Source organism: Candidatus Manganitrophaceae bacterium (assembly GCA_016200325.1).
Lineage (GTDB): Bacteria > Nitrospirota > Nitrospiria > SBBL01 > Manganitrophaceae > Manganitrophus.
The window spans coordinates 1-115343 of the sequence record JACQEZ010000014.1 but is presented as its reverse complement, the minus strand read 5'-3'; the positions used below and the strand labels follow the sequence as shown (position 1 = coordinate 115343).

Annotated in this window: 100 protein-coding genes, 1 tRNA gene, 1 pseudogene and 1 riboswitch (1 of these 103 running past the window's edge); of the genes and pseudogenes, 29 read left to right on the top strand and 73 right to left on the bottom strand. The window is 54.9% G+C overall.

Annotated features, from left to right (window positions below; translation table 11 throughout):
• The 5 genes from HY282_12165 to HY282_12145 form a co-directional block, all read left to right on the top strand.
• Window positions 1-1910: the 3' end of a fibronectin type III domain-containing protein gene (locus tag HY282_12165; GenBank protein MBI3804504.1), read on the top strand. It extends 5986 nt beyond the left edge of the window; the window shows 1910 of its 7896 coding nt (coding positions 5987-7896); its start codon lies beyond the left edge, outside the window; the stop codon is at window positions 1908-1910.
• Between the two features lie 15 nt (window positions 1911-1925).
• Window positions 1926-2759 carry a fibronectin type III domain-containing protein gene (locus HY282_12160; protein MBI3804503.1) on the top strand — a complete coding sequence of 278 codons (834 nt, stop codon included), beginning with the start codon at window positions 1926-1928 and terminating at the stop codon, window positions 2757-2759.
• A gap of 49 nt (window positions 2760-2808) precedes the next feature.
• Complete coding sequence (locus HY282_12155; protein MBI3804502.1) at window positions 2809-3681, top strand: hypothetical protein; 873 nt, start codon at window positions 2809-2811, stop codon at window positions 3679-3681.
• 374 nt (window positions 3682-4055) lie between these two features.
• Complete coding sequence (locus HY282_12150) at window positions 4056-4673, top strand: hypothetical protein (protein ID MBI3804501.1); 618 nt, start codon at window positions 4056-4058, stop codon at window positions 4671-4673.
• A gap of 150 nt (window positions 4674-4823) precedes the next feature.
• Window positions 4824-6005: an FIST C-terminal domain-containing protein gene (locus HY282_12145; GenBank protein ID MBI3804500.1), complete on the top strand. Its 1182-nt coding sequence runs from the start codon at window positions 4824-4826 to the stop codon at window positions 6003-6005.
• 34 nt (window positions 6006-6039) lie between these two features.
• On the opposite strand, the gene HY282_12140 is transcribed toward HY282_12145, so the two are convergent.
• The 9 genes from HY282_12140 to mazG all read right to left on the bottom strand — a co-directional run bounded on the left by HY282_12140 (window position 6040) and on the right by mazG (window position 13685).
• Entirely contained in the window at window positions 6040-6552 is a 513-nt protein-coding gene (locus HY282_12140) for a Slp family lipoprotein (GenBank protein MBI3804499.1), read from the bottom strand.
• A 46-nt stretch (window positions 6553-6598) separates the two neighbouring features.
• Window positions 6599-7072 (bottom strand): cytochrome c, encoded by a 474-nt coding sequence (locus HY282_12135; GenBank protein MBI3804498.1) that lies wholly within the window; start codon window positions 7070-7072, stop codon window positions 6599-6601.
• Window positions 7069-7515 (bottom strand): hypothetical protein, encoded by a 447-nt coding sequence (locus HY282_12130; protein ID MBI3804497.1) that lies wholly within the window; start codon window positions 7513-7515, stop codon window positions 7069-7071. Before HY282_12130 ends, HY282_12135 begins: the two co-directional genes overlap by 4 nt.
• Window positions 7516-7710: 195 nt before the next feature.
• Window positions 7711-8280, bottom strand: coding sequence for a type 4a pilus biogenesis protein PilO (gene pilO, locus HY282_12125; GenBank protein MBI3804496.1), 570 nt, complete (start codon window positions 8278-8280; stop codon window positions 7711-7713).
• Window positions 8277-8846 (bottom strand): PilN domain-containing protein, encoded by a 570-nt coding sequence (locus HY282_12120; protein ID MBI3804495.1) that lies wholly within the window; start codon window positions 8844-8846, stop codon window positions 8277-8279. The genes pilO and HY282_12120 overlap by 4 nt, the downstream gene beginning before the upstream one ends.
• 4 nt (window positions 8847-8850) lie before the next feature.
• On the bottom strand, window positions 8851-9795 hold the full coding sequence (locus HY282_12115; protein ID MBI3804494.1) for a hypothetical protein: 945 nt from the start codon (window positions 9793-9795) through the stop codon (window positions 8851-8853).
• A 46-nt stretch (window positions 9796-9841) separates the two neighbouring features.
• Entirely contained in the window at window positions 9842-11563 is a 1722-nt protein-coding gene (gene tadA / locus HY282_12110; protein MBI3804493.1) for a Flp pilus assembly complex ATPase component TadA, read from the bottom strand.
• A 43-nt stretch (window positions 11564-11606) separates the two neighbouring features.
• Complete coding sequence (locus HY282_12105; protein ID MBI3804492.1) at window positions 11607-12806, bottom strand: type II secretion system F family protein; 1200 nt, start codon at window positions 12804-12806, stop codon at window positions 11607-11609.
• Between the two features lie 78 nt (window positions 12807-12884).
• Entirely contained in the window at window positions 12885-13685 is an 801-nt protein-coding gene (gene mazG, locus HY282_12100) for a nucleoside triphosphate pyrophosphohydrolase (GenBank protein ID MBI3804491.1), read from the bottom strand.
• Window positions 13686-14026: 341 nt separating this feature from the next.
• On the opposite strand from mazG, the gene HY282_12095 reads away from it, so the two are divergent.
• Window positions 14027-16420 carry a metallophosphoesterase gene (locus tag HY282_12095; GenBank protein ID MBI3804490.1) on the top strand — a complete coding sequence of 798 codons (2394 nt, stop codon included), beginning with the start codon at window positions 14027-14029 and terminating at the stop codon, window positions 16418-16420.
• Between the two features lie 29 nt (window positions 16421-16449).
• Here HY282_12095 and HY282_12090 read toward each other — a convergent pair.
• The 22 genes and pseudogenes from HY282_12090 to HY282_11985 all read right to left on the bottom strand — a co-directional run bounded on the left by HY282_12090 (window position 16450) and on the right by HY282_11985 (window position 36497).
• Window positions 16450-16947: pseudogene (locus tag HY282_12090) on the bottom strand (OsmC family protein).
• Between the two features lie 593 nt (window positions 16948-17540).
• Window positions 17541-17954 (bottom strand): prepilin-type N-terminal cleavage/methylation domain-containing protein, encoded by a 414-nt coding sequence (locus HY282_12085; protein MBI3804489.1) that lies wholly within the window; start codon window positions 17952-17954, stop codon window positions 17541-17543.
• Between the two features lie 10 nt (window positions 17955-17964).
• On the bottom strand, window positions 17965-18795 hold the full coding sequence (locus HY282_12080) for a septal ring lytic transglycosylase RlpA family protein (protein MBI3804488.1): 831 nt from the start codon (window positions 18793-18795) through the stop codon (window positions 17965-17967).
• 17 nt (window positions 18796-18812) lie between these two features.
• Window positions 18813-19031: a hypothetical protein gene (locus HY282_12075; protein ID MBI3804487.1), complete on the bottom strand. Its 219-nt coding sequence runs from the start codon at window positions 19029-19031 to the stop codon at window positions 18813-18815.
• 30 nt (window positions 19032-19061) lie between these two features.
• On the bottom strand, window positions 19062-19661 hold the full coding sequence (locus HY282_12070) for a DUF4149 domain-containing protein (GenBank protein ID MBI3804486.1): 600 nt from the start codon (window positions 19659-19661) through the stop codon (window positions 19062-19064).
• Window positions 19662-19888: 227 nt separating this feature from the next.
• A complete protein-coding gene (locus HY282_12065) occupies window positions 19889-20263 on the bottom strand; it encodes a PilZ domain-containing protein (GenBank protein ID MBI3804485.1) in 375 nt (124 codons plus the stop codon).
• A 218-nt stretch (window positions 20264-20481) separates the two neighbouring features.
• Window positions 20482-20709, bottom strand: a complete 228-nt coding sequence (locus HY282_12060) for a 30S ribosomal protein S18 (protein ID MBI3804484.1) — start codon at window positions 20707-20709, stop codon at window positions 20482-20484.
• A 108-nt stretch (window positions 20710-20817) separates the two neighbouring features.
• Complete coding sequence (locus tag HY282_12055) at window positions 20818-21225, bottom strand: single-stranded DNA-binding protein (GenBank protein MBI3804483.1); 408 nt, start codon at window positions 21223-21225, stop codon at window positions 20818-20820.
• Window positions 21226-21301: 76 nt separating this feature from the next.
• On the bottom strand, window positions 21302-21667 hold the full coding sequence (gene rpsF / locus HY282_12050; protein ID MBI3804482.1) for a 30S ribosomal protein S6: 366 nt from the start codon (window positions 21665-21667) through the stop codon (window positions 21302-21304).
• Window positions 21668-21896: 229 nt separating this feature from the next.
• Window positions 21897-22991, bottom strand: coding sequence for a redox-regulated ATPase YchF (gene ychF, locus HY282_12045; protein MBI3804481.1), 1095 nt, complete (start codon window positions 22989-22991; stop codon window positions 21897-21899).
• Between the two features lie 23 nt (window positions 22992-23014).
• Window positions 23015-23581, bottom strand: coding sequence for an aminoacyl-tRNA hydrolase (locus HY282_12040; protein MBI3804480.1), 567 nt, complete (start codon window positions 23579-23581; stop codon window positions 23015-23017).
• A gap of 109 nt (window positions 23582-23690) precedes the next feature.
• The gene (locus HY282_12035; protein ID MBI3804479.1) at window positions 23691-24440 is read right to left on the bottom strand and encodes a 50S ribosomal protein L25; all 750 of its coding nucleotides are present in this window, start codon (window positions 24438-24440) and stop codon (window positions 23691-23693) included.
• A gap of 74 nt (window positions 24441-24514) precedes the next feature.
• A complete protein-coding gene (locus tag HY282_12030) occupies window positions 24515-25453 on the bottom strand; it encodes a ribose-phosphate pyrophosphokinase (protein ID MBI3804478.1) in 939 nt (312 codons plus the stop codon).
• Between the two features lie 85 nt (window positions 25454-25538).
• A tRNA-Gln gene (locus HY282_12025) sits at window positions 25539-25613 on the bottom strand.
• Between the two features lie 74 nt (window positions 25614-25687).
• Window positions 25688-26578: a 4-(cytidine 5'-diphospho)-2-C-methyl-D-erythritol kinase gene (gene ispE, locus HY282_12020; GenBank protein ID MBI3804477.1), complete on the bottom strand. Its 891-nt coding sequence runs from the start codon at window positions 26576-26578 to the stop codon at window positions 25688-25690.
• 31 nt (window positions 26579-26609) lie between these two features.
• Window positions 26610-28058, bottom strand: coding sequence for a sigma-54-dependent Fis family transcriptional regulator (locus HY282_12015; GenBank protein MBI3804476.1), 1449 nt, complete (start codon window positions 28056-28058; stop codon window positions 26610-26612).
• 20 nt (window positions 28059-28078) lie between these two features.
• Window positions 28079-29821: a PAS domain S-box protein gene (locus HY282_12010; GenBank protein ID MBI3804475.1), complete on the bottom strand. Its 1743-nt coding sequence runs from the start codon at window positions 29819-29821 to the stop codon at window positions 28079-28081.
• A gap of 33 nt (window positions 29822-29854) precedes the next feature.
• Window positions 29855-31057 carry a type II secretion system F family protein gene (locus HY282_12005; protein MBI3804474.1) on the bottom strand — a complete coding sequence of 401 codons (1203 nt, stop codon included), beginning with the start codon at window positions 31055-31057 and terminating at the stop codon, window positions 29855-29857.
• 31 nt (window positions 31058-31088) lie between these two features.
• Window positions 31089-32201, bottom strand: coding sequence for a type IV pilus twitching motility protein PilT (locus HY282_12000; protein ID MBI3804473.1), 1113 nt, complete (start codon window positions 32199-32201; stop codon window positions 31089-31091).
• A 28-nt stretch (window positions 32202-32229) separates the two neighbouring features.
• Window positions 32230-34029, bottom strand: a complete 1800-nt coding sequence (gene pilB / locus HY282_11995) for a type IV-A pilus assembly ATPase PilB (protein MBI3804472.1) — start codon at window positions 34027-34029, stop codon at window positions 32230-32232.
• 205 nt (window positions 34030-34234) lie between these two features.
• Window positions 34235-35110 carry a shikimate dehydrogenase gene (locus HY282_11990; protein ID MBI3804471.1) on the bottom strand — a complete coding sequence of 292 codons (876 nt, stop codon included), beginning with the start codon at window positions 35108-35110 and terminating at the stop codon, window positions 34235-34237.
• A 31-nt stretch (window positions 35111-35141) separates the two neighbouring features.
• A complete protein-coding gene (locus HY282_11985; protein MBI3804470.1) occupies window positions 35142-36497 on the bottom strand; it encodes a DUF512 domain-containing protein in 1356 nt (451 codons plus the stop codon).
• 319 nt (window positions 36498-36816) lie between these two features.
• On the opposite strand from HY282_11985, the gene HY282_11980 reads away from it, so the two are divergent.
• Window positions 36817-37101: a hypothetical protein gene (locus HY282_11980; GenBank protein ID MBI3804469.1), complete on the top strand. Its 285-nt coding sequence runs from the start codon at window positions 36817-36819 to the stop codon at window positions 37099-37101.
• Between the two features lie 222 nt (window positions 37102-37323).
• Window positions 37324-38502, top strand: coding sequence for a tetratricopeptide repeat protein (locus HY282_11975; GenBank protein MBI3804468.1), 1179 nt, complete (start codon window positions 37324-37326; stop codon window positions 38500-38502).
• A 3-nt stretch (window positions 38503-38505) separates the two neighbouring features.
• Here HY282_11975 and HY282_11970 read toward each other — a convergent pair whose 3' ends face one another.
• The 12 genes from HY282_11970 to HY282_11915 form a co-directional block, all read right to left on the bottom strand.
• The gene (locus tag HY282_11970) at window positions 38506-39105 is read right to left on the bottom strand and encodes a hypothetical protein (GenBank protein ID MBI3804467.1); all 600 of its coding nucleotides are present in this window, start codon (window positions 39103-39105) and stop codon (window positions 38506-38508) included.
• Window positions 39093-39629: a hypothetical protein gene (locus HY282_11965; GenBank protein MBI3804466.1), complete on the bottom strand. Its 537-nt coding sequence runs from the start codon at window positions 39627-39629 to the stop codon at window positions 39093-39095. Before HY282_11965 ends, HY282_11970 begins: the two co-directional genes overlap by 13 nt.
• Window positions 39626-41365: a glycosyltransferase family 2 protein gene (locus HY282_11960; GenBank protein ID MBI3804465.1), complete on the bottom strand. Its 1740-nt coding sequence runs from the start codon at window positions 41363-41365 to the stop codon at window positions 39626-39628. The genes HY282_11965 and HY282_11960 overlap by 4 nt, the downstream gene beginning before the upstream one ends.
• Window positions 41365-42864 (bottom strand): PEGA domain-containing protein, encoded by a 1500-nt coding sequence (locus tag HY282_11955; protein MBI3804464.1) that lies wholly within the window; start codon window positions 42862-42864, stop codon window positions 41365-41367. The genes HY282_11960 and HY282_11955 overlap by 1 nt, the downstream gene beginning before the upstream one ends.
• 165 nt (window positions 42865-43029) lie before the next feature.
• A complete protein-coding gene (locus HY282_11950) occupies window positions 43030-43563 on the bottom strand; it encodes a BON domain-containing protein (GenBank protein MBI3804463.1) in 534 nt (177 codons plus the stop codon).
• 109 nt (window positions 43564-43672) lie between these two features.
• The gene (locus tag HY282_11945) at window positions 43673-44080 is read right to left on the bottom strand and encodes a BON domain-containing protein (protein MBI3804462.1); all 408 of its coding nucleotides are present in this window, start codon (window positions 44078-44080) and stop codon (window positions 43673-43675) included.
• A 22-nt stretch (window positions 44081-44102) separates the two neighbouring features.
• On the bottom strand, window positions 44103-44240 hold the full coding sequence (locus HY282_11940; protein MBI3804461.1) for a hypothetical protein: 138 nt from the start codon (window positions 44238-44240) through the stop codon (window positions 44103-44105).
• Window positions 44241-45232: 992 nt separating this feature from the next.
• Entirely contained in the window at window positions 45233-46153 is a 921-nt protein-coding gene (locus HY282_11935) for an LD-carboxypeptidase (GenBank protein ID MBI3804460.1), read from the bottom strand.
• A complete protein-coding gene (locus HY282_11930; protein ID MBI3804459.1) occupies window positions 46146-47264 on the bottom strand; it encodes a beta-lactamase family protein in 1119 nt (372 codons plus the stop codon). The genes HY282_11935 and HY282_11930 overlap by 8 nt, the downstream gene beginning before the upstream one ends.
• Before the next feature lie 96 nt (window positions 47265-47360).
• Complete coding sequence (gene mpl, locus HY282_11925; protein MBI3804458.1) at window positions 47361-48749, bottom strand: UDP-N-acetylmuramate:L-alanyl-gamma-D-glutamyl-meso-diaminopimelate ligase; 1389 nt, start codon at window positions 48747-48749, stop codon at window positions 47361-47363.
• 133 nt (window positions 48750-48882) lie between these two features.
• Window positions 48883-49257, bottom strand: a complete 375-nt coding sequence (locus HY282_11920; GenBank protein MBI3804457.1) for a response regulator — start codon at window positions 49255-49257, stop codon at window positions 48883-48885.
• Between the two features lie 369 nt (window positions 49258-49626).
• The gene (locus tag HY282_11915; GenBank protein MBI3804456.1) at window positions 49627-52032 is read right to left on the bottom strand and encodes a VCBS repeat-containing protein; all 2406 of its coding nucleotides are present in this window, start codon (window positions 52030-52032) and stop codon (window positions 49627-49629) included.
• Window positions 52033-52201: 169 nt separating this feature from the next.
• Between HY282_11915 and lysS the strand changes: the two genes are divergently transcribed.
• The 3 genes from lysS (at window position 52202) to HY282_11900 (ending at window position 55867) form a co-directional block, all read left to right on the top strand.
• A complete protein-coding gene (gene lysS, locus HY282_11910) occupies window positions 52202-53683 on the top strand; it encodes a lysine--tRNA ligase (GenBank protein ID MBI3804455.1) in 1482 nt (493 codons plus the stop codon).
• A 106-nt stretch (window positions 53684-53789) separates the two neighbouring features.
• On the top strand, window positions 53790-55097 hold the full coding sequence (locus HY282_11905) for a lipoprotein-releasing ABC transporter permease subunit (protein MBI3804454.1): 1308 nt from the start codon (window positions 53790-53792) through the stop codon (window positions 55095-55097).
• Window positions 55098-55198: 101 nt separating this feature from the next.
• A complete protein-coding gene (locus tag HY282_11900) occupies window positions 55199-55867 on the top strand; it encodes an ABC transporter ATP-binding protein (GenBank protein ID MBI3804453.1) in 669 nt (222 codons plus the stop codon).
• A gap of 190 nt (window positions 55868-56057) precedes the next feature.
• On the opposite strand, the gene HY282_11895 is transcribed toward HY282_11900, so the two are convergent.
• From HY282_11895 to trpE, 10 genes are all read right to left on the bottom strand, one after another.
• Entirely contained in the window at window positions 56058-57125 is a 1068-nt protein-coding gene (locus HY282_11895) for a hypothetical protein (GenBank protein MBI3804452.1), read from the bottom strand.
• A 29-nt stretch (window positions 57126-57154) separates the two neighbouring features.
• Window positions 57155-57901 carry a hypothetical protein gene (locus HY282_11890; protein MBI3804451.1) on the bottom strand — a complete coding sequence of 249 codons (747 nt, stop codon included), beginning with the start codon at window positions 57899-57901 and terminating at the stop codon, window positions 57155-57157.
• 281 nt (window positions 57902-58182) lie between these two features.
• Complete coding sequence (locus HY282_11885) at window positions 58183-58983, bottom strand: tryptophan synthase subunit alpha (protein ID MBI3804450.1); 801 nt, start codon at window positions 58981-58983, stop codon at window positions 58183-58185.
• Window positions 58980-60089 (bottom strand): GAF domain-containing protein, encoded by a 1110-nt coding sequence (locus HY282_11880; GenBank protein ID MBI3804449.1) that lies wholly within the window; start codon window positions 60087-60089, stop codon window positions 58980-58982. Before HY282_11880 ends, HY282_11885 begins: the two co-directional genes overlap by 4 nt.
• A 168-nt stretch (window positions 60090-60257) precedes the next feature.
• Window positions 60258-61472, bottom strand: coding sequence for a tryptophan synthase subunit beta (gene trpB / locus HY282_11875; protein ID MBI3804448.1), 1215 nt, complete (start codon window positions 61470-61472; stop codon window positions 60258-60260).
• Window positions 61450-62085: a phosphoribosylanthranilate isomerase gene (locus tag HY282_11870; GenBank protein MBI3804447.1), complete on the bottom strand. Its 636-nt coding sequence runs from the start codon at window positions 62083-62085 to the stop codon at window positions 61450-61452. The genes trpB and HY282_11870 overlap by 23 nt, the downstream gene beginning before the upstream one ends.
• Before the next feature lie 123 nt (window positions 62086-62208).
• Window positions 62209-63003, bottom strand: a complete 795-nt coding sequence (gene trpC / locus HY282_11865) for an indole-3-glycerol phosphate synthase TrpC (GenBank protein MBI3804446.1) — start codon at window positions 63001-63003, stop codon at window positions 62209-62211.
• A gap of 32 nt (window positions 63004-63035) precedes the next feature.
• Window positions 63036-64046, bottom strand: a complete 1011-nt coding sequence (gene trpD / locus HY282_11860; GenBank protein ID MBI3804445.1) for an anthranilate phosphoribosyltransferase — start codon at window positions 64044-64046, stop codon at window positions 63036-63038.
• A 12-nt stretch (window positions 64047-64058) separates the two neighbouring features.
• Entirely contained in the window at window positions 64059-64658 is a 600-nt protein-coding gene (locus tag HY282_11855) for an aminodeoxychorismate/anthranilate synthase component II (GenBank protein ID MBI3804444.1), read from the bottom strand.
• A gap of 10 nt (window positions 64659-64668) precedes the next feature.
• Entirely contained in the window at window positions 64669-66162 is a 1494-nt protein-coding gene (trpE, locus tag HY282_11850; protein MBI3804443.1) for an anthranilate synthase component I, read from the bottom strand.
• Window positions 66163-66544: 382 nt separating this feature from the next.
• Between trpE and HY282_11845 the strand changes: the two genes are divergently transcribed.
• From HY282_11845 to HY282_11820, 6 genes are all read left to right on the top strand, one after another.
• Window positions 66545-67450 carry a hypothetical protein gene (locus HY282_11845; GenBank protein ID MBI3804442.1) on the top strand — a complete coding sequence of 302 codons (906 nt, stop codon included), beginning with the start codon at window positions 66545-66547 and terminating at the stop codon, window positions 67448-67450.
• A 160-nt stretch (window positions 67451-67610) separates the two neighbouring features.
• Window positions 67611-67695, top strand: a riboswitch (cyclic di-GMP riboswitch).
• Window positions 67696-67753: 58 nt separating this feature from the next.
• Complete coding sequence (locus tag HY282_11840) at window positions 67754-68434, top strand: hypothetical protein (protein MBI3804441.1); 681 nt, start codon at window positions 67754-67756, stop codon at window positions 68432-68434.
• A gap of 101 nt (window positions 68435-68535) precedes the next feature.
• Window positions 68536-69420, top strand: a complete 885-nt coding sequence (locus tag HY282_11835; protein ID MBI3804440.1) for a hypothetical protein — start codon at window positions 68536-68538, stop codon at window positions 69418-69420.
• A gap of 263 nt (window positions 69421-69683) precedes the next feature.
• On the top strand, window positions 69684-73082 hold the full coding sequence (locus tag HY282_11830; GenBank protein MBI3804439.1) for a tetratricopeptide repeat protein: 3399 nt from the start codon (window positions 69684-69686) through the stop codon (window positions 73080-73082).
• On the top strand, window positions 73072-74514 hold the full coding sequence (locus HY282_11825) for a hypothetical protein (GenBank protein ID MBI3804438.1): 1443 nt from the start codon (window positions 73072-73074) through the stop codon (window positions 74512-74514). The genes HY282_11830 and HY282_11825 overlap by 11 nt, the downstream gene beginning before the upstream one ends.
• A gap of 65 nt (window positions 74515-74579) precedes the next feature.
• Window positions 74580-78344 carry a VCBS repeat-containing protein gene (locus HY282_11820; protein MBI3804437.1) on the top strand — a complete coding sequence of 1255 codons (3765 nt, stop codon included), beginning with the start codon at window positions 74580-74582 and terminating at the stop codon, window positions 78342-78344.
• 38 nt (window positions 78345-78382) lie between these two features.
• Here HY282_11820 and HY282_11815 read toward each other — a convergent pair whose 3' ends face one another.
• The 12 genes from HY282_11815 to HY282_11760 all read right to left on the bottom strand — a co-directional run bounded on the left by HY282_11815 (window position 78383) and on the right by HY282_11760 (window position 92834).
• On the bottom strand, window positions 78383-78835 hold the full coding sequence (locus HY282_11815) for a class I SAM-dependent methyltransferase (GenBank protein ID MBI3804436.1): 453 nt from the start codon (window positions 78833-78835) through the stop codon (window positions 78383-78385).
• Complete coding sequence (locus HY282_11810) at window positions 78759-79007, bottom strand: hypothetical protein (protein ID MBI3804435.1); 249 nt, start codon at window positions 79005-79007, stop codon at window positions 78759-78761. The genes HY282_11815 and HY282_11810 overlap by 77 nt, the downstream gene beginning before the upstream one ends.
• Before the next feature lie 128 nt (window positions 79008-79135).
• The gene (locus tag HY282_11805; GenBank protein MBI3804434.1) at window positions 79136-79966 is read right to left on the bottom strand and encodes an acetyl-CoA carboxylase carboxyltransferase subunit beta; all 831 of its coding nucleotides are present in this window, start codon (window positions 79964-79966) and stop codon (window positions 79136-79138) included.
• A gap of 104 nt (window positions 79967-80070) precedes the next feature.
• On the bottom strand, window positions 80071-81327 hold the full coding sequence (locus HY282_11800; GenBank protein ID MBI3804433.1) for an adenosylhomocysteinase: 1257 nt from the start codon (window positions 81325-81327) through the stop codon (window positions 80071-80073).
• 112 nt (window positions 81328-81439) lie between these two features.
• Window positions 81440-82591, bottom strand: coding sequence for a methionine adenosyltransferase (locus tag HY282_11795; GenBank protein ID MBI3804432.1), 1152 nt, complete (start codon window positions 82589-82591; stop codon window positions 81440-81442).
• Window positions 82592-82854: 263 nt separating this feature from the next.
• Complete coding sequence (locus HY282_11790; GenBank protein ID MBI3804431.1) at window positions 82855-84606, bottom strand: c-type cytochrome; 1752 nt, start codon at window positions 84604-84606, stop codon at window positions 82855-82857.
• A 62-nt stretch (window positions 84607-84668) separates the two neighbouring features.
• On the bottom strand, window positions 84669-85676 hold the full coding sequence (locus HY282_11785) for a cytochrome c (protein MBI3804430.1): 1008 nt from the start codon (window positions 85674-85676) through the stop codon (window positions 84669-84671).
• Window positions 85677-85709: 33 nt separating this feature from the next.
• Window positions 85710-86939 carry a hypothetical protein gene (locus HY282_11780; GenBank protein MBI3804429.1) on the bottom strand — a complete coding sequence of 410 codons (1230 nt, stop codon included), beginning with the start codon at window positions 86937-86939 and terminating at the stop codon, window positions 85710-85712.
• A gap of 62 nt (window positions 86940-87001) precedes the next feature.
• Window positions 87002-88924 (bottom strand): cytochrome ubiquinol oxidase subunit I, encoded by a 1923-nt coding sequence (locus tag HY282_11775; GenBank protein MBI3804428.1) that lies wholly within the window; start codon window positions 88922-88924, stop codon window positions 87002-87004.
• Window positions 88925-89931: 1007 nt separating this feature from the next.
• The gene (locus tag HY282_11770) at window positions 89932-90612 is read right to left on the bottom strand and encodes an SUMF1/EgtB/PvdO family nonheme iron enzyme (GenBank protein MBI3804427.1); all 681 of its coding nucleotides are present in this window, start codon (window positions 90610-90612) and stop codon (window positions 89932-89934) included.
• 216 nt (window positions 90613-90828) lie between these two features.
• Entirely contained in the window at window positions 90829-91494 is a 666-nt protein-coding gene (locus HY282_11765; protein MBI3804426.1) for a hypothetical protein, read from the bottom strand.
• A 149-nt stretch (window positions 91495-91643) separates the two neighbouring features.
• Window positions 91644-92834, bottom strand: coding sequence for a PD-(D/E)XK nuclease family protein (locus tag HY282_11760; GenBank protein ID MBI3804425.1), 1191 nt, complete (start codon window positions 92832-92834; stop codon window positions 91644-91646).
• A 221-nt stretch (window positions 92835-93055) separates the two neighbouring features.
• Between HY282_11760 and HY282_11755 the strand changes: the two genes are divergently transcribed.
• The 3 genes from HY282_11755 to HY282_11745 all read left to right on the top strand — a co-directional run bounded on the left by HY282_11755 (window position 93056) and on the right by HY282_11745 (window position 96743).
• Window positions 93056-93988, top strand: coding sequence for a cytochrome b/b6 domain-containing protein (locus HY282_11755; protein ID MBI3804424.1), 933 nt, complete (start codon window positions 93056-93058; stop codon window positions 93986-93988).
• On the top strand, window positions 93972-94742 hold the full coding sequence (locus HY282_11750; GenBank protein MBI3804423.1) for a molybdopterin-dependent oxidoreductase: 771 nt from the start codon (window positions 93972-93974) through the stop codon (window positions 94740-94742). The genes HY282_11755 and HY282_11750 overlap by 17 nt, the downstream gene beginning before the upstream one ends.
• A gap of 249 nt (window positions 94743-94991) precedes the next feature.
• A complete protein-coding gene (locus HY282_11745) occupies window positions 94992-96743 on the top strand; it encodes a cytochrome c biogenesis protein DipZ (GenBank protein ID MBI3804422.1) in 1752 nt (583 codons plus the stop codon).
• A gap of 36 nt (window positions 96744-96779) precedes the next feature.
• Here HY282_11745 and HY282_11740 read toward each other — a convergent pair whose 3' ends face one another.
• The gene (locus tag HY282_11740; protein MBI3804421.1) at window positions 96780-97700 is read right to left on the bottom strand and encodes a hypothetical protein; all 921 of its coding nucleotides are present in this window, start codon (window positions 97698-97700) and stop codon (window positions 96780-96782) included.
• An 89-nt stretch (window positions 97701-97789) separates the two neighbouring features.
• On the opposite strand from HY282_11740, the gene HY282_11735 reads away from it, so the two are divergent.
• On the top strand, window positions 97790-98395 hold the full coding sequence (locus HY282_11735) for a NifU family protein (GenBank protein MBI3804420.1): 606 nt from the start codon (window positions 97790-97792) through the stop codon (window positions 98393-98395).
• Between the two features lie 448 nt (window positions 98396-98843).
• Window positions 98844-99665, top strand: a complete 822-nt coding sequence (locus tag HY282_11730; GenBank protein ID MBI3804419.1) for a class I SAM-dependent methyltransferase — start codon at window positions 98844-98846, stop codon at window positions 99663-99665.
• 24 nt (window positions 99666-99689) lie between these two features.
• On the opposite strand, the gene HY282_11725 is transcribed toward HY282_11730, so the two are convergent.
• From HY282_11725 to HY282_11705, 5 genes are all read right to left on the bottom strand, one after another.
• A complete protein-coding gene (locus HY282_11725) occupies window positions 99690-101066 on the bottom strand; it encodes an NAD(P)/FAD-dependent oxidoreductase (GenBank protein ID MBI3804418.1) in 1377 nt (458 codons plus the stop codon).
• A gap of 237 nt (window positions 101067-101303) precedes the next feature.
• Window positions 101304-102821, bottom strand: a complete 1518-nt coding sequence (locus tag HY282_11720; protein MBI3804417.1) for a mercuric reductase — start codon at window positions 102819-102821, stop codon at window positions 101304-101306.
• A 157-nt stretch (window positions 102822-102978) separates the two neighbouring features.
• Entirely contained in the window at window positions 102979-103650 is a 672-nt protein-coding gene (locus tag HY282_11715; protein MBI3804416.1) for a TVP38/TMEM64 family protein, read from the bottom strand.
• Window positions 103651-103919: 269 nt separating this feature from the next.
• Window positions 103920-105044, bottom strand: coding sequence for a RecQ family zinc-binding domain-containing protein (locus tag HY282_11710; protein ID MBI3804415.1), 1125 nt, complete (start codon window positions 105042-105044; stop codon window positions 103920-103922).
• 288 nt (window positions 105045-105332) lie between these two features.
• Window positions 105333-105539: a C2H2-type zinc finger protein gene (locus HY282_11705; GenBank protein MBI3804414.1), complete on the bottom strand. Its 207-nt coding sequence runs from the start codon at window positions 105537-105539 to the stop codon at window positions 105333-105335.
• Window positions 105540-105774: 235 nt separating this feature from the next.
• On the opposite strand from HY282_11705, the gene HY282_11700 reads away from it, so the two are divergent.
• The 7 genes from HY282_11700 to arsS all read left to right on the top strand — a co-directional run bounded on the left by HY282_11700 (window position 105775) and on the right by arsS (window position 111699).
• Complete coding sequence (locus HY282_11700; GenBank protein ID MBI3804413.1) at window positions 105775-106401, top strand: sigma-70 family RNA polymerase sigma factor; 627 nt, start codon at window positions 105775-105777, stop codon at window positions 106399-106401.
• Window positions 106398-106682 (top strand): hypothetical protein, encoded by a 285-nt coding sequence (locus tag HY282_11695; protein MBI3804412.1) that lies wholly within the window; start codon window positions 106398-106400, stop codon window positions 106680-106682. Before HY282_11700 ends, HY282_11695 begins: the two co-directional genes overlap by 4 nt.
• A gap of 167 nt (window positions 106683-106849) precedes the next feature.
• Window positions 106850-107878, top strand: coding sequence for a hypothetical protein (locus tag HY282_11690; protein MBI3804411.1), 1029 nt, complete (start codon window positions 106850-106852; stop codon window positions 107876-107878).
• An 81-nt stretch (window positions 107879-107959) separates the two neighbouring features.
• On the top strand, window positions 107960-108829 hold the full coding sequence (locus HY282_11685) for a hypothetical protein (GenBank protein MBI3804410.1): 870 nt from the start codon (window positions 107960-107962) through the stop codon (window positions 108827-108829).
• A 227-nt stretch (window positions 108830-109056) separates the two neighbouring features.
• Window positions 109057-110109: a hypothetical protein gene (locus HY282_11680; GenBank protein MBI3804409.1), complete on the top strand. Its 1053-nt coding sequence runs from the start codon at window positions 109057-109059 to the stop codon at window positions 110107-110109.
• A gap of 199 nt (window positions 110110-110308) precedes the next feature.
• Window positions 110309-110641: a carboxymuconolactone decarboxylase family protein gene (locus tag HY282_11675; GenBank protein MBI3804408.1), complete on the top strand. Its 333-nt coding sequence runs from the start codon at window positions 110309-110311 to the stop codon at window positions 110639-110641.
• An 11-nt stretch (window positions 110642-110652) separates the two neighbouring features.
• Window positions 110653-111699: an arsenosugar biosynthesis radical SAM protein ArsS gene (arsS, locus tag HY282_11670; protein ID MBI3804407.1), complete on the top strand. Its 1047-nt coding sequence runs from the start codon at window positions 110653-110655 to the stop codon at window positions 111697-111699.
• Window positions 111700-111773: 74 nt separating this feature from the next.
• Here the strand turns inward: arsS and HY282_11665 are convergent, their stop codons facing one another.
• Together HY282_11665 and HY282_11660 are read right to left on the bottom strand one after the other, a co-directional pair.
• On the bottom strand, window positions 111774-112598 hold the full coding sequence (locus tag HY282_11665; GenBank protein ID MBI3804406.1) for a carboxypeptidase regulatory-like domain-containing protein: 825 nt from the start codon (window positions 112596-112598) through the stop codon (window positions 111774-111776).
• 510 nt (window positions 112599-113108) lie between these two features.
• On the bottom strand, window positions 113109-115343 hold a 2235-nt coding region (locus HY282_11660; GenBank protein MBI3804405.1), incomplete at its 5' end, for a DUF4091 domain-containing protein.

The following is a 115343-nucleotide window of genomic DNA, read 5'->3' as shown; positions in this document are numbered from 1 at the left end:
GTACTTACACAACCTATGCTAGTACCCTCTACAATAACAATCCAAAAACCGGTGCCGCATGGACCTGGAATGATGTCGCCAGTCTTCTCGGCGTGGTTAAACTGACTAAGCAAGATTGCTTCCGCTCAGGAGGATGCAATGAAGTCCGCGTTACACAGATCTATGTCCAGGTTAACTATAACAGTCTCCCAACCCTCTCTTACTCTCCGGAAGGGGGATATTACGGAACCGATGGTGTCGACCCGGATGGATGGAATCCTGCGCACATCTACACTTATAAAGTTGTCTATGCCAGCGGATCCAATTTTGCCCCGACTTCAATTAAGGTCTATATTGATGGTGTTGGTTTCAATATGTCTCATGATGGCTCCTTTATCACCAATGACCCCTTAAGAAACGGCGATTACACAGACGGAGAACAGTTCTACTACAGCACGACTGCGAATCAGCTTGCGGTCGGATCGCACACCTATTATTTCGTCGCTTCCGATGGAAGCAACACCTATACACTGCCGACCAGTGCACCGAGTGTACCTCTTCCCGGACCGAACGTCTCTGTGAACGAACCGTTCCTACAGTTTTCATCCGCCACCGGATATGGAACCGATGGAGTCAATCCTGACAATGGCGAAAGCGGATCAACTCAGTTTACGTATAAAGTAGTTTATACCCACCCGGACAACAACCGCCCACTGTATGTAAAGGTCCACATCGATGGTGATTCGGGGCGATTAATGAGCCTGGACAGCAGCGCCTCAGCCGCACTTAAGGATGGCAACTATGTCAATGGAGAACAATATACCTATAGTACCAACCTTGGTATTGGGAGCCATACATATCTTTTTGAAGCCTCCGACGGAGGCAAACAGGTCTTTTTACCGCTCGTTCCCTCATTAGGAATCTTCTCTGGGCCGACCGTGACCGATTCAGTTGCTCCAAATGCGGTTACCAATTTGGCAATCAGCGCCCGGACACCGAATTCTACAACCTTGACATGGACTGCGCCGGGAGATGCAGGAACCGGATCGGGATGTCCCTGCGGAACGGTAACATCCTATAACATCCGGTATTCAACATTAAAGATCGTTGATGATGCTGCCACCCCAGCGGTCGGGGAGGTCCGATTCTCAAATGCAACGGCAGCGACGACCGCACCGACGCCTCAGTCGGCCGGCTCGACAGAAACCTTCACGATCCAAGGGCTGAATCCGAATACCCCCTATTACTTTGCGCTAAAAAGCAGCGATGCGAAACCGTGGACCTCTCCACTATCGAATGTTGTTAATGCGGCAAGCAGCCCCCCCATCCCGGCCACCAACTTACTCAGCGGTTGGAACATGGTCTCCGTCCCAATGACTCCAAGCCCTGCCGACGTGGCAACCGTTTTTGGATCGAGTGTCGGGGTCCCAGTAAATGTAAAAAAGTGGGTCTCGACCGGAACGACCAATCAGACCGGATCGTTCGATCTTCTTTCTGCAACAGATACGGTTCTGCCTGGGGTTGGATATTTCCTCGAATCCCCTGACGACACACGATTCCTAAACCCCGCTGGGTCTGCTAATTCGGCCGCGACCTTCACAATCCCACTTAGCCAGGGGTATAACATCATCGGAAACCCCTATACCAAAGATGTCAGTCTAGATACCACTTGCGTTGGTCAAAACGGTGGGACAGGGACCTGCACTTCTTCCGCTAATGCCGCTAATTTTAAATCATATGCCAATGCCGTAGCCGCCGGTTGGGTCGGGAATGCGCTCTACCGATGGGATGGCGCTGCCTACACGTTTAAGACTTATAATGATCCTGATCCAGCACAAAAAGCGACTTTGCAACTCTGGCAGGGCTACTGGCTGCAGGTGACTGACGCAAATGCGGCAAATACTTATAACCTGATTGTTGTGAAACCATAAATCAAAGGGGAATCGATGAGGCGACTTTTCTTTATCTTAGCGATTTTGATGAGCACGATGGGAATCTCTTCCATCAGCTGGGCCCTTGATTGGTATATGGTTCTAAATTTCTCGACCCCGGATCCTTTCGCACCCAATGGTGTATTTCAAAGCAGACTCATTTTGGGCGTCGATAGAACCGCTGATGATGCTTTCAATAATCAGTGGGACACCGTTGCTTTCCCTGCAGGTCCGCTACAAACGACATTTCCCCATCCGGAATATATGAATAGCACCAGCTATACGGCCGGAAGCGAATGGCTCTGGCAAGACATTCGAAGCAGCAACGAGCCCTCTCACACCTGGGATATCGATGTCTCCTCGGACCGCCTTGGAACCGACACGATACTCACCTGGACTCTCAATGCTTCTAACAACCTCTGCCAACATCCAATTGTACGGCTGACGGATACAACCCGCGGCGTCACAACCGAGATCTCTCCTGGAGGAGGCTCCTATGCTTTCCCGAACGGGGTCGATCCGACACGATTGGTTGTCAATTTTATACAAGGCGCCGCTGCGCCTCCGCCGGCGCCGCCATTAAATCTCTGGAGTCCGCGACACGGTAAAGAGACCATCCTTCTTTCCTGGTCGAACCCAAATGAACCAAATCTCCTTGGATATCATCTCTTCCGCCGGACATCTGGCCAAACGGCATATACTCGCATTACATCCTTGCCAATCACCTCACTTAGCTTTTTAGATGGAAATTTATCATCAGGAGAGACCTATATTTATAAGGCAACTGCAGTAAATTCGGATGGCTGCTCCAGCGGAGATTCCAATGAAATTTCAGTTGCATTAAATTGACAAAAAAGAGGTTCCATGATTGATTTAAAATAGGGATATAAAGGAACCCATGATGAAACCGATTTTTCTGATCTCACTCATTTTTCTACTCGCCGCTCCGAAAGTGTCCTGGGCAGCAGGAAATCAAGTCAACAAAACGCTGACCATTAACTCCGGTATGGGCGTTAACAATGGCTCCAATAAAAACCTGTCCACCAGCGATAATGCCGGAACTGCATGTGCCGGTGGAAATGCCGGAAGCTGCGGAACTTTTGGTGGTGCAACGGGACCCTTCGCCGATACAAGCGATCCTTTTAATACCAATGACGATTGCTCCCCATCCGGCTTTGGAAACTTTTGCTCCTCTGCTTTTGATCCTCAGCTCCCGGGCGGATTTAACTTGATTGACAACCGCTTCGGCAGGGGAGCTCCCTGTGGACCCAATGACCACAGCGGTCCCCCTTTTCCCTATCCCTGCCAAACAAAGGGTTCAATCAACCAGATCATACCCCTTGGAATCGATGACGCGACTTCCTCTAAAATCGTGATTCTCAGTCCTCCCAGCCTTGGAGCAATTGGTCAGCCATTTTATCAATTCAGGTCGGATACATTCGGGACTCTGAGGGTTCACCACATCGAATATGGCTTTGACCTCAACGAAGACAATGAACAACAATTTAAGATCTTCTTTGTTATTGATTCCACAACCGATGCCAATGGGCAGATGGTCGGGAATGCCGTCGGCACACTGAAGATGACACTGAGTGAAAGCCTCCCTTCTAACTGCTCTATTACATCCAGCAAAAGCTCATACACCGGTCGGTTTGAATCCGGGCCAACGGGTGTAATCACCTGTGTCGATGCAGCCGGAAATCTCTGTCAAGGCTCTCAATTTAATCCAGGACTGTTCAGCAATTCTTCAGGAGCTGTATGTCCTCCTTAAATTCCAACAAATTAATAAAGTCAATCAATCATCATTTAATAATTCTTTTTCTGAGCCTGACGTTCTGGGGAATTCTCCTGCTTTCTCCCACAGGGAGTCGCGCTGATTGCACGGTCGCCGGAGGAGTCGGCCCGGCGGAGAGCGCGACGAAAACCGAATGCACCGGCCTCTTCGCCAATCCGCAGTGCCCCAATTGCCCCGGCTACAGTCCCGTATTGATGCTTCGGCATGTCGATCCGACCCTTTGTCCAGTCGGACCCTGCGTAAGCCCATTCTTTAACCGATCGGGACCAGGCGCCTTGACTGACAACATGTTTGGGATTATCTCTACGGCAGATCCGGGTCCTGACACTGTTTTAGGAACAGGGGATGACGTGGCCACGTATAAATGCGGCAGAACGGTCGGCTCAATTACCAACAACCTCGCCGGCCTGAACTGCGGTGACATTCGCTTCAACCCCGACAGCCAGGGGATGAGCATTCCGAGCGGAGGAAATTCCCTTCAACCATTCACCAGCTCTTTCCCAACTCAGATCGACGTTTGCGCTGCCGGCGGGACCGATTGCCTCTCCGGAGGGGTGCAACAGACCGATCCACACATGGGTTATCTCGCCGATAATGTCTTTCATTGGGCCTCCTGCGCCAGCGTTTCCGGCCCGCCGGCCCCTCCCGGCTGCACCACCAGCAGTCAAACCGAGCACCAGGTGGTGAACTATATCTCGGGCGGCTCCGGGAGTCTGGACAGCCCCGGTTCAGGAGATCAAGAAGCGAATTTTACGACCAATTGGCAGACCAACAATACCGGCCCAACAACCTTTGATAACCCGAAGATTAACTGGACTCAGTACGTCCATTCTCCCGGCGCGTATGCCGATCAAGGCGACATGGAACAGGATGACAGCGGCACCCTTCAATATAGCGGGAACAACTCAGTTTTGCCCTCTGTTACTTACCCTGCCGGACCCCTTGGGATAGGATCAACCAGTCCATAATCATCTCTCTTGTCTCCCTTATCTAAGGGCCTTTCTCGCTCCCCTCTCGACACAATAGCCATAAAAGGGTATGATGCCTCAAAGCTTACCGTTGACCTTGTCCGGATTCTCAGAAATATGGATCATTCAGAGAAAAAAAAGGATCTCTCAATGCAGTGGGCCTCTTCCCTGAGTCAAGACCGAGACGTCCAAAGCGCATCGAAACGACTTGTCCAACAGATCCACGCTCAAATCGGGAAAGACCCGGTTGATCTCGCCTTTCTCTTTACCTCCTCCCATTTTCAGCATGACGATGAGAGTATTCTCGAAACCATCACTGGATCATTACAGTGTCGAACATTAATCGGCTGCTCAGGCGGAGGGATTATCGGAGGAGGGAAAGAGGTTGAACACCGTCCGGCCATGGCGCTCACCGTCGCTCGCCTCCCGGGGGTCGAGATGACCCCTTTCCATTTAGACTCCTCAGACCTTCCGGATCTCGATGCAAGTCCCAAAAAGTGGGAAAGCTGCTTCGGGATCGCGGCTGACCGGCAACCTCATTTTATCCTCTTTGCAGATCCATTCTCATTCGAAGCGGAGAAAGGCCTCATCGGACTCGATTTCGCTTATGCGGCCGCGACCAAAATCGGCGGATTGGCAAGCGGAGGAAGCAGTGCAGGACAGAATGGGCTCTTTCTGAATAGAACGGTTTATCGGTCCGGCCTTGTCGGCGTTGCGCTGAGTGGAAATGTTGAAATCGATACCATCGTTGCGCAGGGCTGTCGACCGATCGGAACCCCGCTTCCGATCACACAATGTAACCGAAATCTCCTCATAACACTTGACCACAAGCCGCCGATTGAAGTGCTGCAGGAGCTCTATGAGCAACTCAGCGAGGAGGACCAAAAGTTAATGCAGCACTCCCTCTTTCTCGGGCTCGCGATGACGCCGTTTAAAGATACATTGGTGAGAGGCGACTTTCTGATCCGGAACCTGGTCGGGATGGATTCGAAGAGCGGAAGCCTTGCAGTGGGGGCCCTCCTTCGGGAAGGGCAGATGGTCCAGTTTCATTTACGGGATGCCGAGACTTCGGCCGAAGACCTAAAGTGGTATCTGACGCAATACCAAATAGAGGGCAAAGCGCGATCGGCAAGAGGGGCCCTCCTCTTCTCCTGCCTCGGTCGCGGCGAGCACTTATACGGCGAGTCGAATCACGACAGCAACCTGTTTCATTCTCAGATTGGTCCCCTTCCATTGGGAGGTTTCTTCTGTAATGGAGAGATCGGCGCCGTAGGGGGATCAACCTTCCTACATGGCTACACCAGCTGTTTCGGCATCTTTAAAGGAAAATAGTCACCCGAAAAGCGGCGGCTAATCACTTCCTCCCCTACCGACCAAAAACAGCTCCGATACCAAAGCTGAATCCAACGGAGGGTTCTCGGTCTGCTTGTCCCGGCGGCCAGAGGTGTATGTGCTCATCCTCCAATACCGGCGTGATTCTTTCTGCCTCACCGAATCGTTCATCTCTCCCCCCCTGGACGGTGCCGACTGCGGTGAGGCGCCGGCCGCTTCTGAAAACGGCGGGATCAAGAAAGGAAGAATGAATCAGAATAAAACGCCCATTCGATTCATCGATCGGAACAGGCGCCCGGTTGGACCCGAGCGGTTTTTGAAGGACCTCGATCTCCGTTTTATCTTTCAAGTTGCGGGTCTCAATGATTTCTCCGCCGATTAAGATCGATCTCCCCCGATAGGCATCTGGATTTTTCTGGATTTCCTCAAAGGTCAACTTTTTGTCGATCTTCTCTTCGAATTCTTTCGGAATGACCTTTGGGCCGCAGGCAGCGACCCAAAGCACAAGAAAGAGAAAAAGAGGGAAGGTTTTCCATCTGGTTTTCAAAAACGCTCTCATCGATAACCTCTTCCCGCCGGTCAGGCGCCCTACCCTATTTCCCTTCCAACGTCCGAATGTAATGAATAATCATCCATGCTTCTTCTTCGGTCACATAACGCGGTATATAGGAAAACATCCCCGTATCGGGGATTCCATACTTAATCGTCCAGAAGAGCTCCCCATCGCTCCGAAGCCGTTGGAATTGCGGATCTGTAAAATTGCGCGGAGGAGGACTCAGCATTACCCCCGCCTCCCCATCGCCATGTCCACCCATACCATGACAGACATAGCAGTTTCCCTTTCCCTCATAGAGCGCCTTCCCATTCGAGATGGCATCTCCCGAGAGACGAATCGGATTCTTAAGCGCTCGAGCATCCGAGGGCGCACGGGGCCGGGTTAGATCGAAGGCCGAGACCATCGGATCATCACTGGAAGAGGTCACGAACGCATTCGTCATAATATGGATGAGACCGGCCATGACAATAATCATCGACAATAACGTCAATAGAATACGAAGTGGGCTCATTTTTCGTTTTTTCCCTCTGAGAGCTGAAGCGTGACTTCAGCCTTCGTGTTCTTATCAGCAATGATTGCAAGTGAGCTCGACAGCTCCCGAATCGTGAAGCGGCCGAAAAGAAGCCCACCCTTCTCCCCGATGACCGTCTCCTGTCTCCTCGAAAAAAATCCTTCTGGTTTCCCATTTCCCCGGTCTAAAAAACCAAGGTAACGGATCTCCGCCAGCTCCCCTTTTGCTTGCGCGAACGCCAACTCCTCCGGCGTCGGTGCCGCCATGGGAGGGGGAAGCGGCGACGGCACAGGGGTCGGCGCAGAAGGGGGCCGGCGCGGCACGACAGGCCGAGGATCGGCAGAAGTCGGCGGTTTCGGCTCGGCAAGGGGAGCAAAAATATTCTTCACCTCCTCCGGAGAGGAAGGAGGATTCGATTCGAACAACTCTGTCCGAATTTTCATCGGGGCGTCGTCCTCTTGCTTTTTTGCAGTTTGGACAGTCGCTCCCTTTATATATTTCAGCGGTGCGCGTTTGGGACCTTCATCAAGGACCATTCGATAAAAAATCAGTCCTCCCCAAAGAACCAATAGAGCAATTAAGAGTCCCTTTTTTTGATCCATTCCTTCCCTTTATCCGACACTCAAAAACAATCTTCTTTAAGAAGACCTCCCCCGGGCTGCCGGGTGAGCACTCTTATCAGACCCGGCCTCGCGCAGATAGGCGGCGATCCGAAGCTGAAGCTGAATCGCTTCCCCCTCTTTGAACGCAGAGGCTAGAACCAGATTTTCAATGATTAAGAAGTGTCGTGATCTTTCCAAGCGATAAATGAAATTTCGAATATCCGGATAGTGGCCCTTTACATTGAAAGCAATCCCCACCTTCATCAGCCCCGGCACATCGACTTTCTCTGGCTGATAAGAGATGGAGGGGATCGAGAGGCGGTTCGATCCGGCCGTTTCTGAGATAAAGGAAACCAGCTCGGGCAGGGCCGTCTCCTTCGGAAGATTTTCACGAAAGAGAACCAGATCTTGTTGTGCCGACTTCAGCAGGGTCAACTGGCTGATCTTAGGCCGTTCAGCCTGCCATGCAGCTTCCTTTGTGTCAATCTCCGTTTGAAGAGGCACCACCATCCCCAGGTGGACGAAGAGAAAGACGCCCCCCAGCAAAGCGAGGAGTAAAAGAGAGCGCCCAAAATGGGTCATCAGCCACTTACCGGAAGAGATCATTTTCCTTCCCTTCTGGAATTGTACTTAAATCGGATGGAGAAATTCACCCCTTTTTTCCCCTCTTTTTCGAGATCCCCCTGTTCTGTGAGGAAGACCTCTTCGAAGGGATCGCTTTGAAGGCGTCCGACAAATTGGGTAACCTCTTTCAATGAAGGCGCCACCCCTCCGAGAACGACCAGCCCGCTATTAAAATCGGGCTGAACACGGGTGACAGAGACCTTTGAGGGAACACGTCCCTCCAAATCCGACAAGAAGGTCGTCCAAGAAAAGCGCCTCTGTTTCAGGAGCTGGTTGGCCACCCGAATCTCCTTCTGCATCGACTTCTCAGAATCATCGGAGACATTTCGGCCCATTTTCCCGATCTCTCCTTGAAGCTGTTGTTTTTCCTTCAACACCCGCCCGATGCGAAGGTCAAAAGCCGCGTTACTCTCCTTTAAATTAAAAAATTGGAGGACGTCGAGGCCGATCAGGAAAATCAAAACCAGGGCAAGCAGTGAGAGGCCGATGCCGACCGCCCTTCTCTTGATGAAATCGCCCGATGCCAGATTAATGGTAAACCGATCCAAGCGGTTATCCTCCCACTGCGGCGGCCGCCGCGGACATCAGACGCATCGCCCACTCGGACGAGTCCGAACCGGGCTGGGGAATGGAACGGAGGATCTGTGAGGGATTCAGCAGGACCGGGGTAAGATGAAACATCTCCTGAGAGCGTCTCTCCGAGATCGGCGCCTGATCGGTCAGAAGGAAGAGATGGGTCAGCTGCTGAAGGCGGGTTCCAGCTCCATCATAGAAGGAGAGGGAGCTGCCGAGCTCCTGAAAAAACCGCTCCGCCGCCTGGTCGGGCTCTTCCTCTTTTTGAGGAAACTCCTTCACCCGGATAAAGCTGAGCAGCCCTCCCTCGAAAATTTGAATGGTTAAGCTCTGATCGAGCAGATAAACGAAAAGAAAATGGCCCTTCTCCCCGACGTTCTTTACGATTGCAGGCTGGAATAAATTAAAAGCGAAAAAAGAGGAAGGGGCGATCTGACGCACTTCGATGGCACGCTCTCCATCCAGCATCTCATACTGCTCGATCACCTCTTTTTTCACCGCCGTCGCGAGAATCCGGACGTCCGTTTGCCGGCGGGCCAACACCTGATACGAAAACCGCGAATCCCCTAAGGGATACAAAAAGGTCTTCTCCATATGCCACTGAATCAGCCGCTCGAAGTCTTTCCGGTTTTTCGGAACCTGCTGGAGATCGAGCAACAGGGTTCGGACAGCCGCATCCGGAAGACCGAGCGTCAGAGCACGCAGCCGCCGGAAAGGGCCCAACACGGAGCGAACCGCCTCCCGCCACCGGTCCATTTGAAGAATATTTTTCTCCACCGGAGAAGGATGGCAGACCCCTCTCTCCAACGGCTCGACGGCGCCCTGCCGCACCTCCACCCCCTCTCCCCGCTGAATCACCGAAGCAATGGAGAGGTGGGTCGGTCCGATCGACAGGCCGATGCGATCCCGTTTCAAAAATCCCATTCTGTAGCCTCGTTCTAATTAATCTTGATTATTCTTTACCGGTGCATCATTGGATAAACGTCACCCGGTTGATCTCTTTCAGGGTCGTCTCATCGCGGAGCACCTTCTCCATTCCGGCCTGTCGAAGGGTCGTCATCCCCTCCGCCAACGCGGCCCGCCGCACCTCGGAGGTCGGCCGCCGCTCCAGAATCATCTCCCGAATGGTATCGGAGAGGTTTAAGAATTCCGTGATCGCCAGCCGTCCTTTAAATCCGGTCCCATTACATTCCGGACATCCCTTTGGAAGGGAGAAAAGCCGATCCCGGTATTCCGCGGGATCAAGCCCGGAGATCTCCAGCAGCTCCGGAGGAAGCGGCGACTGCTCTTTGCAAGCGGTACAGAGGGCACGAACCAACCGCTGGGCCAAGATACAATTCAGAGAGGAAACGAAATTATACGGCTCGATCCCCATGTTGACGAACCGTCCGATGACATCGAACGCATTGTTCGCGTGAACCGTAGTAAAGACCAGATGCCCGGTCAGCGCCGACTGAATGGCGATATGGGCGGTCTCCGCATCCCGAATCTCTCCGACCAGGATCTTATCGGGATCGTGGCGCAGAATCGATCGAAGCCCGCGCGCAAAGGTCAACCCTTTCTTTTCATTGACGGGGATCTGGACCACATCCTGCAACTGATATTCGACCGGATCTTCAATCGTGATGATCTTGTCCTCACGGGTGTTGATCTCGGTCAATGCCGCATAGAGGCTCGTCGTCTTTCCGCTTCCGGTCGGCCCGGTCACCAACACCATCCCGTAAGGCTCCATGATTGCTTTGCGGAATCTCCGCAGGTCTCCCTCGTTGAAGCCGAGCCGATCGAGACGCAGTTCATTCAGTTCGGCGGTAATATATTCCTTGTCCAAAATTCGGATCACGACATCTTCCCCGAAGACGCTCGGAAGGATCGACACGCGGAAGTCGACTTTCCGCGCCTCCAGCCGCATCTTGAACCGGCCGTCCTGCGGTATTCGCTTCTCGGCGATGTCGAGCTCAGAGAGGACTTTGATCCGGGTAATCAACGCCGAATGGAATTTAATATCGAGCGGATCCATCGCGCGGTAGAGGATGCCGTCGATCCGGTATTTCATCAAGACCTGATTTTCACTCGCCTCGATGTGGATGTCACTCGCACGCTTGTGAAGCGCGTTGAGGATTAAGGTGTCGAGCAGCTTAATGACAGGGCTGCTGTCTTTGCTCACCTTTTCGATCGAGAGGATCTCTTCCCCTTTGTCGTCCTCTTTGATTAAAACAGGTCTGAAGTCGGCCTGAATCTGCTGGAGAACCTGGCCGGAGCCTTCGCTCCGCTTCAACACCTCTACTAAGGCGGTCCGCGTGCTAATACCGAAAGTGATCTTCTCCTTTAAGATCAGCTCCAGCTCATCCATCGCCGCCATCTTCGTCGGATCGGAGATGAGGATAATCACCCTCCCCTCCTGCTCGCCGTAAGGGACAAAGGGATATCGATACATCAGCTCTACCGGGATCTTCTTGAAATAAGCGGTGTCGATTTTAAAATGATCGAGCGGATAATATTTCAGATGGTACTGCTCGGCGAGGGCCTCGGCGAGGTCTTCTTCGGTGATGAGCCCCTTATCAATCAACGCTTCGCCCAGCCGCATCCCCCGGCCATTATACTCCTCTAGCGTCTGCTCCACCTGCTGGACGGTCAGCTTTCCTCGTTTTACCAACAAGGAGCCGAGGGGAGGACGTTGTGCGAAAGGTCTCATGCCGTCTCTCTCACAAAACTAATTGTTTCATTACAACCTTTAATCATCGGATCGTCCCCGCCAAGTGGAAAATCGGAAGGTACATGGCGATCAAAATCATCGCCACGAGCGAGCCGATCGTCAGAAGGAGCACCGGCTCCACCCAGGTTGTCACCCGGGCGAGGTAGAGGTCGAGCTCTTCTTCGTGGAAGTTGGCCACCTCGCTTAACATCTCTTCCAACGACCCGGTTGACTCCCCCACGGCAATCATCTCGGTTGAAATCTTGGGGAAGAGACCGATCTCGGAGAGAGCGGCCGAGATCGCAATTCCCCCTTTAACCGCTTCCCTCGCCCGGTTGATCTGGAGGCGGACAACCCAATTGGTCATGGCAGCTCCCACCATCTCAAGCGCCTCCACTAACGGGATACCGCTCTTTAAAATCGTCGAAAGGGTCCGGGTGATCCGGATGAGATGATGTCGCCGAAGAATCGGACTGACGAATGGGACATATAACGCGAGACGGTCGGCCTGGGTTCTCCCCCAGCGACTTCGAACCACTCTCCACAACAGAAATCCGGCGGCGAGAAGGCCGATCAGCAGAAACAGACCATTCCCCTTAATGAATTGAACGAAGGTGAGCAAAAAGCGGGTGAATAAGGGAAGCTCCGTTTTTGAGCCTTCATAAATTTCCGAGAAAGAGGGCATCACATAAATCAACAAAAACCCAAGAACGCCGAATCCGATCACAAGCAGAAAGGAGGGATAGGCGAGCGCCGAGACCACTTTTTTTCGGACCTCCAGGATCTTTTTCTGATAATCCATGAATCGGCCGATCACCTCCACCAAATTTCCGCTCTTCTCTCCGGCCCGCAGCGACGACACATAGAGCTCCGAGAAATAGGCCGGGTGCTTCGACATCGCGTCGGCCATCGAGCTGCCGCCTCGGATGTCGCGCTGGACCCCCTTTAACGCTTCGACGAACCCGGGCTGACTCCCCCGCTCGATGAGGATATCGAGCACCTTCATGATGGGGAGACCGGCTTTGAGGAGGACCATCAGCTCCTGGTTAAAGACGAGAAAGTCACGCGGGGAGAGCTTTCTCGGGAAGGTCGGAAGGGCGAGACCGAATCCCCGGTGGATCGAGAGAACAAGATATCCTTCCCCTTCAAGGCGATTTCGAAGAAGCGCTTCATTCTCCGCCTCTTCCTGCCGGGCGAGAACGGTTCCATCCCCTTTGGCAATCCGATATGAAAAAAGAGGCATCTTTAAGACCAGAAAAAACAATAAGCGGAAAAGAGACAGAAAGGGGAAGGGGGGATCGGACCGCTCACCCCTCGTATTTTATACCCCATCTTCCTCACTCCTTTTTGCCTCCTCCCAAAGGGAATCCATTTCCTCTAAGGAGAATGATTCAAGCGGGCTCCCCCGCCGTGCCGCCTCGACCTCCATCGCCTGAAAGCGATCGGTAAACCGTTGAATCGTTCCTCGAAGCGCATCTTCGGGACTGATTTTAAGGAAACGCGCCGCGTTCACGACAGTAAAGAGAAGATCCCCCAGCTCCGATTCGATATGGGCGGCATCCCCTTCTACGACCGCAGTCCGAAGCTCCTGAAATTCTTCTTCAATTTTACCAAAAACCGGCTCAATCGTCTTCCAGTCGAACCCGACGCGGGCTGCCCGCGCTTGAATCTGGTGGGCGCGCAGGAGCGCCGGAAGCTGGCGCGGGATGCCCTCCAGCACCGATTTGCGGGATTGATTCCCCGCCTCTTTTTTCTTCATCTCCTCCCATCGGGTCAACACCGTTTTGCTATCGAGGGGTGCCGATTCTCCCGGGTCGGGAGCAAAGACATGCGGGTGGCGGCGGGTCATCTTTTCGATCGATGTCTTTAAGACCGCCTCGATGTCGAATTCGCCCCGCTCCTTTGCGATCTGGGCATGAAAGAGCACCTGGAAGAGCAAATCTCCCAGCTCTTCGCAGAGCGGCTCCGCCCTTCCCGACTCAATCGCCTCAAGCACCTCATAGGCCTCTTCGATCAGAAACGGCTTCAACGATTCGGGCGTCTGCGCCCGATCCCACGGACATCCCCGCTCCGATCGAAGCCGGTCCATCAGGGCAACCAGTTGATCGAATGCTTCCGACATACCACTCCCTTGATTTTTCGATCATTATACAATCTTTGAAGAGAGATGCAAGGGGGAAGGTGCTCCGGAAGGTTCCACGGAAAATGGAAGAAACCCCTTTTGGAGATGGGCCTCGCGAAAGCGTGAGCGGGATCACTCTAGGAATTTTTATTTAAAAAATAAGTCAATTCCTAATTGATATCAAATGGAGAATCGGTTTATTCTGATCCTCAATTATAATTAGATTCATCTATTCCCATCTTAGATCAGTCTCTCTTAACAAGAAATTCTCCGAATCTTAATATCCGATTAATCTATTTCGTCTTAAATTAGGTAAGCGCACGTCGAAAAGGAGTGAGCCTATGAAATGGATCGTTGTCTTCTTCTTATTTTTTCTCTTTACCACCGCTTCGGCCCAGGCCACTTCAGACACCTTCGACCGGCCCAACAGCACTGATTTGGGAAGCGGTTGGAACGAATATCTTATTAACTTAGATATTTTCAACAACCAGCTCCGAAACAGCAATGCTGGCAGCAAAGCGACCCAGTTTACCCCGGCGATTGGTCCGAATCAGGATGTTTCGACCGACTGCAAGGTGACGGCGGCCGGCAACATGTGCGCGGTAATGGCGAGATGGGCCGACGCAAACAATTTTTATTATGCGCGGCTTGACGCCAGCGCAGGAGACATCAAGCTCTTCAAGGTCGTGAATGGCGCTTCCACCCCGCTTGGAACGGCCGTCCGGAGCTTACAGCTCAACACCTATTATAAAATTCGCCTTGTCTTCAGCGGAAGCTCACTCAAGCTCTACTTTGCCAACGAATCGACCCCGGCCCTCTCTGTCACCGACACATCGCTCACCGCAGGAAATTATGCCGGGATTCGTTCTTATGCCTCCGCCGCCGATACCACCTGGTTTAACAATTTCAGCGCCGTATCGATCAATCGCCCGCCGGTCGCCCGCCTCTCCAATGCCCCCGCATCCGGAGAGGCCCCGTTGACAATCCACTTTGACGGTACCGCCTCCTCGGACGCCGATGGAACCATCGCCGCGTATCGCTGGGATTTTGGAGACGGAACCACCGAAACGGCCGCCGCAGTCGACCATACCTATTACACCGCCGGAACCTATACCGTGAAATTGACCGTGACCGACAACGCCGGAGCGACGGCTTCGACTCAAGTGAAAATCACGACCGACTCGATCTGTCCGGGCCCCACACGGCTCCCCTACATCGCTTTTATGACCCCCACATCGGCCACGCTCGCCTGGGAGTGCGACACCGACGGCACCGTCACATGGGGGGCCGGTACAACGATGAACCACCAGAAGGGAAGCGCCGGCTTCTCCGCCTTTGGAGATGGGTTTAATGTTCCGGATGCCACCACGATCGGGCATGGCTGGGATGAATATCTTCCCGACTTTAAAATTATTTCTAATCAGATCGTCAACCTCGATGCCGCCGCACAAGAGGCGCGGATCACCAAACACCTCGGGCCGAATCAATCGGTCTCAGCCGACTGCATGGTCAAGGAGGTTGGAAACAGCTGCGGGGTAATGGGGCGGTGGCTCGACCCGAACAACTATTATTATCTCCGCCTTGATGCCGGACAGCAGAACATCCGTCTGATGAAAAAGGTGGGAGGGGTCTATACCACGCTCGCGACGGCGAACCGGTCGCTGACATCGGAAACATTCTACCGGCTCCGCTTGGAGATCCATCAGCAGCAGCTCCAGGCCTTTTTCGCCGATGAGACGACCCCAGCCATCACGGTCGATGATTCCAGCCTGGCGCAAGGCGACTTCGCCGGGATTCGATCATACGCCACCGCCGCCGCGATGACCTTTTTCGATAACTTCGAAGCAAAGGGGGACCTCGGGAACAGACATTTCGTCACCCTTCCCAATCTTCGCTCGAACACCCTTTACACCTATCGGGTCGTCGTGAACGGAGTGACGTTCGGAGAGGGGACCTTTCGGAGTGCCAAAGCGCCGGGGAGCAATCAATTTAATTTTGTCGTCTTCGGAGATTGCGGCAGCGGCATGCCGGCCCAGGACTCCGTTGCCGCGCTGATGGAAAAACTCTCCTTTTCGTTCGGGCTGATCCCCGGGGATGTCATTTACGATCGGGGCACGGAAGCGGAGTTCGATCCGCATTATTTTACCCCCTATAAAAATGTAATCCGCCACCTGCCTATTTTCCCCGTCGTCGGCAACCATGATGTCCTCGACAACAATGGCGTCTCTTTCAAATCACATTTCTATCATCCCAAAGAAAATCTCTATTATGACTTTCACTGGGGGGACACCCATTTCATCGCGCTCGATTCGACTTATGCTTCCTTCCACTCTCCCGATCCGAAACAGCTCGCCTGGCTGGAGCAGACGCTCGCCGCCAGCACCGCCAAATGGAAAATTGTTTACTTCCATCATCCCCCTTACAGCAATGGGGAGTATGGGAGTGAATCACATGCCTTGAACAACTTCGTTCCCCTCTTCGAGAAATATGGCGTCCGGGTGGTTTTTAACGGGCACGCCCACTCCTACGAGCGGACGCATTCGATGAATGGGGTGACCTATATCGTCACCGGCGGGGGCGGCTCCCCGCTCACCGAGGTGGGATCGAGCGCTTTCACCGCTTTTTCAGCATCGAGCTATCATCTGATTTTAGGAGAGATGGCCGGCGATACCCTCACCCTCAAAGCAATCGATCCGACTGGGGCGGTTTTTGATACGGTGACGATTAAGAGATAGAAGAAAGATCTTCCGACGGAAATATTGAATTAGCATGAAATAGAAATTGCAGGTGTATTGATCAATGTTTGATAGACAACGCAATACCGCTCGGTCAGTTTCATCAGCAACGCCAGTTGTTCAGGCGTCGCATCGCTCTCCAAGTCGAATTTGAGCCGAATTTTTTGAAAACCGACCGGCGTCTCCTTGTCGACGGCCAGCGTGCCTCGAAAATCGAGGTCGCCTTCTGCACTCACGGTTGCATCGCGTAAAGGAACCCCGATCGCCGTGGAGACCGCCCTCAACGTCACCCCGGCACATGCGACCAACGCTTCGAGCAACATATCGCCCGAACAGGCCGAAAGCCCATCCCCTCCCGTCGCAGGGTGAAGACCCGCTTCAACCAGGGCCTTTCCGGTTTAAATCTTACAGGTGATCCCCTCCCCAATTCTTGATTGCGCTCTCAGCGTCACCATGGCCGATTGCGGCTGATCTTTATATCTCTGCTTCAATGGAGCTTGGAGTTCCTTCAGCTTCTGCGCATCCATCATTAACCCCTGCAATTAAAATTCCAAATTGGAATAATAAGAAGTCTAGTGATTGTCGCTGTGAGTGTCCCCGCAATGCCCACTCCCCACGTCTGGCGGCGAGCAGCCATCTAATACTCCGCCGGAGACAGGGTTTCCATGATCTTCCGACTGAGGGGAATAAATATCTCGATTCTCCCGACCCCTGAGGTGCGATGCCTGGACCGTGGGAGAACGGTAAAACGCGCCCAGAAAAAGCGGTCCAAGAACTGGCACTAACAGCACCACAGACCAGAAAATCTTTTCAGCGACGCGCCCCGGTTTTCGCCAAACATAGATGATACAGGCAAGCGAAACGAGACCGGACAAAATCAAGAGATTCCTTGGCTCAGGGCTCCAAAAAGAGCCACTCTCCAGAAACTCAAGCGGGGTAGGTGTGTTTATTAATTCTTTCATGAAGAATTTAGCACCAATGAGTGCCTTACAATGTCTCAGACAGCATGCCGCTACGGGAAGTGATGCCCCCAACTTGAATTGAACTGTCTGAAATACGGAGGAAACGAGACCGAATAAGAGCGAATTCAGAGCAATCGGGTCCTTCGAAGAAAACCCCGCTACCACTCATTATAAGAAGTCCCATTCGTCCCAATAATATCGCTGCCGGAGTGGACGTCGTAGACGCCCGATTCGTCTCCTTGGGAGAGATACAGCTCCACCCAGCTGGTGGTGGCGCCGGTAAAGGGATCGTTCGGGATCGATCGGAGGTAGCCCTTTTCGACCAGGTCGGAGAGGGCCGCGGGGTATTTCCCTTGGTCGGCCCGGTACTGATCGATTACGTCTCGAAAAATGTAGAGGTCTCTCTTGAGCGCCGCTTCTTTTGCTTTGACGGTGGCGAGGCGATACGACGGCTCGGCGAGGGTGACGAGGATGCCGACGATCGCCACCACGACCATCAACTCGATCAGGGTGAAACCCTTCTGCGAGCCGGTGCTGACCTTTTGATGCAGTTGATGGAATCGTTTCAACATATCGGTTGGATTAATCTCCTCGAATCACGACCGGCTGAATCCCTTCCGTGGGCAACGTTTGTGGAAGATGACGGGCCGCCTCTTGCGCTTCCCGCTCTGAGCGGAATGGGCCGACCCGGACCCGGTGGAACCGTCCGGTGTTCGTCTCGACCGTCTCTACAAAAGCGGTCTGGTAATATTGGCCGGCCTTCTCTTTAATCCGAAGCGCATTCTCTTTTGATTGATACGATCCGAGCTGAACCAGGAATCCTCCCACCCCCCGAGCCGGGACGGCGAAGCCGATCACCTCGATTTCGACCTCGGCGGTCCCCTCTTCGATGATCCCCAGCGCTTTTGCCGCGCCGTAGGAGAGATCGAGGATTCGCCCTCCGACAAACGGGCCCCGGTCATTGACCCGGACCTGAACGCTTCGATGGCTCTTTAATTCGGTCACGCGCAGGTGCGTTCCCAAGGGGAGGGTCTGGTGGGCCGCGGAGAGGCCGAACATATTATAAATCTCGCCGCTGCTGGTCGGCCGTCCGTGAAAATCCTTGCCGTACCATGACGCCCGCCCGACCTCCCGGTAGCCGACGACGTAATCGGCCCGTCGAGGCGCGCCGGCACATCCGCTGAAGATTAGAAACACCGCGGCGATCAGCAACGGGGTGGAAAGAGAAGAAAAGGAGAAGAACCGCAGCCTCTCTCTGTGAGATGGGAGGACCGAAGGGGGAGGAGGGATCGACCCGCTTTCTTTCTTTGTTTCAACTCGCAGTTCGAATCGACAGAGAGAGGCCTCCGCGGAAGATTCCTGTTGGCCCGGATCGAAATATAAGCGGGTGCTGCAGCCGACGCCCCTTTGCATTCAGAGATCCCGTGGGATTAATTTCGAATTTTGATCACCCTCATCTTGCAAGAGGAGCAAAAGAGTTTCAGTGTCAACGTGGCGAAGCAGACCGGGCAAGCTTCCTTCCGCCGCGCCACCGTCCGGCGCATGATCTGACGTCGGTCTCCTTGCCGCCGATCTCCGGCCCGCCGGTCCTCCGTTTCGTTTCGCCGATCTTCCAGACGTCTTTCTTTCGGTTTTACCACGTCGATCATCCTCTCCCTTTCAGTCCTGCCGGGTCTGCCTTAGGCCATCAAAAGGGCAATCACACCACAAATCAGACTAACCATCATAAGTCGAACCGAGGTATGGTGGAGGCGATTGAAATCGGGTGGAGCGGTCTCGACACTTTCCACCTCTTCAACCGCCGTTTGAACGGCGGCCGAACCGGAGGACGCCAGGATCAATGAAGAACGGGTCGATGTCTCCCGAGAAAGGGGGACGGCTCTGGCGCTTGCCTTTGCGCCCGCGTTCCCACCCGACTGAAGCGAGAGCCACTGTCGAAGCTTTGGCGTGACCACCAGGGCCGAGTAAAGACCGGCGCCCGACATGATTAAAATAGCCAGGTAACGGGTTAAGTTCCAGGGGGTCAGGTTTTCCCAAGTAAAATATTTAATGATGCCGGTGATGATCAAGGCGACCATGCAACCGAGGGTCAACAGATCGAACCGCCGGAGAATCTCCCCCATCAGTTCGCCGGCGGTCCGCCGCGATTTGATCCTTCCAAAGAGGATCGGGGCAACGATCATTCCGATGATGACAATTCCGCCGACCCAAATCGAGAGGGCCAACAGGTGAATGAACTGAACGCCCATAAAATAAAAATTGGGGATTGGGACTTCCATGCTTTATCCTCTCGATCGACTTGGCAGATCCCGGCTCCGGGAGCGCTCTGCAAGCGATCCTGCTCTGGTAAAAGGGGTCATTGGGCTTGGAATGCCGTTCTTCCGAACGGCGCTCTCCCGCTCCGAAGCGGCATCTTGCCTATTAAAGGGATTTACGGGATAAAAAAAGAGAGAGCAAAAAGAGAGACCCGCAGGAGCGGCAGGGACGGGATGAGATCGGAAGGTGTTCATGAACCTCTTTTTTTCTTGTCTTCCTGATCGATCCACCCGCTGATGACTTTTTTCTCGGACGCAGGAAGGTCGACAAAGCGGACGCCGACCCCTTCGGAAGCGACCCCGCTTTTTTCATACTTTTTCTTCCAGGTCACTTCACAGGTGCAACGAACCGTCGTTTTATTATCGGGAAGGATGAACTCAATCGGAAACCGATCTCCGATCTTGAGCGATTGGGAAGAAGAGAGGAAGAGCCCCCCCTGGCTGATATTTTCGGCATAGGCCAAAAAGACCTTGTTGGAGTGCTTCCCTTTAACTTCCAAAACGATATAAGGGACCCGTGGAGATTGTCGCCGATTGACCTTTGTTTTCTCGTCCGAAGTCAGCATCGCCCCTCCTCTAAATCAAGATGAAAGCAAAATGAAAGATGGAGTAGACTATAGCAATTCTGGAGAGATCCGTCAACAAGATTTCACGGAAAGGGGGCGCTGTTTGCGTCGACCAAAGCGGCGTAAAGCCGACGGCTTTGCGCCGTCAGAGACCTTACCGACGCGGTATTTCTCCTCTCCGGAAGCTTCCGGAGAGGAGAAGCCGCTACCGACCGTTTCTACCGCTCTTCGGCAAAGGCGAGGAAGGCGATATTGCGAGCGCGCTTAATCGCCGCCGTGAGATCCCGTTGATGGTGGGCGCAGTTCCCGGAGATCCGGCGCGGGATAATTTTGCCCCGCTCGGTCAAAAAGCCCTTCAGCACCTGGATCTCTTTGTAGTCGATGTTTTCTTTTTTCTCCGTACAAAAACGGCAGATACGTCGTCGCTGAAAATATTTCTTTTCCACACATCCTCCCAATGATGCGTTAAGTAGTCTGTTGCAAGATGAAGTAAAGCGTCCATCCTAAGTACCTAAGCGCTCCGGGTCACCCCCGGAGCGCCAATGGCGCTTCGACTAAAATGGAACCTCGTCGGACCCTTCGTCAATCGGGAGTTCTCCCCCCCCACGCGAAGAAGGTCCCTCTGCGCCGTCTTGACGCTTCGGAAGAAATCGGATCGTCTGCGCCACCACCTCATGCTTGTTTCGCTTTTGTCCGTCTTCCGTCTCCCAACGACGCTGCTGAAGACGTCCATCGACGATCACCCCCTGGCCCTTCGAGAGATACTGCCCGCTGTTCTCCGCCTGCTTTCCAAAAACCACGATGTCGATAAAACAGACCTCGTCCTTCATCTCCTCGCCCTGCTTGTATCGATGGTTCACGGCAAGGCCGAAGCTGGCAACCGCAGTTCCGCTCGGCGTATAACGGATCTCCGGATCTTTGGTGAGGTTCCCGATTAAAATCACTTTGTTAAAGCTGACCATTTTCACGCTCCTCGTTCCGCAGGGTATGACCTTTCTGTCTAAAAAGACGAAGACGACCGCGGAACTTCAAATAAAGTTATCTATCCCCTGATGCTTCTCTGTCGCGGAATGAGGTCGGCTTTTCATCGCGGGCGGGCTGGGTTTTTCCGAGCTTGTCGAGTGGGATTTTGAGGGTGATGAATTTGATGATCGATTCGTCGAGCCGATAGGTTCGTTCCAATTCGGTCAAGGTCGGTCCGGCTCCCTTGAAATGCGCAATGATGTAGGTCCCTTTTTTCTCCTTGTGCACTTCGTAAGCGAGCTTCTTCTTACCCCAATTCTCCATGACGACGAGCTCTCCGCCCGCCTTCTGGATGACCCCTTTGATCTTCTCCATCATCTTGCCTACTTCCTCATCGGAGAGGTTTGGTTTGGCAATGAAAATCGTCTCATATCCGTTCATTTTACTGCTTCCTCCTCACGGTTAATCAAGCCCTAAAACAGGTTTAGAGCGAGGATGTTTCAAAGGCTCACAGAGACGTTACCTCTATGCGCCTCAGCCGAGAAACGGTGGACCCGTCTCTCCTGCCTCGGAAGAAACCCCGTCGGGGCTTCCCCCAAAACAATATTTTTTAACATATCCGGCCGCCCTTCGTCAATGCATCGCGCGGGCGGAAAACGGTTCAAAACCGCTAGACATTGAATCTAAAATAGACGCAGTCGCCGTCTTGGACGAGATACTCTTTTCCCTCGAGGCGAAGCAATCCCTTCTCTTTGATTGCCTGCGCACCTCCCAACCGGATCAGGTCATCATAGGAGAAGATCTCGGCCCGGATGAATCCCCGTTCAATATCGGAGTGAATCTTTCCCGCCGCCTGCACCGCGGGTGTGCCCTTTTGGATCGTCCACCCCTTTACCTCATCTTCCCCGACGGTGAAGAAGGTCATCAAGCCGAGCAGCCGGTAGGAGCCGCGAATCAATCGGGCCAGCCCCGGCTCGGCCAGGCCGAGATCTTTTAAGAAGACCTTTCCTTCCTCCGGAGAGAGGACGGCGATTTCCGATTCGATCTTTCCGCTGATGATGACACATTCGGTCCCTTCCGCCCGCGCCATTTCGACCACCCGGTTGGAGTAAGCATTTCCCTTCTCGACATCCTCCTCCGGTACGTTGGCGACATAGAGGATCGGCTTCGCCGTTAAGAGGGCCAGGTCCTTCATGATCGGCCGCTCTTCGTCCGACACGGGGACTTGTCTCGCCGAGCGTCCCTGGGAGAGCGCCTCTTTCAATCGGGTGAGAAGCGCGGTCTCACGAACCGACTCCTTGTCCCCCGACTTTGCTTTCTTCTCCGTCCGGAAAAGCCGTTTTTCGATCGAATCCAAATCTTTGAGGATCAGCTCGGTGTCGATGATCTCGACATCCCGCTTCGGGTCGACCGCGCCGTTGACATGGACGATCTCCGGATCGTCGAAGCAGCGGACGATGTGGACCAACGCATCAACTTCCCGGATATGGCCGAGGAACTGATTCCCCAGCCCTTCCCCTTGACTGGCGCCGGCGACCAAACCGGCGATATCGACGAACTCCATATGCGTCGGCGTGAGCTTTTTCGGCCGATAGATCTCCGCCAGCCGGGTCAGCCGCTCATCGGGGACTTCGACAATTCCAACGTTCGGCTCGACGGTGCAAAAGGGATAGTTCGCCACCGCCGCGTTCGCCCGGGTGAGCGCGTTAAAGATGGTTGACTTACCGACGTTCGGAAGTCCGATAATGCCGCAATTCACTGCCATAATGATCCAACACCTAAACGTTTTTAGTGGAACTTATTCATTGCCTCGGTAATCCGCCCCTCCATCAGAAGGGGGAGCGCCTCGGCCCCTTTTTCAACCGCTTCTTCGACGAGCTTTAACTCCTCCGGCCGAAAAGGGCTCAACACGTAATCGGCCGGATCTTGACCCGGATCGCGTCCGATCCCGATTCGAAGGCGGTTAAATTGATCGGTTCCGATAACCTCGATGATCGATGCAACACCGCGGTGTCCCCCGGCCCCCCCCTGCGTCCGAATTCGGATCCGTCCGCAAGGGAGGTCTAGGTCGTCATAGACCACGATGATTTCAGAGGGGGTTATTCCTGCAGAGTGGAGAAGGCTGCGAACCGACCGGCCGCTTCGATTCATGTAGGTCTGCGGTTTTGCTAAGATAAAATCAATTCCCCCGGAAGGGGAGGTCCAGCGGCCCTGCCCGACCTTTGCCTCTCCCTTTTTCTCTGAGAGCGAGAGACCGTGACGCTTTGCGAAGGTGTCGATGAGCCAGAAGCCGACATTATGTTTGGTCTCTTCGTATTCCGGACCCGGATTTCCGAGTCCGACGATCAATTTCACCGCCCGCTTCCTCGCCTATTCCCCATTTATTTTTCTTTCGAGGCCGTCGGAGAAATCTCTGTCGGATCCGGTTCAACCCATCAAGATCGAAACAAGGGAGAGGAGGAGACTATTTCTTCGTCTCTTTCTTCTCCTCCTTCTTTGCCTCCGGTTTTCCTTTGGCCTCGGCCGCCTTGGCGTCCGGCTTGCCCTCGGCCTTCGGCGCCTCTCCTTCTTTCTCTTTCTTCGTCAACACCTCCGGTTCTTTCACCTCTTTCGGTGCCGTCAGCAGCTCTTCGAGCTTTTCCTCGGACATCGGGACGGCGACGGAGACGAGCACCTGATCGGGATCGCCCATCAGTTCAATGCCGTCGGCCAGGCGGATATCCTTCGCATGGATTGATTCCCCTATCCCCAACCCGGAAGCGTCGACCTCAATCTGATCCGGAATAAGAGACGGAAGACAGCGGATTTCCAGCTCACGGATATTGTGCTGGAGCACCCCTCCTTCTTTTACACCGGCCGCCACGCCGCCGACCACCTCGACCTGAACCTTGACGACCAGCGGCTCATTCATATTGATCTCAAAAAGGTCGGCATGGAGCACCTTTCCGGTGATCGGGTCGCGCTGGAAGTCACGCAGAATCGCCACGTGGGATCCACTTCCCGACCCATCGGCCGCCACCTGAAGGGTGATCAGCGTATTTTCCCCCGAAGCCGAGTGGAGTACCTTGTCGATGTCCTTCGGGTCCATCGTCAAGAGGGTGGATGATCCGGCGCTGTAGAGAACAGCCGGGATCTTTCCCCGCATTCTTAACTGCCGGGCGACCCCTTTTCCGGCTTCTTTGCGATACTCCCCTTGAATTTCAAGCTTCTGCATAAATCCTCCGTTTCAACTAAAAACCAAATGCGGCGCCCGTTTGACGGGTCTTCCCCATATGAATCTATTGGATCTCAAACAAAAAGAGAGCTGACCGACGCCTCTTCATGAATTCGCTTAATTGCCTCCCCCAGGAGCGATGCCACCGAAAGGGTGGTAATTTTTTTGCAAATCTCCTCTTTTCCCTTCAACGGAATCGAATTGGTCACCACCACTTCATCGATCGGAGCATCGTTTAACCTCTGCAGCGCCGGGCCAGAGAGAACCGGATGGGTGCAACCGGCGATAATCCGGCCAGCGCCCTTCGCCTTGATCGCCGCGGCGGCCTGCGTGATCGTCCCAGCGGTATCGATCATGTCGTCGAGGATCAAAATGTCCCGACCGGCGACCTCCCCGATGATGTTCATAATCTTCGTCCGGTTCGGCCCCTCCCGCCGCTTGTCGATGATGGCAAGACCGACGTTCATCCGTTTCGCGAAGGCCCGCGCCCGCTCCACACCGCCGGCATCCGGGGAGACCACAACCAGGTCGTTAAACTTCTTCTTCTGGAAATAATCGAGCAACACCGGGGTCGCGTAGAGATGATCGACCGGAATATTGAAAAATCCCTGAATCTGCCCCGCATGGAGGTCCATCGTCAACACCCGGTGGGCCCCCGACGTCGCGACCAGGTCGGCGCAGAGCTTCGCGGTGATTGGAACCCGCGGCTGATCTTTCCGATCTTGCCGTGCATAACCATAATAGGGAATGACCGCCGTGATCTCCTCGGCCGAAGCACGCTTGAGCGCATCGATCAAGATCAGGAGCTCCATGATATGGTTATTCACCGGCTCGGAAGTCGACTGAACCACATAGACATCACTTCCGCGAACATTCTCTTCAAGCTTGACGAAGATCTCTCCGTCGCTGAATGTAGAGACGATCGCGTGCCCAAGAGAGATGCCGAGATAGTCACAAATCTCCTTGGTGAGGACGGGATTTGAGTTACCCGAAAAAAGCTTCAACCTTCGCATTGGAAGCCACCCTCATAAAGTAGGAATCGACATATAGGGGCACGGGTGCCGCCCCGTTCGGGACCTGCGCGCCGTGCCCCTACCATGGCTGGGGCGCCAGGGATCGAACCTGGGCTGCGAGATTCAAAATCTCGTGACCTGCCAGCTAGTCGACGCCCCAAAATAAACCCGCATTCGCCGAAATTCCTCTCGCTGATCGCGAAAAGAAAAAGCGGCCGAATGCGGCATGCTAAACTAAATAGGAGACCTTTTTAGAATCCGCGCGACCCAAACCCGCAATGATCCCCGCCCCTCGAATGCGGCAGCGGCCTGTTTGGCTGCGGCATAAGATTCGAAGCGTGCAAAAAGGGTGGGGCCGCTTCCTGACATCAATACAGCCTCTCCTCCCCGCGCTTGGAGTTCCTGTTTGAGTCGGATGAGCTCCGGATGAGCCCCTAACGTGACCTTTTCCAGGTCATTGTAAGGGCTGCGAAAGATCTTCGTCGCAGAAGGTCTTTGTGCAAGAAATCTGTTTATACTAATCTTTGGCTTGTTTTTTGTCAACCCTAATTTTCTCGAAAGGGCCTGATAAACCGCCGCCGTGGAGACGGCGATTCCGGGGTTTAGGAGGACCACCCACCCCTCTGCGACAGGCGAGCTCTTCTCGACCGCCTCCCCCCTTCCGGACACCCATGCGGTCGGGCCATAGAGAAAAAACGGAACATCGCTTCCGAGGGTGGCCCCCAATTCTGCAAGCCGCCGGCGGGACCAGCCGAGCGACCAGAGCCGGTTGAGGCCGACCAAGGTCGCCGCCGCATCGCTGCTTCCGCCGCCGAGGCCGGCGGCGATCGGGATCTGCTTGACCAATTTAATTGCGACACCCGGAGACGGGGCGCCGTCCGGAAAGGCCGATTTCTGCAATGCTTCGGCGGCGCGGATGACCAGATTTGAGCGGTCGGAAGGAAGGGAAGGATCGGTCTGCTCCAATCGAATCCCGGAGCGCTCCGCCCGGAAGGTTAAAGAATCATAGAGTCCGACCATCTGCATCAGCGAGACGAGGTCATGGTACCCATCTTCTCTTTTGCGGAAGACTTTGAGATAAAGATTGACCTTGGCAGGGGCTTCAATGAGGACTGTTTTTTTCATGAAACCGAAAGGAGAAATTTAATGGGCCTGCTTATTCGACCGCTTCCTCTGTGGGATCGTCGGCAATATCGGCCTCTTCATCCGAAGGGTCGGGATCGCCGCTTCCATTCCGATATTTTTTGATGCCATACTTATCAAGCCGATACCGGAACGAGCGGAAGTTGAGATGAAGGAGCTTGGCCGCCTCCTTCTTGACCCAGTTGGTCTCTTGAAGCGCCTTGAGAAGGAGCTCCTTTTCAATCTTTCCGATCAACCCTTCCAAATCGAGCCCTTCTTCCGGAATCAAAGCCGGAATCGGGATTGTATCGGCCTGTTTAAGGAAACCCTCGTTGAAGTCTTCCAGGGTCAACATCCTGCTCGATGAGAGCGCGACGGCGCGCTCGACGACGTTCTCGAGCTCTCGGACATTCCCCTTCCACTCATGGCTCATCAAGACCCGAACCGCCTCCGGCTCAATCCCGTCGATTTCTTTACCGAGGCTCTGTGTAAATTTGCGGAGGAAAAAATCGGCCAAGAGGGGAATATCTTCCGGCCGCTCCCTCAACGGGGGAAGGTCGATCGGAATTACGTCGAGTCGATAGTAAAGGTCTTCGCGGAATTTCCCTTCCGCGATCATCTTCTCCAGATCGCGATTGGTCGCAGCGATGATTCGGACATCGACCTTTAAATCTTTCGTCCCGCCGACCCGGCGAAACTCCCTCTCTTGAAGAACCCTCAACAGCTTAACCTGGATTGAGAGGGAGGTCTCCCCGATCTCGTCAAGGAAGATGCTCCCCTCATGGGCGATCTCAAACAGCCCTTCCTTATTCCCAATGGCACCGGTGAAAGATCCTTTCATATGGCCGAAGAGCTCGCTCTCCAGGAGCGCTTCCGGCAGGGCGCTGCAGTTGACGGTGACAAAGGAGCGGTCGCGCCGGGAGCTGTTGTAATGGATCGCCCGCGCAATCAACTCTTTTCCGGTCCCCGATTCGCCGTAGATGAGGATGTTGCTCCTGCTGTCGGCCACCTTTCGAACCAGGTCGAGCACCCGCCGCATCTTTTCACTCTTCCCGATGATCTGGGTAAAGGTCGCCTGGCCTTTCAGCTCCTGACGAAGCTGTGTGTTCTCCTGGCGAAGTTTCCTCCGCTCCAGGGCGTTTCTGATAATCAGCTTGACCTCATCGATCTGAAACGGCTTCGTCAGATAATCATAGGCCCCCTCTTTCATCGCCTCAATCGCTGTCTCCGTCGACGCATAGGCGGTCATCATAATTACGATCGTCTCGGCGGAGAGATCTTTCAGCGCCTTTAGGAGATCGAGACCGCTCATTCGGGGCATTTTCATGTCGGTCAGCACCACATCGAAGATATCCTTTTCAAGGATCTTCAACGCATGATCGCCATCCTCCGCCGTCTCGACGAGATAGCCCTCTTTTTTCAATACGATGGTGAGGAAATCCCGCATGCTCTTTTCATTGTCGACAATCAGCACTTTTTCCATCGTCATCCGTTTTCCTGAGGTTAGGCCGACGCCGCCCAATTCGGCGAACCCTGAAGCCGCGCTCCTTGATTCGACCGGTCTTCTTTCGGCATCCCGTTCTTCTGTGGGAAGGAATCTGTCCGAATCATTTCATCGGCCGAGAGAGCGACGACAAAGGTCGTTCCCTGCGGCGAGCTTTCTACCCGAATCTCCCCGGCATGTTCTTCGATGATGCGGTGAACAATCGACAGTCCCAATCCCGACCCCGAGCTCTTCGTCGTGAAGAAGGGATAAAAGATTTTGGGAAGATCTTCTTTTCGAATTCCTTCTCCGGTGTCGGCGAAGATGATTTCAACCTGATCTTGCAAGGATCCTCTTCCCTTTTTCGGCTTCACCTGCCGCGTCGAAATCGTCAGGATCCCCCCTTCCGGCATTGCCTGAAAGGCATTGATCGAGAGGTTCCAGAAGACCTGCCGGATCTGATCGGGATCGATCGAGATCCGGAGCGGTCGCGGTGCAATTTCCAGCACGACGCTGACGCGATCGTTATATTCGGGGTTGTTCTGAAGAAGTTGGACCGTTTCGGAAAGGAGCAGATGCAGATCGGTCTCCCTTCGCCGCGGCGGAAGCGGCTTCGCGTAAAGAAGAAACTGGGTGATAATCGAATTGAGCCGACCCGCCTCCTGAACTGCAATCTCCATCAACTTTAGGTGTTCGTTCCGAAGATTCAGCTCGCTCTTCAGAACCTGAATCGATCCGCTCAGTGAAGCAAGCGGGTTTCGAATTTCATGCGCCATCCCCGCCGCCATCTCTCCGATCGTGGCGAGCCGCTCCTTCTTCTGCATCTCCTCTTCGAGGCTCCGTAGCTGTGTCAGGTCTTGAAAGGTCCCGATGATACCGATCTGGCCGCCATGCTCATTTCTAAGAGAGGAGATCGTCACGCCAAGGAGACATCTTTCCCCCTTACTGGTATTGATTTCTCCGTCAAAACGCTGCGGCAATCCGGTGGAGGCGAGCTCTTGGTATCGATTTCGAATCTCACTCCATTCAAAAAGATCCCACCAGGCCATTCCGATCGCCTCCGCCGACGAGAAGCCGGTGATTTCGGAGGCCGACCGATTAAACGAAGTGATCCTTCCATCCAGATTGGTCGTCACGAGGCCGCTGGAGACGCTCTGAACAATGTCCTCTGTAAAAACCCTGAGATTTGAGAATCCGATCTCTTTTTCATGGAGTCGCTCCGAGAGCCTTCCGCTCGCGATTCCGACGGTAAAAAAGGTGATCATGTAAAGAAAGAGCATGAAGATCACCTCTTTGTTGCCGAGGGTGACCGGGGTGCCGAGGCTGAAGGGAGGAACATTGGCATACTGAAGATTGATCAGCGTTCCGAAGAGGAAGGTCGCCGCCGCCGCGGTCAGCACCCCTCCCTTTCGATAGAAGAAAATGCTCGCCGAAACGATGGTAATGATATATAGGAAAGCAAAGGGGCTGTCAATTCCGCCGGTGACTGCAATCAGCGCCGTCTCGAATAAAAGGTCGACCGCTAACTGCAGAGAGATAAAGAGGAACGGATTTTGTGATCGGGTCAAGAAGAAAGTATAGAGAAGGGTCAACAGATAGGTGGCCCCGATCAGAATGTAAAAGGTGACGATCGACCAAGGATTCTTTAGATAATTGAGTTGCAGGAGGAGCGGAAGACCGAGAAGCGAGGTCACCAGGAAGACCCGCAGCGCCATCAGCCATTTTATTCTTCCGAGAATGATCTCGTCTTCTTTGTTTTTCATGAACCGGTTCCATCGCGTCGGCTGAGAGAGGCGTTATCCAACCACAGCGGCCAATTTGAAGATCGGCAGATACATCGCGATGACGATCGTTCCGATCGTGATCCCGAGAAACACCATCAACATCGGCTCCAGCAACGAGGTCAGCGCCGAAACCGCCGCATCGACCTCATCATCGTAAAAATCGGCGATCTTTCCAAGCATGGCGTCGAGGGCGCCGGTCGTCTCACCCACCGCAATCATCTGAACCACCATTGGGGGGAAAACCTTTTCCTTCCCAAGGGGGTCCGAAATCGTTTTCCCTTCACTGATACTCTGGCGGGCGTTCATCAATGCTTCTTCAATGATCTTATTTCCGGAGGTCTTCGCGACGATGCCAAGCCCTTCGAGAATGGGAACGCCGCTGGCGATCAGCGTTCCGAGGGTGCGGGTAAACTTGGCGACGGCGGCCTTTCTGATCAAGTCGCCGATCACGGGTACTTTTAACGCAAACTTGTCGACATTCTTTCGACCGGCAGGGGTGCGATAATACTTTTTGAAGCCATAGACGGCGAGGCCGAGCCCCAGGACGATCTTGATGATATTCCGCTGCATGAAGTGGCTCAAGTCGATCACAAATTGGGTCAACGCCGGGAGCGTCCCGCCGAAATCGGTGAACATCTGGGCAAAGATCGGAATCACCCAGACGAGCAAAACAACAATGACGATTCCCGCCACCCCCATGATGGTGCTGGGATAGACCATTGCCGATTTGATCTGCTTCTTCAGCTTCATCGACTTTTCGATATGTTTTGCCAACCGGTTTAAAATCGTATCGAGAATACCCCCCGCCTCACCGGCCGCCACCATGTTGACATAAAGATCATCAAATACCTTCGGGTGCTTTCGCAGGGCGTCGGCATAGGTCGATCCTCCTTCTACGTCGCCCCGGACCTCCCCGACCGCTTTGGCAAGCATGGGATTGTCGCATTGACTCGATAAAATTTCAAGACACTGAACCAGGGGGAGGCCGGCATCGATCATTGTGGCAAACTGTCTGGTGAAGATCACGATATCTTTGTCGCTGATCTTCCCGCCGAAGCCGGGGAGTTTGAGCTCTCTGGCCTTTTGCTGAATCGAGGTGACGAGGATGTTCTCCTTCCTCAAAAGAGCAATTACCTCTTCACGGTTGTTCGCCGCCAATTCCCCTTTCTGAATCGTCCCCTGTCGCGTCTTCCCTGTCCATACGAACGTAGCCATGTGTCGCTCCTTAAATGCCCGGATGATTTATCTAGCTTCGGGCCATCCTTCCCGGCTCGCGGGAGCCGGGCGTAGGGCCGGCGCCGCGACTCATCATGTTCATCAGCTCTTCGTGGTTGCTTGAACCGGCAAGCGCATCATCATGGGAGATGATTCGTTTTGAGTAGAGCTCATAAAGAGATTGATTCATCGTCTGCATCCCATGTTTCCCCTGGCCGGTCTGCATCGAAGAGTAGATTTGATGGACCTTGTCTTCTCTGATAAGGTTTCGGATGGCCGGCGTCGGAACCATCACCTCCATCGCCATCGCCCGTCCCTGTCCAGTCGCTTTCGTGATCAGCTGCTGCGAGATCACCCCCTCCAACACGAACGACAGCTGGGCGCGCACCTGCGGCTGCTGGTGGGAAGGGAAAACGTCAATGATCCGATTCATCGTTTGGGCGCAAGAGTTGGTATGAAGCGTACCGAAGGTGAGATGGCCGGTTTCGGAGATCGTCAGCGCCGCTTCAATCGTCTCCAGATCGCGCATCTCTCCGATAAGGACCACATCGGGGTCTTGTCGAAGAATATATTTCAACGCCGCCTTGAAGCTTTTTGTATCGGTCGTAACCTCTCTTTGGTTCACGACGCTCTTTTTATGAGGATGCAGGAATTCAATGGGATCTTCAATTGTAATGATATGGTCATGGCGTTCGGAATTAATACGGTCGATCATTGAAGCCAGGGTGGTCGACTTTCCGCTTCCGGTCGGTCCGGTGATAAGGACAAGCCCCCGCGGTTTTTTCACCAGATCCTGAACCACCTGAGGTAATCCGAGCTCTTCAAATGTCTTGATCTTAAACGGGATGGTTCGGATCGCTGCACCGACTGCTCCCCGCTGCATAAAAATGTTTCCACGGAACCGGCTGAAGCCTTTGAGGCCAAAGGAGAAGTCGAGCTCATTTTCCTCTTCAAATCGGTGCTTTTGGGCATCTGTTAAAACGCTATAAACCAGCTGCTTCGTATCGGCCGGCGTCAGCTGAGGCAGATCGAGCGGCACCAGATGCCCGTTTACCCGAATTTGAGGGGCGGAGCCGGTGGTGAGATGGAGGTCCGAAGCCCCCTTTTCAACCATGGTCTGTAGCAATTGGTGCAAATTTGCCATACCTTCTCCTTAGTTCCTAGAATACCGTTTAATCTGCAAAGGTACAGTCGAGGACCTCTTCGATCGTGGTCATTACCTCTTTTACCTTGGCCAATCCGCTCATCCGAAGGGTCTTCATCCCCAGCGCTATCGCCTTTTTCTTGATCTCGTCCGCAGAAGCCCCTTGTAGAATCAGCTCTCTCAACTCATCTTTGATTGGCATCACCTCATAAAGCGCCACCCGACCCTTATAGCCCGACTTGTTGCACATGTCGCAGCCCTTTCCCTTGTATACCGTCAGGCCCTTGAGATCCTCCTGTTTGAAGCCGGCTTTCAGCAGCGCCTCGGGAGTAAGCAGATTATCGACCTCTTTACATTTGGCACAAATTCTTCTTGCCAACCGCTGCGCCAGGATCAGAACGACCGAGGATGCAACCAAGAACGGCTCAATCCCCATGTTCAAGAGACGGTTGACGGTCCCTGGTGCGTCATTGGTGTGCAGGGTTGATAAAACCAGATGTCCGGTCAGCGCCGCTTTGACACCGATTTCCGCGGTTTCATAATCGCGGATTTCTCCGACCATGACCACGTCGGGGTCTTGCCGGAGAAAGGATCGAAGCGCAGCCGCAAAGTTCAGGCCGATCTCCTCTTTCATCTGGACCTGATTGATTCCCAAGAGGTTATACTCCACCGGATCTTCCGCCGTCATGATGTTGATTTCGGTGGTATTGATGGTGCTCAGGGCAGAGTAAAGAGTCGTCGTCTTACCGCTTCCCGTCGGTCCCGTCACCAAGACCATCCCATAGGGGGCATTGATCGCCTCTGCGAAATCTTTCAGCGCATTCGGCTCAAATCCGAGCTTGGTCAGATCGAGCGAGAGATTTCCCTTATCCAAAATACGGAGCACCACCTTTTCGCCGAAAAGGCAGGGGAGGGTCGAGACCCGGAAGTCGACCTCTTTCTTTTTTCCGAGTTTTAGCTTAATGCGGCCGTCTTGAGGGAGACGGCGCTCCGCGATGTCGAGCTTCGACATGATCTTCACACGTGAAACCACCGCATTTTTAATTCTAATGGGAAGGTTCATGATCGTCTTCATCACGCCGTCGATCCGGAAGCGAACCCGAAAAACCGTTTCAAACGGCTCGATATGAATATCACTGGCGCCGATCTTGACGGCATTGACCAGAACACCGTTAACGAGCTTGACGATGGGCGCATCGACTTCTTTAACCCCGGAGTCATCCTGCTGCTCCTCGACGACATCGATATTCTCGAGCGCATCGCCGACCACGGTATCAAAATCATCGACCGAGACCATGGCATTGTCGTCCTCACGGCCCGTGTTTCCGTCATTGCTGTCTTCTTCCGAAAGGGTATAGTCCTTGGCCTCGATGACCATCGTCTTTTCGACGACCGCAAGCGAGCCCTTACCATAATATTTGCCAATTACTTCGACGATGGAAGATTCCGACGCAATCACCGGCTCGACATTGTAGCCGGTCATGAACTTAATATCGTCGATGGCAAAAACATCGGAGGGATCGACCATTGCCAAGGTCAAGGTCGCCCCCATCCGTTTGACCGGGACGACTAAATATTTTTTCACCACTTCTGAAGGAACCAGCTTCACCACCGCCTGATCAACCTCTAATTTGGAGAGGTCAATGGCAGGGGTGCCGTATTGCTGACTGAGGAACTTCAATAGCTTGGCTTCCTCGATGAATCCCAAACGGACCAATACACTCCCGATCCTTCCCCCCTCTTTCTTTTGGGTGAGGAGCGCTTTTTGAAGCTGATCCTCCGTAATAAGTTGCGCGTTGACGAGCAATTTCCCGAGTTTTTCAGGAATCAAGAGAGCCTCGACGAGAAAAGAAGACTTAGGAGCGCTCGCCTGCATTCGTACTTACAAGCTGAGACAAATCATCCTTATTTGGTATGATAACGCTTAAAAACGCTGAGGAAAGTCTATCCCAAGTTACAATTTCTGTCAATGAATCGGGAAAGCCGACAAAAAATGCCACCGAGCGGCGTTTTGCCTGTTTTTTCAGCAAAAATCAGCGAAGGATTATTTCGGAGAGCGCCTCTTGAAGGGCCTTCCTCATGACCAAAATGGGGGGAGATTGCTTCGTCCATATTTCGAAGGAAAGCGCTCCCTGATGTAACAGCATTCCCAGGCCTGGAACGACACGCGCACCGATCTGTTTTGCCTCCGCAAGCAATGAGGTATGATGAGGACGATAAATGAGATCGGCAACGATCCACTCAGGACGAATCAGCGAGGCAGGAAATGGAAGCGGATCGGACGGCTTCATCCCGAGGGGGGTCGAGTTGATTACCAACGTCGGCGTTTTGGAATCAAACCGTTTGTCCGGTTTAAAATCGGCCGGTTGAACGGTTATCTTCAGATGGGATGCAATTGCGGTGAGCCGATGGGACAATTCCGTTGCCCGCCTCGCCGAGCGAGCCACAATGATCATTTCGGAAATCGATGCCATCGCCAATGCCGACGCAACCGCTTTCGCTGCCCCTCCGGCTCCGAGGAGAATGACCCGGAGCCCTTTGGGATCGACATCGGCCTCCCGCAGCGATTGCAGAAAGCCGCGGCCGTCGGTGTTGCGGCCGATGAGGCGCCTGGAAACAACCTCGATCGTATTGACCGCTCCGATTCTCCCCGCCTCTTCGTCGAGGCTGTCGAGAAATGGAATGACCGTCTCTTTATGTGGAATCGTTACATTGAGTCCACGGAGGCCGAGGGGAAGGATCGCCTTGACTGCGCGCTCCAGGCCTTCCGGATGGACCTCGAAGGGAAGATAGGAGTAAGGAAGGTCAAGCGCCGCGAAGGCGGCATTGTGCATCACCGGGGAGAGGGTGTGGAGGATCGGGTCGCCGAAAATCCCAAAGATTTGGGTCTGACCGGTGATCGATTTCAATGGACTGTGTCTCTGGATGGATGCCTTGGTCTTACCGGCGCTGGGCGACCGGAATGTTCTGGAGAAATCCCATCAGTCCCTCGGCATCGGCCGAGACGACCTCCACCGTCAGGTTCAACTCTTTTTCAACCTCCGCAGGGGTCATCCCATCGAGAAAGAGGGCTCTCTCTTCATTGAGCGCGACCGACGGGAGAAGGAGAAAAGGGGAGGCCGATTTGTCGCGTCGGCAGCGTTGAACCGTTTTGATTATATCTCGGCCCGACATCAGGCCGGCGACGGTCACCGAATCGCCGAAGAAATCGTTGGTCACCCGGACCACTTCCAGTGCCGCCCCCCGAATCTGAACCTTTCGAACGCACGACTCCAGATAAGGAGAGAAGGAGATTCCGGTTGCCAGAAAAATCTGGACCGGCTCGGAGACCTTGTTGGGTAAAAACGGATGCATGGCATCGAACTCGCGCAGAAAAAGAGGAACGATCCCAACGCCGTTTCCCTGTTGAGGCAGATCCGCATACGTCTCCATTGACGGAAAAGGAATCTGTGCTTTCGTATACCACTCATCGGCCAGGAAGACGAATGGATAGCCGATCTCTTTACGAAATCGCTCTTGCCACGGTTTGATCCACTCGATCATCTCGCACGCATATTCCACGCTGACCTCTTTGATCTCATCCAGGCCTTTTCGATGGCGGGTCAGTCCAACGGGAACGACCGCCAAAGATTTGACGGAAGGATAGAACGATGCCAAGTCTTCGACGCTTTTGCTGAGGTAGTCGCCGTCATTCATGTCAGGGCAGAGGACGATCTGGGTGTGAAGGATGATCCCATGCTCGGCCATCTCCCGAATTTCGGCCATGACATCGCGTGCCTTTGGATTCACGAGCATCTTGCGCCGAAGCGCGAGGTCGGTAGTGTGCACCGAGATATAGAGGGGGCTCATCTTCTGCTCAAAAATTCGCTCTTTATCTTTGCGGGTCAGATTCGTCAGGGTGATATAGTTTCCGAAAAGAAAGGAGAAGCGGTAATCCTCGTCGCGAATGTAGAGACTCTCTCGCTGCCCTTCCGGCATCTGATCGACAAAGCAAAAAAAGCATTTGTTCGGGCAGGAGCGGATCTTCATCTCCGGGAAGTCGATCCCGAGACCCTCATCGAGCTCTTTTTCGATCTCCACCTCCCAGACTTCGCCATCCGGCTTTGCCAGCTCCAGAAGAAGCGCTTCTTCTCCCTCCACGAAACGGTAATCGAGCACATCCTTCATCTCTTTTCCGTTTACGGTGAGGAGCCTGTCGCCCGCTTCAATCCCAAGTTCTTCCGCGATACTTCCGGAACTCACCGTCTCGACGACCAGCCCCGACCCTTTAGAAAGACGAACCCCTTTTTGTTCCATGATCTCCCATTTAATCTATTGCCAGCCGGAAGAAAATTGTTCTTCGGCGAGAAGGAGATTATAGAAGGGTCACCCGTCAATGTCAATTCGGGGTCAATTCAGGAGTTTTCAACATCGATCGTGGAAAGATTGTGGATAAGCACCCCTCGATCATAATAAAAGGCCGGTCCCTCTTGGCGAGAGAGCACATTGCCCAAAATGAAGGCAGGTCGCGGCATAGGAAGTGAATGGTATTTTTCTTCTGTCCCATTCGCAAAAATCGCTTGACATCAAAATTGAATTCGCTATAATCGCTTCGCCTCATTGGGAGAGAATTTTGGTGATGGTTTTTGAGATTCATCACATTGAAGGGTTCGATCCAACCGGACGGATGTTCAGCCGCAACGTTCGTATCGATGTCGGCGAGAACGGCTATACCGGTCACTTCGGCTATGAAGGGTTCCTCGTCCAGAGCAGCGAATATCCAACGGTCGAGGAGGTCTTAAGCGACGTCGCTTTGAAACTTCAAAAAAAAGGATTCACGGAGTTAAGGACGCGGGTGAACTTCAGAGAAGATCGATACCTCGCCGAACGTGAACCCTGGGTCTACTACAAGGTCTCATAACTGAATCGAGCCATCGGCAACAACATCCATCCGATCGACCCATCTCAAACGTTCCGCTTCTCTACTAAATAATCTGCGAGTAAATGATCTGCGAATCCCCTGCTTTTGCCCTCTTGTCTCCTCAAAATTTAAAGCAAGCGTTCGATCCTTTTCCTTTTCAACACCGTCTGAATCGATGGAAAAACACCCCGGCTTGTGCTAGGATAGCTCCCGGCTTTGCGAATGATGACTCGATTTTATAAGAAACCAATTTTATTCCTTCTTCTGGCCGCCCTTTTTGTTTGGGGAATCACCCAATGGGCAGGCGCCCCGGCCGCCCGCCAAAGCGAGTCAAAAGAAACCGGCCCCGACGCGCTGAAGCAGGCACGGATTAATGAGCTAAAGGGACAACTCCGGCTCTCTGAACGGCGGACGGATGATCGCGCCTCTCCGCTTCCCTCTTTGTTGACGCTCTACGACGAAAATCAATTCCAACCCCTCTCCGATCAGATCACCGGCCTCTCCGATTCGCAGAAGAGTGCCGCGATTCACCTCCTCCACGGCAACGCACTGGTGTTCCTCGGCAAACAAGAGGAAGCGGTGGCCGCCTATCAGCAGGCGTATCGTCAATCCGCGCTTCCGCAGGAACAGGCCGCCGCCATGGCGAACTTCGGTCTTCTCTACTCGATGAGAGGCGCCTGGAAGGAAGGCGCCGCTTGGACCGAGCGGGCGCTGGCGCTCGACCGGCAGAGCGGCAACCGGCGGGCCGAAGCGGCCGATCTTTCGATCTTGGGAACCCTCTATTATCAGAAAGGGGACAGTGCGAAGGGATCGGAGGCCCACACCGAGGCCTTAAAGCTCGCCGAGTCGATCCCAGACCGGCCGCTGATGGCCCGCGAGCTTGCCTCCATCGGCAATCTCTATTATCTCGATCACTCCTATGACACCGCCTTGGATTATCAACAAAGGGCGTTGAAACTCTACCGTGAGCAGAGAAATCCACTCGGCGAAGCGATCTCCCTGACCAGCCTCAGCTTTATCTACAAAGATCAAAAGGACTTCAAAAGAGCCCTCGCCTATCAATCTGATGCGCTTGCCATCGTCCAAGCCGGGAACGACCTCTCGGCGCAGGCGAATGCCTTCATCAACCTGGCGCTGATTTATCAAGATCAAGGAGAATCGGAGAAGGCAATCGCTGCGGCGGAAAAGGCATTGAAGATCCGGGAAGGGATGGAGGACGCCGTCGGGATGGCAAACATCGAAGGAACGATCGGAACCATCCACCAGGGTTTCGGCAACCTGGCCGAGGCGATCCGCCACCTTGAGAAATCAAAGGAGCTCTTCCAAAAGGGGGGGGCCTCGCAGCAGATCCATATCGTCGACCAGCGGATCCAAACCCTGCGCGATCAGATGAAGAACTGACCCTTACAATATCAGGATTCCCAGCACCGCCGTCACCGCCACCACCGCCAAAATCCCCCCTCCCATGACAAAGAGGCCACCGACCCGGAAATGCCTGCGGCGGCGAAGCCAGCCGCCGAACCCGACGGCGACGATCCCGATCAACGCCGGTGTTCCAAAGAAGGTCATCAAATCGTCATATCCCGGTTTAAGATAAAGTGAGAGCGTTCCATAAAACGGTTTCGCCTCTTTATCCTCTGCTTTGACCACCAGGTCATACTGCGTCATCTGCTCCGTGAAAGTCGGCGGGCCCCGCCGCGGGATCAACGTCACATGAATCGGGGCTTCCTCATGCGGCGCCAGATCGACATTTCGGGGATCGATCCGAGCGATCCAGCCTTCCGGCTTTCTCTGAATGCTCAGGGTGAAGAAGTTCATTTCGTCGCCGGGATTTGAAATCACCACGTCGACGACCCGGCGCTCGCCCGATTGCAGAAAGCGGGGTGAAGGGATGCGGGGAAAGACATCGGCCGACTGCGGCTCGTGCTGCGGCAGGTCTTGAGCAAGACCGAGCCCGGCGAGAGAGACCAGGACAAAACCGATCAAACGAATCAGGAGACCCACGCCTGTTCCCCCGCCAAGTAAGCCTTGATCTGATCGGCATGACCGAGCAAGCCGGCCAGCAGGCCTAACGAAATCAGGAGAACCAACGGAAGCCAGGGGACCAAGACAGGCAGCCCCTTGGGAGGAAGAAGCCACACCCCGTAATTCATCCACCACGCCATCTGGGAGCGGGTATCAAAGAAATAGTGGGTTGCGAACATAAAAAAAAGGAGGCGCGCCTCTCGCTCTCCATATCGGCGGAAGAGCAGCGGCGCCAGAACAAAGACCGGCGTATGGAAAAAACTTCGATATTCCGCCCAGATCACGTGATCCAGATCTGGAATGAGCGTCGTAAAAACACGAAGGAAGAAAAAAGGGGAGAACCCTTCCAGGACGAGCAGCACGAAGAAGGCGAGGCAGAGGTGGGTCATCGCTTCCAGAAAGAGGTAGAGGTGCCAATGACTCACCCAAAGCGGCTGGCCATACTTCTCGAACAAAACGTAGAAAAAGACAATCCCCAGGAGCGGGAAGACAATCCGCCTCATCCGGCCCCTCTTTTTTTAGCGGGCGTCGTCGCTGTCGCCGGCAAGACAGCCACCGGGGTCGGCGCTTCCGCCGTCCCTTCCTTGCGTCGTTTGTCGGTCACCCAAAAGGTGAGATACTTCCCGAGCATCATTCTCGTCTGCGCATCAACCGCCGGCAGTCCTACGAGAAAAATGTAGGAGAAAGGAACGAGCGCCCACTGCAGCGTCATCGATGCGGTCCGCCATTGGCCATACCGGGGAGGTCGCGGGGGAAGAAGGGCGTGGCAGAGAAAGACCGACAGAACGACGCCGATGAGCGAGACGGAGAGGATCGACCGGGTCATTGAGATAAAATTGTAGGCGAGGACCGTTTCTTGAAATTGTCTCCCGCCGACCCAAAGGGGGAGCATCCCGAAAATCGGGATCACAAAAGGAGCGCTCGCCCAGCTGTAGTTCCCCTCCAAAATCCGGAAGACATGTTTAATCTTTTTTCGCAGGGGGATGCGCCGCTCCGCCAGGAAGCCGCGCATCATCAATGGAAATTTCTCGATCCCCCAGGCCCACCGGCGCATCTGCTTATATTGATTAATCAGCGTCTTCCAGTAGCTCTCCGCCAAATTGGCATCCATGGAGACCGGGACATAAAGCGGCACGGTTTCATAATTCCCATCATAGTAGAGATAACAAGAGAAGAAAATCACAGAATCATCCGAGATGACATCAACCGGCCAATAACCGACCTCTACCAACGCCTTAAAGGACATCGCATGGCTTGAGAAGGTAATCAAGAGGTCGGGTCGGATGCTCTGAACCATATGCCAGAAGGTGGTGCTGTTTGCTACCACCCGCGCAAAAGAGGGAGCATCCCAGATGTTATTGTGATACATCGGAAGCGGCTGATAACTGCGGCGGGTGCGGTCGGGATGAATGATGTAGTTGTAGGTCAGGCAGCCGAAGTACTGCCGGTCGACGCAGGTATCGGCATCGAATGCCGAGAGGACCACTTCCTCATAAGCGATTTGATTTTCATCCAGATAACGTCGGACCTGCCGCCCGGCCCATGACAGGTTCGCCCCCTTGACACGGGCCTCACCCGGAATACCGTCGGGGTGAAAGGTGGTCAAAAAAGCGCTGAAGGAGGCGCCGAACTCGGCACGGAGCGCCTTTGCCTTCTGATAGGCCGGAATCCCCTCCCGCTCCTCGAATGCCATCACGATGATCATCCGATCGCTCGGATAGTCGGCTTGAAGGAGCGCGTTCAATGACGCGCGGAGAATCTCGATTCCTTCTCGGTAGGTCGGGAAGATCACGACATGGTAAATGCGCCTCCAATCCCAAACCTGAACCTGCTTCTCCTCGAGCTGTCTGAGCTCTTCAACATGAACATGGAGGCTCTGGCGCCGCTGCCGGGGCGCCCGCGCTATTTCCTGTTGCGCCAACGCCGCCTCCGCTTCTCTGCGATAGACGGCCAGATCTTTAGACACCCGCTCGCACCGGGCGCGCCAATCGGTCCCCCACTCCATCCGGACCCGACGATATGCAAGGAACATAAAAATCGAAAAATAGGTGACGCGGATTAACCAATAGAGATCATAGGCAATGATAAAGATGGCGACCCAGACCGGCCGGACAAAAGAGAAGATGAGCAGCGCCGAAAAGGTCGTCCAAAGCAACAGGCCGGGAACGATCTCAAAGACCCGCTGCAGGTACCGTTCTCTTCGGCTGGTGGTTTGAGGAGAGGGAAGATAGAGGCCCATTAGAGCCGGCCCCCAAGGAACGACGACGTCCTTCCGAAGGAGAGGTCGGCTTGGTAGAGACGGTTCCGAAAAAGAAAGTAGAGCTTGTCATCAGAATCATGGTAAACGAATTTCGGCGCCTCCCCCTTGAGTCGAAGGATCGGATCGGCGGTCGGAAAGCCCTCTCCCCCGGTCTCAGCCATATAAACAGTGTCATTTGCGGCGTAAAGAATATGCGTCCGATCACTGTACCAAACTGGCCCGAGGATCGGCTCTTTTTTCTGAAGGACCTGTTCAAAGGAGCCGGCCTCTCGTACCGGATGCGTCTTCCCCTCTTTGAGATAATAGACAAAAAGCCCGGCATTGACATCGGCATTGTAGGATTGATAAAGAAGCCGATCCCCTTCCTCATTGAACACGGCGCTCTGGACATGAGCGGCGATTGGAGCATACGTGCCCGCGGCGGTATCCTCGATTAGCCAGAGCTGTCGATGACGATCGATCAGTGCGATTTTTCCGCGACCGGATAAAATCAGATTCTCATTGCCCTTATTGTCAATGTCATCCGATTCGGTCGGCAGCAGGGCGATCTCTATCCGTTTTCCGGTCGGAAGGTCTTGTTTGAAGAGCGCGGGGGAAGACGCTGTTGTAAAATAGATCGTCTCTCCCGATATGGCATAGCTCTGAATTTGATCCGGGACGACCTGCGTCGTCGATCTTATGTCGTAGGCGGCACGATAGAGCAGCCCTCCTTGGAGAAAGAAAAAGCTCAATCCGCTTCGGGTCCACTTCCACTGATCGACCTCTCCCTTCCCCGGCGGGACGAACGCATACGGCTCCCCTTCCCGCACCCCTCCTTCAAGCGGGAGAATGAAGTACTGCTTTGTTTCTTTTGTTGCCACCGAAAAAGCGATTCCCTGGCCGTCCATCAACCAGAGAAGCCGGTCGATTGAATTTGCTGAACTTTCCCGATTTGGCGAATCAGCCGATTCGCCCGCCGTCGGGTCGCTCTTTTCTCCGAGCGGAAAGAGCAGATGTGTTTCATTCTGATCGAGATCAAAGAGCCAGAGGCTATCGCCCTTTGTTGCATCACGTCGAACATAGCTCAGCTTCCTTCCGTCCTGCGACACAGCAAAGGTCCGCACTTCTTCAGGGAAGAGAGAGCTCACGGGGATCTGCTTTGGAATTAATACGATCTGGTCCGCCAGGGTAATCTTATTCCCCCGAACCTCGATCTCTTTAGACCAGGGCCGAAATTGATCCGCCTCCACCCGGACCCGATAATGCGCAGGGGGAAGACCCCCGATTTTCGCCGGCGTCGTCTCCTTCTGTTCCTGTTGATCAATGACGATCTTCGCCCCTGCCGGCTGTGTCTTTAAAACAAGGGTGCCGGTTCGGACCAAGGTCCCCTCCTGAAAATCGTAGCGGTAACCACTTGCACTGAGAATTAGCACCGGCGCGACAATAGTAAATAAAAAGACAGAGACGAGGAAGAGCGTCTTCCGATGGCGCGGTTTCATGATCCCTCCGGCAGTTGACGGCAGATTTTTTTCAGAATGCGTTGGCGTTACGAAGCGGTGAGCGGCGAGAAACGAAATGAAAGATGCATGGCCTTATTAAACTGATACAGACCTAAACCGTATCCGGCGTTCCCCACCCTACTTACCCAACGGCATCCTCAATGGCTATTGAAGGACTTCGAGTTGATTCTCTACGGAGACGACCCCTGCCGTGCTCCAAGCGATCCGTTCCGCTTCGCTTTTTTCTCTTGGATTCTGAACACGGCCGTTCAGTCTGACGATCCCTTTCTTAGATTCTACATCGATCGCCAGCGCATGAGTCATTGGGTTCTGAATCAGACCCGATGTAATTTTGGAGGCGATGACCGCATCTTCAAAGCGATCCACCCTTCGGGTCTGCGCAATTTCCAAAAGATTTTCAACACCCCGGACGCCGACCACCTGGGCGGCGATTTCCGACGCCCTTTTCTTTCGCTCCTCAGTCGGCACAGCCCCGCTGAGGGTGACGACCCCCTGGCGTGTATCGACGTTGATCCGGAAGAGATGAAGGGTTGTATCGCCTGCTAAATTTGCACGGATCCGGGCCGAGATCGCGGCGTCATCGATCGTCTCCGGGGCGACACTCTTCTGATGGGATGCGCATCCGGCCACCCCTACGATCAGTAAAACTACAAAGAACAAATAACGAATCTGTTTCATCTTATTGATCTATCCATGGCCCATGGCCAATTAATCGATGCAAAGCGCCTGCTGAGTTACTGATGGCTGGAGCGGCGGCTTCGGGAGGTCGCCGCTCCAGCCGATCCGTTTATCCGACATCTTCGAGAAAGTGCACGGGAAGTGCTTTCCCCGGTTTTCTGGACGACGAGCCCTCAAACTTACCGACTTTTAGGTTGTCCTCCACACGGCGGACCCCCTCGGTATTCTTAGCAATTCCAATCGCCTTTTGTTTCTGGTCGGCCGTATCCACCACGCCACTCAGGAAAACGACACCGCTCTGCGTGTCGACGTCGATCTTCATTGCATTCAGCGCGTCATCTGACAGAAGCTTTGCCTTGACCTTCGCCGTCAGCGCAGCATCGTCGCTTCGCGAAGGGGTGCTGGCACCTCGATCGGTCGGCGTATTCTGGCTGTGGTTATCCCGCCAAGAGGCACAACCGGCCATCACTCCTATCAATAGAACCAGAACCAGCGTTTTACTGAGTGTTTTGTTCATTTGTGTCTCCTTTAAAGGTTATTTAATGGAACAGAAATGTCAGACCGCCTCGAACCTGATAATTGTTCGTCGAAATCGGAGGCAGGCCGGCGCGGACGATGGCATTGTCGATATTCTTGCCGAAGATGGGCTCCTCCGAAACCTTCGCCGCTGTCGGCATTTTGATTTCATCCAACCGCCATGAACGCCGATTCCGAAGTTGGCGATCTCCGGTATATACCAAGCATGCTTTTCTTGGTTCATGTCGTCCTGTGCATGGGCGGAGAGGGCACCCCTCCTTGTCTCTAAAACCTCTGGGTCAGCAAGTTCCATTTCTCGGTGCTCGACCTAATTTAAGACAGCGGTTTCCAATGGCGGTTATCATCAGAGCGCGGCGAATGACTCAAAATTAAGTCGAGCATTGCGACATGTGCCACCGGAGATAGCATCGCACTGCCGGAATGGGGAGCAATTCGATATCGGTCAAAATTGACCGCGCTTTCACCTCACATTGTGGAGAGGTCATTCCTTATTTTTTTAGCCGCAGAGGAAAGAACCATTCCTTTGCGGAGAAATTCATATGGCAATTGAACCCGGGCGGACACCGTCCTGATTACAAAGCAGCCGCCCAAGCACCGTCTCAAGAGAACTCGCTTTTGCTCACTAAGACGGCGAGGCTCTACGATAACCGGAGAAAGACTATCGGCTCCGATGGCGACCGGCCGATTTTCGGTTCGACATAATAACTTTGTCGACAATTTCACCGCAATAAACACATCTCCAGCCTGGATAGAACCAGGCGTATTCATCTTCCAAGCCGTAGAAGTTTTCGTGAACCATCGATCCTGAGCATCTTGGACATTTCATAATCGACCTCAACTCCGATTAGATTGTCTTTAATAACAAGAGGAAGCGGCGCCTCCTCTTTCCCCCAATTTTGCTTGACTAAAACAGCAAGTTCCATGCCCTCGCGAAAGATGCGAATTAGACAGAAAAAGAGGTCCCTGCGGTTAGGAAATGAAAAAAAATGCAGTTTTTATGAAACGCTACCGGAACTTCGTGATGCAGCCGAAATCAGATGGAAAAAAAGCAAGGAGGAGAGGTTAGTTCGGGTAATTTTTTCACAGCAATGGAAGGGGGAAAAGGCCAGTTGTAAATCTTACATACGGATCGTTAACACACCGCCGATTCCTCTATCCTCATCGAGGCGGTGGCGCTGTCGATCCGAGCGTGGATGCCGAAAGGAAGGGTGGCCAGCGCATCCCCATGTCCCGAGGGAAAACCGAAGAAAATAGGGAAAGAGAATTCCTCTAAGATCTCCAAGATGATCTCTGGAAGGCGCTCCGGCTGGCAGCGCGGCATTTGACCGAAGACAATCCCCTTCACCCGATCGAATTTTCCGAGTCCCTTTAGGTGAGAGAGCATCCGATCAATCCGATACGGGGCTTCGTCGGTATCTTCAATGAAGACAATTTTCCCGTCGGTCTCGATTTCATAAGCGGTTCCGATCGAGGTACAAATCAACGTCAGACAACCGCCGATCAAGACCCCTTCCGCCGTTCCGGGCCGCAGAATCTCGACCTGAGGAAAGACCATTTCGACCTTCTCTCCGCCGAGAATCCGGACGAAATTTTCTTCCGATAGCCGATTCGATTCTTTCCCGAACTGCGTCGCCACCATGGGGCCATGGAAAACCGCCCAACCGAACGAACGGGAGAAGTAGAGGAGGAGGGTCGTAATATCGCTGCAGCCAACCAAGATTTTGGGGTGCCGGGCAATCCGTTCGGGAGAGAGAAACGGGAGAATGCGCGCGGCGCCGGAGCCGCCCCGCGCGCAGACGATCGCATCGACGCCGCTCTCGAACATCGATTGGAGATCGTCCGCCCGCTCCCGGTCCGTTCCGGCAAAATAGCGATGCGCCTTTTCCACATGCCGTCCCAGAACCACTTTGAATCCGAGCTGCTCCAGCCGGAGCACGCCTCGATGAAGCGCGGCTGAATCGACCTGCCCCGCAGGGGCCACGATGCCGAGGGTGTCCCCCGGTGACAGCCTCTTTGGCTTGATGATTTCTTTCCGGCCGGTCCTTTTAGACACCGACGACCTCTTGAAAGATCAGATCATGCAGCTCGGGGCGAAAGGTGCGGATCTTTTGATTTTCGCGGGTGGGATGAATCCGATTGGTCAGAAGAATAACGACCAGATCTTTTTTCCGATCGACCCAGATCGACGTCCCCGTAAATCCGAGGTGACCGAAGCTGAGGGCGGAGAAATGATGGCCGGACGAAGAGCCTGGATGTGACGGCGTGTCCCAACCAAGCCCCCAAGAAGAGCCGACCGGGACATCGTTCCCTTTCTGCAGGGTGGTAAAAAGAGCGGCCAGGGTCGGATCGAGCAACCCTTCTCCCGCAATGGAGTCGAGCCAGAGCCGAACCAGCCGATAGACCTCCCATGCCGTGGAGAAGAGCCCGGCATGGCCCGCCACGCCCCCCATTGCATAGGCATTGTCGTCATCGACCCACCCTCGGATCACCTTTCCCCGCCAGGCACACTCTTCGGTCGCGGCAAAGAGACGGCCTCGGTAGGCCTGCGGTCGGCGGCCGATGCGGATAAAGAAAGTCTCCTTACAATGAAGCTCAGAGAAGAGCTGCCGATAACAGAAGCGGTGAAGCGGCTCGGTCGCGACCGCCTCCACCACCTCGCCCAGGAGAATAAATCCAAGATCGCTGTAGAGGCTCTGGCGACCCGGCGCGGCGATCAGCGGCTCCTCACGCATCCGCTGACAGACGAGGCGTTTTGCGGAGGGGGAGCCCAAAAACCCCGGCTCTTTTTCTTCCCGCTCGACGATCTCCTGATAGTAAGGCTTCCAATTTGGCAGACCGGCGCTGTGATTGAGAAGATGATAAAGGGTGATCTCCTGCTTGGTCCCTTCAGCGAATTCGGGAAAAAACTTGGAGAGAGGATCGGTGAGCGTAAGCGATTTGTTTTGAATTAATAAAAGAACCGCGGCCGCGGTGGCAAGCGGCTTGGTGAGGGAGGCCAGGTCGAAGAGGGTGTCACAGGTCATCGGGATCTGATTGGGAAGAAGGGAGGCCGATCCAAATGCCTCATGGAAGCAGATCTGCCCCTGATGATGGATCAGCAGGACCCCTCCTGGGAAGACCCCGGAGGCAACCCCCTCCTGCATCTTCTCAGCAATCTGGCTCATCGTCGACTGCGTCGGTCCTCCTCATCCATGAGATAGCTTCGAGATGATTTCTTAAAAATGCTCTCCTCCATGCCCGTCGGCGCCGATAAAAACCCACTACTGCTTCCTTTCATTTAATACAGCGATCAGTTTTTGATGAATTCCCCCAAAGCCGCCGCTCGACATGATGCAGACGACATCCCCAGGCCGCGCCTCTCTCGCAAGAAGCGCGACGATTTCATCCGGGGTCGACATAAACGCCGCCTTCCGTCCCAGGGCGACCAGATCCGAGACAATCTGCGCCGGGCTGAGTCGATGCTCGGCCGGAATCTTCTCCGGTGAGAAGAGGTCGGCCAGGATCACTCGGTCGGCTTCGGCAAGGGATGCGACAAATTCTTTCTGAAAGATGTTTCTCCGGCTGGTCGCGGAGCGCGGCTCGAAAACCGCCCAGAGCCTCCGTTTAGGATACCGCAGGTGGAGCGCCGCCAGCGTCTCATAGATCGCCGTCGGATGATGAGCGAAGTCGTCAATGATCAAAATCTCTTGGACCGTCCCAACGACCTCCTGTCGCCGCTTGACCCCCTGAAACAGGCGCACCCCTTCCTGAATTTGAGTCCAAGAGACCCCCTGATGATGTGCAAGCGCAATCACCGCGAGGGTATTTCTCAGATTATGTCGACCGACCAGCGGGCTTCGGATGGCTCCGAGCTTGCGTCCCCGATAGATCACTTCGAACGAAAGAAGGTCCTCGACCATCTTGATCTCATCCGCTTGCCAATCGGCGCCGTCATCGAGCCCATACGTTTCAACACGGCAGACCAATCCCTTGGTGATTTCGGCAATCGCCGGATCTCCCGCCGCCGCCACCAGCAGCCCCTCGGGAGGGAGAAGCCCGACGAACTTTCGGAACGCTTCCTTAATCGCCGCCAAATCGGGATAGATATCTCCGTGGTCGAATTCAATGCTGGTTAAGATAGCGCTGTGCGGACGATAGTGGAGAAACTTCGGCCCCTTGTCAAAAAAGGAGGTGTCATATTCATCCCCCTCCACGACAAAGAGCGCACCCTTTCCCAAACGGTGATTGCTGTTGAAGTTCTTGACCCAGCCGCCGATCATCATTCCGGGGTCGAGGTTCGCGGAGGTCAGCACCCAGGCCAGGAGCGAAGAGGTTGTCGTCTTCCCGTGGGTGCCGGTTACTACCAGTGATCGTTTCTCTTTAAGAAAAAACTCTCCCAGCGCAGCCGGCATCGAGAAATAGGGAAGCCCTCGCTCTAGCGTGGCGACCACTTCGGGATTCGTTTTTCCAACTGCATTGCCGATAATGACCAGATCGGTATTCGATTCGATGTGGGAGGGGTTATATCCGATCTTGCATTGGATCCCCGCCTCTTGCAGCAGGGTGCTCATCGGAGGGTAGATCTGGGTATCGGAGCCGGTGACCTCGTGTCCCGCTCTCTTCAGCAGTCCGGCGAGGGCCGCCATCCCGGTCCCACAGATGGCGATCATGTGGATGCGTTTCGATTCAGGCAAGGAGTCTCCTCAATCCCATCAGGACGATGCGAGTGTAGCAGGCTCTTTGGGTTTTAGCAAGAAGCTTACAGAAATGAGGCGGTCAAAAGCCGATGTCGTGCGATCAAAATCAGGCTGTCTCCGGCAAGTGCTCTTTGATCTTTCGCAACACCTCTCCCGGATTAATCGGTTTGATGATGTAGTCCTCCGCCCCCAGTTCAATCCCCCGGGCCTTGGAGGCCGGATCAACTTTGGCGGAGATGATGAGAATGGGAATCTTCCGATATTTCGGCTCAGCCTTCAATGCTTGTATGACGCCGAATCCATCGAGCTTCGGCATCATAATGTCGGAGAGAATCAGCTCCGGCATCTCCTCTTGAACTTTCTCTACCGCCTCCATCCCATCCCGCGCGGCAATTACGATATATCCGCCTCGCCGGAGAACCGCCGTTAAGATTTGAATGGTGTCTTGATTGTCATCAACGACTAAAATCTTTTTAGACAATCGGTCTTCCTCCTTTCATCTCCTTGTTCATGAGACAGCCCCCTCCCGCCGGGAGGTCGATACTTACATCGGTCCGATTTTTCATGTGGTGCCTGTCGAAGAAAAGGAGATTGAAAGAAGGGTCAATTGATTGAAGGGGTGATCGGCTGTTCTATAAGAATGCTTCACCCGCATATATCGCTCCAGAACCATCCGGACCGTTCAGGGCCGGATAAACAGGTCCTCCCGGAATGAAGAGATCCGCATGTAGAAAAATAGTGACGGGAGTTATTTTATCACCATGTTCCCTTGAATACAAGGAAACGATTGAACTGAATGAAGGGCTGTCCCAGACGGATAAACGACCTTTCCTCCGAACAGGCGACGGCCCTATTGTCCGAGAAGAACGGTGACGGAGTTGGCACTTCGGTTCACCACCACAAGATCGAGCTTGCCATCTCCGTTAAAATCGCCCGTCGCCACAGCAACCGGATTCTGTCCGACGAGGCTAAGGAAAGCCGGCCCGAACAGATCGGTGCCGCTTCCCAAATAAACCGTGGCCGAATTGTCGCGGAAGTTGGGAACAATCAAATCAAGATTGCCGTCTCCGGTAAAATCGGCCAGTCCGACGGCATACGGCTGTAAGCCGACGACCAATATCGTCGGCACGCCGAACCCGCCTGTCGCATTATTCATCAAGATTGAAACGGTGCTGGTCGCATTGTCCGCAACGGCCAAATCGAGAAAATGATCGCCGTTAAAATCCCCGGCCACCAATCCGATCGGATCATACGTTCGGCTCGGGTCATCTCCGATGTCAGAAGGAGCCGGCGCGCCGAAGGTCCCGTCACCGGCACCCAGGAGGAGCGAGACTTGGTTCCGCAAACGGTTGGTGACGACGAGGTCGAGATTTCCATTGACGTCCTGATTGAAATCTCCCGCGACAATTCCCGTCGGACTGATGCCGGCCGGGAACGCGGAGGGAGCGCTGAATCCCCCCGATCCGTCTCCCAACAAAATGACCACTTTCCCATTTCCATTGATCGTGGTCGCCACGGCCACATCCAGGTTTGAATCGTGATTCAAGTCTGCGACGACCAGACCCGCCGGGAAGGTCTTTGCCTGATCGGCCAAATTGCTATAGACAGGAAGCGAGGTCGCCGAAAAAACACCGGCCCCGTTGTTCGATAAAAGGGTGATCGTTCCATCGGTGCTGTTGGAGACAACCAGGTCGGGCGGCTGTCCGGCACCGTGAAACTTTCCGGCGGCGATATATTGAGGATGAACCCCGACCGTATAGTGAACCGCCGCACCGAATGCCTGAGTCGGCGTCGTGAAATCACCGGTCCCGAAAAGAATCGAGATGTCGTTGGTTGCGAAATTGGCGGTTGCCAGGTCCATCTTTCCATCTCCGTTAAAATCGGCAACGACGATATCGTTTGGACTCGTCCCCGCACCCACCGGGAAGTCATAGGGCGGACCGAGGAACGGCAGCACGAAACCTTGATCGGCCCCCTCCGCAGTCCCATTCGCGTTCTTCGCCACGATTCGATAATGGTACGGGTTATTCGGAGTCAGCCCATTGAGGGTGATCGGATTCACATTGATGAAATTGTTTCCCGCCGCAAAGGGCTGGGCAATCGGAACCTTCGTTCCATAAGCGGTTGTCACGCCATATTCGAAATACGCCTCTGTCACGGCGAATCCGTTCGGGTTGATTTTTCCGTTTAGTGTTGCAGAACCTGAGAGGATCACATTGGTCGGCGGCAATGTGATCACCGCTGGCGGAGGGGTGGGATTCGGCACCACGGATATTTCTGATGAGGGGAGACTCTCTCCCCGATCGTTGCGTGCCGTGACGACATAATAATACGTCTGTCCATTCGTGAGACCCGTCTCGGTATGAGGGCTGGAAACAGTAGGAATCGATTGTCCATTGGCAGGGGTCACCCCTGCCGCCGTTCTCCAATAAAGGATATACGCACTGGTAGACAATGCTCCGGCTGCGTTGTCCCAACTTAATGTCACTTTTTGATCTCCAGGCACCGCGGTCAGGTTGCTGGGCGGTGCTGGAACTGTCTCAGAGGCAAAGGGGGTCGCCGACACCTGAGCCGACTCGACCCCTTGTCCAAGGCTATTCTGCGCTGTGACGACAAAGTAATAAGTCGTTCCATTGGTCAGACCGGCTTCGATTCGGATCGTCGCCCCTCCCAGAACCTGGGTCTGCCTGCCACCGACGATCGTATTCCAATTGTTTCGATTCACTCCCGACCTCTCCGCGCGGTAGACGAAATAGCTCGATGCCCCTGTCACGGAGTTCCATTCCAATGTGATTTGACCGACCGACGGGGTCGCTTTCAAACCGGTGGGAGCGAGAGGAAGGGCGGTGGAAAGTGGTGTGGCAGACGCTTCAACCGACTCGGCACTCTCCCCCGCCGCGTTGACCGCGGTCACGACCACATAATAGGTCGTTCCATCGGAGAGATCGGTGTGGGTGAAGGGGCCTGCAGCCACCGGCAGACGCTCGCCGAGGGGGAGCGTCTGATAATTCACCTTGGTGATGCCGGAGACAGTAGCGAAATAGAGATTGTAAGAGAGCGCCCCCGGCACCGGGGTCCACTCGACCGTGATCGCTCCGCTCGCCGTGGTGAGGATAACCCCCGTCGGCGCCGGCAGGAGGCCTGCATCGTGGTGCCGATGGCTATGGCCGCAAGCGGCCAGAAGGAGAGAGATCAGGATGAAAGGGAGGGCTCTAATCTGTCGAATGCCGGCTGTCTGATCGTTTATCTTCCACATCCCACCTGAGTGTAACAGCCGATCCCCCTTTTGACAAGAAACAGAGGCCGATTGATCGGGTCTTTGGATTCCCGCTCGATTCTTGACCTCCTCCGGTCAATCCTCTATAATGATCTGATTTTTGAAGGATTCTCCGGCATCCGGGAATGCTTCGTCACGAGGGGAGCCGATGGAAGAGGTCAATGACCAGATTGCTCAACGGATCAAAAAGCTCGACGCGCTACGCGCCGCCGGAATCGATCCGTATGGAGCCCGCTTTGAGGGGAAAACACCCCTCGCCGAAATCGTCGAGAAATATCAGACGGCGACCAAAGAGGCGCTTGAAGCACAGCCGGTGCGCTACAAGATCTCCGGAAGGATGGTCTCGCTCCGGCGGTTTGGAAAAGCCTCCTTCGCCCACCTGCAAGACGGCAGCGGTCGGCTTCAGGTCTACTTCAAGAAAGATCATCTCGGCGAGGCCGGGTATGATCTTTTCGAGAAGCTCGACATCGGCGATTACATCGGCGTGGAGGGCCCCCTTTTCCGGACGAAAACAGACGAGCTGACCCTTCAAGCCGATCGGTTAACGCTCCTCTCCAAGTCGCTTCGGCCCCTTCCGGAAAAATGGCATGGGCTGACCGATGTCGAGACCCGTTACCGGATGCGCTATGTCGATCTGATCGCGAATCCGGAGGTCCGGCGGGTCTTTGCGCTCCGCGGCCAGATCATCGATTCAATCCGCCGGTTTCTCAGCCAACATGGCTTCTTGGAGGTAGAGACGCCGATGATGCATCCGATTCCGGGGGGTGCGGCGGCCCGGCCATTTGTTACGCATCACAACACGCTGGGGGTCGATCTCTACCTGAGAATCGCGCCGGAGCTTTATTTGAAGCGGCTGATCGTCGGTGGGTTCGAGCGGGTCTATGAGATCAACCGCAACTTTCGAAACGAAGGAATCTCGACGATCCACAACCCCGAATTCACAATGCTCGAATTCTACATGGCGTATGCCGACTATCGCGACCTGATGTCGTTCACCGAAACACTTTTTACGACGGTGGCGACCGAGGTCTTGGGGACGCTGACGTTTGAATATCAGGGGAAACCGATTGATTTCACCCCTCCTTGGCGACGGCTCGCTTACCTTAACGCCATCGCGGAGAAACACCAGGTCTCCGTGGCAGCGCTCTCCGACCCAAAGCGGGTGGCGGAGATCATGCAAAAGGCGGGAGTGCCGGTCAAACCGACTGCGTCGCTCGCGAAACAGTTGAATGACCTCTTTGAGATAACGGTCGAGCCGGGACTGACCGGACCGGTTTTTATTACAGACTATCCGACCGAGATCTCTCCCCTGGCAAAGCGGAAGCCCGACCAGCCGCATCTGACCGAGCGGTTCGAGATGTATATCGCCTCGCGCGAGATTGCAAACGCCTTCTCCGAGTTAAACGATCCGCACGATCAACGATCGCGCTTTGAATCGCAGGTGGCGCAGCGGGCCGCCGGCGATCTGGAGGCGCATGTGATGGATGAGGACTATCTCCGCGCCCTCGAATACGGAATGCCGCCCACGGCGGGAGAAGGGATCGGGATCGACCGGCTCGTCATGCTGCTGACGAACCAGAGCTCGATCCGGGACGTCATCCTCTTCCCTCAGATGAGACCGGAAAAATAAATTGAAGGAGTCAGAAGTCAGGAACCAGAAGCCAGAAGAGACTTTCGTTTTCCCCTTCTGACTCCTGACTTCTGAATTCTGACTTCTAATTTCTTAAAAGGAATCAATGTCATTTCCTTACGAATTTTTTGTCGGCCTTCGCTATCTGAGGGCCAAACGCCGTCAAAAAGGGATCTCTCTCAACACCCTAATCTCGATCGGCGGGGTGATGGTCGGGGTTGCGGCGCTGATCGCCACCCTCGCCGTGATGACCGGCTTCAAAGAAGATCTCCGAGATAAAATTCTCGGGACGAATTCCCATGTCGTCATCACCGACCGGACCCGCGACGACATCCAAGACTATTACCGCCTGGCCGACGAGGTCAAAAAAGTGCCGCACGTGGTCGCCGCCACCCCCTTCATCTTCCGGCAGGTTCTCCTCTCCTCGGATACCAATGTTTTCGGCGTCGTCCTCCGCGGGATCGATCCGACGACCGAAGCCCAGGTGACCGAGATCGGCAAAAACCTGGTGGAGGGAAAGCTCGACTATCTGACCAACCCCCCTTCCCTTTCCCTACCGGACCAAGAGCTCGCCGAACCGGAGGGGGCGGCGGAGAAGAATTCACCCGGAATCATTATCGGAAAAGAGCTCGCCGGTCGGCTGGGAGCCTTTCTGGGAGACCGGATCAACATCGTCTCCCCGGTCGGGAAAGAAGGAAAAAATCTCGGCAAAGCGCTCGGGGGACCGATGGGCTTTACCCCGAAGATCCGGAAGTTCCGCGTCGTCGGCATTTTCGATTCGGGGATGTATGAATACGACTCCTCGCTCGCCTACATCTCCATCAAAGAAGCCCAGCAGTTCTTCAACCTCCCCGACGTCGTCACCGGGGTGGAGGTGAAGGTCGATGACATCTTCATCGCCGACCGGGTCGCCCAGCAGATCGAGAGCCATCTTCAATTCCCTTACCAAGCGCGCGACTGGATGAAGCTCAACCGGAATCTTTTTTCCGCGCTTCAGCTCGAAAAGATGATGATGTTCATCATTCTGGTATTGATCATCCTGGTCGCCTCGTTCAACATCGTCAGCACCTTGACGATGACGGTCGTGGAGAAGAGCCGGGAGATCGCCATCTTGAAGGCGATGGGGGCGACACGGGAGTCGGTGATGCGGATCTTCATGCTGGAGGGGGTCATCATCGGCGGGGTCGGCGTGGCGCTTGGCACCCCGCTGGGGATCGCCGTCTGCTGGGTGCTTCAAAAGTTTTATACACTGCCGAGCGATATCTACTACATCAGCCATCTTCCGGTAAAGATCCAGATGGTTGATGTCATCCTGGTCTCATCGGCGGCGGTCCTCATCGGATTTCTCGCCACCCTTTATCCCTCTTGGCAGGCAGCCAGGCTCGACCCGGCCGAGGCGCTGAGGTATGAGTAAAAGAAGACAGGAGTCAGGAGTCCGAATTCAGAATAAAAGACACCTCTGCCCTATTCTGGATTCGGACTCCTGTCTTCTATCTCCTCTATTTTGGGTTCTCCGTGATTGACGTTATCGATCTCTACAAATCATTTCCGATCGCCGGCAAGGAGCTGGTCATCCTTCGGGGGGTCACCGTCTCTATTCAGAAAGGAGAGATGCTCTCCATCGTCGGCGCCTCCGGCGTCGGGAAGAGCACCTTTCTCCACATCCTCGGGGGGCTCGATCGTCCGACCTCCGGGAAAATTCTTTTTGAAGGGGCCGACCTCTTTGCCCGGTCGGATCGGGAGTTGGCGGAATTTCGAAACCGACAGATCGGATTCGTCTTCCAATTTCATCACCTTCTGCCGGAGTTTACCGCGCTGGAGAATGTCATGATGCCGGGGTTGATCCGGCGGATCGATCGGCGGGAGTTAGAGACGGCCGGACGGGAGATGCTCGAGGCGGTCGGTCTCTCCCACCGCCTCACCCATCGCCCGGGACAGCTCTCCGGCGGGGAGCAGCAGCGGGTGGCGATCGCCCGGGCGTTGGCGCTGCGGCCGCAGCTGATCTTGGCCGATGAGCCGACCGGCAATCTCGACACCCATACGAGTGATGAAGTCTTCGCTTTGCTGAAGGGAATCAATCGGGATCGAGGGATGACCTTCGTCCTGGTCACCCACAACGAAAAGCTTTCCCTTCAGGCCGACCGGCTGATTAAAATGGTCGATGGAAAGATCGAAGGGGGATAGCGGGACGCTCCGCCTTCAATGAGGCGTTTCATCCGAGGGGTCATTCTGTTTTTCGCGGCAGCGTTGCAACCCCGGCGACGGCCAATTCATCATCAGGTAAATCTACATCCTTTTTGCCTCGGTCGCCGGACTCGCGATCAAAAAAAAGGAGCGACCGATTCGTCGCTCCTGGGGGGATGGGAAAGAGAAATTAAAAGCCGAGACTTGCCTGCACAATGTAGCGGCGATCGCTCCGCTGTCCGGCGAAGGCGCCGATCTCTTCCGCATAGGTGGCGGCGGAAACGGAAAGAATCCAAAAATCGAGATCGACCCCGGCGGTCACGTAGCCGGCATTGAGGCCGGCGCGAAGCGCCAGGATCTTCGGGAAGCGGAACTCGGCCCCCAAATGGGTCCGCTTGTAAAGATCTTTGTCCGCATCGGCATTCTTGGTCAGATCATCGACCTCGACCGCAAAGGTCGTCTTGAGGATCCAGAAGTTGGGGTTGATCGAGGCGCCGACATTCACCTCTTGGGGGATGATCCCGAGCTCCTTGAAATCGAGATCGGTGATGTTCTGGACGACGAGGGCGAAGGTCGGTCGGAGCGGACTTTTTAAACTCAGCTTCGTCCCGACGTCGAAGGCGAAATCCGATTTCTTCTCCCGCTGATCGAGCGGATCAAAATCTTTGTGTGCGATCTCCGGAGCGAAGTAGACATGCTTAATCCCGTCCCGCTTAATAAATTTACCGGTCGCACCGAGTTGTAGCTGCTGGTCAAAAAAACCGAGCGCCCCGGAGACAAGGAGGCCGGTATCCAGCTTGATGTCCGTAAACACCGCGGGATTACCGGGATTTCGGATATCCATATCGAGTGTTCCCTGGCCTAAAACGCCAATTGCAAAGTTGTGCATGAAGACGTTAGGAAGGGCCGCTGCACGGACGTGCTGATGTTCGCCGACCATCTTGCTCAGGAAATCGGCAACGATGGCTTGATTATCGGTATCGAGATCTTTCAAGTCGCTATAGAGCGATTTGCTGTTCTTAGAAACCTCCAGAAGGGGGTTGAGGATCGACACCCCTCCGAATCCGCTCACATCGTTCAACCCGGCCGGATTGTAGAACATCGCATTCTCGTCGTCGGAAAGGGTGATGAAGGCCCCTCCCATGCCGAGCGGACGGATGCCCCGGTAAAGGGTCGGAAGCTCCTCGGCCCAGGTGACCCCTACCGAGAAGAGGCCGACCGCCAATAGCCCTAGCAAAACGATACTTCTCTTTAACATCGCACGCTCCCTAAAATGAGTCCGAGTCCTTAGATGCCGCCGAGGAAAGTCACAACGGTTGTGGCGCTTCCTCCCGACAGCGACTGTTGAATCTGCTGGATATGACCGCTGATGTTGTCGTTACCGATATTGGCTTCGGTCAATCCAGTATCCATGTCGCCGACATCGGCGAGCACTCTGGAGAGAGCAGCGGCATTCACGGAGGAGACGGCCGGCAGTGCATTCGGTTTTCCGGTGGTCGTGTTGTAACCGCCTGTCAAGCTGCCGAGGAAAATAACCAGATCGCTGGTCGACGCGATGGCCAATTGAAGCCCTTGGTCCGGAGTCCGGCTCGGGATGGAAGTCAAAAGAGAGACCGCCGCGCCGATGTCGCTGACATTGGCCGCCGTCGGACTGGAGAAGTGTTTTGAGAAAAGGGTATAACTGGTTGCCCCGGAGGCGGCTGGTTGATTGGCCCCCTCTTTAATGAGGTCAAAGACATCCAATCCCGCGCGGCCGGCGTAGGCCGAGGCGTAGAGGCTGACGATCTCCGGATCGCAGGTCGGCGCCGTCAGCGACGTACCGCAAAGCTCTTGGAGGGTCTCGATCGCCGTGGCAAAATCGCGGTCGTCCAGCGCGATTCGCGCCTTCTCAACCTTCGCCTCTTTGGTGCTGTCATCGCCCAGGTTCTCCAGCACGCTCTTGCCGCCGCAGCCCTCTCCGTTCGCTCCCCCTAAAAAGAGGGGCGCCGCGAGCAGAATCCCAATCCAGATCATCTTCTTCCAATCAAACTGCATGGTCCTCTCCTCTTTGTCGATCTGATGAATCTCAGTGAAATATTTTTGAAGGAATGAAGACTGAATGACCCTGGGAGTCTTCGGCCCGAATGGGAAACGCATCTCGCCCCTCTCGCGCGTTGATCCCAAGAAAGAGAGACCGATCCGCAGCGCACAAAGATCCATCGGAGACGAGCAACGCTACAAAGGTAGCAGGTAATCGGGGTTTGTCAAGAAAAGGGAAGAAATAACACGAATAGGCGGAGGTCCATCCCGGTCGAGGATAAAACGGGCGGGTAAAACTATGCGCGGGTGGCGGCTTTCAATGAAGCGATCAGGTCGGTCAACCGGGAGAGATACGCGGGATCGTTCTCCGCAGCCTCCACAATCTTGACCAGCGCGGTCCCGACAATGATCCCGTCGGCCGCTTGCGCCATCTCTTTCGCCGCCTCCGGCGTAGAGATGCCGAAGCCGACGGCGATCGGCAGCGCCGTCATGGCCTTCAACTTTCGAATCCGCTCCTGGACCGCCCCCTGCTCGGTCAGGGGAACACCGGTGATCCCGGTGAGGGAAACATAATAGATGAACCCGCTCCCCTCTTTCACGAGCCGCTCCGCCCGCTCGGGCGGGCTCGTCGGCGCGATCATGAAGATCAGGTCGATTCCGTGACGTCTCGACAGGGTGAGAAATTCTTTCGACTCCTCGTGAGGAAGGTCGGGGATGATGACGCCATCGATTCCAACCCCTTTTGCCTCCTTAAAAAAATCGAGCAAGCCGAAAGCATAGATCGGATTGCAGTAGGTCATCAACAGAATCGGAATCTTTGTCTGCCGCCGGAGCACCGTGACCGTTTCCAGCACGGCCCGCAGCGTGGTCCCCTGGCGGAGCGCCCTTTCGGACGCTTTCTGGATCGTCGGGCCGTCGGCAACCGGATCCGAGAAGGGGACGCCGAGCTCGATCAGATCGGCCCCCGCCTTTTCGATCGCAAAGACAATCTCCGCCGTTTGGGCAAGGGAAGGATCGCCCGCCATTACATAGGCGATCAGCGCCTTCTCTTTTCGCTGGGATAAACTTTTAAAGACCGATTCGATCCGGCTCATCAGGAACCCCTTCCAGAGAGGGATGCATCGGAGGCCGACAACCTGTTCGGATGAAGGATCGGCTCGATCTCCCCCTTTTCAAATGCAACGATGAATGTTTCAACAACCCGCGGATCGAACTGCGTACCGGCCTGCTTTCGCAGCTCCTGAACGGCGAGCTCGGCCGGAAGGCCTTTTCGGTAGGGACGGTTGGAGGTCATCGCATCAAAGGTATCGCAGACCGAGATAATCCGGGCCATGATCGGAATCGCCTCCCCCTTGAGGGCGTCCGGATATCCCTGCCCGTCATATGTTTCATGATGATGGCGAATACCTGGGATGATCTCCCGCAACGGCCGGATATTTTCGACGATCCGCGCGCCGATCACCGTATGACCTTCCATGATTTTCGCTTCCTCCGGCTCCAGCCGATTCGGCTTCCCCAGAATGCGGTCCTCAATCCCGATTTTGCCGATGTCATGAAGCGCCGCAGCAAGTTTTAAGCTCTCCGACTCCTCCGGGGTGAGTCCCAGCCGCCTTCCGACGACGAGGCTGTACTCCAGCACCCGCTTCGTGTGGCCGCCGGTATAGGCATCTTTTGCCTCGATCGCATCGCCGAGCGCCGCGGCGGTGCTAAGGAAGGTCTCTTTCAGCTCTTTATAGAGGCCCGCATTCTCGATGGCGATGGCCACCTGGTCGGCCAGCAATTTAAGCCCTTCCAGATCAATCGGAGTAAACTTTCCCCGCTTCTTGTTAATCGCTTGGAGCACCCCGGCGATCTTCTCCCGGATCCGGACCGGAACGCAGATCATGTTGCGGGTGACGAAACCGCTCTTCTCGTCGGCGCTCTTGAAAAAGTAGGGATTCGACCGGGTGTCGTTGATGATTTGCGCCTCGCCTGTCTGGGCGACCCAGCCGGCGATTCCTTCCCCCGGCTTTAAACGAATCTCCCGAACCTTCTCCCCTTTCTCGCCGAGGGCGATCTCGAAGAAAAGATCTTTCGTCTTCGGATCGATCAACAGAAGCGAGCCGACCTCCGACCGCATTAGATGGGTCGCCGACTCCATGGCCCGCCGCCGAACCACCCGCTCATCAAGGGTGGAGTTCAGGAGCCGGCTCATCTCCTCCATCGCCTCCAGGATTTCCAGCCGGGCTTTCTGCGCCGCAATCGTTTTTCGGAGTCGATTCTCGACCGACTCCGTCGGGCCGGTCCCTTTTTTCTTAGCTTTGGATCGGCCTCGCGCTCCCGGTCCGGACTTCTTTTTTGTGGCCACCGTCATCGGCCTCCTCGGGTCAGGTTATTTGTTCTCCCCGAACTCCGACATAAATTGCTTCATCTGCGAGAGTTGGTTTACGTCTTTATCTCCCCGCCCGGAAAGGTTGACGATCACCCGCTGATCGGGCGAGAGGGTCGGAGCCACCTTCACGAGATGAGCGATCGCGTGGGCCGATTCCAGCGCCGGCAAAATGCCTTCGGTCTCGGCCAGCAGCCGAAATGCCGCCAGCGCCTCTTCGTCGGTCGCATAGGTATACTCAATTCGTTTTAATTCACGGTAATAGCTATGCTCCGGACCGACGGCGGCGTAATCGAGCCCGGCCGAGACCGAGTGGGTCGTCTCGATCTGCCCATGCGGATCTTGAAGCAGGTAGGTCATCGTCCCATGGAGCACGCCGACCGACCCGGCGGCGAACCGTGCCGCATGCTGCCCGGCCGCGATGCCGCGGCCCCCCGCCTCCACGCCGATCATCCGAACCGACTTGTCGGAGAGAAAAGGATAAAAGAGACCGATCGCATTGCTCCCCCCGCCGACGCAGGCGATCAAGAGATCAGGAAGCGTTCCTTCAGCCCGGAGGATCTGGTGACGCGCCTCCTCTCCGATGACCGACTGGAAGTCGCGAATCATCATCGGATAGGGATGGGGCCCCAAGACCGAGCCGAGAATATAATGGGTGGTTCGAATGTTCGTCGTCCAATCGCGCATCGCCTCACTGATCGCATCTTTCAACGTCCGGCTTCCGGCTTTGACGCCGGTCACCTTGGCCCCGAGCATCCGCATCCGGATCACATTGAGCGCCTGCCGCTCCATGTCGTCGGTTCCCATATAGACTTCGCAGGCGAGCCCCGCGCGCGCCGCCACCGTCGCCACCGCCACGCCATGCTGCCCGGCGCCGGTCTCGGCGATCACCCGCTGTTTCCCCATCCGCTGCGTCAGGAGAATCTGACCCATGGTGTTGTTGATTTTGTGCGCGCCGGTGTGGCAAAGGTCTTCCCGTTTGAGATAAACCTTTGCCCCTCCCAGCCGTTCCGAGAGCCGCTTCGCGAAATAAAGCGGCGTGGGACGGCCGACATAATTTTTCAACCCGTCGGCGAGCGCTTTCTTAAAGGCCGAATCGCGCCGGACCGCCTGATAGGCCGTCTCCAACTCTTCCAGCGCCGGCATCAACGTCTCAGGGACATACCGCCCGCCGTAGGAACCGAACCGCCCCTTCTTATTCGGCAGCAACATTTGTATCTCCCGCCCGCTTGGCCGCCTCGATAAACCGTTTGATCTTCATCGCATCCTTCTTTCCTTTTATCTTCTCCACCCCGCTGCTGACATCGACGCCGTAGGGTCGCACCCGGGCCACCGCGGCGGCTACATTTTCTGGGGTCAGGCCGCCCGCCAGGATGACCCTCGCCGAGGGCGCCGCCGTTGCGGCAATCGTCCAGTCAAAGACTTCGCCGCTTCCACCGAGCTGCTGGGGATGGTACGCATCGAGCAAAATAGCGCGGGCCGAAACGCGGGCGATCTCTTCCAGGCTCTTCTCATCCCGGACGCGGATCACGCCAATGGCCCGCGTGGCGAACGGCGCGATCACCTCGGGCGAAAACGGCCCATGGAACTGAATGAGATCGACGCCGCATTCGTCAATCGCATAGCGAAAATCTTTTTCCACCCCCGCGGTAAAGACGGCGACGGTCGTGACGAACGGCGGAAGAGCATCGATGATCTTTCGGACCGTCTCAGGCGGAACGAACCGCGGGCTCTCCGGTGCGAAGATAAATCCGACCGCATCGGCGCCCTGCTCCGCCGCCGCCATTGCATCTTCCAGGTGGGTGATCCCGCAGATTTTGACCTTCATAATAATGAAAACAAGAAGTCAGGAGTCAGAATTCAGAAGAGAGAATAAGAGATGTTACTTCTCAGCGGTCATTCCATCCTTTATCTTTATTCCGACTCCTAAATTCTGACTTCTGGCTTCTGAATTCTATCTCCCCAGTAATTCCTTCATCTTGTCGGCCATCTTCTCGGAGGCCATGAACGTCTCGCCGATCAGCATTGCATCGACCTCCGCATCATAGAGCCGCTCGACCTCTTTTCTCGAATGAATCCCGCTCTCGCTGATCACGATCCGCTCTTTTCGAAGAGAAGCGGGGATTTCGCGAAGCAGGCGAAAGGTCGTCTCCAGGTCGGTCTTGAAGGTCTGGAGGTCGCGATTGTTGATCCCGATGATCGGCGCCCAATCGAGCACCTGCTCCAGCTCTTTTTCGGTATGCACTTCGACCAGCACATCGAGCGAGAGCTCCCGCGCCAGATGAAAATAATCTACCGCTTGCCGCCGTTCCAACAGCGCGGCGATCAACAAGAGGGCGTCGGCCCCCCACGCGCGCGCTTCGTAGACTTGGAGCTCGTCGAGAATAAAATCTTTTTTTAAAAGCGGCAGGGTGCTGACCGATCGAACCTCTTGCAGAAATGAAGGGCTCCCCAGGAAAAAGTGCTCCTCCGTGAGGATGGAGAGGGCGGCGGCCCCTTCTCCCTCATAAATTTTGGCGATCTCGACCGGCTCGAACCGCTCCCGGATCACCCCCTTGGAAGGGGAAGCCTTTTTGATCTCGGCGATCAGCCGCGGCGACCCTTCCTGCCGTTCTCGAAGTGTTCGCTGGAACCCGCGGGTCGGGCCGGCGTCGGCAATCCGCGACCGGAGTTCCTGAAGGGTTCGTCGCCCCTTGCGGCGGCCGACCTCTTCGCGCTTGATTTTAAGAATCTCATCTAAGAAAATCATCATCAACCGAGGGGAGGAAGGGATCCCTCGCGCTATTTGTTGGTCATCTCCCGCAGCTGCTCGAGCTTCATCATCGCTCGTCCCGACTCGATCGACTCGGCGGCAAGCAGCACCCCTTCTTGGAGGGTCTTCGCCCTCCCGACGGCGACCAGCGCGGGGGCGGCGTTCATCAACACGACCTCCCGTTTCGGACCGGCCTCTCCTTTGAGAATCGAGAGAAGAATCTCCGCGTTCGCCTCGGCGTCGCCGCCCGCCAAATCTTTCAGACTTCCTCCGGAGAGCTGGAAATCTTTCGGCTCCAGCGGATAGGTGAGGACGCGTCCCCCTTTTGCCTCGGAGATTCGGCTCTTGCCGGTGATGGTGATCTCGTCCAATCCATCGGAGCCGTGCACGACGAAGCAGTGCTGCGACCCGAGATTGAGAAGCACCTGCGCCAGCAATTCGGTATAGATAGGAGAGAACACCCCCAAGACCTGAATCGTCGCACCGGCCGGATTGGTGAGCGGTCCGAGAATGTTAAAGATCGTCCGAATGCCGGTCTCTTGCCGCGGGCCGACCGCGTGCTTCATCGCGCCATGGAATCGGGGGGCGAAGAGAAACCCGATCCCGATTTCGTTGATGCACCCCTCGACCCGCTCCGGCGGCAGATCGATCTGGATGTCGAGCATCTTCAAGACATCGGCGCTTCCGCAGGAGCTCGACACCGAGCGGTTGCCATGTTTGGCGACGGTCACCCCGCAGCCGGCCACCACGAAGGCGACGGTCGTCGAGATGTTGAAGGTATGGAGCCGGTCTCCGCCGGTCCCGCAGGTATCGACGACGAGCGGGTCGCTCACATGGACATGGATCGCCTTTTCGCGCATGACCCGGGCCGACCCGGTAACCTCGGCAATCGATTCCCCCTTCATCCGGAGCGCGGTGATGTAAGAGGCAATCTGCGCCGGGGTGGCATTTCCCTCCATGATCTCACGCATCACCTCTTCCGCTTCGGTCTCGGTCAGGTCGACCCGCTCGACCACCTTTGCAATCGCCTCTTTGATCATCTTGAATCCCCCTTACTTCTTTATTGCGGACGCTTCCAGAGCAGGTCTCGGATCGCCCAGAAAATTCTTCAGCAGATCCTTTCCGACCTGCGTCAGAATTGATTCCGGATGGAACTGGACCCCCTCCACCGGAAACGTTTTATGCCGCACCCCCATGATCTCTCCCTCTTTCGTCCAGGAGGTGATCTCCAAGACGTCTGGAAGACTCTCTCGGCGGATGATGAGGGAGTGATATCGGGTCGCTTCAAATGGATTGGGAAGCGCTCTATAAATCGTCCGGCCGTCATGCTCGATCATCGACGTTTTCCCATGCATTAACCGGGGCGCCCGAATCACCTCGCCGCCGAAGGCCTCGCCGATCGCCTGATGTCCGAGACAGACCCCCAAAATGGGAATCCGGGCGCCGAATTCCCGGATCAGATCGACTGAAATACCAGCCTCCTTCGGCGTGCAGGGACCGGGCGAAATGACAATCTTCGAAGGCGCCATTCGCTCGATCTCCGCGAGGGTGAGCTTGTCGTTGCGATACACCTCCATCCCCGCCCCCAGCTCCCCGAGATACTGAACAAGGTTATAGGTGAAGGAGTCATAATTGTCGATGACGAGAAGCATGGGATTCCTTTTACTCTAAACCGCTCTCCGCCAATTGAATCGCGGTCAGCATTGCTTTGGCCTTGTTGACCGTTTCTTCATATTCTTTGTCGGGATCGGAGTCGGCGACGATTCCCGCCGCCGCCTGTATGGTCGCCTGATCGCCGTCGATGATGATCGTCCGGATTGTAATACAGGTATCCATGTTCCCTTGGAAGCTGAAGTAGCCGACCGCGCCGGCATACAGGCCGCGGCCCGCCGGCTCCAGTGCATGGATAATCTCCATCGAGCGGATCTTCGGAGCGCCGGTTACCGTACCGGCGGGAAAACACGATTGGAGCAGCGTGAACGCATCCTGCCCCTCCTCCAGCCGGCCGACGACGTTGGAAACGATATGCATCACATGCGAGTAGCGCTCGATCACCATCAGCTCATCGACCTGGACCGTTCCGTATTCGCAGACCCGCCCCAGATCATTCCGTCCGAGGTCGATCAACATGACATGCTCCGCCCGCTCTTTGGGATCGGCCAGAAGCTCCTTTTCGAGCGCCAGATCTTCCTGCGGCGTCGTCCCCCGTCGGCGGGTCCCGGCGATTGGACGGGTCTCGGCTTGTCGGCCTTCCAGACGAACCAACACCTCCGGAGAGGTCCCGACGAGATGAAGACGGCCGAATTTAAGAAAATACATATAAGGCGACGGGTTCACCCCCCGGAGGGCGCGGTAGACGGCAAATGGATCGCAGGAGAGCGTTATTGAAAAGCGCTGCGAGAGCTGCACCTGGAAGATATCGCCCGCCTTGATGAACTCCTTCGCGGCGAGGACCCCCTTCTTAAATCCCTCGCGGGTGAAATTCGATCTCGGAGAGAGCGTCCCCGCTTCGGCCGATCTCCGGGGGGCCGCTCCGACCGCCTCCCAATCCAAGGGGCGCCGAAGGCGATCGATCAGCGCGTCGATTTTTTCGATCGCCCGCTGATAGGTGCTTTTTAGATCGTCATTCTGAATGAACGCATTCGAGACCACCTTGATCCGATGCCGCACATTATCGAAAATCAGGAGCGTATCGGTAAAAAGAAAGAAAAAATCGGGGTTCGGTCGATCCGAGGAGTCGAAGCGAACCGGCTCGAAGAAGCGAACCATGTCATAACCGAGGTAGCCGACCGCCCCGCCGAAAAATCGGGGAAGTCCTTCCATCTCTACCGGCTTAAACTCCGAAAGAAGTTCCTTCAAGACAAGTAGCGGATTTCCGTCGGCGGCAATCTCCGTCGGCTTCCCCTCCCGGGTAATCACCACGCGCTCTCCTTCGGCCTTGATTAAGATCGACGGGTCGACCCCGAGAAAAGAGTATCTTCCCCACTTCTCCCCCCCCTCGACACTCTCCAGAAGGTAGGCATACTCCCGTCCGCCCGCAATTTTTAAAAATGCGGAGACGGGGGTTTCGGTATCAGCCAGGATCTCTCGATAAACGGGAATGAGATTGCCTTCTTTGGCTTTCTGGCAGAAGAGATCGAATGAGGGGGTCACCATGAGAATTCCATAAAATTGGCGGTTCAGGCTATCATAATGATCACAAAAAAGTCAATGAACCGAATCGACCGCTTCACCTCTTCTCACCACGCCGCATCGTCCGCTTCCAATTCTAAAATGGCCGCACCAAGAAGATGCACAAAATGCTTGACATCGAGGTCGCATTACCTATAATTTTGTATTCATCTGTGAATGAACGGCGAATCGATAAATGCCGCGTCGTTTATCACGAATGAATGATCACCCGGCCGTCCACCAAATGGCAACTTGGGATGGCTTTAATATCCGGTGAATGAATTAGAGAGAGCGGTAATCGGCCGCCGATCTCGGGTCGTTCACCGGAGGAAGCGCTTCGATCACTTCTAGATTTCTGAAATATGGGATGGCTCTGTTCCTTCTCCTCAGCGGGGTTGGACAGGGCTTTGCAGAAGAGGAGGGACGGTGGGAGATCGGAATCGTCGGAGGCCTTTATAAGCCCTCGCTGAAGACGCTCAATAGAATTTTGAGCGACCCCAGCTTGGCGCTCCTCCAAGATCCGAACAATCAGCTTCAACCAAACATCCTCTTTACCCCGGAGGCGAGAAATCTGGAGGTTCCTTCTTATAAGATCGATCGGGCCTTCGGCGTTGAGGTGGCACGGGAAATAAATCGGCGCAATGCATTTCTGATGACCTTAAATCTCTGGGAGGGGGAGACGATTGGAAATGACATTGCTCCCCAGATTACGACGACCGCTGCGACCGATTTTAAAGATGTCCCGAGGAACAGCCGGTATGACATCTCCATTACGAATCTTTGGCTTGGCTGGCGTTATCACATTCCATTGGGATCGGAGAAAAGCCGCGTTTATATCGATATCGGTCTGATCGGCCTCGCTTATGCGCAGATGACGGTTGATACCTTGTTGAAGGTGACCACACCGGTCGCACAAGCCTTTCCGGTGGCAAGCTCCCTAGAGGCGACGGGATGGGGTTTGACGAGTCGGTGGGGGTTCGGCGGCGAGTACTTTTTGAAAAAATGGATTGCAATTTCATTTCGAACCAGCTATATAGTTGGTAGGGTCCCAAAAATGAAGGTAAGACGATTTTTCCCTTCCGGATTTTCCACCCCACCCGAGCCGGAAGCGGGAACCGATCTCCAGCCCAGACCGGTTCCCGGTGAGGTCTTAACCTACGCAAATGTCAAACGGGGCGGGACCCCGAACGATGAGATTCGTTCGAACGTAAAGACACTTCCTCTGGAATTGAACGGCATCGAAGGAATGATCGGCATTCATTTTTATTTCTGAAGGCGAAACGGCTCATCCGAGAAATAGGTCGGGTCCGATTTAGGCACCACTGGGAGTTTGAAGTAAGAAATAGCCACGACGGCAATGGGGGTGCGAGAATAAGGCGCATCCCGAATCAGGGTCACGCGCTGGTCCGCAGACACTGATGTAATGATTCATCCTTTGCTCAGAGCAAACCTCTCGAAAGAGGGGGACGCAAAGCAACGAGGCTAAAGCTGTAAAGCCATGCCTGCCGAGCCGCCAAAGGAAATTCTGTGGCGGCTTTTTTTATCGGCCGCTTCTAAATTCTTAAAGAGACGCGGTATGATAAAACGTTTCCGGTGGGCGGCATTGATTCTTCATGGGAGTTTTTGGATGATGGGGCTTTTATTCTTGCCCTTGGAGGCTGAAGCGCAAAACACCCTCACCCTCACCCATACCTCAACGACGACCGGTCTTTTTAATAATCCGATCTTAGGTTGTACGGCCTGCGCGGCCGTACCGAATCATGATCCGGGCACCCCTTTTCCCGACACGTCGACCCCGCTTTTCTTGGGGGATCCGAAAGCGGCGGATCTTCCCGCGACAATCGCAAAGGGCCTCGCTCCGAACAACCAATTCGGCGTCGGGATTCCCAAAGGCGACAGCGGAACCCCGCTCTTTCATTCGACCCCGTTCGACCTCTCCGAAGCGGGTCTGGTGATCTCGGTTGAAAATGACATGGCCTCGCTCTCCCGCACCGGCGGCGGCAGGAGCAACACCTTCTCGTCTCGAGTCAGCCAAATCACCCCCGGGGTACCGGGGACGACATCGCCGGACCAACACTTTTCAATTCTCTTTTCGATTCACTCTCTCACCGACCCGGACGGCAATCTCATCGGAAGCGCAACCGGAACCTTCATTCAGCAAATCGACGGCGTGACGACACAAGGAACAGTCCAATTCGACAGCACAAACGGGTTTAGCGGAACGAATATATCGAACGTATACAACTTCACCAAGTAGTCCGAGAGTTCAGAGGGCTTCTCCCATGCTGCAAGTGGGAGAGGGCTGCCGGGCAGTCAGGCAGCAGAGCAACACAAAGCAACATAGATAAAGGAGGCTGTATGAGAATCAATCGTCTTTTAACGCTCGGGGCCATGGGGGTTTTCCTCCTGTCCGGGGCGGCTTTTGCCCAGAATATCCAGACCAATACCACCAGCACCACGGTGGGGTCGACGACATTCGGGTTTGCCATCACTGCACCACAGCTTGCGACGGTAATGCAGTCGGAAATCGCACCTACTTGCGGTGCCCGCGGCGCCGACGGGGTGATGACCTGTACCTTAACCAACTACATCAAGGCGGTCGGGATGCCCGGTTCTTTTACCGGAAATCCTTTTAAGATCGTCTGGACCCGGGCTGACTTCGGCTGCGGATTTCTCTGCGGCACAGAAGGTGGACCGGATCCACAAACCGCACCGGCTTTTGCGGGAACAACCCTGACCGGGAACATCACCTCGACCATCGATCTCGGTTTGGGAACGACTGCAACCGATCCATTTCATAGCGCGGGACATATCACCTTTAGCATGAACCCTGCCACCATGAATGCGCACATCGATCAGCAGGTCATACAGGCGATCAACAATGCGACCGGGCTCACCATGTCTTTCACCGAGACCGACGCAACACCGACGGCTGGATTCACTGCCAGCAATGACCCTGCCATTCTTGCCTTTGCAGGTCCGGTCAACTTGACCGCTCACATGCTCCTCACACAAACCGGCGAACAGGGAGCCCCTTCTGCCACACCGTTCACATCGGACGTGACAGTGGCGTTCCCCTACGGAGCCAGCTGGAATTCTTTCCCAGCAGCCGGCGAATCACCTTTAACAGGGAGCAACTTCCCGCCGCAGGGTGCTTTTACAACACCCGGCCTGAGAACTCAGGTCGACAACCCAGCGACGCTGACCATCGACGAGGGAAGCCTGTTTCCCGTATTCTTCTAACGACACCTCTTCTCCTGGAGGGACCTCCCTCCAGGAGAAGTTCCTCTGGATGGAGGGCTATGCACAGCCGGTGATTATGAAACAAATTAACGCGCTTTATGTAAATGCAAATTAATTCATCTCCTCCCTGTAACCCCTTCAATTTTCGAATTTCACCCGAAAAAACCTTCCGAACCCTTATAAGCTTCTCTTTCCTCCTCTGTTTATCTCTTCTCCTTCTTTGGGTCGGCCCCTCGAGACCGGCGCTGGCAGCCTCCCCGGAGTTGAAGAAACGATTTGAGGAAGGGGTCGTTTTTTTTCAGCAAGGAAACGACAAAGAAGCGGAGACGCGCTTCCTGGAAGTGCTCCGTGAAGATCCGACACTGGTCCTCCCCCAGCAGTATCTCGGGATGCTCTATACCCGGGCCAACCGATGGGTAGAGGCGAAAACAGCGTTTCAAGCGGTCATCAAAAAAGCGCCGACCTTTCCGGGAGGCTATTTCGGATTGGCCCTGGTGCTCAAAAACCAAGGGGATATCGAGCAAGCCAAGGCCCTCTTTGGAAAAACGGTGACCCTCGCCCCGACGCAATATAATGCCTGGTTCTATTTCGGCCAACTTTCCGAATCACAGGGGAAAATAGACGAGGCGGTCGAGGCCTATCAGAAGGTCCTGCAACATAGCCCGGCCGGCACACCGGAGGCGCGCGACGCCGAGCGGCGGGTCGCAGAGCTCGGCGCCACCCCCGAAACGGCAAGACAGGTCCAGGCGTTGGTTACGGAAGCGGCTGCGCGGCTCCAGGAGAAAAATCTTCCGGCGGCCTGGGCCCTCTATCAGAAAGCGGCCGCCCTCCTTCCGAAAAGCCTCCAACTCCGCCTCTTCCTCGCTGATCTGGCCACCCAAGTCGGCGATCCGGTCCGTGCGCTTGCCTTATTCAAAGAAGCGGTGGCCATTGACCCTGCTGCCATTCAGCCGCATCTTGCCCTGGCGAAGTTCTACGAAAAGGTCGGAAGCGTCGATGATACTATCCAAGAATATGAAACGGTCCTGCTGCTCAATCATGATGACACCATCCCGGAGATTCGCTCTGCCAAGGAGGCCCTCTTTTCCCTGCTCGATCGGAAAGAGATTGAAACACATACCCGAAAAGGGAATCTTCTAATGAAAGAAAAAAAGGGGGACGCGGCGATCGTCGAATTTCAAGCGGCAGCGGCCGTCGATCCGGGGCTGGCGGCGGTGCATCATAACTTGGCTCTTTTCTATGACGAGGTCGGACGGCACGACCTGGCCCTGCCGGAAATAGAAGAGGCGTTAATCCTCGACCCTGATTCCCGCGTCCTGCAACTCCTCCTCGGTAAGACACAACGGGAACGGGGCGCCTACCGCCTCTCCATCGCCGCTTATGTGAAGGTCCTCTCGCTTCAGAAAAACCGGGACATCTTCTCTCTGGAAGCCGAATCGGGCCTTTATCAGACCGCCCTCGCCATGCTGAAGTCGACGCTGGAAGCCAATCCACCGTTCGTCGAAGGGGTCACCAAGAAATCAAAGGGCGAGCAGCGTGAGGCCCAAGCGCTCCTGGAGGAGGCGGCGCGGCTCTCCCCGGAAAGCGCGCCGATCTACTACTATCTCGGAGAGATCTATGAGGGCCAGGGGACGCCGGACAAAGCGACCGCCACCTTTGAGCGGGCGGTTGAATTGCAGCCGGCGTTTTATCCTGCATGGCGGAAGCTGGCGCGGCTCTATACACAGCAGGGATCCGGCTCCAAAGGGGTCGACGCATATGAACGGCTCCTTCGGCTCTCGGATGACAACCTGAAGGCGATGGCCATGTCGCGACCGGAGCTTGAAAAGGAAAGGGACGCGGCGCGTCAAAAACTGGAACAGGCACGCGAGAAGACCCGCGCCCTCTTTAACCGTGCACAAGCCGCTCTCGCCAAGGGAGAGAAGGAAGAGGCGATTGCGCTTCTCCAAGAGGCCCATACCGAAGAAAAGGACAATCTCTCCATCCTCTACTCTCTCGGAATCGCTTATGGCATTGAGAACAAATGGCCGGAGGCGAGTGAGGCCTTTTCAGCCATTCTTCATACCGACCCGACGCATGCGGGGGCGCTGCTCCGTCTCGGCGCGGTTCAAGAGGCGAGGGGGCTCCTTCCGACCGCCGCTCAGACCTACCGGCGGCTCCTCAATCAGAAGGAAAAGGGCGAGCTGCCGGAATATAAAGAAGCCGCTACACGTCTGGCCGCCCTCAATGAGAGCCTGAAACAATACCGAGAGGCCGAGCGGCATGAGAAGCGGGGGCTGGCCGTCTTATCGACCATTTCCGATAACGCAGCCGCCGCGGAGAAAGAGAAAGCGGCGGCCCCTTCCGGTGGGAAGCTTACCCCCGCGCAGCTTCAATTGGCGCTCTGGGATCTCAAAGAGGCCATCGTCCTTCGACCCAAGGAGGCGCGCTATCATTACAACCTCGGGCTTCTCTATGAGCATGTGAACTTCGGAGAAGGGGGACTGAACAAAGAGAATGCGAAGCGGGTGAAAGAAGATCGCCGGCTCCTTGAAGAGCCGGCATCCGCTTACCGGGCGGCGGTCGAGATCGATCATCGCTATCTCCCCGCCTACGCCCGACTGGGACAGCTCTATGAATGGCAGGAGGACAACAACCAGGCGATGACCTATTATCGATTGGTCCTCTCTGAAGCCCCCTCGCCCCCACCCCGGGAGGTCGAAGAGATCAAAGCGCGGGTCGAAGCGCTCGAGAAGCGCTTTTTCGGAAATGTCGGCTATACCGTCGGGATCGACAGCAACTTTCCACTCACCGAGCCGGCCCAAGATGATTACTTCAACACCCTTTCGGCAAATCTGACTTACTATGTGGTCAAGGGAACCCGCCTTCAGATTCCGCTCTCCTATCAGGGAGACACGACCTTTTACTATCGCGCCCAGGTCTACTACAGCAACCACTCTCTGTCACTGGGACTCCAACATCATCCCACCCCCCCCTTCTCTTATGGGTTTTCCGGCCGATATCAGGCCAGCTTGGCGAAAGGGAGCGGGCTCGCGCTCCTTCTCACTCAGGGGACCGCTTCGGTCAACTTCTTCTCATCGCTTCCCACGGTGACCTCGCTCGAATATGCTTATACCGATACCTCTTATCCCAGCGCCGCCCAGCTCGACTCCCAAGAACAGCGGGGAACGCTCTTGATGAACCACTCTCTCCCTTGGCGAGACGACCTCTCATTCTCTTATACGTATACTTATCGGCTGACACCCAGAACCCCGAGCAACAGCTATCAGGGACATCGCTTTCAGCTTGGATATCAGAGGTGGGTCTTGCCTTATCTCCAATTTAGAGGATCGGCCTCCATTCTCTTCCAAAACTTTCTCAATCCCGAACTCACACCCGGGCAGGTCGCCTCTCTGATCGGCCAAGGGCTGCTCCCCTCCGGCTTCGATGCAAACCAGCTCCGAGAAAACCGTCTCCTCTCTTACAGCGTCGGCTTCTTCTATCCTTGGAGCGACACCACCAGCCTTTTTGTCGACTACCAATGGCAGAAAAACCGATCGAATATTGCATCGGCGGCATCGCTGGGACAGCCGAGTGTCACCGACGTCTTGCTGGGAAGAAACCCCTCGATCGGACCTTATGAAAAAAGAGTATTGAGGATGGGGGTTACCGTTGCGTTTTAATCAATCCCTCGTCTTTACTCTTTTTATTTTTTTAGTGATTCAAAACAGGATGATGCTGACCGCCCGCGCCCAAGAGACACCGGCCGGAACCGGCAGCGAGACCCTGACCTTTCACGGCCAGCTCAGGAATGAGACGGCCTATCGCTATGACCAGCCGTCGGCCTTTACGAAGATCCTCAATCTGGCCTATTTGGAAGCGCGGTATACCCCCTCGTCCAACATGCATCTCACCGCGTTGGTTCGAAGCTACTACGACGCGGTGTACGATTTCGAGTCGGTCGACAGCGTCGTCCCGAGAAATAACCCCCGGACCATCCTGACCGAAAACCTCACCGCCGAAGAAATCGAAGCCCTCAACATTCAAAATTCCCGCAGCATCGAAATCGTCAAGAAGAAGACCGAGGTCAGAGAGTTCTATCTTGATCTCTTCTTTCCCAAGCTCGATCTGCGGCTTGGGAAACAGATCGTCCGATGGGGGGTGGTGGAGGGGGCCCGGGTCAATGACGTCGTCAATCCGCAAGACTTCCAAGAATTTATCTTGAGGGGAATACAGGACCGCTATATCCCGGTGTGGATGATCAAGGCCGATTTTTATTCCGACCCGAACACTCTGGAGGTTCTCTGGATTCCCGATCTTCACTTTAACAAGCCGGCCCCGCGGGGAAGCGAATGGGAGGAATTTCAGAATCTGGACGGATTAAAGAAGCCGCCGCGGACCTTCGAGAACAGCATCTGGGGGATTAAGGCGACCCGCCCGATCGCCGGCTGGGACTTCTCCCTCGTCTACCTTTATACCTGGGACGACTTTCCCTCGGCCTTTCGGACCGTTTTCGGTTTGGGGCAGTTCGGCGTCTCCCCCGACGTCACCTTCAATCCGAGATATCATCGACTCGACCAGATCGGAACCAATTTCACCAAGGGGTTTGGGGCCGTGGTGATTAATGGCGAGGCCGCTTACGTCCATGGAAAGATGTTCGGAACCCGATTCGGACGTTTTAACCCGACGACGACAGATCAGACGCTTCAATTCGCGCTGGGAGAAATTCAACGGGATTATGCAAAATACGCTTTAAGCGTCGACTTCCGTCTCTTCGGCGCCGACCTCTCTTTCCAGGTCCAGCAGCAATACATCTTCGCATACCAACCCGAGATCATCCAGGACCGGCTCGACACCTTCGTCGCCGCATTCATCCGCCGGGAGCTCGCTTACAGCCGCGTCCTTCTGGAGATGCTGACGATTTACTATATTAACGAAAAAGACACTTTGATCCGCCCCAAGGTCACCTACCGGTTAAACGACGACTTTAAAATAGCCGTGGGAGCCGATGTCTTCTCGGGGTCGATCGGCGGACCGCTGCCGGGCGAATTCCACTTTATCGGCTTTTTTAAGAACAATGATCGGGTGTATATTGAATTGACCTATAGCTTCTAAGCGGCGATTGAACGACCTGCTTCGGTCGAGTTTTTAGATCGTCAGCATCGTCATTGAGGTTCTCTATGAAATACTGGTTACGACAAATGATTCCCTTTGTTCTCCTCCTCTCCGCCTGCTCGTCGGACCCTTTTCCCGACTGCTGCATCAGTCAGGGGGATGAACGGGACGCCCCTTTCAGCACGACCTATCTCTTTCAGTTCAAGACCGGCTCCAGCGACATCGTGGCGCCCGATCCGGCCCAATTTCTCCGGATCATCACACAGGCCGATATCTTGACCTTAAAGAATTCCGCCTCGACCAACCAGCTGAACCAAAACGGACTGATCAGCGGGGTGATTCAGGGCCCGCAGGGTCCTGCGAGTGAAGCGGCGCTTCAAGTGACCGACGCGGAAGGGAATGTCATCGGACGGATCGGCGGAGAGGACCGAAATCTTTATTACAACAGTCTGGGACGGGTCCCCGATTTCATTGTCGACCAAGGGACCTCGTCGGAAGGGACCTTTACCCTCTTCAACGCGCCGCCGGGGGAGACCTTCTTCCAGTTGACCCGTGGGGGGCGCGGCAATGGCCGGATCACCTCCTTTGCGGGAGCGGTTTCCATCGGTCAGATCGACGTTCTTCCGGTCTTTCCCGCCCGAATCGGGGTCCTCGGATCGGTGGTCGAGCCGGTGACCGGGGCCAACATCGCCGGCGCCGCGGCCTCCTTCTTCGGAAGGGAGAGCATCGAAAAATCGAATGACGCCGGGATCGTTCTCCTTTCGGCGGACCAGGGCCTTCCGACCAATGGCGACTTTCTCGTCCGCCTCTCGGCCCCCGGCTATCGCGAGACAGTTCATCGCTTCGCCACCCCGATGGATGCGGTCAATAGCCGGCAGCAGGCCTTCGATCCCCTCACCGACGACAACATGAAGCTCTATTCGGAAGGAACCTTGCAGGGCTTGGCGAAGAGCGCCGGTGTTCCACTCCTTGCGACGACGAACGTGATCGTCGGACGGATCGACCCCGGCCAATCGGGGGTGGTGATCACGCCGACCGGCACCGATCCATCCTCCCTCGGGAAGGTTTTCTACTTCGACACGACCGGAAAGCTCGATCCGACCTTGACGGCGACGACCGATCAATCGGGCTTCATTCTCTTTCCAAATTGTGCGTCAAACCCCGGAGGAGCCCTTTTTCTCAACGCGGCGGGAATCTCCATCGATCCGGACAAACAGACCAAGGTCTTCTCCACCGGCCGGACGGTCGTCTACTGCCGGCCCGGCGGCGCCTTCGTTCAGACGATTATTATGGGCCCGCTCGCCGCAGGATCGGCCTCCTTTACCGTCCCGGTGAATGGGACGGTCACAGACGAGGGATCTCAGACGGTCAAAGACGCAGGAATTCAGCTGATCGGGTCGGCCCTGTTTCTCAATCTCTCCGGGGACAATGGTCTATTCACGATTCAACCGACCCTCTCCGAAGACCCCACCGCGATCGCACCGCTCCTGGGCAACAGCAATTACACGGTGAAAGTGTCCAAAGACACCTATCTTCCGACCTATCAGCCACTCTCCACCGGGCCGGCGGGCGGAAAGCGCGATCTGCTCCTCCTCACGGCCGCCGGCGCCGCACGGCTCTGTCCACCGGCGGGTCGAGGGATGCTCTATGGAACGGTCCACGATCTCGGCCTGATTGATCCAACGAAGCAGGGCCGGGCCACAGCGGGAATCTCCCTCGCCGCCTTCAAAGAGAGCGGAGAAGGGGTGGGGCGGGTGGTCTATCTCGATCTGGCTGGAAACCCGATCGCAGGGACGACGACCTCCGACGGCGGCCGGTATGTCGTCTGCGATCTCCCGGTTTCTGCAAATACGCCCACCCTCTTTCAGCTCAGGGTGACCTCTCCTGAAGATTCGGGCGCTTTTCTGACCACCGTCTATCCCGATGGTGCCACCCTTTTGGATCCTGTCGTCAACAAAGCCTTGCCGAGTCAGATTTCGGTGACCGGCGGCGTCCAGAGCCTGGCCGGGCCGGAAGGGGCGGCAGCGGTCGGCGATGTTCGAATCTCGGTTCTTGGAAAGGGGCCTCAACTCACCACCGATCCCGCCGGAAAGTTTGCCCTCTCACTTGAAAGCAACAGTAAATTTATCCTCCGCGCCGAGCGGGATGGATACCTCCCGGCCTATAACTATCAGGTCGAGACCCACGCAAGGAGCGGCGTCGGGGTCCAAGCCCCCCTCTGGACGCTGTCCCAGGGTGATCTCACAGCGTTGGCCCAACAGGCCGGCCTCTCCCCCCCACTGCAGGGAGGAACCGTCGCCGGACAGGTGCTCGTTCCTGGATTTGAAACGAATGATCCGCCTAAATCGCCTTTTGCCACGCTCGATGCACCGGCGCAGTCCCTTCGAATCGGCTTCTTCAATGACGATGCCCAAATTGACCTTCTTGCCGTTTCATCGACCGGAACGGTCACGATCTTACATGGAACCGGCCCCGGAACGTTCTCCCCCGCTCCTCCTTTTCAATTGAAAGTCGGTACGGCGAATCTCCCTTCGGTTCAGGCAGCCGAAGTGGGAGATTACAATGGGGATGGCCAGGTCGACCTCATCATCCTCAGCAACAAGAAAATCTTTATCTTCCTGGGAGACCGCGCCGGCGGGTTCAATGCCGGGGCGGAGATTCCCCTTCCGGTGCCGAATACAGCCGCGGCATTCACCATCGCCGATATCACGGGGGATGGGTTCCTCGATATCTTGGTCGCAACCGAAGGGGATCCCTCGCTGGTCCGGCTCCTCAATCGGGGGGATGGATCGTTTGAACTCTTTCGGGCCGCATCCGGTGTCTTAGATCCGACGGGAACCTGCGGAGCGACTCCCAATGGCATTGCCGTTCGACAGGTCGGGCTTTCGATCGTCGATGTCATTATCTCCGATCCGGTCAAAGGGCTCTGCGATCTGACATTCAATGCCGACGGCGCGGCACTCGCCCCGAAATACCTTACCCTTCCGACTCCGGCCACTTACAAAGGGGTCAAAGCGGTCTTTCTTGATTCGGATGAGATCCCCGATCTCATTGCGCTTCACAGCGGCGGAGGGGCTTTTTTTCTCGGTCCTCCTCCGAATGATCCAACCGGAACATTACAGCCGGCGTTTGACCTTCCTGCCGGGTTTGATCCGGTCGATATGGTGGCGACCGACGTCAATCGAGATAAACGGATTGATCTGATATTGGCCGGGGCCGGAGGCGCCTATTTTCTCTCCGGTAACGGGAATGGGACCTTCGGAGGAGGAAAGCGGCTCTCCACCGCTCCGAGTGGGCGGCTGGCGGCAGGAGATATCGATGACGATGGAAGGAGCGACCTGATTTTTGCGGGAACCGACAAGTCGCTTCGCCTCCTTCTCGGAGCGGACCAACCGCAGGCAGGGGTTCGGATGGAGGCGAGAAATACGGCGGGGGATCTGGTCGGCACGCCCGCTTATCTCAATTCAGCCGGCCAAATGGTGCCGGGGGCGACGGCGACCACCGACAGCGGCCGGTTTATTTTCTTTAACGTCCCGGAGGGATTCACCCACCTCAGCGTGGCCGAGGGGGGGTCGGGAAATGCGTTGGTCACCAGCCATGCGGGGGGGCTCTCTTACACCCACCTGAATGTAAACCCGATCCCGCCGACCACGGTGCTGCTGGCCGGACAGGTGATTAATCCGACCGCCGGAGATTTAGCAGGGATTTCCGTGGTTGGGATTAAGATCAACTCGGTCGGAACACCCGCGGCGACGGTCTCCGGAGACAATGGAAACTACCAATTCCGTCTGGAGGCAAACAGCGAGCATCTCCTTAAGCTCGACCCGTGACGGCCCGGAGAATCGGCTCGCATGCCTTGGAAGACAACCTATTTTTGTTTTTGAGCGACGATGAGGATTTGATTGCAGAGATGATTGAGGGGGAAGAAATCGAGTTTGCGGCCCAGCGCATAGCCGATTTTTTTATTGGCTCGGGCCACACGCGCGAGCCCCGGCAGCATGATACCGACTTTCTTCACAATTGTCATCCCCTCAAATAAGGCTTTGACCTGCTTGGGCCAGATCACTAGATGATCGCGTCGAATGGCCCAGAGAAGCACTCCGGCAAAGGGGCTGTTGAACTCCACGATGAAGCGCCCTCCGGGCTTTAAGATCCGCTGTACTTCCTGTAGAATCGCGCGCTGCATCTGATGGGGGAGGATGTGGAAGAAGCGGATGGAGACGACTTTGTCAAAGCTGTTGTCTTTATACGGTAGATGCAGGGCATTGGCCAGATGAAAACAGAGCCCCCGGACCTGCTTCTCTTCGGCTTTCCGGGGCATCCAGTAAATCAAAGATGATCTGGTTGGATAAATCAGCATAAAACCGCCCCGCTTCGTGCAAAAAACGCTTCTGATCATATACCCCAGCCTCTTTCGTGTAATCCGCTCGCTTGATGTCACTGTAAACTTCCATCTGCGGATCGACGGTACGCTCTATCCTCTCACTCTTCATCGGAAAGCTCCTATCTCAATCGTCTTCATTGCTTCAAACAAGGGTCGGCCTACGATAGTGTTAGAATAACATTTCTTTTCTTTCGGAAGAAAGCGTAAATGTAAAAAGGCTTTTGAACAGATCGGAATTTAGAAAAAAGAGAGGACGCGGATCAGCGTTTCTCGGAGGTCTTTCCGTGGGACGATCATGTCGATCATTCCATGCTCTAAGAGAAATTCGGCCCGCTGGAATCCTTCAGGAAGCTGCTGTTTGATCGTCTTTTCAATGACCCGTGGGCCGGCAAACCCAATGAGCGATTTTGGCTCGGCGATGATGATATCTCCGAGCATTGCAAAGCTTGCGGTGACCCCGCCAAAGGTCGGGTCGGTCAGAATGGAAATATAAGGAACCTTTTCATCCTGAAGGCGTGCGATGGCGGCGCTCGTCTTCGCCATCTGCATCAAAGAGAGGATTCCCTCCTGCATCCGGGCACCGCCGGAGGCGGAGAAGAAGACCAACGGAAAATGTTTTTCCTTGGCCCGCTCGATGCCGCGCGTCAACTTCTCTCCGACGACTGACCCCATGCTCCCCGCCATAAAACCAAAGTTCAAAACGCCGAGGATAATGGGGCGATGGTTGATCTGCGCCTCTCCAATGACCAGCGCATCGGGCTGGCCGGTCTTTTCTTGATTTGCCTTGAGGCGGTCTTTGTATTTTGCAGAGTCTTTGAAATTGAGCGGATCGAGCGGAGCGAGTGAAGCGTCCGACTCGGTGAAGCTCCCCTCGTCGGCCACCATCGCAATCCGCTCCTCAACGGAGATCGGAAAGTGGTAATCGCATTTAGGGCAGACCTTGGCATTTCGCTCAAGCTCTTTGCGATAAATAATCTCACGGCAGTTGTTGCATTTGACCCAGAGCCCCTCCGGGATCTTGATCTTTTTGGTCTCTCCAGGCTGCCGCTCTTTTTTAAACCAGGCCATCGGGTCCCTATTCTAACAGAATTCAAAAAAGGAGCCAGAAACCGGAAGGTTTAACACCTTTATCCTGGATTCTGGCTCCTTAAATCCGAACGTCTGAAATTTATTTACGTTCCCATCTCCCAGGAGGCGAGGTACTTTTCCTGCTCTTTGGTCAGCTTGTCGATTTTTACGCCCATCCCCTCCAGCTTCAGACGGGCGATCTCGGTATCGATCTTCTGAGGGACCGGGTAAACCTTCTTTTCCAGGTTCTTGGAGTTTTGAACGAGATATTCCGCGGAGAGCGCCTGGTTCGCGAAGCTCATATCCATCACGCTGGAAGGATGCCCTTCGGCCGAGGCGAGATTGATCAAACGTCCTTCGCCGAGGAGATTGATCTTGCGCCCGTCGGAGAGGGTATACTCGTCGACGAATTCCCGGATCATCCGCTTCCGTTTGGAGAGCTTTTCGAGGGCCGGGATGTCGATCTCGACGTTAAAGTGACCCGAGTTGCAGACGATCGCACCGTCCTTCATCACTTCAAAATGCTCTTTCCGGACGACTTTGATATCACCGGTGACGGTGATGAAGAAGTCGCCGATCTTCGCCGCTTCGGACATCGGCATCACCCGATAGCCGTCCATCACCGCTTCGATCGCCTTCAACGGATCGATCTCGGTAACGATGACGTTTCCCCCCATTCCGGCCGCCCGCATTGCGATCCCGCGGCCGCACCAGCCGTAGCCGACGACGACCACGACCGAGCCGGCGACCATCCGGTTGGTGGCGCGAAGAACGCCGTCCATCGTGCTCTGGCCGGTTCCATAGCGGTTGTCGAAGAAATGCTTGGTGCTGGCATCGTTCACCGAAATGACCGGAAATTTCAAAACCCCCTTCGCCGCCATGCTTCGCAGGCGGATGACGCCGGTGGTCGTCTCTTCGGTTCCCCCGATGAGGTTAGGGATCAACTGCTTCTGCTCCGAGAGGATGGTGGAGACGAGGTCGGCGCCATCGTCCATCGTGATCATCGGCTTGTGCGCCAATGCCGATTGGATATGCTGATAGTAGGTCTTGTTGTCCTCCCCCTTGATGGCAAAGGTGGCGATCTGATAATGATCGACCAGCGTCGCGGCGACGTCATCCTGCGTCGAAAGGGGATTGGATGCGCAGAGGACCACATCGGCCCCGCCCGTTTTGAGGGTGTCCATCAGGTTTGCGGTCTCAGTCGTCACGTGAAGACAGGCGGAGATGCGGACACCGGCGAGCGGTTTTTCTTTTTTGAACCGCTTTTTGATCAGGCGGAGGACCGGCATGCTCTGCTCGGCCCACTCCATCCGCAGCTTTCCTTTTTCACTTAATTTCATATCTTTAATATCGTAGTCCATTCCTTCTCCATTACATGCTAAAGGTTGAATTTAAAACGTGCCTGGCCCCGGACAAAACCGAAGCCAAATGATCAGATTCAAAAACCGATTGCGAACCCCGGGCAAAACCGGCTTATATGCCGGCCGCCTTCTTCAGCGCTGCGGCCAAATCGGTCGCCTCCCAGGTAAAATCAGGATCGTTCCGTCCAAAATGACCATATGCGGCGGTCTTCTTATAAATGGGCCGACGGAGTTTCAAATGTTCAATGATCCCCCGCGGCGTCATCGGAAAGTGGTCGCGGACCAGTTTGACCAGCTTGTCTTGAGAGATTTTGCTGGTCTGTTTGGTGTCGACCAAAATGGAGACCGGATCGGCGACGCCGATTGCGTATGCCAGCTGGACCTCACAACGCTCCGCAATTCCGGCGGCGACGAGGTTCTTCGCAATATATCGGGCCATATAAGAGGCTGACCGGTCGACCTTGGAGGGATCTTTTCCGGAGAAAGCGCCTCCACCATGGCTTCCGACCCCGCCATAGGTATCGACGATGATCTTTCGACCGGTCAGACCGGTATCTCCCTGGGGTCCGCCGATGACAAAACGGCCGGTCGGATTGATATGATAAATGATGTTCTCGTCATCGAGCAGCTCAGGCGGAATCACCGGCTTGACCACCTTCTCAATGACATCCTCCCGAAGCTCTTTTAGGGTAATGTCGGGGCTGTGCTGGGTCGAGACAACAATGGTCGAGACACGGACCGGCTTCCCGTCTCGGTATTCGACGGTGACCTGAGATTTGCCGTCGGGACGGAGATAGGGGAGAATATCACCCTTCCGCATATCTGTCAGCCGCTTCGTAATCTTATGAGCCAAAAGGATCGGCATCGGCATCAATTCCGGTGTCTCATTGGTCGCGTAGCCAAACATTAAGCCCTGATCGCCGGCCCCCCCGGTATCGACCCCCATGGCAATGTCGGGGGACTGGTTATGAATCGAGGTAATCACCGCGCAGGTCTCGTAGTCAAACCCGTACTTTGCCCGGGTATATCCGACCTGCTTGATCGTCTCGCGGACGATATCGGGAATTTCAACATAGCAGGAGGTGGTAATTTCCCCGGCGACGAAGGCCAAACCGGTGGTAACGATCGCTTCACAAGCAACCCGGCAGGTCGGGTCTTGTCCGATGATCGCATCTAAAACGGAATCTGAAATCTGGTCTGCAATCTTGTCCGGATGCCCCTCGGTCACCGACTCGGACGTGAAAAGAAAATTCAAACGATTCATACTGTTCCTCCTTAATGCGAGGCCCTCTACGTCGGCCTGCAACCTCTCTATTTAAATGTGTCTTAAATCCGTCCTGTTCAGCTGCTCCCGCACTGACCGAACCGCGGAGGGATAAAATTGGTTGATTATAACTTAGAATCGGTTCTGGAATCAAAAGCTTTCTTATTAATTTTGACCCGAGAAGCCATTTTTCTATTAATAAAGAAAAGGGGTGGATACAGATTGCTGTATCCACCCCTTTTTATTTCAACGGGAAATGCCCTTTAGGCGTTCTCTCTTTTTCTCTTACGGGCACTATACAAAACACATCCTTCAAGGATCACGACGATACCCGCGATGATTGGAGGAATGACATAGACCTTACCTGGAACTGGAGGTTCCAGCATCAGGTAGTAATAGGTCGAAAGCGCCATCTTACCAGCGAATTCACCGGCATCGCCATCCCAGGCAAAGAAGACCATCGGAATATTCTTCCCCATCTCAAGCTGGGCATCATGTTCCTTGTCTGCAGTCGTGAGAGACCGCTTCAAGATCAACTGCCACCGGCCATTGTTCCACTTCGCCCCATCGACACGGACATTCTTATTCCCTTCCTTGACCTTAACACTATCAATTCCATGGCCTTCGTACTCTTTTGTGGAACCGTCGGATTCCCACTTCCAAAGATCGACACCTCTTTTAACGTCACCATGAATAAAATAAGGCTTCTCAGGAGAGGGTAGCTCCTGCCACTTCTCAGCGAACTGGATGGCAACGCCGTCATTATAAACCCCTTTGGACGGGGGATTGACATCCTTTAGTGGTCCCGCTTCCGTATCATTCTCATGGGTATATTCCGTTGTATTAATCGCGGGGAATGAGGCGGATGAAATCGCCGTCATATCATAAACCGCTTGTTTATTCTCATCGCGATGACTCTCCGTCCGATCGTCCCACTCAACGAGGATCGCAACTTCCTTATTATTGAAGAGCGATCTAACTCGAAGATCATCGACCGTTCTCAAAAAGTGCCGAGGCGGCTGGATGATTTGGCTCGCCATCCCGATAATCTGGGGAGGAAGCGGCTCCCACCGCTTATCGTTTGGATCGCTCGGAAGCTCCCCTTCCTTAAGGAACTTCGATTTAATGACGAACTGAATCGCTGGCTTATTGGTCGAGGGATCGATCGGAAATTTTTGAGAGAGAGACATCACGAAGTTAGCCACATGCCATCGCTCTTCCGGGGTCAATTCATCGGCAAAAGAAGGCATCGGCGTTCCATTCAAGCCTGTGGAAATCTCACGGAAGATATTCTTTGGATTATATGGATCTCTTCTATTTCCTCTAAGATTCCAGGGTTTCTGAAGGTCGGCCGGAAAGATCGGAAAACCCCAGTCGTCGCGTTGGGTTAAGTTTCCATTCCCTCTTCCCTCGACGCCATGGCATTCCACACATTTTGCCTTGGTCATAAAAATTTCTCGGCCTTTCTTGATACTATCTTCCGAGGAAGCAATCTGCTTACCGTAATCAATTACATTTAAAGCTTCATCTTTATCGTCAAACTTCCGGTCCTTCACAAGCTCAGTTTTAACGAATGAGATGACTTGCCTTCTCTCCTTGTCTGAGAGAATCTCGCCCCAAGGCGGCATCACGGACCCAGGGAGTCCGTGTGTTACCGTATTAAAGAGATCCTCATCGGTCGGCAGTTCGCCACTGGCAGTGTGCCGAATCTTAAAGGTCCCTTGGTTGAAATTACGCGGTTTCGGATGGAGGCGGATGGCCGATGGTCCATCCCCAGCGCCATCCGGACCGTGACACCAAACACACTTTCTAAAATAGACCGCTTTGCCTGCTTCAACATCTTCTTTGCTCGGAGGCGTCGGTCGATACTTTCCAGGCTTTGGTTCTAACGCTTCAGCCGATACCTTGCCGGTCCAGAACATCCCCCCCGACGAGAGCAATAGCGCGAGTGCGCCAGCAGCGAGCCCTTTAAGCATCAGCTGCCTTTTATCTGCATTAATAAGTTGTTCCCTCATTTTTCACAGTCCCCCTTAATTAGAACGATTGGGAATAACCCGTTTCTCAGTTCAATTTAGCCTTAATCCCATGTTCTCGGGAAGAAACCAGTGTGCCAATACTCAAAGAGAATGACCCGCCAAATTTCATTTGTGGTCAGATGCTTTTCCCAGGGCGGCATGGCTGATGCCCATGGAAATCCTTCTCTCGATAGCCCAGGTCCTCCCTTAGATACACGCCAGAATACGAACGTTTCCTGAAGCTGCGAAATCGTTCCAGGATCGGCGAAATTTGCTGGAATCGGATTGAAGGCGAACGCGAAAGGTCCTTTGCCGTCAAGGTTGTCGCCATGGCAGAAGAAACATCCCGCTGTACCAAAGAAGACGATACCCCCATCTCTTACATTCTGAAGATATTTGGGAGCATCAGTCGCCCATGGATTTTTTCCAAAATAGGCGCTTTCCAAGCCGACCTTCAGATACTTTCCCGAATCATCAATTCGATATGGGTTTTCAGCCGTCTGAAGATTGAGAATCTTATCATGAACGTTGATGCTCGCTGGGGGAGCTGGATGAACAGTTCTCAGCTCGACAGGCTCCTCAAACTTTGGGAGCATTTTATTGTAAGTGCCGTAGGCCAATAGCACCGGAACGGCCGCAAAAGTAATATAGCGGGACATTTTTGCCTTTCCGCTATCCTCCTGCAGCATGAATACAATCGGCTTGCTGAACTCTTCCCAATTGGGCTGAGTGATAGTAATGTAGAGAAGAACACCAATTGTCACAACCGTCATATAAATCGCGAGCAAGGAGAACGGAATCGGCGGCTGTAAAATCACCCGGAAAATAATAAAGGCTGTTATCCAGATTAAGGGGGCCTGAAGCAACTTTGGGAATGGAAACCCGAGCTTGTCCTTAATCAGCCAAGCAAGAAAAATAACCCCAATGCCGAGTCCCATCTCAATGATGAGCGCGAACTTCCCCGCATCCATCCACTCGACTCCCCCTCCGCTGGCCCAAGCAAGCATCGGCAGGGCCAGGACGGTGAAGAGGACTTGCAAAATAAGAGAAGTACCTCTCTGCTTTAACATAAAATGCGCTCCTCCCTTCCTCACACTTTTCATTTAAAGTTTTCCTCCGGCATTTTCTCCGGAGATGGAGGCGTGCCTCCCATCCGATTTGGGTGTCGTCGCATTAGCGATTGCTTTTTGCTCGGGCGAGGAGAGATCCGCCTTTTTCAAGGGGCCCTCTTTCTCATTTGGCAGCCGATCAAGATTTTGCTTAATCGCTTCAGCAGCATCCTGCTGAAGAAGGTAATCCACCAACTTGTCGAGCCCCGCGACGGTAAATTTATGAGAGAAGTCTTTGATCATGTCATCCGCAAATCCGGGGACGATAAAGGCTCCCGGATTCATGATGGACTCGATCACATATTCTCTCGGGGTTGTCGCGTGCGCCTTCCCCTCTTTCACCGCCTTCTGATATTCGGGCGATTTGATGCGGTTGGGAGCATTGGTCTTCTCGATCAATAAGGGTCCAATCATACCGGTCTTGGCAATCGAAATCCCCGGAATCTTATGGCAGGCGAAGCAGGTCATCTTCTGGACAATCTGCTCCGGAGTATCACTGTCGAGAGCGACCGGAGGACCGGCCGGGGCTGCTTTGGCTTCTCCCTCTTTGGAACCTGTGTCCGCCTTCAACGGCTTACCCCAATAAGACTCCCAAGAGGCCTTTGCAGTCCATTTGGTGAAATCGCCGTCGTCTTTCGTCTGAAGAAATGACACCACGGAGACAATTTCAGTATCGGTCAGCTGAATGGGCGGCTTGTTGATGATCGGCATCGGGCTCTCTGTATCGTTCGTCCCTTTGATACCAAAGCCTTCCACCACGTAGCAGTTCGGGCAGTATTCAGATTCGACAAGGTACTCGCCGCCTTTCGTGGCGTGCGGCTTAACCCCGCTGTTCGGCTCGCCATTCGCAAGTCGGGAAGCGAATGTTTTGTACCGATCTTCTTTTACCCGATTGTTGGAGCGTCCCTCTTCACCGATCAGAACCGGGCAGCGATCCGCCTTCTGTTCTTGGAAGAACATATGACAGAGAGGACATTGCCCTTTTCCAATCGGGACACCTCCTCCTCCAAAACTGGGGTTCGCCGTTCCGAACACAATCATTTTCCCCATTTCCGCCAATTTCTCAGGTGTGACGGAGGCGAGGTCGACTGCTTGCGCCGCCTCGGGAGCGTCTCCACGAATCTGGGGCAACCAGACAGAAATTCCCGCAAAAATAGATAAGATGAAGATATACCAAAGTGCTACTCTAAAGATCGTCCCACCACTATCTTTTGCCTTATTCATCCTCTTCTCTTACCCCCCGATAGTGGGGAGGAACCTTGCGGTTCTCTCCCCATTAAGAGAATTTAATGGCTCCCCGCCGGAAGTGTCGCTTTTCCGACGCCCACTTCTTCTTCCCTGACAGGCGCTTTTTTCGCTGAAAGAGCACCCAGCCAGAAGACGAAGAGCAGCATCGTCCAGAAGAGAAGCACATTCATTGAGTTCATGTTGCCCGCATAACCGACTGGATTGGTGAATGCCCAGGGAGAATTGTCCCGAAGAATCTCATTCACATGCCAATGAAGACGGACGGAAGAGCGAAGATATCCCATCACCGCCATCGTCCATGTAAACGACACGGCCAAGCAGAAGAGCGCATAGGAACCTCTTGGCGACATCTGTCCCCATCGGACCTCTCCAAGCTGTCTTGCCCCCTTCATCATCATCGTATTAATCGTGACTCCGACAAAAAGAGTGGTCAGCGTCGAGCAGACCTGAGGAACGGAAAGGCCGATACGGACGTTGGCCGGGATGAAGTAGCCATAGATTCCCAAAAAGACAATATTCACTGCCGCGCCAGTAAAGAGCGCACCAAGGAATGCATTCCCTGCCGCGGCCCACTTCACAGTAGGTACTTTGTTGCACCGCTGATAGATACAGAAACAGAACACCGTCGTCGTGATCATGATATTGACGGCGGTATTTTTTGCCGACATCACGCCGTAGTTCCCAACGATTGGATGCTGCGCCCCTCCCATCGCTTTAAGCTCAGCGGGGGTCATCACCAGGGTATGCGGCGTCAACCAGGAGATGGTTGCCACAATCAATACTAGGAGCATATATTTAAAGAGGCGATAATACCGCTCTGCGCCGGGCATTCTCCCCATCGCCTGCCAGAGATAGTAGTTGGTGGTTACGAAAAGAATTGCGATCATCATCGCCTGCATGATGAACACCCAGGCCAGGAGACCGCCCATCAACGTAATTCCCATCTGCTGCCGATAGCCATAGACTTCTCTCATCAGCCAATATCCGGCGAATGGGAGCGGAATTAGGTTGAGGATTCCCATAAACATGGCGACGTAGCTCATCCAGTCATAATGAGCTTTCTCTTCCGGAGTCTTCGCAGCCAAGAAACGATAGGAGGCATAAGCGGCAACGACTCCCCCTCCAAATGCAGCATTCCCCAGAATTCGATGGACATTTAGAGGGTGCCAAAGGGCTGTATGAACCGATTTCCAAATGTCACCTAAGAAGCGGCCCTGCTCATCAACCCCGGCCGGAGACATCATGAATCCGATCCATGAATTGGCGAAGAACATCAGAATGATGCCGATCGTGTTGAGGAGAAAAGCGATTGACAGATGGCACCATTTAAGAAAACCGCCATCATTCATTCCATCCCAGCCATAGTAGTAGATATATAAGGTTCCGCTCTCCAGAATAAAGAGAAGAGCATAGACGTGCATGATCGGCTTAAAGATTCTTGACAGGTACCCAAAGAACCCCGGGTAAAGAGCCAAGAAGGTGAAGATGAGTATCCCTCCGAGAACCGCTGTAATGGAATAAGCGGTCAAACTGATCTTCATCATCTCGTGGGCCATATCATCATATTTTTTAGCCATTAACTTGTCTTTTTGCAGCATTCCGACTAACTCCATGACGAACACGAACATCGGAACGGCAAGAACAAAGCTGCCGAAATAGAGATGCTGCTGATTGGCGACCCAGAGGATGGTACGGCTCTGGAAAGTTCCATAGGTTCCATAGTCATCGGGATATTTCAGCTTTGGAGCTGGAGGACCCGAGACAATTCCAAATTCACCAGGCCCCTTATAATAGACGTCCTTTGCCTTCTCAACCTTTTTTTCCGCCGGAGCGCTTTCCTGCTTTGCTTCTTCGGCTCCAGCTTGCATTGGGATAAAGGGGAGGAGGAGGAGCAAGCCTATCACACCCAGAAGGACGACTGCTCCAATCTTTGCCTTTCTAGGATCGTTAAAGCTGCGCATTTTAATACCTCCTTAAAGAGATGATTAAGATGTGAATACTTAAAACAAATGGGCAGGGAAGACGAACCCAAACCCTTTTACATTAGGAAAACAAACAAGTTTATTTATATGGGAACGGGAGATTCTGCATCGGCCCCATCATAACCCAGTCGAGAAAAAAGTAGTAACCTGCAGCCACGGCCAAAAATACGACATACAGAACCATCGTTTTTCCTGTCCCGCTTCCACTTGCGTCCTGATTCGCCATTTTTAAAACTCCATCATTATAATAATGGTAGGAACTTCGTTAAGAAAAAAAAGCATGCCTAACATTTTGACCTGAATTTAGTGCGTGAAGCCGGGAGGTGGAGCAGAGATATACCAGATAATGCCAGAACAAAGAATCATCGTAATAAAAAATATAATTTTCCCAACTGTTTGGCCTTGTTTTTGATCCATTTTCACCCCCTCAGGAATAATGGCTCTCAGTAATCTGGTAAGAAAATTGACCGGGACTATATACCAAAAAATAAAGGTTGTCAAGAAAAAAGTAAAACTTCAAAACTCATAAATTAGCTCGTATAGGCATCGTGCCACCGACTCTATAATATCGTCATAGCACCCGATATCGTAGCACCAGATTCTCTCCAGCAAATTAAAATGGGGGCACTCTCACCAGAACTTCTCAAAGACTTAGAATTACTTTATATCGCGGAAAAAATGTTTCATACATTTAGTAATAGCGAATACAATATAATAGGATAAAAAGCATACATTAACGGACGCTACCTGTATAAGCTTCAAATTTCCAGTGTTACACCAAAAAACTTGACTCTTTTCCAAATCCTGTGGTACTGTAATTTCGCTTCAATATAAACGATGGAGCCAACAGAGTGGATACCAAGGAGCGCCATAAAGATCCCCAGATTTTCAATATGATTGTGATTGTCGGGTTGATTTTTAATGCCCTCATCGCAATCTTTCTTGTCCTATATTGGCTCAATCTTCTTTAACCGTACTTCAGGTGTTTATCCCTTAATCGACTGAGCACACCGGAACCCCACTGTTGTATCACGATAATCCGGAAACATCTTCATGCGCGCCGTCGTCGTCCCAGAGATAGGAGAATCGTTCCAGGAACCCCCTCGCATCGATTTCATCTCTCCCTGATCGGGACCCTTCGGATTTCGAGCGGGCGAATGCCGATAATACTGCTCTTCATACCAATCCCCGACCCACTCCCGCACATTCCCGGCGACATCATAGAGCCCGTAGGAACTTTTATCATTCTCAAATGAACCGACCACGGATGTGTAATGGACCGGGTCGCCGTCTCCGAGAAAGTTGGCAAATACCGGCTTCGAGTCTTTTCCCCAAGGCCAAGGGCTTCCATCGACGCCTCTGGCCGCTTTTTCCCACTCTGCCTCTGTCGGAAGCCGTTCTCCCCGCCAACGGCAGTATTCGTCGGCATCCTCCCAGGTGACATAGATGACTGGCTGGTTTTGGTCGTTAAAATAGTTGATGTTTTTGACATAGCGGGAGAGCGGGGAGCGGTGGTTGGTTGCCTTCACAAACTCGGCATAATACGCCTGTGTCACCTCATATTGATTGATCTTAAATGCATCGACATAAACCCGGTGTATTGGCTTCTCGTCGAAGCCCCCTTCCTCGCTCCCCATTGTGAATTCCCCGGCTGGAACTGGAACCATCGGGTTCTCCTTGGGAGGTCCTGAAGACTTGACCGTCTGGACGGGCGCGCCACCCTCTTCGTCTTTCGGCGTTGTAACCCGAATCGCGATAATTGCAACGAGACAGAGAAACCCAACAAAAGCAATCCAAGCCCTGATAAAGATCTTGTCCATAGATTTCCCTGATTAGCAGCTTAGCACATTCATTCTGTACGAAGCAAAGCTTTTCAAAACCGATTACTGACTGAATGTGTAACGGAAGGTGGAGAGAAGGTCGGCTTGCCCTGAGGAGAACATGCTGAAATCTTCTTGAAAAAGCAGGGTCACAATATCGCCGTGATGAAGCGGCGGAATTTCCTTATCGACCCCGGAAACAAAGTCGACCGAGTTGAGAACCAGCTCATCATTCACAAAAACCTTGGCAATAATGCTATCGGGCAATGGATTTTTCTCTCCGGGCGGAATGATCGCGGCCGGCCCTTCCGCACTGACCCGAAAGGAGCCCTTCAGCGTGCCTGTTTCATTGGGAAGCATGATCTTCAAATCGACGACGACTGCGCCTTGCATCGATGCCACCGGCGCAAGAAAATCGGTCGGCACGGCGTCTGTCGTCTCCAATTTACCTCTAAAGCGGATTGCGCCGGGCTCCATCTCTAAACGCATCTCAGCCTTCGCGCTCCGATCGGTTCCCGCCTGATCCGTGCTGGCCGCTTGGAGGGTCTGCGGGAAAGAGGCAAAATCGGGAAGCGCCGTCTTCTCCGTCTTTCCGGGGCTTCTCCCGAAATTTTGATTCGCCGTCGCAGAAACCATCCCCGATTTAAGGATCGGAATCGCCTTCCAGTCGGCCGCTTCGGCCAGATGGATCGTTGAAAGGATAAAAAGGAGCGTGAGAATTCGGGTCATTTACTACTCCTCAATCGTATGTTTGCGCATGTTCGCGCAGGTTCGACGGAGTGCTTTATAACGGATTACGGATAAATTGTCCAGCGCTCTTCTAATTAAGGAGAAAGAAGGTCAGTTTTTGACAGAACGGTGCTGCGCAAGCGCAACGCTTATCTCTGGTCGTCACGCGGGAAAACCTTAATCCAGGGGCTCTTTTCCGACTTTCCGAATTTTTTGATTCGCTCCGCAAGATCGGCGCCCCATGTCCCGTTCAAGAGCAGCTTTGACAAGGCATAAACATCGAGGGATGAGACCTCCTCCCACTTCCCGGCTTCCTTGATCGCCCGCTCCAGAGCGGCTCTTCCCGGATCGCTCTTCCCCTGAAAACGGATATTGTCATAAACCTTGATCCGGACTTTGTGCGTCTTGGAAAAGAGAACCTCGACCCCCTTTTTCCGGGCATAGGCGAGGAGCGCTTCCTTGACCTTCTCCACTTCTCCCTTGATCCGCGCCTCTTCGGATTGAAGCGCCGCCAGGCGCTCTACGAGGAAGACCCCCTCTTCGCTCATGTACTCGTTTTTCGAAAGCGCGGCGGTCTCATACTGGTGGCGGAAGAGGGGACAGAGGGCTCGGTACTCGCACCAGCTGCAAAGCGCGCTCTGTTTGACCGGAAAATCGGTCGTCGTCTCGATCTCTTGGATGAGCGTGATCGTCTCCTCCCGCAATGCGTCCAGATCCGCTCGCGTCCGGCGAGAATGAAACTCCTGATCGAAAATCAGATAGTGCCAAATCAGCTCGACCTCTTTTGTTTCAGGCCAGAGCTGCTGGATCGCCATCTGATAATAAGCAAGCTGGCGATCTTGATCGAGATCCTGCTGCGTCGGGAAAAAACCCTTCGTCTTATAATCATGGATCCAGATCACCCCGTCCTTCGGCTGGCTCAGTCGGTCTATAAACCCCTTCATAGAATATTTTCCGTCGGGATCGAGAGCAAACTGCACCGGATGCTCCAGACCAAGCGTCCGGGTCTGATCGAAGGGGGCATATCGGCGATAATAATCGACCAGACACTTCTCGCCGAGGGCCCGATACTCGTCCGGGGTCATCTCATCGCGGACGATCTGGATGTCACCGTGCCACTCCTTTTCCCAGATCTCCTCATAATAGGAAAGCAGCTCCTCCAACGACATCTTTTTGCAGAAGCGGAGATTAAGGTAGAGCTGATAGAGCGCCTCGTGGACGCGCGATCCCATAAAGGCTTCGACCCCTTCAAGGGAGGAGGGAACTTGATCAATATAGGTAAATTTAAATTTTTGGGGACATTGACGATAGGTTTCAAGTCGGGATGGGGAATAGATCATCGGTTCCGTCCGAACAGCGGTGTCGATCATGGATGGGTCCCGCCGAAAACCCACCGGCGGGCGCTCTTTGGCGGCTATTGTAACCCGGCCTACAAATAAGAGTCAAAAGATATTTCAATGACTTTGATTGAATCATGTAAGGAATCGCACTTTGATCCGACTTCTTTTTGACATTGAATGAATGGGGTGATAGTGTGAACCAAGAAATAAGGGCCCTTCCGATGGAAGAACCGAACAAAAAAGAGGAAGCGTCCCCCGATGCAACGCCGGAAGAGGGTCTCTCCGCGCCGATCCCCTCCGAAGAGAACCGGATCGCTCCCCTTCCTCCCGACCGTCGTTGGCGATTCCGACATCCCCTTTTTGTCCGGCTCGGTCATTGGCTCAATGTCCTCTGTCTTCCGATTCTTCTGATGAGCGGGTTCCAAATCTTTAACGCCCATCCGGCGCTCTATTGGGGAGAGCGGTCCGATCGCGACCGGCCCCTCTTGGCCATGAAAGCGGTCCGGACGGAGAACGGCGAGATGCGGGGGGTGACCACCCTCTTCGGCCATGCCTTCGACACCACCGGCCTTTTCGGCGCCTCGCGGAACGAAGCGGGCGCGCTCTATCGCCGGGGTTTCCCGGAGTGGATGACCCTGCCGGCTCATCAATGGCTGTCGATGGGACGGCGCTGGCACTTCTTCTTCGCCTGGATCTTTGTCCTCAATGGGGTGATCTTCGCCTTTTTCTCCCTCGCGCGCCGGCATCTCTGGCTCGATCTCCTTCCGAAGAAGGAAGACCTTCGACGGATCGGCGCGGCGATTCTCGACCATCTTCGCTTCCGCCATCCCGCCGGCGAGGAAGCAGCGCATTATAATGTCCTTCAGAAGATTGCCTACACCAGCGTGGTTTTCGTCCTGGCCCCCCTAATTGTCTTGACCGGGCTAACGATGTCGCCCGACATCGATGCAGCTTTTCCCGGCCTGCTCACCCTGTCCGGCGGACGGCAGTCGGCCCGGACCATCCACTTTATCGCCGCGTTCGCCTTCATCGGTTATACCGTCGTTCACCTCCTGATGGTGGCAATCACAGGCCTTCGGAATAACCTTCGATCAATGGTCACCGGATGGTATCTCCTTCCGAAATCTGGAGCAGAAGATGAAGAAACGAATTAGCCTCGGCCGAAGAAACTTCTTGGTCCGCGCCGCCCAACTCTCCGGTCTTCTTTTCCTGGCCGGCTGCGAGAACCTCTCACGGAAGCCGTGGTTTGAAGGGTTTCTCAGCAGCGCGGAAGGGGTCACCCGCCGGGTGCAGCGGGCGATTACCCCCCGCAGAGCGATGGCGCGCGAGTATACCGAGGCCGATCTCTCGGCCGATTTTCCGGTGAACGGATCGACGAACCCCGACACTGAAGAGTATGTCGCCCTCGCCGCAAACCAGTTTGCCGACTGGCAACTGGAGGTGAGCGGCCTGGTGGAACAACCGACCGACTTCTCCCTCGCCGAGCTGCGACAGTTTCCCTCTCGCACCCAGATCACACGACACGATTGCGTCGAGGGATGGAGCGCGATCGGAAAGTGGAAAGGGGTCCCGCTGAGCCTCATTCTCGAGAAGGTCCGACCCAAAGCGGACGCCCGCTACGTCGTCTTCCACGCCGCCGATCCGGACGAATCTGGAAATTACTATTACGAGAGCATCGACTTCGAAGATGCCTATCACCCTCAGACGATCCTCGCTTACGACCTCAACGACCGGCCGCTCCCGATCGGGAACGGCGCGCCGCTCCGGCTTCGGGTGGAACGGCAACTCGGCTACAAGATGGCGAAGTACATCATGCAGATCGAACTGGTCGATCGCCTCGACCCTATCGCCGGCGGAAAAGGGGGTTACTGGGAAGACCAAGGCTACGAATGGTATGCCGGGATCTAGCGTCCGACCCAGCTTCCCTCCCCCCCTCCTTCTTCATAAGTGCCCCGCACACTGGACACCCCGCTGATATTCAAAAAAGGGATGTAAGGAATACGGAACCCCCTCCGACCTATATATATGGAAGGAATCACTCAGCCACCCCAACAATAAGACCGGCAAGGGGGAAAGGGGGGGGCGAAGGAGCCGGAGCGTATAAAGAAATAACAAAGTATGCTAATTTAAATGAAATAGCGCTGCAGGAGGACGATCATGAACGGGACACTCGGAATTTTAGCCATCATCGCAGGGGGACTGACGGTCTTGAGCCCGTGCATTCTGCCGATTCTTCCCCCTCTTCTGAGCGCCTCCGTTTCGGGAAATCACCGCCACCGACCCTTCTGGATTGTTCTTGGGCTTGCGATCAGTTTTACCGGCTTTGGCGTGATCTTCTCACTCTTCGGCACCTTCCTCGGCCTCAGCAACGCCATGCTCAGAGATGCCGCCCTTATTCTCTTATTCTTCTTCGCCTTCACCCTCCTTTGGCCCTCCCTTTGGGCGGGGATCGGGGTGAGGATCAGTGCCCTCGTACAGCTGATCCCCGGCATGGGCGAAATGTCAGGCAAGCAAACGGCGGTCTCTTCACTCTTGCTCGGTGCGTCGCTGGGACTGATCTGGGCTCCCTGCGCCGGACCGATCCTGGGAATCATTCTGACCTTGGCGGCGGTGCAGTCCTCTTTCGCGCCGACGCTCCTCTTAATGGCCGCATATTCTCTCGGAGCCGCGGTGCCGATGCTGATGATCGGATATGGCGGCCGGCGGATTTCAGAGCGGGTTACGTCATTACGGAAATGGGGACCGTCCTTTCATAAGGCCCTGGGCGCCCTGACCCTCGCCACGGTCGTGGCCCTCTTTTTTAACCTCGACACCCTGCTCCTCGCCAAGCTGCCGGGATCGCTCTTCGTCGCCAACCAAATCGAAAAACAGCTGACCGGAACCGTCAACACCCCGTCCGACCCCGGCAGCGCCTTCGGACCCGACAGTGCTCTGGCCGCCAACAAGAAGTCTCCCTATCCGGTCCTCGGCACGATGCCGGAATTTGCCGAGGTCACCACCTGGCTGAATTCCCCGCCGCTCACCAAAGAGAGCCTGCGCGGCAAGGTGGTGTTGATCGACTTCTGGACCTACTCCTGCATCAATTGCATTCGGACCTTGCCGGCGGTCACCCGCTGGGATGAAAAATATCGCGATCAGGGGCTCGTCATCGTCGGCGTCCACACGCCGGAGTTCCAGTTCGAGAAAGAGGTGGGCAACATTAAGTCGGCGATCGTTCGGCACGGAATCAAATATCCGGTCGCCGTCGACAACGACTACGGCACCTGGAAGGCATACCACAACCAGTTCTGGCCGGCGAAATATCTGATCGATGCGGAGGGGAAGCTGCGGTTGACTCACTTCGGAGAAGGAGACGAAGATGTCTTCGAGCAGGCGATTCAATCGGTCTTGATGGAGGCAAAGCTCCTCCACCGACCGGTGGCAGTCGATGAGACGAAGCGAAACGCCGACCTGCGCCGCATCCACTCCCCCGAAACCTACGTCGGCTACAGCCGCGCGAGCAATTTCTTTTCCAACGAGCGGATGGCCCTCGACACAACGACAAACTACACCCCGCCCCCCGCGCTCCGCCTCAACGACTGGGCGCTCGGCGGCACCTGGAAGGTGGCCGATGAGGCGGCGATCCTTCAAGCCCCCGGCGGCAAAATCCAATTCCGCTTTCAAGCGCCGAAGCTAAATTTGGTGATGAAGGGAAGTGATAAAGGAATTCCGGCGAAGGTTTTGGTCGACGGGGCGCCGATCCCGGCGGACATGCGGGGGAGCGATGTCGGCGCGGACGGCAAGACAATCATCAAAGATGCCCGGCTTTATAACTTGATCACCCTACCGAAGGAAGACGATGCGGAACACCTGTTCGAGATGATCTTCGAGAACCCGAGTGTGGAATTGTATGCGTTTACATTTGGGTGAGAAGGTTTGAATAAAATTAAATATAATCCAATTCTTTTAACTTTTAGAGGCCTCACTCTTCGGACCATTATTGTCCTCCCATAAGGGAAGCCTTGCGTTCAAATAGTTAAGAAGAAGATTATATCTTATAGAAAGTTTTGTGTTCCGTGCTTCTCTCCATTTCTCGAGTTCTTTTTCTGCAAATTTATATGCCTTCTTAGGAATATCTTTAAAATCACCGACAAAACCGTTAGGAGCCATATGCTTTTTAAAACCTTCCCCAAGGTAATCTAAAATCAAATTACCATCAACATCTCGTGCGAACAAAGAAAGACAAAAGTCTGCCATTTGGCTACCAATCTTCGTTAAAGGGTCCGACCCTTCGGCTCTCTTCATACTCATAAGATAATTAATCACTTGGTCTCCAATAACTATTCGAGGATACTGAGCCACTTCGCTCTCCAGGTGGTAGGCATCCAAAAGAGCAGATCCATATATTTCTCCTTCGTAGAATTCAGACGCCCAACCGATTTCGATTCCTCCACGGCACACATGACCGATCGCCAGAGAGATCAGAAAAGTTGATGCACAAGCTGCTAAAGCGGCGAAAACTCCATTTATAGGAGCTTTAATTGTTTCATCATTCAATGAGACATAAACCACAATTGTATCTGAGAATCCTTGGAACTTCACTTCAGTTTTTCGAGCTTCTATAAACATTTGTCGATGTTCCTCAGGAATCATTTCCATAGGAATCGTGCTTTTAACCTTCTCACTGAAAAACTTCTCAAACGATGTGCGGAATCCATCTACGACACCAAAGGTCTCCCTAATTACTTGGGAGAATGTTTCTTTCTCATCTGCCGTGACAGGAAGTCTCTTAAATTTTTGCAGGGACTCTTTCTGATTTAAAATATCAATAAAAGCAATAAGGTAATAATTGAATCTAACTGGATCTTTCTTTTTGTTTCTTCCCATTTTCGATTCTCCAAGTCACTTAGATTAGACTCGAGTCTCCAGCTGTGTTATTGTACGATTACAGCTTTAGTTACACAAGGAGAACTCTGTTGCAACCTAACCAACCCATTGCCACCCTCACCGACAACGCCGTCCAAAAAGTCCGCCAGGCCCTACAGGGCCGAAGCGACATCGGCGTGCGGCTCACCGTCACGCGTGAGGGCGGCGACTTTAAATACAAGTTCGACTACGTCGCACCCGGGCAGGCCGATCCGCGCGATTTTGTCTTCCGATGCGGAGAATATCAATTCTTCATCAATTGGGAATCGGAGCCTCTGATCAAGGGATCGACGATCGATTACTCCAGCACCGGGATGGCGCAGGCATGGGTGATCGACAATCCGAACCCGGCGTGGGATACCGACCTGGCCCGCGAGATCTCAAAGGTCTTCAACGAAACCATCAACCCCGGACTGGCCGAGCATGGCGGCCACATCAAGCTCGTCGAGCTCAAAGAAAACATCGCCTACGTCGAGATGTCGGGCGGCTGTCAGGGATGCACCATGGCCGATAAGACGCTGCACCACGGCGTCATCCGCATCCTCGCCGAAAAATTCCCGCAGATCACCGGCCTCGTCGATGTCACCGACCACTCCGCCGGCACCAACCCCTTCTTCTCCACCCCCACCGGAACCATCCCCACATTTAAACATTAAAACTCAAACGTTAGGCATTCAACATCAAAAGGAATGCGCGCTCTACACCTCTGTTCCTGGGCGGCCGCAACAGGGTTCGACAGGCCTGTCCTGAGCGAGCCGAAGGGCTCACCCTGAACGGTCATCCTGAGCGTGTCGAAGAGCAACCGGAGTAACATGGAAAATCCAAAGGCGCCGTGGCAAGCCGGCCCCTGCGGTGGGGCGTGGAGTAAAACCCCGCGACCTTAGAACGTACTCTCCCAAACAATCATCCAGAAATATTTCCGCCTCGCCGACGACAGGTTGCTAAATAGTGACAACCCCTTTCTGTCTTTGGCCCCACAGTTCTTCCTCAACCTCGACAACCATCCTCCCGTAGATTGGCCGCCTGAATCCAATCACAAAGAGGCATAGAACTTGCGCCTCACGATGCCCCAGACGACGCAGGTAAAACGACGGAGGAGGAGAGATGGCTTACGGATGCGAACAAGCATTACTGGAGAACGATCCGATTAAACGGCTCGCCCTGGAGTGGCTCGGAACAACCCATCTCGGCGATCGATCGCGAAATCACTATCTCATGCGAGCGCTGCGAAAAATCACCCTTCCGGAAAACGCGGCCGTTCTCAATGCCGGATGTGCCAACGGCGCCCACTCCTTTTATTTGGCCGAGCGTTATCCGGGGTGGGAGATCACCGGCGTCGAAATCGAGTCGGAGAAAATTGGGCGCGCAAAAACCATCGCTGACAGGAAAGGGACCCAAAACCTCTCGTTTCAGGTGGGCGACATACAAGGGCTCCCCTTTACCGAATCCTTTCACCTGATCTTCTCAATGCATGTCCTGACCTTTCTGAAAGATGACGTTCAGGCGCTAAAACGTTTTTCCAGAGCGTTGAAGCGGGGCGGTTATCTCATCCTCTCGGTCCCCACCCCGCCGGGCCCGCCGCTACGGCAACGTCTCTTTCCCTTTTTGAGCCGATCGGAAAAGAACAACCCCTCTCCTCAAGAAAGTAGCGTGCGGTGCAACGTCGAGCGGTTCGGTTATACGAAGGAGGAACTTGAGGGGAAGTTGGAGCAGGCGGACCTTCGGTCTTTACACATTTCCTACCCGGCGGGGCCGATTTGGCAGTCGGCCTGCGTGTTCGAGAAGTCGATTAAAAAGAGAAAATTTCTCCGCCGCTTGGTTCACCCGTTTCTGATTTTTTTGGTCGATCTGGACCAATGGCTTCCGATCGAATACCGATACCCGATCGGCCAGGATTGCCTGGTGATCGCACAACGGCCGACGTAAACCCCAAGCCCGCGAATGGGAAATCTATACCACCATGGGATATGCCTCTGCGGCGCGGAGGATCGCCTCGGCGACGGTCGGATAGACATGGACGGTCCGGCAGACCTCCTCGACCGTCAGCTTGCTCTTGACGATGAAGATCGCCTCATGAATCGCCTCGGCCGCCTTCGCCGCGAGGAGGTGAACACCGAGGATCCGGTGACTCCCCTCCTCCACCACCAGCTTCACCCAACCCCGGTCGGCGGTCGCTTTCGGGAGCTCCTCCGGAAGGGAGAGATCGACCTGCTTCACCGCATGGCCCGCCGCACGCGCCTCCGCCTCTTTGAGGCCGACGCTCGCGACTTGGGGAGAGGTCAGGATGGCATAAGCAATCCCGAGATACTCCATCGTATGTCGGCTCCCCGTCAGCGCATTCTCCGCGGCGAGCTCCCCTTCCCGGTCGGCAATGCTGGCGAGCATTCGCCGGTGCCCCCGGATATCCCCGGCAGCAAAGAGCGTCGGAATCGATGTTTGAAAATAAGGGGTCGTCTCAATCCCGTCGTTCTCGGTTCGTTTCAGCCCGATCTTCTCCCATCCGAGAGAATCGGTGTTCGGACGCCGTCCGATGGCGACAAAAAGGGCCGGCGATTCGAAAGCCACCCGTTCCATTCCCTTTCGAGCCGTCACCCGATGGCCCCGGCGGTTCGGGAGCGACTCGACCTGCTCCGGCTCGACGCCGGTGTGGATCTCCATCCCCTCTTCTTCAAGGTAACGCCGGAGCGCTGCTGAAATCTCCGGCTCCTCGCGCGGCAAAATCCGATCTTCTTTTTCGAGGAGGACGACCTCGGTGCCGAGGTGGAGAAAAAGCTGGCCATACTCCAGACCGATCTCCCCGCCGCCGATCACGATCAATCGCTGCGGCCGGCGGGTGAGCGACTGGACCCGGTCGCTGTTGAGCGGACCGCGTTCCGCGAGCCCCGGAATCGGCGGGAGGATCGGAGAGGAGCCGGTGGCCAGAAGAATCTTCTCGGCGGAGAGAACCGTTCCGTTCACATCGACCGCCTCGCCGGAGATAAGCCGACCTCTTCCCCGAATCAAGGTGATGTTCGGATGGTCCGACACCATCCGCTCCTTTTCTTCGCGCGCATATTGGACCACCGCATTTTTCTCCGACATCAAGGCGGTAAAATTTAACCGACTTCGGCGGGGCTTCACGCCGCGGAAGGAACGGAGCTGGCCATAGTAATAGCGCTCCGCGGCCGTGACGAGGTGCTTGGTCGGAAGGCAGCCGCGGTTGGGACAGGTGCCGCCGAGGTCGGCCCCCTCCACCAGCGCGACGCGTGCGCCGAGTTCCGCCGCTTTGAGGGCACCATAGAGTCCCGCCGAGCCGGCCCCGAGAACCAAAAGAGAATATCGCTCCATCTCCACTCCTTTGAATGAATAATTCTTCTCAATTATAAAAGTTTTCAGACATACCAAACAATGGGAGCGCGAAAGCGCTCCTCAGTATGGACGAAGGCGGCTCAGGTCTAGGCCCGCCTTGACGCGCCGGCCCTTTACAATTCGTTGTCGATGAGAAAACGGCCGAGAAGTTCGAGCGGGGGTTTAAAAGTGAGATGAAGCGACAACAACGTGAAGAAAAACCGGGCAGGTCAGGCGCTAACGATTCCAGTCAAACCAGCGGCGGAGGATTTTTTTCTTTCCTCCGGTCAGCGCTCCCTTTCGCCAGGCGACGGCCACCTTCTTGATGACCTCCGCCTGGGTCGGATAGGGATAGATCGTCCGGGCGATCTTCCCCAGTCCGATCCCCGCCGTCATCGCCAGCGCGAACTGAGAGATCAGGTCGCCGGCGTGAGAGGCGACAACCGTGGCGCCGAGAATCCGGTCCGTTCCTTTTTTCAAGTGAACGCGCGCGAACCCCTCTTCTTCCCCGTCGAGAATCGCGCGGTCTACTTCACGGAGTGAAACGGTATGGCTTTCGACCTCGATTCCTTTTGCCTCGGCTTCGGCTTCATACAGTCCGACGTGAGCCACCTCCGGATCGGTATAAGTGCACCAGGGAATGATCAGCGATCCGGTGCCGGCATAGCCGAGCCCGAACGGATGGGGGAAGAGGGCGTTCTGGACCACGATCTGCGCCATCGCGTCGGCGGCATGCGTGAACCGTTGCGGAGAGCAGACATCTCCCGCCGCGAAGATTTTTGGATGAGTCGTCTGAAGGCGGTCATTGACCTGGACCCCCTGCTCGGTGTCATACGCGATCCCCGCCCCCTCCAGCCCCAGCCGATCGACATTCGGCCTCCGGCCGGCGGCGGCCAGAATCGCATCCCCCACCCAGCGCTTCTCCTCCCCGGCCGCCCGATAGTGAAGCACCTTTTCACCCCCTTGCCCTTCCGCTCGGAGAAGATCGGCCTGGAAGCGGACCGTCACCCCTTCTCGCTCCATCCGCGCCAGAAGAATCCGGGCGGCGTCTGCCTCTTCGCGGGGAAGAAGCTGCCGCTGTTTCTCAAAGAGGGTGACGCGGCTGCCGAAGCGGGCGAACGCCTGCGCCAGCTCACAGCCGATCGGCCCCGCACCGAGGACCGCCATCCGCTGCGGGAGCTCGGTCAGGCTGAAGACCGTTTCGTTCGTGAGAATCCCCGCCTCCGCCAGCCCGGGGATCGGCGGGAGGACGGCGTGGGCGCCGGTGCAGAGGACCCCTTTCGAGAAGGAGAGCCGCCGGCCGTCCACCTCGACCGCATCGGGCGCGACGAACCGGCCTTCTCCGATGAAAACATCGACCCCCTTTTCTGTAAACCGCTTCGCCGAATCGTTGGGGCTGATCTGCGCCCGCAGCTGTCGCATCCGGGCCATCACCGCGCCGAAATCATGTTTCACCCCGGCGAGACTCGCCGCGCCGAACGCTTCGGCCCGGCCGATTTCGGCCCAGGCGCGGGCGGCGCGGAGGAGCGCCTTGGAGGGGACGCAACCGACGTTGAGACAGTCGCCCCCCATCAGATGACGCTCGATCAGGGCAACCTTCGCTCCCAGCGCCGACGCGATCGCGGCGGTGACCAGACCGGCGGTGCCGGCCCCGATGATGACCAGATGATATCGGCCGCGCGGCTCCGGATTGATCCATCCCGGCGGATGGACGTTGGCGAGGAGCTGACGGTTGTACTCATCATCGGGGAACATCTTTCCCGCTCGATCTGCAGGCGCGCTCACGGCAGGTGAACCGGGTTGGTTTTTTGAAGCGCGCTGTTCAAGTCCATTTTTCGATCATACCTTTCCGGATTGGAAATAGAAATGCCGAAAATCACCGATTGGAGGCGCGGCCGCTTACCCGGCCCGTTCACTTTTCAATATTCGGCGAAGTCCCCTTCCCTCTTCGATAAAAGAACGGCATCGAGAAAACCAGCACGAGGAGAAAGAGCCCGATTAAAAAGAGGGGGGAGAATTCTCCTTTCAGCAGACCGAGAAGGGAGCTGGAGAAGAGCACATAGGCCGCCGTCCCCGGAAGCATGAAGAGCCAAGAGGTAAATAGATAGATCGGAAACGGAATCTTCGTCAGCCCAAAAGCATAGTTGAGGAGGTTGAATGGAAAAAGCGGGATCAACCGTGTGATCGCCACAAAAAGCCACCCCCGCTCGGAAACCCCTTGATCGATCTTCTTCCACCGCTCTCCGAGCATCTCCGAGACCGCCCCGCGTGCGAAGTAGCGGGCGACGAGGAAGGCCAGTCCGGCCCCCAGGGTGGAGCCGATCGACGCGTAAACGGTCCCCCAGACCGGTCCGAAGGCCAAGCCTCCTGCGACCGTCAACGGAAGACCCGGCAGAAAAAGGACCGGAGCGATCGCGAAGATCGCGATGTAGAGCAGCGGCCCCCAGGCTCCCCACCGTTCGATTCCGCTCCGGAGTCGCTCCTGATCGAGAAGGTCGCCCACCCCTCCGAGGCGAACCGCCGCAACAAGGGAGAGAAACACCAGGAGAAAGAGGATCGCGCGCCTCTGGTTCGACTTCACCATCCCTCCCACCGAAGCGACTCGAAAGCAAGACGCTCCGTCCCATTGCAATCCCGTCACGTCGCCGCTATTTTGGCAGAGTTTTTTGAGGTGTCAAGAATTATCGCTGTGGGAGCTGATTCGGATTTCGAAGGAAAGGGACGTAGGCGTCAAGAGGTCCCGTGCCGACGCAAATCGCTGATCGGCCGACCTGGCTGTCCACCCCGCCGAATGACGCGAACACAGGCCGGGTCCAAATCCGGAACCGTCTTGAAGGTCTGCGCTGAGGGGACTCATCCCTTTTTCCCCAAATCGCTCCCGGCAAGGCGTTGAAGCGACCCGGTTTTTAGTTTTTGAAGATAAGAGGAGAGCACCTTCTTCATTCCGCCTCGGACGAATGCGACCGTCGTTTTCTCTCCCTCCCCCTCCATCACCTCTCCTTCTCCAAAGGTCGGATGGCTGACCATCTCCCCCTTTCGGAACGGACGCGGAGACGAGGAAGCGGTTCGCCTTCGGAGGGGCGCCTTTGAGGTCGACCGAAGTGCGGACCGATCGGCGGCACGCCGGCAGTTGTCGCAGCGACCGCAGTTTTGCTCGACCGTCTCACCGAAAAAATTCCTCAAATACCGGAGCCGACACATGGTCGTCTGGATGTAGCGGAGCACCCCCTGAAGACGTTCCTGGTCGCTCCTGTGCTGTCGCTCGTAGTCGATCAAGAAGGTTTCCAATTCGGCGCGGTCTTTAAACTCGCGCAGCTGATGAATCCGCTGCCGCTTTCGCTTAACGATCCCGGCCTCATCCAATTGAGCAGCCACCACCTTGACCCGGCGCTCCGCCAATCCCGAAGCGGCGATTAATGAGGTCAAAGAGACCCCTTCCCCCGGCTCCACATCTTCGGAGAACTCACTGAGAATCTCATAGAATCGAAGCGACTCCTCCCGGTGGGGAAACCGCTCCGCCAGAGAAGCGGATTGAATCCGCCGGTCTTCCAGCCGGCTGCAGAGAAGGATCGCCCGCGCCGGATACCGATCTCGTCCCACGCGCCCTGCCGCTTCATAATAGCGCTCGAGCGAGTCGGGAAAGGTGTAATGGACGACGAAACGAAGATCCGGCCGATCAATCTTCATCCCGAAAGGAGGGGTCGTCACCATGACCTGAAACAGATTGTCCATAAATTGGCGTTGGGCCCCCTCACGCTGCGCGGCTTTTCCCTTTTCACAATAGAGAGCGGAACTCACCCCCGCCGACAAAAGCCATCGATAGAGCTCTTCGGCCTGTTTTGCCGTCGTCACATAAATCAGGCCGGTCCCCTTCTCTTCCCGAAGCAGCTGCAGCAGAAGCTGCCGCTTGGCCGCATCGTTCACCGTTCGAAAAACCTCGAAAAAGAGATTTTCGCCTGCCGCACCGGCAGGGACCATGGCCGATCTTTCCGTATTGTGCTGCACGGCTCGATCTTTTTGATCATCCCTGACCTTCTCTTCTGACATTCTTATCGGTAGCGCACCGCCTCCGATGAATTGGGGATGAGACGTTCCGGGTCCCGGTCGACCTCTCCCCTTTATCTCATTCTAGAAGATTAACCCTGTCTTCAGCAAGGAGGCTCGGCAAAATGATCCGGTTGAGCCTAGGGGCCCGGATGAATGTGCCGGATGAATGTGAAAGCTGACGATCAGCGATGGCGCCCTTAATCTTGGATGCGCCGTCCATTAGCTGCGCCGGGGTGCCGGCACCGGATCGGTGGCCGGAGGCCGGCCATGTCGGCCAACCTCATGTGTGTAGGCCTCTTCCTTGGATCTAAATACCTCTCCACAAACAGCGCATTCAAAACGAGGGGCATGCTCTAGCTCATGGGATAGAAGATCTTGTTGGCTTGCTAATATTTTTCCACAGACCTGACACTTATAACCCTCCATGCTATCTCCTCCTTCATCTCCTCTAATTTTTAGTGAGTGTAAGATCACGTAATGAATGACCCGTCGTTATCAAGTTCAGAATAGTCTGTCGGCAAGAATTTTAAAGTGTCCTCCCTTACATCTTTCACTTCCACCCTTCAGAAGAGATTAATTTTTTCCAAGCGCTCTTACTTAAGAAAATAATTGCAAATCTCCGGACAAACATGCTACAACCCCGTTAATCGAGGGGACCTCCTTGAATACTGAAAGCGCCATGAATCGACTGCCGGAGCGGGCGGCGTCGTCCTCCGACCCGGAAAAATGGGTCGACCTGCACGGAAATATCCTCTATCGCTTCGCGCTCCTTCGGCTGCGTGATCCAAAGCTTGCCGAGGATGTCGTCCAGGAGACGCTCCTCTCGGCCCTGCAGGCCCGGGATCGTTTTTTGGGCGAATCGTCCGAGCGAAGCTGGCTCATCGGCATCCTCAAGCACAAGATCATCGACCATTTCCGGAAGAGCAGCCGGGAAATGCCGATTGAGGATGCGACGCAATTCGAAGCGGAAATGGAAGGGGTCTTCGACGAGCAGGGACATTGGAAACGGGATGAGACCGGCCCGGCCGAATGGGCGGCCGATCCCGGGGTCCTCTTTGAGCGAAAGGAGTTTTGGGTCGCGCTCGACGGCTGTCTCTCAAAACTGCCTGCGCGAATGGCCCATGTTTTCTCGCTTCGGGAGATCGACGACATCAGCAGTGCCCAGATCTGCGACACCTTGAAGATCTCCACCTCGAATCTCTGGGTCTTACTCCATCGCGCCCGAATGCAGTTGAGGAAGTGCCTTGAAGTTCACTTCTTCGGGAGAAATTCGGTAGAGAGCAAGTGAATATCCTCGTCCAATTTCTCGCACGGATCACCCCTCCTTGTAAGGAGGTTGTTCAGCAGATCTCAGAGTCGATGGAGCACCCCCTCTCGCTGCAGCAAAACGTTCGTATGCGGCTTCATTTTCTGATTTGCAAATGGTGCGCGCGCTACATGAAGCAACTTCACTTCATTCGAAGCATCCTCCGGCGAGACGCTGAGAGAGCGGGTCAGAACGCCCCCGCCGCCCTCTCCCCCGAGGCAAAGGAACGGATAAAACGGTCACTCCGTCCTCCAACGGAATAATTTCCTTATTCTTTGTAAGGTTTTTACCGTTTCTTCGACTCATATCATTCTCATTGTTTTCTCCATAAGATTTACTTTTTTATTTTTTATGTAAGGATTGCTCCGTCTCGGCGACCTATCGGCGAACAGGAAGTGGCTTTATTACCTTACACTCAAGGAGGAGAGCGATGAAAAGACCGATCTATCCGATCATGGCAGGGGGACTCCTTTTGTCCGTCTCCCTGATTGCGGCGCCGATCGCCGGCCCCGTTCCGAGCTCTGAAGCGACCACCCATCTCCTTTTAATGAAGAGCGGGGTGGAAAATACGAGCTTCACCCAAGTGACCCTCCCTCTTTTTCAGGGAAGACGTCTGACCGACACCGTCTGGTATGTCGTCACAGAATCTTCCAATGAAAAAGATGCCATCGCCCGCGGCGTAAACTTCTCTCCGAAGCTCGCCAACACCAAGGGAACCCCGGCTGCTCAAAAAGTGACGGTCACCGGCGGGATCGTGAACTTCAACGCGAGCGTCGACTTTACTCCTGTCCATTCGGTCACCCCGGGACCGACCGGATTTCCCCCGCTGGCGGCCCAATACGGCTCCGTCGGCGATCCGGGGTACACTCCATTGATCGAACTGCCCGATGGAACCGTATTGAATGCGCCCCATCTGGCCAACAAGACCGGCCAGCACGACAAGGTCCTCTCTATTAACTTCACCCAGCGAAAGGTGGTCCTCCGAGAAACGGAGGGACGCTATGCCCACAAGCCGGTCCACTACGTCTCTTTCGACGCCACTGATCCGGGGGTGGCGGCACTGGAGGGATCGACCTATGCGCCGGCTTTAAATGCGGCACCGGGAATCGGCCGGGACGACCTCACCTCCGCCCGCTCTCCCATCGTCCCTTTCGCAAACGGTCAAACAGGCGCCACCAATCCCGATCGCCAAGGGTTGAGCTCCGCACTGATGGGAGATGGAGATCCGCTCAATGTCTTGGAGGTGATCCCCCTCAGCGCCGGCTACAGTCCCCTCTGGGATGCCTTTCTCTCGTTTTGGACCCCGAGCGCCGTCGCGAGCAAGCAAAATTATATTCGAAGTGATTTCTATCAAATCTCGGGTCTGGCGGCGCAAGGCCTGATTACCGGCCCGGGAGGGGCGACCTGGGGCGCCGTCGGAATCATCATCAATTGCCCCGTCATCAGCGTCGACCACTGACACGATCAACACCTTCTCCCCCGCCCCTGGGAGAAGTGCAACAACGGAGTAATAGGTCCTTCACAAAGACAAGGAGGTTGTATGAGAAGCATCCACCTTTTGGCGCTCGGGGCAATGGGGGTCTTCCTCTTGTCCGGAGCGGCTTTTGCACAAAACATCCAGACAAACACCACCAGTACGACGGTGGGATCAACCACATTCGGGTTTGCCATCACCCCGGCCCAGCTGGGAACGGTGATGCAGGCGGACACCGCGCCGACCTGCGGCGCCCGAGGCGCCGACGGGGTGATGACCTGTACCTTAACCAATTATGTGAAGGGGGTCGGGATGCCGGGCTCATTTACCGGAAATCCTTTCAAGATCGTCTGGACCAGCGCCGACTTCGGCTGTGGGCTTCCCTGCGGCACCGACGGCGGCGCCGATCCGCAAACCGCGCCCGACTTCGACGGGCCGAACACCCTGACCGGAACGATCAACTCGACGATCGATCTCGGAATCGGAACCGCGACCGGAGCGCCGTTCCATCTGGCGGGACACATTACTTTTACCCTCGACCCCGCTACCATGAAAGCGTCAATCGATCAGCAGGTCATTCAAGAGATCAATGCGGCAACCGGATTGACCACTGCTTTTGAGGAGACCGATAAAGCGGCCTCGTTCGTCGCCGGAGCGGGATCTTCGATCTTCTCATTCAGCGGTCCGGTCAATATGACCACATCGATGCATCTCACACAAACGGGAGAGCAAGGGCTCCCCTCCCCGACGCCGTTCACCCTCGACGTGACGACGCCGTTCGCCTACAACGGCCCGTTCAACGCGAGCACGGCGGGATTTTCCGGAAGTACCTTCCCGACCCCGGAAACATTCTTCACGCCGGGACTCAACACGCAGCCGGACGATACGCACACCCCGAACATAGACGAATCAAGCCTCTTTCCCGTCATTTTCTGATCTGATCTTCTTGACTCTTCCGGGGGATTCTTCTCCCCCGGAAGAGCGCCTCGCCGTCGTTCCACTCTCTTCCTCGTCTAAACATTTCTTGGTCTTGACTTGAACCTCCATGGCTTCGATTACTATTTGGGATAAATTTTATCCGGCCCGGTGTAAGGAGTTCCCGCCTCGTGCGACATACATCCGTGCAGATTGAAATCACCTTCACCCTACCAAGGAGGACGGCAATGAAAACAACAAAACAACAGCTCGCCGCATGGACGCTTCTCTTCTCCCTCTCCGCACTGTCGGCGACGGCGTCGGCCAAAGAGGATCTGACGATGAAGGGAGGAGCAATGAAGACGGGACACACGCTTCTCCTCAAGAGCGCCGTGGAGAACGCCGACTTTACCGAAGTCACCCTGCCGATCTTTGAGGGACGGCGCGGGGGCGAGACCGTTTGGTATGTCGTGACGGAGTCTTCCGACAAAGAAGATGCGGCCCGCCGCGGGGTTCACTACTCCCCCAAAATGGCGAATGCCAAAGGGACGAACGCGGTCGAGAAGGTGAAAATGACAGATGGGATGATCGAGTTTACCGGCAGCGTGATCTTCACCCCGGTCCGCAGCGTCGTTCCGGGACCGACCGGATTCCCCCCGAAGGAAGCAAAGCCGGGCGCCATCGCCGAGGCCGGCTACACCCCGCTGATCGAGCTTCCGGATGGCACGGTGTTGAATGCCCCCCATGTGAAGAACGGCACCGGCGAGCATGATCGGACCGTTTCGATCGACATGAAGAATAAAAAGGGAATCTTCCGGTTGACGAAGGGCTTCTTTGAGGGAAAGGTCGTCCACTATACTTCCTTCAATGCCTCCGATCCCGGCGTGGCTGCGGTCGAAGCGGCCACCTACACCCCCCGGCTCGCCGCGACCCCGTCGAAAGGCTCGAACGCCCCGACCTCCGCGCTGACCGGATTGATCCCCTTTGCAAACGGCCAGACCGGAAAGATGAACCCTGCCCGCCAAGGACTCAGCTCAGCGCTGATGGGCGAAGGGGATCCGTTTAACATCGTGCAAGAGATCCCCTTCGGCGATCGCGCCACCGCCTATAGCCCGATGTGGGATGTCCATATCGCCGTCTGGAAGGCGGAGGCGATCACCGCCAAAACCAACGCCGCCCAGATGGATTTCAATACCGTCGCGCGGCTCGCCTCGGAAGGACGGATCACCGGTCCGGACGGCGCCCCCTGGGGGGCGATCGGGGTCGTCGTGAACTGCCCGATCGTCAGCATCGATCAATAGACCCAAGGAGGAACACCCCTCCAACCCGCCGGAAGAGCGCGTCTCCTCTTCCGGCGGGGCCTTTTTTACCGCCGCTTGAGTATCTGAACCGATCATGGTACATATCAAGAGAGCCGCTCTTCTCGGCACGAAAGAGATCTAATGAACCGGAAGGGGCGCACGAGAAGCAGCTTTGCCGTTCACTCATAAGGGAGAAACGATGGAGAGCTATTACCATCCGGGGGATCTCGGGAAGTTTGCGGAGATGGGAAAAGGAAACAAAGAGCTCTGGGAGAAGTTCATCGGCTATTACAACGCCGTCTTCGCCGAGGGGGCGCTGACCGAGCGGGAGAAGGCGCTGATTGCGCTGGCGGTCTCCCACGCCGTGCAGTGCCCCTACTGTATCGACGCTTACACACAGGCCTGCCTTGAGAAAGGCTCCAATGTCGAGGAGATGACCGAGGCGGTCCATGTCGCCTGCGCCATCCGCGGCGGGGCCTCATTGGTCCACGGCCTCCAGATGCGGAATGTGGCTCACAAGTTGTCGATGTAGGAGAGATAAAAATGGCTGAAACAAAACTCAGCCTGAAGGCCCGTCGCAGTCCGCTCACATCGGAACGCGAGCAGATTCGAATTCTCTCCCGTACCGACAGGTGCTCCCCTTTCGAGGAGCGGATGCGGCAGGCCGGGTTCGACCCGCTCTATGCAACCGGCATTTCGGTTTTCCAGATGAATCTCGGAAAACTCTGCAACCAGACCTGTCGTCATTGTCACGTCGATGCCGCCCCCGATCGCCGAGAGGTGATGACCCAGGAGACGGCGGCGCGTTGTATCGAAGCGCTGGCGCAGACCGACATCCCGACGGTCGATATCACCGGCGGCGCCCCCGAGTTGAACCCGCAGTTCCGGTGGATTGTGGCACAGGCGCGTGCGCTGGGCCGACAGGTCATCGACCGATGCAATCTCAGCGTGCTGCTTTTGCCGTCCCAATCCGATCTCGCTCCCTTCTTGGCCGGCCATCGGGTCGAGATCATCGCCTCTCTTCCTTATTATCGTTCCGCACAGACCGACGCGCAGCGGGGAGAGGGGATCTTCGAAAAGTCGATTGCCGCCCTCCGGCTTCTTAATCAGATCGGCTACGGGGTCGAAGGAAGCGGCCTGATTTTAAATCTGGTCCACAATCCGGTCGGCGCATTTCTTCCACCGAAACAAAAAGCGATCGAGGGACAATTTCGCAGGGAGCTGGAGCACCGATATGGCATCGTCTTTAATCACCTTTATACAATCACCAACATGCCGATCAGCCGCTTTCTCGAATTTTTAATTGAAACGGGGAACCTGGAGAGTTATATGGAGCGGTTGGTCAACGCCTTCAATCCGGCCGCCGCTGCCGGGGTGATGTGCCGCTATACCCTCTCCGTCGGCTGGGACGGCACCTTGTACGATTGCGACTTCAATCAAATGCTCAATCTACCGGTGAGCGATCTGACACCCCGACATATCTCCGATTTTAATCCGGCCGCCCTTGTTCATCGCCGCATCGTCACCGGAAACCATTGCTACGGCTGTACGGCCGGGGCCGGCTCCTCTTGCGGCGGAGCGGTGACCTAATCATCGATTCACTTTTCAAAAAAAAGGGGGGTGGCGAATCGCCATCCCCCTTTTGACTTTACTTTTGAAGAGACTTACTTTCCGGTAAACTCAAAATTTGCCGTCGCTTTTCCCTTCGCTGCGACTTTAATCCCCTTCTGCTCAACGAAGCCGAGGGACGGGTGGAACGCCTTCAGTTCGTATTCGCCGGGAGGAACATCGTCGATCGAGAATGTTCCATCCTCGTTGACGATCGCATAATAGGGGCTGGCAACCGGGAGGAACCAGACGTTCATGTAATTGTGCTGATCACACTCGACCTTCATGAAAGAATCTTCTTTCTTGAAAGCAATCGGCTTGATCGTCTCTTTGATCGTTTGGCCTTTCTTAGGAAGCGGCTTGTTGAAGAGGGTCGTGCTCTGGGATCCTTTCATCTCATAGCCGTGGGGATTATGGAGAACCCCTTCCTTCGACTTCTCCTCGCTCGGATCGGCATCTTCATTCGTGAAGCTGATGTCTTTTCCCTTCATAACGACACCGACCGACTGGGAGGGGCCGCCCTGGACGAGGAATTCACAGAAATGTGCCTTCACCTGGGTTCCCTCGAACTTGAAGGGCTTTCCTTTTTCAATCTTCTCGATGAAAACGACTGCATCCGACAACCCGCCACCCTTTACCTTGACATCCTGACGGACTCGGTTTCCCTTGCCATCCGAATCAGCCTGGCTGCAATACTTCGGTTGCGGAAACTTCTCAAAAGAAAAGCTTTGGGGAGGAGGAGGATTCCCCTTTAAGGTCACTTTGCCGGTGATGGATCCTCCGTCGGCCACCGGCGCTTCTGCGTATTCCGCAAAGGCCAGCGTCGTCGACAACAAACCCAACATCATTGTCGTTCCAAACAACCTGCCAAACTTACTCATCTGTTTCTCTCCTTGTTTTAGGTCTTGAACTCAAGAGAAAGCCGACTGGCCTTCTCATTCCCCCATGGTTGCTTATTTGGTTCAAGGATATTGGTAGGAATCGCCTTGCATTCCGTTTGCACTTCCACAGGATCAGGGAAGAAAAACTTCCGTCATAACCTACCCGGTTAAGCCTTACTCCCCACGTTGCCGTGGAAGGCATTTAGTTTTATCAAAACGCCTTCTACTTTGCATCGTACCCTGAACATCAAGTCGGATGCCGCCTGATGAAGCCGCGGTCCGAAATGAGGGTATGAAGCTGGCCCCCATAATATTTAAAAAGATTCACCTTTGTCAAGATTCTTTTTAAACAAATCTGGATTATCGGCTCTGAATAACGCTGTTTCGCGTCAGGAGCCGACTCGGCCGCTTCCGAAGGGAGTTTCTTCCCTCTATATTTTATGAAGCAGTTGGGGAGTAAATAAAAAAGGCCCTCGGAGCGCTTTTTCTCCGAGGGCCGGTGAGAAATCATTACGGAGTGGCGGCTTTGAAATTGTCAAAGTAGGTCGTGAATGCGGCCGACGTATAGGAGCGAAGCCCGGCATAATTGCCGGCAGACAATGCGACATCCGTTGCGGCGATGGCGATGGTCGACTCATTGGCGAAATAAACGGTCAGACTGCTCCCCTTGACCACCAGACGAAGCCGATAGTAGGTATTATAGGCCATCGCCCGGGCCGCAGTGGCTATTTGCGTATAGACCCCATTGACCTTCTTGAAGAGAGCGATGTTTCCGAGACCCGGGTCGAGCCGGACATAATAGAAATTGTTGGCGTTCGACCAACGGGCGATCACCCCGCAACTATTGCCGCTGGCGGCCACTTTGCAAGAGGCAGCGACGTCTTGATTGGCGCCGATGATGGATAGCCGTTGTGCCTCTTGACTGGCGGTGTCAGTGTTTCGGACCTGATTGTTATAGATTTGATACGCGGGGGTATAAACATTCCAGTTTTCCCCCAGGCTGCTGCTATTTGCCCGGTCGAATGAATCGCTCGCTGAAATGCTGGTGGCAGAAACAGGCGGAGACGAGGAGGATGTGGAAGAGAGCACTTTTGCCAACTCCTCTCGCGCGCGAAGGATCCCGGTGCTGGAGGTGGTGCTTCCCGCACTTTTATTCCAGGCAAAAGGGGTTAATTTTCTGACCCCGTCCGCCGGATCGACGATCGCCACGTAAGGATCCAGAATGTTTGCCTTGACCCACGCCTGGCCGTCCAATCCCGCCTGATCCTTCTTCGCCGCCACCAAGGAGAGGTATTCAAAATCCTCAATTCCTTCTCGAATCAGCTTCAGCCGGATGCTGGCAATCGGGATATGGTGGGTTCCGCCGATCTTGTCGGGACGGCCGGGATAGAGGAGGGTGCCGTCTCCGTTCCCGGTGAAATACCAGAGATTCTTCCAGGGGTCATTCCCCGGGATATTGTAGGCGTAGACCGCCTCGTAGTAGAGCTCGGTCGTCGGACCGGGGACGGCATAGTCGACCTGATAGTTATAGGTCAACCATTGAAAAGCGCGGCTATAGACCGCCGGCAGATCGACCATCGGCGTGGGAGGTCCCACCTCCGACCCGCCGCAGCCGTGATTGCCGCAGCCCTGATACCACCAGAGCTGTTTTCCCGCGGCAATGATCGAGTCGTAGCTCTTCCGCAGGTTGGTATTAAACGGCCAGGGATCTTTCGGCCGGCCGTGCATTAAGCGATTCGGAACGGTCCAGATATCAATATATTTAGTGTAATTGGGAACGCCCAGATAGTTTGTAAAACACTCTTCGGTCGCCTGGCGCGTGGTCGTCAGCATAATAGGGATGTCGATCGCGTTGTCTGAAAAATATTTCGCTTTTTGGTAGAGATCGGGCCAAACGTGATTGGTCACCCCGACATAGTTCCGGCTGCAAGATCGGACTGTATTGGAGAGAGAAGGATAGGGGGGCTCATCCCAGAGATAATAAAAGAGCTGCGATTTCCACCCCATGTCGGCAATGTGCTGGGTGTAACTGCGGTAATAAGCGACCGACCGAACATCGGTTGAGCTCAACCCCGTCCCATCCCGCATCCGGGCGCGGGTGAGCTTTGTCCCGGGAAGCTTTCCGTTTGGAAGCAGGTTGGGATCTCCTCCGGTGAGAAACTGCGGATAACGTTGATTGCAGCTGGTCGAGATGGCCGGAAGGGTCCAGGTGATCGACCCGGTGTTGCTGTTCCAGGGCGGCGTTGGCCAAATGCTGTTTTCATTCGAAATCTTATGCAGCAGCATCTCTTTGGTATAAAGACAGATGATCTCCCAATACTTGGCATCGGTGATGGCTTGTGTCCCGTAATGGCCATAGGCGGTCTCTCCCAAGCCGACCGAATAAGCGGTCTTGAGAGTGGGAACCGAGGGGAGATCAAAATTGCGAACAGTCAGCTGAACGGGGATCTTGGTGGCGACCGTTGATCCGATGGTGACCTGCGCCGTTCCTTTATAGAGGCCGGCAGGGGTTCCCTGCGGCACATAGACATCGACCCACACCCCCTGTTTTCGACCCGAGGCGACATTAAAGGGAAAGGCCGCGACCGTCTCCCCCGGCATCCGGCGAACTTCGCCAAAGTACTCATCGACTTTGGGCACCAGTCCGTCCGGCCAGAGCCCCGGCTTCGCCTCCGAGGAAGAGAGCTTGGTGGAGACGATCGAAATATAATGCTCCCGATAGATCACGATATTCTTCGGCCGGCC

What these genes read in the sequence shown, in the direction of transcription:
- HY282_12070 (MBI3804486.1), bottom strand. Translation starts at nt 19,661, where the DNA reads ATGGAAGTCCCAATCCCCAATTTTTATTTTATGGGCGTTCAGTTCATT.
- HY282_12065 (MBI3804485.1), bottom strand. Translation starts at nt 20,263, where the DNA reads ATGCTGACTTCGGACGAGAAAACAAAGGTCAATCGGCGACAATCTCCA.
- HY282_11815 (MBI3804436.1), bottom strand. Translation starts at nt 78,835, where the DNA reads ATGCCCCGGAAAGCCGAAGAGAAGCAGGTCCGGGGGCTCTGTTTTCAT.
- mpl (MBI3804458.1), bottom strand. Translation starts at nt 48,749, where the DNA reads ATGATCGCCATCTGTGGGACCGGGATGGCGGCCCTCGCCGGACTGCTG.
- trpD (MBI3804445.1), bottom strand. Translation starts at nt 64,046, where the DNA reads ATGATCAAAGAGGCGATTGCAAAGGTGGTCGAGCGGGTCGACCTGACC.
- HY282_11915 (MBI3804456.1), bottom strand. Translation starts at nt 52,032, where the DNA reads ATGTGGAAGATAAACGATCAGACAGCCGGCATTCGACAGATTAGAGCC.
- rpsF (MBI3804482.1), bottom strand. Translation starts at nt 21,667, where the DNA reads ATGAACGGATATGAGACGATTTTCATTGCCAAACCAAACCTCTCCGAT.
- ispE (MBI3804477.1), bottom strand. Translation starts at nt 26,578, where the DNA reads ATGAAAAAAACAGTCCTCATTGAAGCCCCTGCCAAGGTCAATCTTTAT.
- HY282_11710 (MBI3804415.1), bottom strand. Translation starts at nt 105,044, where the DNA reads ATGGTCCCTGCCGGTGCGGCAGGCGAAAATCTCTTTTTCGAGGTTTTT.
- HY282_11675 (MBI3804408.1), top strand. Translation starts at nt 110,309, where the DNA reads ATGGAGAGCTATTACCATCCGGGGGATCTCGGGAAGTTTGCGGAGATG.
- HY282_11955 (MBI3804464.1), bottom strand. Translation starts at nt 42,864, where the DNA reads ATGAAACCGCGCCATCGGAAGACGCTCTTCCTCGTCTCTGTCTTTTTA.
- HY282_11755 (MBI3804424.1), top strand. Translation starts at nt 93,056, where the DNA reads ATGGAAGAACCGAACAAAAAAGAGGAAGCGTCCCCCGATGCAACGCCG.
- mazG (MBI3804491.1), bottom strand. Translation starts at nt 13,685, where the DNA reads ATGTCGGAAGCATTCGATCAACTGGTTGCCCTGATGGACCGGCTTCGA.
- HY282_11965 (MBI3804466.1), bottom strand. Translation starts at nt 39,629, where the DNA reads ATGAGGCGGATTGTCTTCCCGCTCCTGGGGATTGTCTTTTTCTACGTT.
- HY282_11765 (MBI3804426.1), bottom strand. Translation starts at nt 91,494, where the DNA reads ATGACCCGAATTCTCACGCTCCTTTTTATCCTTTCAACGATCCATCTG.
- HY282_12075 (MBI3804487.1), bottom strand. Translation starts at nt 19,031, where the DNA reads ATGATCGACGTGGTAAAACCGAAAGAAAGACGTCTGGAAGATCGGCGA.
- HY282_11730 (MBI3804419.1), top strand. Translation starts at nt 98,844, where the DNA reads ATGGCTTACGGATGCGAACAAGCATTACTGGAGAACGATCCGATTAAA.
- HY282_11690 (MBI3804411.1), top strand. Translation starts at nt 106,850, where the DNA reads ATGAAAAGACCGATCTATCCGATCATGGCAGGGGGACTCCTTTTGTCC.
- HY282_11785 (MBI3804430.1), bottom strand. Translation starts at nt 85,676, where the DNA reads ATGTTAAAGCAGAGAGGTACTTCTCTTATTTTGCAAGTCCTCTTCACC.
- HY282_11745 (MBI3804422.1), top strand. Translation starts at nt 94,992, where the DNA reads ATGAACGGGACACTCGGAATTTTAGCCATCATCGCAGGGGGACTGACG.
- HY282_12145 (MBI3804500.1), top strand. Translation starts at nt 4,824, where the DNA reads ATGCAGTGGGCCTCTTCCCTGAGTCAAGACCGAGACGTCCAAAGCGCA.
- HY282_11820 (MBI3804437.1), top strand. Translation starts at nt 74,580, where the DNA reads ATGAAATACTGGTTACGACAAATGATTCCCTTTGTTCTCCTCCTCTCC.
- HY282_12155 (MBI3804502.1), top strand. Translation starts at nt 2,809, where the DNA reads ATGATGAAACCGATTTTTCTGATCTCACTCATTTTTCTACTCGCCGCT.
- HY282_11810 (MBI3804435.1), bottom strand. Translation starts at nt 79,007, where the DNA reads ATGAAGAGTGAGAGGATAGAGCGTACCGTCGATCCGCAGATGGAAGTT.
- HY282_12005 (MBI3804474.1), bottom strand. Translation starts at nt 31,057, where the DNA reads ATGGCTACGTTCGTATGGACAGGGAAGACGCGACAGGGGACGATTCAG.
- HY282_11840 (MBI3804441.1), top strand. Translation starts at nt 67,754, where the DNA reads ATGATAAAACGTTTCCGGTGGGCGGCATTGATTCTTCATGGGAGTTTT.
- HY282_11880 (MBI3804449.1), bottom strand. Translation starts at nt 60,089, where the DNA reads ATGGAGGAGATGAGCCGGCTCCTGAACTCCACCCTTGATGAGCGGGTG.
- HY282_12130 (MBI3804497.1), bottom strand. Translation starts at nt 7,515, where the DNA reads ATGAAAATTCGGACAGAGTTGTTCGAATCGAATCCTCCTTCCTCTCCG.
- HY282_12035 (MBI3804479.1), bottom strand. Translation starts at nt 24,440, where the DNA reads ATGCAGAAGCTTGAAATTCAAGGGGAGTATCGCAAAGAAGCCGGAAAA.
- HY282_12015 (MBI3804476.1), bottom strand. Translation starts at nt 28,058, where the DNA reads ATGGAAAAAGTGCTGATTGTCGACAATGAAAAGAGCATGCGGGATTTC.
- HY282_11740 (MBI3804421.1), bottom strand. Translation starts at nt 97,700, where the DNA reads ATGGGAAGAAACAAAAAGAAAGATCCAGTTAGATTCAATTATTACCTT.
- HY282_12105 (MBI3804492.1), bottom strand. Translation starts at nt 12,806, where the DNA reads ATGCCTCTTTTTTCATATCGGATTGCCAAAGGGGATGGAACCGTTCTC.
- HY282_11985 (MBI3804470.1), bottom strand. Translation starts at nt 36,497, where the DNA reads ATGGAACAAAAAGGGGTTCGTCTTTCTAAAGGGTCGGGGCTGGTCGTC.
- HY282_11950 (MBI3804463.1), bottom strand. Translation starts at nt 43,563, where the DNA reads ATGAAACAGATTCGTTATTTGTTCTTTGTAGTTTTACTGATCGTAGGG.
- HY282_11945 (MBI3804462.1), bottom strand. Translation starts at nt 44,080, where the DNA reads ATGAACAAAACACTCAGTAAAACGCTGGTTCTGGTTCTATTGATAGGA.
- HY282_11760 (MBI3804425.1), bottom strand. Translation starts at nt 92,834, where the DNA reads ATGATCTATTCCCCATCCCGACTTGAAACCTATCGTCAATGTCCCCAA.
- HY282_11805 (MBI3804434.1), bottom strand. Translation starts at nt 79,966, where the DNA reads ATGGCCTGGTTTAAAAAAGAGCGGCAGCCTGGAGAGACCAAAAAGATC.
- HY282_12085 (MBI3804489.1), bottom strand. Translation starts at nt 17,954, where the DNA reads ATGTTGAAACGATTCCATCAACTGCATCAAAAGGTCAGCACCGGCTCG.
- trpC (MBI3804446.1), bottom strand. Translation starts at nt 63,003, where the DNA reads ATGATTTTCTTAGATGAGATTCTTAAAATCAAGCGCGAAGAGGTCGGC.
- HY282_11680 (MBI3804409.1), top strand. Translation starts at nt 109,057, where the DNA reads ATGAAAACAACAAAACAACAGCTCGCCGCATGGACGCTTCTCTTCTCC.
- HY282_11835 (MBI3804440.1), top strand. Translation starts at nt 68,536, where the DNA reads ATGAGAATCAATCGTCTTTTAACGCTCGGGGCCATGGGGGTTTTCCTC.
- HY282_12000 (MBI3804473.1), bottom strand. Translation starts at nt 32,201, where the DNA reads ATGGCAAATTTGCACCAATTGCTACAGACCATGGTTGAAAAGGGGGCT.
- HY282_11800 (MBI3804433.1), bottom strand. Translation starts at nt 81,327, where the DNA reads ATGGACTACGATATTAAAGATATGAAATTAAGTGAAAAAGGAAAGCTG.
- trpE (MBI3804443.1), bottom strand. Translation starts at nt 66,162, where the DNA reads ATGGTGACCCCCTCATTCGATCTCTTCTGCCAGAAAGCCAAAGAAGGC.
- HY282_11780 (MBI3804429.1), bottom strand. Translation starts at nt 86,939, where the DNA reads ATGAATAAGGCAAAAGATAGTGGTGGGACGATCTTTAGAGTAGCACTT.
- HY282_11715 (MBI3804416.1), bottom strand. Translation starts at nt 103,650, where the DNA reads ATGGTGAAGTCGAACCAGAGGCGCGCGATCCTCTTTCTCCTGGTGTTT.
- HY282_12135 (MBI3804498.1), bottom strand. Translation starts at nt 7,072, where the DNA reads ATGAGCCCACTTCGTATTCTATTGACGTTATTGTCGATGATTATTGTC.
- HY282_12080 (MBI3804488.1), bottom strand. Translation starts at nt 18,795, where the DNA reads ATGCAAAGGGGCGTCGGCTGCAGCACCCGCTTATATTTCGATCCGGGC.
- HY282_11790 (MBI3804431.1), bottom strand. Translation starts at nt 84,606, where the DNA reads ATGAGGGAACAACTTATTAATGCAGATAAAAGGCAGCTGATGCTTAAA.
- HY282_11890 (MBI3804451.1), bottom strand. Translation starts at nt 57,901, where the DNA reads ATGCAGTTTGATTGGAAGAAGATGATCTGGATTGGGATTCTGCTCGCG.
- HY282_11960 (MBI3804465.1), bottom strand. Translation starts at nt 41,365, where the DNA reads ATGGGCCTCTATCTTCCCTCTCCTCAAACCACCAGCCGAAGAGAACGG.
- HY282_11685 (MBI3804410.1), top strand. Translation starts at nt 107,960, where the DNA reads ATGAGAAGCATCCACCTTTTGGCGCTCGGGGCAATGGGGGTCTTCCTC.
- HY282_12160 (MBI3804503.1), top strand. Translation starts at nt 1,926, where the DNA reads ATGAGGCGACTTTTCTTTATCTTAGCGATTTTGATGAGCACGATGGGA.
- lysS (MBI3804455.1), top strand. Translation starts at nt 52,202, where the DNA reads ATGGAAGAGGTCAATGACCAGATTGCTCAACGGATCAAAAAGCTCGAC.
- HY282_11705 (MBI3804414.1), bottom strand. Translation starts at nt 105,539, where the DNA reads ATGGAGGGTTATAAGTGTCAGGTCTGTGGAAAAATATTAGCAAGCCAA.
- HY282_11725 (MBI3804418.1), bottom strand. Translation starts at nt 101,066, where the DNA reads ATGGAGCGATATTCTCTTTTGGTTCTCGGGGCCGGCTCGGCGGGACTC.
- HY282_11855 (MBI3804444.1), bottom strand. Translation starts at nt 64,658, where the DNA reads ATGCTTCTCGTCATCGACAATTATGACTCCTTCACCTATAACCTTGTT.
- tadA (MBI3804493.1), bottom strand. Translation starts at nt 11,563, where the DNA reads ATGAGACCTTTCGCACAACGTCCTCCCCTCGGCTCCTTGTTGGTAAAA.
- HY282_11905 (MBI3804454.1), top strand. Translation starts at nt 53,790, where the DNA reads ATGTCATTTCCTTACGAATTTTTTGTCGGCCTTCGCTATCTGAGGGCC.
- HY282_11845 (MBI3804442.1), top strand. Translation starts at nt 66,545, where the DNA reads ATGGCTCTGTTCCTTCTCCTCAGCGGGGTTGGACAGGGCTTTGCAGAA.
- HY282_12115 (MBI3804494.1), bottom strand. Translation starts at nt 9,795, where the DNA reads ATGGGATTTTTGAAACGGGATCGCATCGGCCTGTCGATCGGACCGACC.
- pilO (MBI3804496.1), bottom strand. Translation starts at nt 8,280, where the DNA reads ATGATCTCTTCCGGTAAGTGGCTGATGACCCATTTTGGGCGCTCTCTT.
- HY282_12030 (MBI3804478.1), bottom strand. Translation starts at nt 25,453, where the DNA reads ATGCGAAGGTTGAAGCTTTTTTCGGGTAACTCAAATCCCGTCCTCACC.
- HY282_11750 (MBI3804423.1), top strand. Translation starts at nt 93,972, where the DNA reads ATGAAGAAACGAATTAGCCTCGGCCGAAGAAACTTCTTGGTCCGCGCC.
- HY282_12010 (MBI3804475.1), bottom strand. Translation starts at nt 29,821, where the DNA reads ATGAAAAACAAAGAAGACGAGATCATTCTCGGAAGAATAAAATGGCTG.
- ychF (MBI3804481.1), bottom strand. Translation starts at nt 22,991, where the DNA reads ATGGCAGTGAATTGCGGCATTATCGGACTTCCGAACGTCGGTAAGTCA.
- HY282_11795 (MBI3804432.1), bottom strand. Translation starts at nt 82,591, where the DNA reads ATGAATCGTTTGAATTTTCTTTTCACGTCCGAGTCGGTGACCGAGGGG.
- HY282_11930 (MBI3804459.1), bottom strand. Translation starts at nt 47,264, where the DNA reads ATGAGCCAGATTGCTGAGAAGATGCAGGAGGGGGTTGCCTCCGGGGTC.
- HY282_11940 (MBI3804461.1), bottom strand. Translation starts at nt 44,240, where the DNA reads ATGCCGACAGCGGCGAAGGTTTCGGAGGAGCCCATCTTCGGCAAGAAT.
- HY282_11975 (MBI3804468.1), top strand. Translation starts at nt 37,324, where the DNA reads ATGATGACTCGATTTTATAAGAAACCAATTTTATTCCTTCTTCTGGCC.
- HY282_11770 (MBI3804427.1), bottom strand. Translation starts at nt 90,612, where the DNA reads ATGGTTCCAGTTCCAGCCGGGGAATTCACAATGGGGAGCGAGGAAGGG.
- arsS (MBI3804407.1), top strand. Translation starts at nt 110,653, where the DNA reads ATGGCTGAAACAAAACTCAGCCTGAAGGCCCGTCGCAGTCCGCTCACA.
- HY282_11895 (MBI3804452.1), bottom strand. Translation starts at nt 57,125, where the DNA reads ATGTTAAAGAGAAGTATCGTTTTGCTAGGGCTATTGGCGGTCGGCCTC.
- HY282_12055 (MBI3804483.1), bottom strand. Translation starts at nt 21,225, where the DNA reads ATGGTCAGCTTTAACAAAGTGATTTTAATCGGGAACCTCACCAAAGAT.
- HY282_12095 (MBI3804490.1), top strand. Translation starts at nt 14,027, where the DNA reads ATGAAATGGATCGTTGTCTTCTTCTTATTTTTTCTCTTTACCACCGCT.
- HY282_11720 (MBI3804417.1), bottom strand. Translation starts at nt 102,821, where the DNA reads ATGTTCCCCGATGATGAGTACAACCGTCAGCTCCTCGCCAACGTCCAT.
- HY282_11665 (MBI3804406.1), bottom strand. Translation starts at nt 112,598, where the DNA reads ATGAGTAAGTTTGGCAGGTTGTTTGGAACGACAATGATGTTGGGTTTG.
- HY282_11775 (MBI3804428.1), bottom strand. Translation starts at nt 88,924, where the DNA reads ATGCGCAGCTTTAACGATCCTAGAAAGGCAAAGATTGGAGCAGTCGTC.